The 115,343-nt window shown below is 30.8% G+C and carries 104 protein-coding genes and 2 tRNA genes (1 of these 106 running past the window's edge); 58 read left to right on the forward strand and 48 right to left on the reverse strand.

Annotation, left to right across the window (positions count from 1 at the left end; translation table 11 throughout):
- Positions 1-431 precede the first annotated feature (431 nt).
- Genes FVF61_RS12330 through FVF61_RS12370 form a run of 9 tightly spaced genes read right to left on the reverse strand, consistent with a single transcriptional unit; the run spans position 432 to position 8,569 of the window.
- Positions 432-926 carry a DUF6646 family protein gene (locus tag FVF61_RS12330; RefSeq protein WP_148456862.1) on the reverse strand — a complete coding sequence of 165 codons (495 nt, stop codon included), beginning with the start codon at positions 924-926 and terminating at the stop codon, positions 432-434.
- Positions 927-967: 41 nt separating this feature from the next.
- Positions 968-1,837: a cupin-like domain-containing protein gene (locus FVF61_RS12335; protein ID WP_148457514.1), complete on the reverse strand. Its 870-nt coding sequence runs from the start codon at positions 1,835-1,837 to the stop codon at positions 968-970.
- A 39-nt stretch (positions 1,838-1,876) separates the two neighbouring features.
- Positions 1,877-2,971 (reverse strand): biotin synthase BioB, encoded by a 1,095-nt coding sequence (bioB, locus tag FVF61_RS12340; protein WP_148456864.1) that lies wholly within the window; start codon positions 2,969-2,971, stop codon positions 1,877-1,879.
- A 32-nt stretch (positions 2,972-3,003) separates the two neighbouring features.
- Entirely contained in the window at positions 3,004-3,957 is a 954-nt protein-coding gene (locus tag FVF61_RS12345) for an alpha/beta fold hydrolase (RefSeq protein ID WP_148456866.1), read from the reverse strand.
- A 28-nt stretch (positions 3,958-3,985) separates the two neighbouring features.
- A complete protein-coding gene (locus tag FVF61_RS12350; protein ID WP_148456868.1) occupies positions 3,986-5,134 on the reverse strand; it encodes a beta-ketoacyl synthase N-terminal-like domain-containing protein in 1,149 nt (382 codons plus the stop codon).
- Positions 5,135-5,152: 18 nt separating this feature from the next.
- On the reverse strand, positions 5,153-6,418 hold the full coding sequence (bioA, locus tag FVF61_RS12355) for an adenosylmethionine--8-amino-7-oxononanoate transaminase (RefSeq protein WP_148456869.1): 1,266 nt from the start codon (positions 6,416-6,418) through the stop codon (positions 5,153-5,155).
- Positions 6,415-7,023, reverse strand: a complete 609-nt coding sequence (gene bioD / locus FVF61_RS12360; RefSeq protein ID WP_148456871.1) for a dethiobiotin synthase — start codon at positions 7,021-7,023, stop codon at positions 6,415-6,417. Before bioD ends, bioA begins: the two co-directional genes overlap by 4 nt.
- Positions 7,020-7,433: a putative signal transducing protein gene (locus tag FVF61_RS12365; protein WP_148456873.1), complete on the reverse strand. Its 414-nt coding sequence runs from the start codon at positions 7,431-7,433 to the stop codon at positions 7,020-7,022. The genes bioD and FVF61_RS12365 overlap by 4 nt, the downstream gene beginning before the upstream one ends.
- Positions 7,430-8,569 carry an aminotransferase class I/II-fold pyridoxal phosphate-dependent enzyme gene (locus FVF61_RS12370; RefSeq protein ID WP_148457516.1) on the reverse strand — a complete coding sequence of 380 codons (1,140 nt, stop codon included), beginning with the start codon at positions 8,567-8,569 and terminating at the stop codon, positions 7,430-7,432. Before FVF61_RS12370 ends, FVF61_RS12365 begins: the two co-directional genes overlap by 4 nt.
- Positions 8,570-8,665: 96 nt before the next feature.
- On the opposite strand from FVF61_RS12370, the gene FVF61_RS12375 reads away from it, so the two are divergent.
- Entirely contained in the window at positions 8,666-10,456 is a 1,791-nt protein-coding gene (locus tag FVF61_RS12375) for a M61 family metallopeptidase (protein WP_148456875.1), read from the forward strand.
- A 31-nt stretch (positions 10,457-10,487) separates the two neighbouring features.
- Here FVF61_RS12375 and FVF61_RS12380 read toward each other — a convergent pair whose 3' ends face one another.
- Positions 10,488-11,240, reverse strand: a complete 753-nt coding sequence (locus FVF61_RS12380) for a DUF6090 family protein (RefSeq protein ID WP_148456881.1) — start codon at positions 11,238-11,240, stop codon at positions 10,488-10,490.
- An 87-nt stretch (positions 11,241-11,327) separates the two neighbouring features.
- Positions 11,328-12,437: a DNA polymerase IV gene (dinB, locus tag FVF61_RS12385; RefSeq protein ID WP_148457518.1), complete on the reverse strand. Its 1,110-nt coding sequence runs from the start codon at positions 12,435-12,437 to the stop codon at positions 11,328-11,330.
- A gap of 42 nt (positions 12,438-12,479) precedes the next feature.
- On the opposite strand from dinB, the gene FVF61_RS12390 reads away from it, so the two are divergent.
- From FVF61_RS12390 to FVF61_RS12400, 3 genes are read left to right on the forward strand one after another with little or no spacing between them, the layout of a single operon-like run.
- Positions 12,480-13,145 (forward strand): NAD(P)H-binding protein, encoded by a 666-nt coding sequence (locus FVF61_RS12390; protein WP_148456883.1) that lies wholly within the window; start codon positions 12,480-12,482, stop codon positions 13,143-13,145.
- Between the two features lie 24 nt (positions 13,146-13,169).
- Positions 13,170-13,637, forward strand: coding sequence for a CYTH domain-containing protein (locus tag FVF61_RS12395; RefSeq protein WP_148456885.1), 468 nt, complete (start codon positions 13,170-13,172; stop codon positions 13,635-13,637).
- A 1-nt stretch (position 13,638) separates the two neighbouring features.
- Positions 13,639-14,166: a YciI family protein gene (locus tag FVF61_RS12400; protein ID WP_148456887.1), complete on the forward strand. Its 528-nt coding sequence runs from the start codon at positions 13,639-13,641 to the stop codon at positions 14,164-14,166.
- Between the two features lie 90 nt (positions 14,167-14,256).
- On the opposite strand, the gene FVF61_RS12405 is transcribed toward FVF61_RS12400, so the two are convergent.
- From FVF61_RS12405 to FVF61_RS12425, 5 genes are all read right to left on the reverse strand, one after another.
- Positions 14,257-19,437 (reverse strand): MBG domain-containing protein, encoded by a 5,181-nt coding sequence (locus FVF61_RS12405; RefSeq protein ID WP_148456889.1) that lies wholly within the window; start codon positions 19,435-19,437, stop codon positions 14,257-14,259.
- A gap of 279 nt (positions 19,438-19,716) precedes the next feature.
- The gene (locus FVF61_RS12410) at positions 19,717-20,304 is read right to left on the reverse strand and encodes an HD domain-containing protein (RefSeq protein ID WP_148456891.1); all 588 of its coding nucleotides are present in this window, start codon (positions 20,302-20,304) and stop codon (positions 19,717-19,719) included.
- Between the two features lie 133 nt (positions 20,305-20,437).
- Positions 20,438-22,378: an adenylate/guanylate cyclase domain-containing protein gene (locus FVF61_RS12415; RefSeq protein WP_148456893.1), complete on the reverse strand. Its 1,941-nt coding sequence runs from the start codon at positions 22,376-22,378 to the stop codon at positions 20,438-20,440.
- 298 nt (positions 22,379-22,676) lie between these two features.
- Complete coding sequence (locus tag FVF61_RS12420) at positions 22,677-22,988, reverse strand: antibiotic biosynthesis monooxygenase family protein (protein ID WP_199757312.1); 312 nt, start codon at positions 22,986-22,988, stop codon at positions 22,677-22,679.
- A complete protein-coding gene (locus FVF61_RS12425; protein ID WP_148456895.1) occupies positions 22,981-24,054 on the reverse strand; it encodes an isoaspartyl peptidase/L-asparaginase family protein in 1,074 nt (357 codons plus the stop codon). Before FVF61_RS12425 ends, FVF61_RS12420 begins: the two co-directional genes overlap by 8 nt.
- 125 nt (positions 24,055-24,179) lie before the next feature.
- Here FVF61_RS12425 and amaB point away from each other — a divergent pair, with 125 nt between their 5' ends.
- On the forward strand, positions 24,180-25,733 hold the full coding sequence (amaB, locus tag FVF61_RS12430) for an L-piperidine-6-carboxylate dehydrogenase (RefSeq protein ID WP_148456897.1): 1,554 nt from the start codon (positions 24,180-24,182) through the stop codon (positions 25,731-25,733).
- A gap of 86 nt (positions 25,734-25,819) precedes the next feature.
- Positions 25,820-26,740 (forward strand): ABC transporter ATP-binding protein, encoded by a 921-nt coding sequence (locus FVF61_RS12435; protein ID WP_148456899.1) that lies wholly within the window; start codon positions 25,820-25,822, stop codon positions 26,738-26,740.
- On the opposite strand, the gene FVF61_RS12440 is transcribed toward FVF61_RS12435, so the two are convergent.
- From FVF61_RS12440 to pdxA, 9 genes are all read right to left on the reverse strand, one after another.
- Positions 26,718-27,179: a GreA/GreB family elongation factor gene (locus FVF61_RS12440; RefSeq protein ID WP_148456901.1), complete on the reverse strand. Its 462-nt coding sequence runs from the start codon at positions 27,177-27,179 to the stop codon at positions 26,718-26,720. The two genes, FVF61_RS12435 and FVF61_RS12440, sit on opposite strands and share 23 nt — an antisense overlap.
- Positions 27,169-27,867, reverse strand: a complete 699-nt coding sequence (gene mtgA / locus FVF61_RS12445) for a monofunctional biosynthetic peptidoglycan transglycosylase (protein WP_148456903.1) — start codon at positions 27,865-27,867, stop codon at positions 27,169-27,171. The genes FVF61_RS12440 and mtgA overlap by 11 nt, the downstream gene beginning before the upstream one ends.
- 1 nt (position 27,868) lies before the next feature.
- Complete coding sequence (locus FVF61_RS12450; protein ID WP_148456905.1) at positions 27,869-28,984, reverse strand: NAD(P)/FAD-dependent oxidoreductase; 1,116 nt, start codon at positions 28,982-28,984, stop codon at positions 27,869-27,871.
- A 168-nt stretch (positions 28,985-29,152) separates the two neighbouring features.
- On the reverse strand, positions 29,153-30,505 hold the full coding sequence (gene accC, locus FVF61_RS12455) for an acetyl-CoA carboxylase biotin carboxylase subunit (protein WP_148456907.1): 1,353 nt from the start codon (positions 30,503-30,505) through the stop codon (positions 29,153-29,155).
- Between the two features lie 86 nt (positions 30,506-30,591).
- A complete protein-coding gene (gene accB / locus FVF61_RS12460) occupies positions 30,592-31,074 on the reverse strand; it encodes an acetyl-CoA carboxylase biotin carboxyl carrier protein (RefSeq protein ID WP_148456909.1) in 483 nt (160 codons plus the stop codon).
- A 33-nt stretch (positions 31,075-31,107) separates the two neighbouring features.
- The gene (locus FVF61_RS12465) at positions 31,108-32,103 is read right to left on the reverse strand and encodes a beta-ketoacyl-ACP synthase III (RefSeq protein ID WP_148456911.1); all 996 of its coding nucleotides are present in this window, start codon (positions 32,101-32,103) and stop codon (positions 31,108-31,110) included.
- Positions 32,104-32,285: 182 nt separating this feature from the next.
- The gene (gene rpmF / locus FVF61_RS12470; RefSeq protein ID WP_007647175.1) at positions 32,286-32,489 is read right to left on the reverse strand and encodes a 50S ribosomal protein L32; all 204 of its coding nucleotides are present in this window, start codon (positions 32,487-32,489) and stop codon (positions 32,286-32,288) included.
- 9 nt (positions 32,490-32,498) lie between these two features.
- Positions 32,499-33,038: a YceD family protein gene (locus FVF61_RS12475; protein ID WP_148456913.1), complete on the reverse strand. Its 540-nt coding sequence runs from the start codon at positions 33,036-33,038 to the stop codon at positions 32,499-32,501.
- Between the two features lie 73 nt (positions 33,039-33,111).
- Positions 33,112-34,158 (reverse strand): 4-hydroxythreonine-4-phosphate dehydrogenase PdxA, encoded by a 1,047-nt coding sequence (gene pdxA / locus FVF61_RS12480; protein WP_148456915.1) that lies wholly within the window; start codon positions 34,156-34,158, stop codon positions 33,112-33,114.
- A 63-nt stretch (positions 34,159-34,221) separates the two neighbouring features.
- Between pdxA and FVF61_RS12485 the strand changes: the two genes are divergently transcribed.
- Positions 34,222-34,809 (forward strand): riboflavin synthase, encoded by a 588-nt coding sequence (locus FVF61_RS12485; protein WP_148456917.1) that lies wholly within the window; start codon positions 34,222-34,224, stop codon positions 34,807-34,809.
- Here FVF61_RS12485 and FVF61_RS12490 read toward each other — a convergent pair.
- The 3 genes from FVF61_RS12490 to mce all read right to left on the reverse strand — a co-directional run bounded on the left by FVF61_RS12490 (position 34,806) and on the right by mce (position 35,905).
- Positions 34,806-34,973 (reverse strand): PID-CTERM protein-sorting domain-containing protein, encoded by a 168-nt coding sequence (locus FVF61_RS12490; RefSeq protein WP_233586833.1) that lies wholly within the window; start codon positions 34,971-34,973, stop codon positions 34,806-34,808. The genes FVF61_RS12485 and FVF61_RS12490 overlap by 4 nt on opposite strands.
- Positions 34,974-35,346: 373 nt before the next feature.
- Positions 35,347-35,420: transfer RNA gene (locus tag FVF61_RS12495), tRNA-Ile, on the reverse strand.
- An 80-nt stretch (positions 35,421-35,500) separates the two neighbouring features.
- Complete coding sequence (mce, locus tag FVF61_RS12500; RefSeq protein WP_148456921.1) at positions 35,501-35,905, reverse strand: methylmalonyl-CoA epimerase; 405 nt, start codon at positions 35,903-35,905, stop codon at positions 35,501-35,503.
- Positions 35,906-36,020: 115 nt separating this feature from the next.
- Between mce and rbfA the strand changes: the two genes are divergently transcribed.
- Complete coding sequence (rbfA, locus tag FVF61_RS12505; RefSeq protein WP_148456922.1) at positions 36,021-36,419, forward strand: 30S ribosome-binding factor RbfA; 399 nt, start codon at positions 36,021-36,023, stop codon at positions 36,417-36,419.
- The gene (locus tag FVF61_RS12510; RefSeq protein ID WP_148456923.1) at positions 36,420-37,625 is read left to right on the forward strand and encodes an ABC transporter permease; all 1,206 of its coding nucleotides are present in this window, start codon (positions 36,420-36,422) and stop codon (positions 37,623-37,625) included. It abuts the gene before it with no gap.
- Here FVF61_RS12510 and dusB read toward each other — a convergent pair.
- Together dusB and FVF61_RS12520 are read right to left on the reverse strand one after the other, a co-directional pair.
- A complete protein-coding gene (dusB, locus tag FVF61_RS12515) occupies positions 37,622-38,614 on the reverse strand; it encodes a tRNA dihydrouridine synthase DusB (protein ID WP_148456924.1) in 993 nt (330 codons plus the stop codon). The two genes, FVF61_RS12510 and dusB, sit on opposite strands and share 4 nt — an antisense overlap.
- Before the next feature lie 3 nt (positions 38,615-38,617).
- Entirely contained in the window at positions 38,618-39,841 is a 1,224-nt protein-coding gene (locus FVF61_RS12520) for a M28 family peptidase (RefSeq protein WP_148456926.1), read from the reverse strand.
- A gap of 61 nt (positions 39,842-39,902) precedes the next feature.
- Between FVF61_RS12520 and FVF61_RS12525 the strand changes: the two genes are divergently transcribed.
- Positions 39,903-41,012 (forward strand): PD40 domain-containing protein, encoded by a 1,110-nt coding sequence (locus tag FVF61_RS12525; RefSeq protein ID WP_148456928.1) that lies wholly within the window; start codon positions 39,903-39,905, stop codon positions 41,010-41,012.
- A gap of 121 nt (positions 41,013-41,133) precedes the next feature.
- Here FVF61_RS12525 and FVF61_RS12530 read toward each other — a convergent pair whose 3' ends face one another.
- A complete protein-coding gene (locus tag FVF61_RS12530) occupies positions 41,134-43,557 on the reverse strand; it encodes a TonB-dependent receptor domain-containing protein (RefSeq protein ID WP_233586836.1) in 2,424 nt (807 codons plus the stop codon).
- A 150-nt stretch (positions 43,558-43,707) separates the two neighbouring features.
- On the opposite strand from FVF61_RS12530, the gene lepA reads away from it, so the two are divergent.
- Complete coding sequence (lepA, locus tag FVF61_RS12535; RefSeq protein ID WP_148456930.1) at positions 43,708-45,504, forward strand: translation elongation factor 4; 1,797 nt, start codon at positions 43,708-43,710, stop codon at positions 45,502-45,504.
- 10 nt (positions 45,505-45,514) lie between these two features.
- Here the strand turns inward: lepA and FVF61_RS12540 are convergent, their stop codons facing one another.
- The 3 genes from FVF61_RS12540 to FVF61_RS12550 all read right to left on the reverse strand — a co-directional run bounded on the left by FVF61_RS12540 (position 45,515) and on the right by FVF61_RS12550 (position 49,633).
- On the reverse strand, positions 45,515-47,341 hold the full coding sequence (locus FVF61_RS12540; RefSeq protein WP_148456932.1) for a cation:proton antiporter: 1,827 nt from the start codon (positions 47,339-47,341) through the stop codon (positions 45,515-45,517).
- Positions 47,342-47,477: 136 nt separating this feature from the next.
- Complete coding sequence (locus tag FVF61_RS12545; RefSeq protein ID WP_148456934.1) at positions 47,478-49,256, reverse strand: SLC13 family permease; 1,779 nt, start codon at positions 49,254-49,256, stop codon at positions 47,478-47,480.
- Between the two features lie 32 nt (positions 49,257-49,288).
- The gene (locus FVF61_RS12550; protein ID WP_233586838.1) at positions 49,289-49,633 is read right to left on the reverse strand and encodes a DUF202 domain-containing protein; all 345 of its coding nucleotides are present in this window, start codon (positions 49,631-49,633) and stop codon (positions 49,289-49,291) included.
- A 145-nt stretch (positions 49,634-49,778) separates the two neighbouring features.
- Between FVF61_RS12550 and FVF61_RS12555 the strand changes: the two genes are divergently transcribed.
- The 3 genes from FVF61_RS12555 (at position 49,779) to FVF61_RS12565 (ending at position 54,153) form a co-directional block, all read left to right on the forward strand.
- Positions 49,779-50,639, forward strand: coding sequence for an MBL fold metallo-hydrolase (locus FVF61_RS12555; RefSeq protein ID WP_148456936.1), 861 nt, complete (start codon positions 49,779-49,781; stop codon positions 50,637-50,639).
- Positions 50,640-50,654: 15 nt separating this feature from the next.
- Positions 50,655-52,265: a S8 family peptidase gene (locus FVF61_RS12560; protein WP_148456938.1), complete on the forward strand. Its 1,611-nt coding sequence runs from the start codon at positions 50,655-50,657 to the stop codon at positions 52,263-52,265.
- 61 nt (positions 52,266-52,326) lie between these two features.
- The gene (locus FVF61_RS12565; protein ID WP_148456940.1) at positions 52,327-54,153 is read left to right on the forward strand and encodes a M1 family metallopeptidase; all 1,827 of its coding nucleotides are present in this window, start codon (positions 52,327-52,329) and stop codon (positions 54,151-54,153) included.
- 52 nt (positions 54,154-54,205) lie between these two features.
- Here the strand turns inward: FVF61_RS12565 and FVF61_RS12570 are convergent, their stop codons facing one another.
- On the reverse strand, positions 54,206-55,405 hold the full coding sequence (locus tag FVF61_RS12570) for a succinylglutamate desuccinylase/aspartoacylase domain-containing protein (protein WP_148456942.1): 1,200 nt from the start codon (positions 55,403-55,405) through the stop codon (positions 54,206-54,208).
- Complete coding sequence (locus FVF61_RS12575) at positions 55,405-57,261, reverse strand: CBS domain-containing protein (RefSeq protein WP_148456944.1); 1,857 nt, start codon at positions 57,259-57,261, stop codon at positions 55,405-55,407. The genes FVF61_RS12570 and FVF61_RS12575 overlap by 1 nt, the downstream gene beginning before the upstream one ends.
- 131 nt (positions 57,262-57,392) lie before the next feature.
- Here FVF61_RS12575 and rnpA point away from each other — a divergent pair, with 131 nt between their 5' ends.
- The 3 genes from rnpA to FVF61_RS12590 all read left to right on the forward strand — a co-directional run bounded on the left by rnpA (position 57,393) and on the right by FVF61_RS12590 (position 60,328).
- A complete protein-coding gene (rnpA, locus tag FVF61_RS12580; protein WP_148456946.1) occupies positions 57,393-57,770 on the forward strand; it encodes a ribonuclease P protein component in 378 nt (125 codons plus the stop codon).
- A gap of 6 nt (positions 57,771-57,776) precedes the next feature.
- Entirely contained in the window at positions 57,777-59,414 is a 1,638-nt protein-coding gene (locus tag FVF61_RS12585; protein WP_148456948.1) for a S41 family peptidase, read from the forward strand.
- Positions 59,415-59,476: 62 nt separating this feature from the next.
- Positions 59,477-60,328, forward strand: a complete 852-nt coding sequence (locus FVF61_RS12590) for an OmpA family protein (protein WP_148456950.1) — start codon at positions 59,477-59,479, stop codon at positions 60,326-60,328.
- Here the strand turns inward: FVF61_RS12590 and FVF61_RS12595 are convergent.
- From FVF61_RS12595 to rpiB, 4 genes are read right to left on the reverse strand one after another with little or no spacing between them, the layout of a single operon-like run.
- On the reverse strand, positions 60,325-60,768 hold the full coding sequence (locus FVF61_RS12595; protein WP_148456952.1) for a GNAT family N-acetyltransferase: 444 nt from the start codon (positions 60,766-60,768) through the stop codon (positions 60,325-60,327). The genes FVF61_RS12590 and FVF61_RS12595 overlap by 4 nt on opposite strands.
- A 2-nt stretch (positions 60,769-60,770) precedes the next feature.
- The gene (locus tag FVF61_RS12600) at positions 60,771-61,163 is read right to left on the reverse strand and encodes a hypothetical protein (RefSeq protein ID WP_148456954.1); all 393 of its coding nucleotides are present in this window, start codon (positions 61,161-61,163) and stop codon (positions 60,771-60,773) included.
- A gap of 10 nt (positions 61,164-61,173) precedes the next feature.
- On the reverse strand, positions 61,174-62,088 hold the full coding sequence (locus FVF61_RS12605) for a cation diffusion facilitator family transporter (RefSeq protein ID WP_148456956.1): 915 nt from the start codon (positions 62,086-62,088) through the stop codon (positions 61,174-61,176).
- Positions 62,089-62,523, reverse strand: a complete 435-nt coding sequence (gene rpiB, locus FVF61_RS12610; protein WP_148456958.1) for a ribose 5-phosphate isomerase B — start codon at positions 62,521-62,523, stop codon at positions 62,089-62,091.
- 623 nt (positions 62,524-63,146) lie between these two features.
- On the opposite strand from rpiB, the gene FVF61_RS12615 reads away from it, so the two are divergent.
- The 5 genes from FVF61_RS12615 (at position 63,147) to FVF61_RS12635 (ending at position 68,851) form a co-directional block, all read left to right on the forward strand.
- The gene (locus FVF61_RS12615) at positions 63,147-64,616 is read left to right on the forward strand and encodes a T9SS type A sorting domain-containing protein (protein ID WP_148456960.1); all 1,470 of its coding nucleotides are present in this window, start codon (positions 63,147-63,149) and stop codon (positions 64,614-64,616) included.
- Positions 64,617-64,810: 194 nt separating this feature from the next.
- Positions 64,811-67,048: a ribonuclease R gene (gene rnr, locus FVF61_RS12620; RefSeq protein ID WP_148456962.1), complete on the forward strand. Its 2,238-nt coding sequence runs from the start codon at positions 64,811-64,813 to the stop codon at positions 67,046-67,048.
- Positions 67,049-67,076: 28 nt separating this feature from the next.
- Positions 67,077-67,751 (forward strand): head GIN domain-containing protein, encoded by a 675-nt coding sequence (locus tag FVF61_RS12625; RefSeq protein ID WP_148456964.1) that lies wholly within the window; start codon positions 67,077-67,079, stop codon positions 67,749-67,751.
- A 41-nt stretch (positions 67,752-67,792) separates the two neighbouring features.
- Positions 67,793-68,473 (forward strand): LysE family translocator, encoded by a 681-nt coding sequence (locus FVF61_RS12630; RefSeq protein ID WP_148456966.1) that lies wholly within the window; start codon positions 67,793-67,795, stop codon positions 68,471-68,473.
- A gap of 27 nt (positions 68,474-68,500) precedes the next feature.
- Positions 68,501-68,851: a ribose-5-phosphate isomerase gene (locus tag FVF61_RS12635; RefSeq protein ID WP_148456968.1), complete on the forward strand. Its 351-nt coding sequence runs from the start codon at positions 68,501-68,503 to the stop codon at positions 68,849-68,851.
- Between the two features lie 55 nt (positions 68,852-68,906).
- Here FVF61_RS12635 and FVF61_RS12640 read toward each other — a convergent pair.
- Both FVF61_RS12640 and folB read right to left on the reverse strand, forming a co-directional pair.
- Positions 68,907-68,977: transfer RNA gene (locus FVF61_RS12640), tRNA-Cys, on the reverse strand.
- Between the two features lie 50 nt (positions 68,978-69,027).
- Positions 69,028-69,390, reverse strand: coding sequence for a dihydroneopterin aldolase (folB, locus tag FVF61_RS12645; protein ID WP_148456970.1), 363 nt, complete (start codon positions 69,388-69,390; stop codon positions 69,028-69,030).
- A 64-nt stretch (positions 69,391-69,454) separates the two neighbouring features.
- On the opposite strand from folB, the gene FVF61_RS12650 reads away from it, so the two are divergent.
- From FVF61_RS12650 to FVF61_RS12665, 4 genes are all read left to right on the forward strand, one after another.
- The gene (locus tag FVF61_RS12650) at positions 69,455-71,464 is read left to right on the forward strand and encodes a glutamine--tRNA ligase/YqeY domain fusion protein (protein ID WP_148456972.1); all 2,010 of its coding nucleotides are present in this window, start codon (positions 69,455-69,457) and stop codon (positions 71,462-71,464) included.
- A 102-nt stretch (positions 71,465-71,566) separates the two neighbouring features.
- Positions 71,567-72,049, forward strand: a complete 483-nt coding sequence (locus FVF61_RS12655; protein ID WP_148456974.1) for a DUF1761 domain-containing protein — start codon at positions 71,567-71,569, stop codon at positions 72,047-72,049.
- Between the two features lie 67 nt (positions 72,050-72,116).
- Positions 72,117-73,271, forward strand: a complete 1,155-nt coding sequence (locus tag FVF61_RS12660; protein WP_148456976.1) for a GNAT family N-acetyltransferase — start codon at positions 72,117-72,119, stop codon at positions 73,269-73,271.
- An 83-nt stretch (positions 73,272-73,354) separates the two neighbouring features.
- A complete protein-coding gene (locus FVF61_RS12665) occupies positions 73,355-73,564 on the forward strand; it encodes a hypothetical protein (RefSeq protein WP_148456978.1) in 210 nt (69 codons plus the stop codon).
- 51 nt (positions 73,565-73,615) lie between these two features.
- On the opposite strand, the gene FVF61_RS12670 is transcribed toward FVF61_RS12665, so the two are convergent.
- Positions 73,616-74,539 carry an SPFH domain-containing protein gene (locus FVF61_RS12670; protein WP_148456980.1) on the reverse strand — a complete coding sequence of 308 codons (924 nt, stop codon included), beginning with the start codon at positions 74,537-74,539 and terminating at the stop codon, positions 73,616-73,618.
- A 76-nt stretch (positions 74,540-74,615) separates the two neighbouring features.
- Here FVF61_RS12670 and FVF61_RS12675 point away from each other — a divergent pair, with 76 nt between their 5' ends.
- Positions 74,616-75,299, forward strand: coding sequence for a hypothetical protein (locus tag FVF61_RS12675; RefSeq protein ID WP_148456982.1), 684 nt, complete (start codon positions 74,616-74,618; stop codon positions 75,297-75,299).
- A 47-nt stretch (positions 75,300-75,346) separates the two neighbouring features.
- On the opposite strand, the gene gltX is transcribed toward FVF61_RS12675, so the two are convergent.
- Both gltX and FVF61_RS12685 read right to left on the reverse strand, forming a co-directional pair.
- A complete protein-coding gene (gene gltX, locus FVF61_RS12680; RefSeq protein WP_148456985.1) occupies positions 75,347-76,864 on the reverse strand; it encodes a glutamate--tRNA ligase in 1,518 nt (505 codons plus the stop codon).
- Positions 76,865-76,959: 95 nt separating this feature from the next.
- A complete protein-coding gene (locus FVF61_RS12685) occupies positions 76,960-78,003 on the reverse strand; it encodes an alkane 1-monooxygenase (protein ID WP_148456987.1) in 1,044 nt (347 codons plus the stop codon).
- A 143-nt stretch (positions 78,004-78,146) separates the two neighbouring features.
- On the opposite strand from FVF61_RS12685, the gene FVF61_RS12690 reads away from it, so the two are divergent.
- From FVF61_RS12690 to FVF61_RS12710, 5 genes are all read left to right on the forward strand, one after another.
- Entirely contained in the window at positions 78,147-81,545 is a 3,399-nt protein-coding gene (locus tag FVF61_RS12690) for a DUF4175 family protein (RefSeq protein WP_148456989.1), read from the forward strand.
- On the forward strand, positions 81,538-81,957 hold the full coding sequence (gene ybeY, locus FVF61_RS12695; RefSeq protein WP_148456991.1) for an rRNA maturation RNase YbeY: 420 nt from the start codon (positions 81,538-81,540) through the stop codon (positions 81,955-81,957). Before FVF61_RS12690 ends, ybeY begins: the two co-directional genes overlap by 8 nt.
- Positions 81,958-82,082: 125 nt before the next feature.
- Entirely contained in the window at positions 82,083-83,954 is a 1,872-nt protein-coding gene (mnmG, locus tag FVF61_RS12700) for a tRNA uridine-5-carboxymethylaminomethyl(34) synthesis enzyme MnmG (RefSeq protein WP_148456993.1), read from the forward strand.
- A gap of 63 nt (positions 83,955-84,017) precedes the next feature.
- Positions 84,018-84,869, forward strand: coding sequence for a class I SAM-dependent methyltransferase (locus tag FVF61_RS12705; RefSeq protein WP_148457526.1), 852 nt, complete (start codon positions 84,018-84,020; stop codon positions 84,867-84,869).
- Positions 84,870-85,100: 231 nt separating this feature from the next.
- Positions 85,101-85,616 carry an OmpH family outer membrane protein gene (locus FVF61_RS12710; RefSeq protein WP_148456995.1) on the forward strand — a complete coding sequence of 172 codons (516 nt, stop codon included), beginning with the start codon at positions 85,101-85,103 and terminating at the stop codon, positions 85,614-85,616.
- Between the two features lie 49 nt (positions 85,617-85,665).
- Here the strand turns inward: FVF61_RS12710 and FVF61_RS12715 are convergent, their stop codons facing one another.
- Complete coding sequence (locus FVF61_RS12715; protein ID WP_148456997.1) at positions 85,666-86,586, reverse strand: diacylglycerol/lipid kinase family protein; 921 nt, start codon at positions 86,584-86,586, stop codon at positions 85,666-85,668.
- Between the two features lies 1 nt (position 86,587).
- On the reverse strand, positions 86,588-87,742 hold the full coding sequence (locus FVF61_RS12720; protein ID WP_148456999.1) for a DNA polymerase III subunit: 1,155 nt from the start codon (positions 87,740-87,742) through the stop codon (positions 86,588-86,590).
- A 74-nt stretch (positions 87,743-87,816) separates the two neighbouring features.
- Between FVF61_RS12720 and FVF61_RS12725 the strand changes: the two genes are divergently transcribed.
- The 3 genes from FVF61_RS12725 (at position 87,817) to FVF61_RS12735 (ending at position 91,688) form a co-directional block, all read left to right on the forward strand.
- A complete protein-coding gene (locus FVF61_RS12725) occupies positions 87,817-89,004 on the forward strand; it encodes a phosphoglycerate kinase (RefSeq protein WP_148457001.1) in 1,188 nt (395 codons plus the stop codon).
- An 86-nt stretch (positions 89,005-89,090) separates the two neighbouring features.
- Complete coding sequence (locus FVF61_RS12730) at positions 89,091-90,683, forward strand: LysM peptidoglycan-binding domain-containing protein (RefSeq protein ID WP_148457003.1); 1,593 nt, start codon at positions 89,091-89,093, stop codon at positions 90,681-90,683.
- Positions 90,684-90,710: 27 nt separating this feature from the next.
- Positions 90,711-91,688, forward strand: a complete 978-nt coding sequence (locus tag FVF61_RS12735) for a DUF4837 family protein (protein ID WP_148457005.1) — start codon at positions 90,711-90,713, stop codon at positions 91,686-91,688.
- A gap of 77 nt (positions 91,689-91,765) precedes the next feature.
- On the opposite strand, the gene FVF61_RS12740 is transcribed toward FVF61_RS12735, so the two are convergent.
- Entirely contained in the window at positions 91,766-91,948 is a 183-nt protein-coding gene (locus FVF61_RS12740; RefSeq protein WP_148457007.1) for a Sec-independent protein translocase subunit TatA/TatB, read from the reverse strand.
- A gap of 118 nt (positions 91,949-92,066) precedes the next feature.
- On the opposite strand from FVF61_RS12740, the gene FVF61_RS12745 reads away from it, so the two are divergent.
- The 23 genes from FVF61_RS12745 to FVF61_RS14195 form a co-directional block, all read left to right on the forward strand.
- Positions 92,067-92,936: a M23 family metallopeptidase gene (locus FVF61_RS12745; RefSeq protein ID WP_148457009.1), complete on the forward strand. Its 870-nt coding sequence runs from the start codon at positions 92,067-92,069 to the stop codon at positions 92,934-92,936.
- The gene (locus FVF61_RS12750) at positions 92,936-94,438 is read left to right on the forward strand and encodes a GH3 auxin-responsive promoter family protein (RefSeq protein WP_148457011.1); all 1,503 of its coding nucleotides are present in this window, start codon (positions 92,936-92,938) and stop codon (positions 94,436-94,438) included. Before FVF61_RS12745 ends, FVF61_RS12750 begins: the two co-directional genes overlap by 1 nt.
- A gap of 27 nt (positions 94,439-94,465) precedes the next feature.
- Entirely contained in the window at positions 94,466-96,154 is a 1,689-nt protein-coding gene (locus FVF61_RS12755) for a DUF6909 family protein (protein ID WP_148457013.1), read from the forward strand.
- Positions 96,155-96,168: 14 nt separating this feature from the next.
- Positions 96,169-97,227 carry a GumC domain-containing protein gene (locus FVF61_RS12760; protein WP_148457015.1) on the forward strand — a complete coding sequence of 353 codons (1,059 nt, stop codon included), beginning with the start codon at positions 96,169-96,171 and terminating at the stop codon, positions 97,225-97,227.
- Positions 97,217-98,272: a dTDP-glucose 4,6-dehydratase gene (rfbB, locus tag FVF61_RS12765; RefSeq protein ID WP_148457017.1), complete on the forward strand. Its 1,056-nt coding sequence runs from the start codon at positions 97,217-97,219 to the stop codon at positions 98,270-98,272. Before FVF61_RS12760 ends, rfbB begins: the two co-directional genes overlap by 11 nt.
- A 1-nt stretch (position 98,273) precedes the next feature.
- On the forward strand, positions 98,274-99,140 hold the full coding sequence (rfbA, locus tag FVF61_RS12770; protein ID WP_148457019.1) for a glucose-1-phosphate thymidylyltransferase RfbA: 867 nt from the start codon (positions 98,274-98,276) through the stop codon (positions 99,138-99,140).
- Complete coding sequence (rfbC, locus tag FVF61_RS12775; protein ID WP_148457021.1) at positions 99,140-99,685, forward strand: dTDP-4-dehydrorhamnose 3,5-epimerase; 546 nt, start codon at positions 99,140-99,142, stop codon at positions 99,683-99,685. The genes rfbA and rfbC overlap by 1 nt, the downstream gene beginning before the upstream one ends.
- On the forward strand, positions 99,682-100,545 hold the full coding sequence (gene rfbD, locus FVF61_RS12780) for a dTDP-4-dehydrorhamnose reductase (RefSeq protein ID WP_148457023.1): 864 nt from the start codon (positions 99,682-99,684) through the stop codon (positions 100,543-100,545). Before rfbC ends, rfbD begins: the two co-directional genes overlap by 4 nt.
- A 274-nt stretch (positions 100,546-100,819) precedes the next feature.
- A complete protein-coding gene (wecB, locus tag FVF61_RS12785) occupies positions 100,820-101,968 on the forward strand; it encodes a non-hydrolyzing UDP-N-acetylglucosamine 2-epimerase (protein ID WP_148457025.1) in 1,149 nt (382 codons plus the stop codon).
- Positions 101,969-102,023: 55 nt separating this feature from the next.
- The gene (gene wecC, locus FVF61_RS12790) at positions 102,024-103,241 is read left to right on the forward strand and encodes a UDP-N-acetyl-D-mannosamine dehydrogenase (RefSeq protein ID WP_148457027.1); all 1,218 of its coding nucleotides are present in this window, start codon (positions 102,024-102,026) and stop codon (positions 103,239-103,241) included.
- A 66-nt stretch (positions 103,242-103,307) separates the two neighbouring features.
- Positions 103,308-103,766 carry a DUF2061 domain-containing protein gene (locus FVF61_RS12795; RefSeq protein ID WP_148457029.1) on the forward strand — a complete coding sequence of 153 codons (459 nt, stop codon included), beginning with the start codon at positions 103,308-103,310 and terminating at the stop codon, positions 103,764-103,766.
- A 44-nt stretch (positions 103,767-103,810) separates the two neighbouring features.
- Positions 103,811-104,413: an adenylyl-sulfate kinase gene (cysC, locus tag FVF61_RS12800; RefSeq protein ID WP_148457031.1), complete on the forward strand. Its 603-nt coding sequence runs from the start codon at positions 103,811-103,813 to the stop codon at positions 104,411-104,413.
- On the forward strand, positions 104,406-105,311 hold the full coding sequence (gene cysD / locus FVF61_RS12805; RefSeq protein WP_148457033.1) for a sulfate adenylyltransferase subunit CysD: 906 nt from the start codon (positions 104,406-104,408) through the stop codon (positions 105,309-105,311). The genes cysC and cysD overlap by 8 nt, the downstream gene beginning before the upstream one ends.
- A 36-nt stretch (positions 105,312-105,347) precedes the next feature.
- Positions 105,348-106,619: a sulfate adenylyltransferase subunit CysN gene (cysN, locus tag FVF61_RS12810; RefSeq protein WP_262712033.1), complete on the forward strand. Its 1,272-nt coding sequence runs from the start codon at positions 105,348-105,350 to the stop codon at positions 106,617-106,619.
- 14 nt (positions 106,620-106,633) lie between these two features.
- On the forward strand, positions 106,634-107,389 hold the full coding sequence (gene cysQ, locus FVF61_RS12815) for a 3'(2'),5'-bisphosphate nucleotidase CysQ (protein ID WP_148457037.1): 756 nt from the start codon (positions 106,634-106,636) through the stop codon (positions 107,387-107,389).
- A gap of 70 nt (positions 107,390-107,459) precedes the next feature.
- Entirely contained in the window at positions 107,460-108,485 is a 1,026-nt protein-coding gene (locus FVF61_RS12820; RefSeq protein ID WP_148457039.1) for an NAD-dependent epimerase, read from the forward strand.
- Positions 108,486-108,503: 18 nt separating this feature from the next.
- Entirely contained in the window at positions 108,504-109,346 is an 843-nt protein-coding gene (locus FVF61_RS12825; RefSeq protein WP_148457041.1) for a sulfotransferase family protein, read from the forward strand.
- 12 nt (positions 109,347-109,358) lie between these two features.
- A complete protein-coding gene (locus tag FVF61_RS12830; protein WP_148457043.1) occupies positions 109,359-110,828 on the forward strand; it encodes a lipopolysaccharide biosynthesis protein in 1,470 nt (489 codons plus the stop codon).
- Complete coding sequence (locus FVF61_RS12835) at positions 110,825-111,763, forward strand: sulfotransferase family protein (protein ID WP_148457045.1); 939 nt, start codon at positions 110,825-110,827, stop codon at positions 111,761-111,763. Before FVF61_RS12830 ends, FVF61_RS12835 begins: the two co-directional genes overlap by 4 nt.
- Positions 111,720-112,262 (forward strand): hypothetical protein, encoded by a 543-nt coding sequence (locus FVF61_RS12840; RefSeq protein WP_148457047.1) that lies wholly within the window; start codon positions 111,720-111,722, stop codon positions 112,260-112,262. The genes FVF61_RS12835 and FVF61_RS12840 overlap by 44 nt, the downstream gene beginning before the upstream one ends.
- Positions 112,255-113,115, forward strand: a complete 861-nt coding sequence (locus tag FVF61_RS12845) for a glycosyltransferase (RefSeq protein ID WP_148457049.1) — start codon at positions 112,255-112,257, stop codon at positions 113,113-113,115. Before FVF61_RS12840 ends, FVF61_RS12845 begins: the two co-directional genes overlap by 8 nt.
- Before the next feature lie 434 nt (positions 113,116-113,549).
- Entirely contained in the window at positions 113,550-114,254 is a 705-nt protein-coding gene (locus FVF61_RS12850; RefSeq protein ID WP_262712034.1) for an O-antigen ligase family protein, read from the forward strand.
- Positions 114,255-114,699: 445 nt separating this feature from the next.
- Positions 114,700-115,343, forward strand: the 5' portion of a protein-coding gene (locus FVF61_RS14195; protein WP_158635213.1) for an O-antigen ligase family protein. Its footprint extends 103 nt past the window's final position; 644 of the gene's 747 nt are visible here — the first part of the coding sequence; the start codon lies at positions 114,700-114,702; the stop codon falls past the right edge of the window.

The following is a 115,343-nucleotide window of genomic DNA, read 5'->3' on the forward strand; positions in this document are numbered from 1 at the left end:
GATTTATTTAATAACCTGTATAGTTATTTTAGGACGGGTCAGTGTCTTATCATAAAAATAGGTATAGCGTACCAACCCTATAGATACTCCATAGATACCCTATGGATACCCTATGGATACCCTATGGAAAATGTATATAAAATAAATTAATAAAAATTGGTTGTTTTTAGTGGTTTTGTTCGAGACTTGTTCGAGAAACCTTCGAGAAACCCCCCAAAAAAGACCTTTTTCTCGAACAAGTCTCGAAGGAATCTCGAAGAAAAGTACTTAGTTTTAAAAAAAAACATGTGACAAAAAAGCGAAAAAATGGTGATTTTTTTTATGATACAAAGCTTGGAAAAACCATTTCATTTAAGACAACGCTCTTATGCTAATAAAATAGTAAAGCCTTTCAAATATTTTGAAAGGCTTTTTATATTGTTGTAGTACTTTTAGTTTAAATTAAAAACAGCCCCAATATTCACCCCAAACTGATTATTTATTTCTTCAGCAGGCTTTAAGTCATCACTATTATATTTAGCAATTGGAAAAAAGGCTTCTGTAAAAATTCCAAATCCAGTTGAGAAGAAATATCTAGCTCCAACATGCCCTCCAAAATTCTTTAATCCAAAGCTTAAACCTGGATATAGATCAAAATTTTCATCAATATTTAAAACGCTACCAATATTAGCATTAAAACGAGCTCTAATATCAAAACGGTCTGTAAAATCTGCGTCAATGTCACCTGATACACCTAAAGCATAGATTGAAGAAGCTCCAATAGAGAAGTTTTCTCCTAAACCATAATCAAAACTCACAAACATGCCAGTTGCATGATCTTGTAAATTGGCTCCAATTTGCAATTTCTTATCTCCTTTTCCAGTAAATGCTTGTCCATTAACTAAATAAGCAGTAAAAAGACATGCAATCATCATTATTTTTTTCATAAATACAGATTTCTTTTTTTAAAATTTGTGCAAATATAATCTTAAGTATTTAAAATACTTCTATTCGTATTTAATATAGCTTTTTTATTTTTCCAATCTATCCATTTTTGTCCTTTAACTTTTCTCATAACATTGTCAAAATGCCTCATAACAAATACATTATAAATAGCTTTACTTAAATTAACAGGGTGCCTTGGAATAGCTCTTAAACTCATTGAAAAGCCAGTAGTTTTATACTTCATATAATGCCAATAGCCTTCAGGCATATATAAAATTTCTCCATGGTTCAATGTTGTTTTATAGCCTTTAGCATTCTTTAAAGCTGGCCATTTTTCAAAATCAGGATTTGAAAAATCAATATCTTCTCGAGTAATTAAAGAATGTGGAATTTTGTAGAGGTACTTAGTTTGTTTCTGGTCAAAAAGAATGATTTCTTTTTTACCTGCAAAATGACAATGGAAAATATTAGCTAGATCAATATCATAATGCATAAAAGTATGGCTGTCCTTTCCTCCAAAAAACAACATGGGTAGTTTTTTTAAGAGTTTCAAACCTAAATCTGGATATGAATAATCTTTTTGTAACTCAGGAATTTCTTTAAGAATATTCCATAAAAAAATACGGTATTTTGTAGAACCATTTTGAAGTAAATAGATATACTCCTTTAATGGCATTTTAGCATGAGCTGCATTAAATCCATCGTCGCAAGAAACTGGTCTATCATCATAAAGAGAGACTATTTTTTCTCCTGCAATGGCTTTAAAATACTCTAAATTCCATTTTGAAAAAGCAGGCCAATGTTCTATAAAATGCTCAATAACCACGGGTTTTTGTGGTTTATAATAGTGTTTATTAAAATCTTCTTTAGAGATTGTTTTAACACGTGGAATATCCTGGAGGTTCAATTTCAACATCTATTATTTAAGAGGTTAAAAATATACAAGCCTTACCTATTTTAAAGTTTTAGCTTTTTCTTTGGCAGCTTCGTTACGTTCAATTTTATGATCTGGTCTGGTCCATCTAGGCTTTTCACCTAACGATTGATATTCTGACTCTATAGCTTCAACAGTTTGTGGCTGCACTTTTTTAGTAAACGGTTTTTGTGGATTCATGCCTAAAAGTTCAAACATTTTCATGTCTTCATTGACATCAGGATTTGGTGTAGTAAGCAATTTATCGCCAGCAAAAATAGAATTAGCTCCAGCAAAAAAGCACATAGCCTGACCTTCACGACTCATTTGTGTTCTTCCAGCACTCAATCTTACTTGTGTTTCTGGCATGACAATTCTTGTGGTTGCAACCATACGAATCATGTCCCAGATTTCAACTGGTTTTTCATCTTCCAAAGGCGTTCCTTCAACAGCAACTAACGCATTTATTGGAGTAGATTCTGGCTGTGGATCTAAGGTTGATAAAGCTACTAACATTCCAGCTCGATCTGCTACATTTTCTCCCATTCCAATAATACCACCAGAACAAACAGTGACATTGGTTTTGCGAACATTACTAATGGTATCTAATCTATCTTGATACCCACGAGTTGAAATAACTTCTTTATAATATTCTTCTGATGAATCTAAATTATGATTGTAAGCATAAAGTCCTGCTTCGGCTAGACGCTTGGCTTGATTTTCAGTCACCATTCCCAACGTACAACACACTTCCATATCTAATTTATTGATAGTTCTAACCATTTCTAAAACTTGGTCGAATTCTTCACCGTCTTTTACATTTCTCCATGCTGCTCCCATACAAACTCTAGAACTTCCAGTTTGCTTTGCACGTAAAGCTTGAGCCTTTACTTGTTGCACAGTCATTAAATCGTTCCCTTCAACATTGGTGTGATAACGAGCTGCCTGAGGACAATACCCACAATCTTCTGAACAGCCTCCAGTTTTTATTGAAAGTAAGGTAGAAACCTGAACCACATTAGGATCATGATGCAAACGATGAATGGTTGCTGCTTCGTAAAGCAATTCCATCATAGGTTTATTATAAATCTCTAAAATCTGTTCTTTAGTCCAGTTGTGTCTTATTTCACTCATGTTTTTGATTTCAAGTAAGGTTCAAAAATAACTTATTTTATATTGAAAAAGGAGTCAAAAATGGCATAAAATTTTTCAGATTCTTCTAAATACGGATTGTGTCCACTTTGTTCAAACATTTCGAACTGAGCTTGAGGCATAAATATTTTGTATTGTACCGCAAACTCTGGAGTTGAAACGCCATCATAACGTCCAGCAATAATTAGTGTCTTGGCTTTTACATCTTTTAATTGTTGTCTGTAATCTTGATTTATCATACTTCCAGACACATCAAAATCACCATCGCGTCCAATAATTTCAACATATACATCACCTGCCCAACCTCTATATTTTTCTTTAGGCGCATTTTGCTTTAAACTCGTGTTATGGTAGTAGATATATTTTGTTGGGAAATTGCCATAAACCGTTTTCAAAGGTTCTTGGCTAGATACATATCCTAAAGCACGGAGTGAATCGACTTGTTTCCATTTTTCTGGGAAATGGGTTTTTGCATAATGATTATAACTATCGCAATTGGCTTGCCACATAGCGCCAGAATGAAACCCATTAATCAGCACCATTTTATCAACATTGTCAGAATATTTTATAGCATAAGCTTGTGCTGGTACAGTTCCGTAGGAATGACCAACAAGTGAAATTTTATTATAGCCTAGTAGCTGTCTAAGTTTTTCAATAAGTTCCACATCGCTTTCTACAGAATATTCTGAAACATTTTTGGCGTCATCACTTTTTCCTCTTCCTAAGAAGTCGAAAAAAACTACCGTATTTGATTTGTAATATTGACCAAAATTCCCTTGCATATAATCGTGTGAATTTCCTGGTCCACCAGGTAAAAAGAAAATAGGATCTCCTATTCCTAGAACCTCAACATTGATTTTATAACCATCAATCTCGTAAAATTTAGATTCGAACTTTTCGTAAATGTTTGGATCTACTTGCGAAAAACTTAAGATAGGCAAGCACAGAAGTAATAGTAGAAATCTCATATATGTGTGTTTTATAAAGTAAATATAACTATTTTGAAAGTAAGATAGAAACGGCATTCCCACCAAATCCAACTGCATTCACCAAGATATTTTTTAATTTTTTAGGAGTAGTCTGTTCCATAAAAGGCAAAGGAATAAACTCTTGATGTTGCAACATCAAAATCGCCATTTCAATATTAAGCATCCCACTTGTTCCTAAACTATGACCTAGTTTCCATTTATTTGTTGTTAATGCTGGATAAATCTCTCCAAAGACGCTTTTAATAGCATTCACTTCTGAAATATCACCTTTTATAGTTCCTGGAGTATGAGTAACAATAACATCTATTTCGTCTGGATTTAAATCTCCTAAAGCCATTTTCATGGAACGCTGGAAACAAATAGCATCAGTTGATAAAGAGGCATTGTGTTCTAAAATTTCAGTGGCATAACCAACACCAATTATTTTAGCTAAAGCATTTGGTTTTTCTCCTTGTTCTAAACAAGTCATAGAAGCTGCTTCAGCAAGGATCATAGTGTTTTGTTTTTTGTTTAGGTCTAGAGCTAAACAAGGGAAAGGTTCTTCGCTACGTTCTGAATGAGAATAGATTTTAAGTGCTTGCATTTGAGCAATGGTAAATGCTGTTAAAGGAGCTTCACTTCCTCCAACTAAAAACTTGTCACACATGCCAGAATTAATCCAAGCAACACCATTTAACAACCCATGTAAAGCTGTAGAACAAGTAATAGAATGTGAGATTTCCGGACCTTGAGTTTGTAAATCATGTGCTACCCAAGACGAAATATTTCCAAGTGTTGTAGTTGGCGAACTTAAGGGTTTTACTTTGTCTTTATTAATAAAAAACTCATGATGATTTTCAAAAAGAGCTGTTGCACCTCGAGACGAACCAATGTTAATTCCGAAATTGTCTGATGGATTCCAACCTGCTTGTTTTACAGCTTGTCTAGATGTATAAATAGCAAGTAAAACCGTATCATCTAAGGCTTTATATTTTGAATCTGATGCTCTAAGTTTTTTGATTTCCTTTTTTGCTTCTTGAGGAATTTCAGCAACTAGATTATCATACTTCGTAGAAAAATAATGCTGATTATTTTTATAAGCTTGCCAAATCTCTTCAGAAGACTTTCCAAGAGGAGAAAGACTTGATAAGCTAGTAATGGAAATAGGGTGAATCACAATTGTATTTTTGCAAATTTAAACTATTGAAAGAGCTTCTTCAATGGTTTGATAGACTTTTTCCAATTGTTTTTCTGTAATCACATAAGGTGCTTGAATGTAAATAGTATTCCCTAAGGGACGAAGAAAAACACCTTGATCCATAAAGAATTGAAACAGTTTGTCTCTTAAATTTCCATAGCGAGACATTTCCGTATTTAAATCCAAAGCGAAAATGATTCCTATTTGTCTAGTAGATTTTACTTTTGGATGATTCTTAATTCGCAAATTAAATACTTCGTGTGATGCTTTTATTCTTTGAATATTCTTTTGAATCTCTTCAGACTGTAATAGTTCAATGCCTGCCAAAGCTGCAGTGCAAGCTAAAGGATTGGCAGAATAGGTGTGTCCATGAAATAGGCCTTTTCCCATATCATCGCTATAAAAAGCGTCATAAATTTCTTGAGAACAAGTAGTGATTGCCATTGGCATTAAACCAGCTGTTAAAGCTTTACTTAAACACATGATATCTGGTTTGGTTTCCATATAATCTGAAGCGAAATATGTACCAGTTTTTCCAAAACCTGTCATAACCTCATCTGCTACAGTTACCATGTTATTTTCTTTACAAAATTTTAAAATAAGTTCTAACCCTTCAGCATTGTGCATTTTCATAGCAGCAGCTCCTTGAACCAATGGCTCGTAAACAAAACCTGCTACGTCATGCGTTTGCGTTATTTCTTTTAATGTTTTTAGAATGGATGCATGATTCTCTCCATTTGGAGTTGGAATACGCTTCACATCTAAAAAAAACTCTTCAAAAGGACCATTGTAAACAGATAATCCAGACACACTCATAGCTCCAAAAGTATCACCATGAAAACCATCTTCGAAGGCGATTAAAGTATTGCGTTTTTCACCTTGATTAAAATGATATTGCAAAGCCATCTTAATGCCTATCTCAACTGAAGTTGAACCATTGTCACTAAAAAATAATTTATTCTGATTTTCAGGTAGAATCTGAATTAAAGCTTCTGATAATTTGACTGCTGGTTCGTGTGTAAAACCTGTAAAAACTACTTGGTCTAGTTGCTGCATCTGTTTAAAAACACGACTGATAATATAATCATTACAATGTCCATACATGCAGGTATACCAAGAGGCAATGGCATCTATATATTCTTTTCCGTTCTCGTCTGTTATCACACAGCCTTTTGCCTTTGTAATGGCAATGGTTTCAGGATGCAATTTATGTTGCGTTAAAGGATGCCACAGATGTTTTTTATCTCTTTCTTTTAATGTCATAGCCTATCTTTAAACATTTCTGCATATTCCAAAATCACATTTTTATCGAAATATGGCTCTTCTTCTATACGTCCTATAATTGGAACATTAGTCATTTTCTTTATAATGTCTTCTGTTGTTTTATGTTCATTTCCACTATATATAATGGACACTTGAAAACCTTTTTCTTTCAACAAATTGACGGTTAAAAGCGTGTGATTGATACTTCCTAAATAATGTCTGGAAACCACAACAACATGATGTTCTGGTTTTATAATATCTAAAACCGTTTGCTTACTATTAATTGGAACCAACAAACCTCCAGCGCCTTCAATTACTAAATGGTTTTTAGTTTTTGGCTCTTTAATGTCTTTTACATTTATAGATACTTCATCAATATCTGCTGCTGCATGAGGACTCATTGGTGTTTTTAAAGCAAAACTGTTTGGGTGAAATTTTGACCTTTTATTGGATACCAGTTTTTCAACTTTTTTAGTATCACAATTTTCTAATTCTCCAGCTTGAATGGGTTTCCAGTAATCAGCTTGAAGGGCTTCAACCAAAATAGCTGAAGCTATTGTTTTTCCAACGTCTGTTGAGACTCCTGTTACAAAATAGGTTTTCATTTTAAATCGAATTCGGTTTGACAGGCTTCACATCGATACTTATGTCTGGTATAAAATGGAAGCGATGAAAATAAGACTCCAAAAATAAACCATATTAATGATTTAGCATCTTTAATGGTGGAAAAGAGTTCTATTTTTTCGCTATTGCAATTGGGACAGTTTATAGAATTTCCTTCGTCGTCTATAGAGTATTTTCTAATGGAATTTAAAATTTCTAAAGCATCCTCACTCTGTTCTGTTAAAACTTTTAGCTTCACACCTCCAATTGCATTGCTTACTAATGGATCTGTATCGATGGTTAAATTATCTGAAAGAAAAACTTCTATCCCTTCTGCTTCCAGACGACCTTTTATAATTTGAGCTTCAGAGGAATACTGAAATCTGGCAATTGTTTTAAAGATATGGTTCATATTTGGATTAAAGTAACTAATAAGTGTATGACTTCTTTTATGTCTTTTTCAGTATTAAAACTATGAATACAAAAGCGCAATCGTTCTTCTCCTTCAGGTACTGTTGGAGATAAAATAGGTTTGACATCAAATCCCTTTTTTAAAAATTGATTGGATATAGCTTTGACATTTTCATTTCCAATAATCAAACAACATTGAATAGCAGAATGGCTATCTATAAAATTTTTATGAAGTTTATTTTTAAAAACTTCTTTTTTAAATATATCAATGTTTTTTTGAAGTTTAGAGATTTCGTGAGTTTTAGGTAGCTCAATAAAAACAGATTTTAAAGTCATTAACGTATGTGGTGGAAGTGCAGTGGTATAAATAAACGATCGTGCAAAATTTATAAGGTACTGTGTAAGCTCTTGACTTCCTAAAATAGCTGCACCATGACTTCCGAAAGCTTTTCCAAAGGTAATGATTCTTGCAAAAATCTCTTTTTCTAAATTTAATTGTTGAATAAGGCCACAACCTTGTTCCCCAAAAACACCTATAGCATGAGCTTCATCTATAACTAGATGTGCTTTGAATTTTTTGCTTACCTGTGACATAGTGACTAAATCTGGTGAATTCCCATCCATAGAAAATACCGATTCTGAAACGATGTATATTTCAGATTCGCTATGTTGAATTCTTTTCAACATCGTATCTAGATGAGCCAAATCGTTATGTTTAAATTTATAGGCTTTAGCACGACTCATAGAAATACCATCTCTTATGGAAGCGTGTATATACTCATCATATAAAATAATGTCGCCACGTTGAGGTACTGAAGCAAAGAATCCTAAATTAGCATCGTAACCAGAGTTGAATATTAAAGCCGATTCGGAATAAAAAAATTCGCAAAGAGTGTCTTCAACCTCTTTATATAACTCGTAGTTTCCAGATAATAAACGTGAACCTGTTGCGCCATTTCTAGATAAATTATATGCCTCTAAATAGTGATGCGTCATGTCGAAAATTAGTTTAGACTTTGAAAAGCCTAAATAATCATTAGATGAAAAATCTATCAAATGGTGTTGCGTACCTAACTGACGTAACAAATTTTGCTCTTTACGTTTGTCAATTTTATCTTGGAGTTTTTTAGGAATCATCATGTCAAAGATACAAAAGACCTACAAGGATTTTAATCTTACAGGTCTAATTTCAGAAATAAAAACATTGTATATTTAAGCCTTAAATTCATTTTCATGCATAAGTTTCAATTATTCCTTTTAGTTTTCCTGTTTTCAATAATATTAAAAGCTCAAGTATCTTCAAGTTATACTATTTCATTTGAAAATGCTGTGCATCATGAAGCAAACATTCAGGCAACATTTTCCGATTTAAAATCAAATACTATAGAATTTAGAATGGCTCGTTCATCTCCTGGTCGTTATGCCATCCATGAATTTGCTAAAAACGTTTATAATGTTAAAGTAACTGATAGCAAAGGAAATATTTTAAAAACAACACGACCAAATCCTTATGCCTGGCAAGTTTCTGGTCACGATGGAACTATTCAAGTAAGTTATACCTTGTTTGCAAATCATGGAGATGGTACTTATGCTCAAGTAGATGAGACGCATGCACATTTAAACATGCCAGCTACGTTTATGTATGTTCCTGAATTATCTAATAAAGACATGGAAATTACTTTTAATGTTCGAGACCATTTAAATTGGAAAGTAGCCACACAATTAAAACATCTGGAAGGAAATACATATTATGCTGAAAATTTGCAATATTTTATGAATAGTCCAACAGAAATTGCCAATTATAGAACACGTTCATTTCAAGTTGATAATCAAACTGTTAAATTGGTACTTCATGACGATGTAGCTTCAGAGAAAGATTTAGATACTTATTTTAACCATATTAAAAAAGTAGTGCTTCAACAGAAAGCCATTTTTGGTGAATTACCAACTTACGATTATGGCGAATATACCTTTCTTGCTTGTTATATGCCAAATGCCAATGGAGATGGTATGGAACATAGAAATTCCACTTATGTGGTAAGTACCAGAAGTTTGGCAAATGGAGGCATCGATGGAAATATTGGAACCGTTTCCCATGAGTTTTTTCATTGTTGGAATGTGGAACGTATTCGTCCACTTGCTTTAGAACCTTTTAATTTTGAAGAAGCCAATATGAGTGGTGAATTGTGGTTTGCTGAAGGGTTTACAAGTTATTACGATGATTTAACGCTATGTCGTGCAGGCATTATTTCGCAACCAAATTATATAACTGGTTTAACAAGCACTTTTAATTATGTGTGGAATTCTCCTGGTCGTGATTATTTTAATCCGATAGAAATGAGTTATCAGGCTCCTTTTGTTGATGCTGCTAAATCTGTTGATGAAACCAATAGAGAAAACACTTTTATATCATACTATTCTTATGGAAGTATGTTAGGTTTGGCTTTGGATTTATCTTTAAGGGATAAAGGCTTAAATCTGGACGACTACATGAAACTGGTTTGGCAGACTTATGGGAAAACAAAAACGTACTATACTATTGAAAACTTAAACGAAACGCTAAATACATATGCTGGAAAAGACTTCGGAAACCACTTCTTTAACAACTATATATATAAAAGTGAGATGCCAGATTTCAAGCATTTATTTGAAACCGTTGGTGTTGTTTTGAGTACAGATCCTTCTAAAGTAGATTTTGGCGTTTCTGTAAGACATGGAAAATTAATTAGTAATCCATCAGTGAATTCATCAGCTTATAATGCTGGACTTCAAAAAGAAGATAAACTTATTAAAATTGGAACTACTGAAATAAAGGAAGATACCGATTTAAATACTTTACTTGATTCATATAAAGTAAACGATAAAGTACTAGTTGTTTTTGAACGATTTGGAGAAACCAAAACCACTTCTTTAACGCTTCAAGCTGATACATCTTATACCATTTCTTTAATGGAAGCAGATAAAACACCTTTAGTTAAAAATTTAAAAACTAATAGAGAAAACTGGTTGCAGACTAAAAAATAATTAGCTATCTTCTTGTATCAATAAGATTTTTTTAAGAATTAGCAATTTCTTTTTCAATTTGTAAAATTATTTTTTCTAATAACCGATTTAGCGTGTTTAATAACTCATTACCAGTGTTTAATGTTTCCAGTTTAAAGGTGGCAATGTTCCATAATTCCATACTTTTTATAAGATTTTCATAATTGGTTTTAGGGCCACCTTGTATCAAGCCATTTTTAAAATAATCGATAGCAATTTCGCTATAGTTTATATTTTTAACAAAATAAGGTTCTATAGTGTTAGTATATTGTGTTTGGTTATAATCTATTTGAATATTGAAAGAATCCCTAAGTTCTTTTAAATATTTAAAATACATTTTAAGTGAGTCATTTTTTATTTGAGATTGCAGATTCTGATTGATAAATTCATCTGTAACTGGATAAGAAAGTGTGACAGCCCAAAATGTAGCCGTATTGCCCAGAAGCTTTTTAAGAGTAGGTATAGAATCTAAGTTTTCACTGTCTAATATGTTTAAAATACGTTTACTGCTTTTTATTTCTGAAGTGACATTATCTTTATAATATTTTATATCTTCCTTTTGGTTTTTGAGTTCTCCTGAAATACGCACTAAATAATCGATTTTTTTATTTGTGGTGATTCTTTCAGAATTCCAGTTGTTAATACTTAAGGCAATTAAAATCCCGATAACCACAAGTATAATTTCACCTAATGCATATTTAAAATACTTTGTAGTTCTTCCTTCTGAAAGCAAATTTTGTCTAATTTTTCTAAAAAACTTTATCATTGTTTGGTTTTTAAATCTGCATTAATTTAAGGTTTGGCTATTTAGTAGATGTCGAAGTTCGCCTTTTTAATTTAAAAATTCAATTCCCTAAAAATCAAACTGTAATTGCACGCTTACCGTTTTAGTTTCTGGTTTATTTATTTTTTTGCTTTTAGATTCTGTATTCAAATTAGACATGGAGATTCCTAAAAGCCTCACAGAGTTGTTAAGTTTTTCTTGATACAACAGGTTTTTGGCTGTTTCAAGAATAATGTCTTTATCGTTTATAAAGTAAGGCAATGTTTTACTTCTTGTTTGAAGTGTGAAATCGCTATACTTAATTTTTAATGTAACTGTTTTTCCAGAGACTTTACTTTTTATTAATCGTTTTGAAACTTCTTTAGCTATATGGTCCAGTTTTTCGAGCATGAAGATTTCACTCGATAAATTTTCATGAAAGGTGCGCTCTGCTGCTAACGATTTTCTAGTTCTTTGTGGCTTGACTTCAGAGGTATGAATGCCACGAACAATGTAATAATAGAATCTACCAGATTTCCCAAAATGTGCATCTAAATATTCTAGTGTTTTAGATTTTAAATCTTTTCCTGTAAAGATTCCTAACTGATACATTTTTTCAGCAGTCACTTTACCTACTCCATAAAACTTTCGAATATCTAAAGATTCTAAAAAAGGAATCACTTCTTCAGGATTAACTGTTTTTTGTCCGTTGGGTTTGTTGTAATCGCTTGCCACTTTAGCTACAAACTTATTAATTGATATTCCTGCTGAAGCTGTTAAACCAACTTCATTAAAAATGCGCTCTCTAATTTCTTTGGCAATTAAACTAGCACTTGGATTTCCTTTTTTGTTTTCAGTAACATCTAAATAAGCTTCATCTAAAGAAAGTGGTTCAACTATATCTGTATAATCGTGAAAAATTTTCCGAATCTGTTTAGAAATTTCATGATATCTATCAAAACGTGGTTTTACAAAAATAAGATCTGGACAATTTCGTCTGGCTTGTGCACCACTTAAAGCAGATCTTACTCCAAATTTTCTAGCTTCGTAACTAGCAGCACTTACAACTCCTCGTGTACCTCCTCCACCTACTGCAATGGGTTTACCTTTTAATTCCGGATTATCCATTTGTTCTACAGACGCATAAAATGCATCCATATCCACATGAATAATTTTTCGAATTGGTAAATTGTCTGGCATCATGTAAATTTATAATATCTTTATCAAAAATGACATGTCAAAATGAGTAAAACAGCAATCATTTTAGGAGCTACTGGATTAACTGGAAGTTTATTATTAGAACAACTACTTTTAGATAGCAGATATAGTAAAATAACCCTCTTTTCAAGAACGTCATGTAATATAAAACATGTTAAAATTGAAGAACATCTAGTTGATTTATTAGATTTATTATCACAAAAAAATAAGTTTTTTGCTGATGAAGTTTTCTGTTGTATTGGAACCACAAAAGCTAAAACCCCAAACGAAGAACAGTACCTTCAAATAGATTTTGGGATTCCTGTAATGGCAGCACAACTTTGTAAGGAGAACAATATCCAGACGTTTATTGTGGTTTCAGCTTTAGGAGCAGATAAACATAGTGGTATTTTTTACAATCGAACAAAAGGAAGAATGGAAGAAGCTGTTTTGGTAGAACATATAAAAAACACGTACATTTTACAACCTTCCTTAATTGGTGGCGATCGCGAAGAGAAAAGATATGGAGAATCTATTGCAAAAGTTTTAATGAAACTTATTAATCCTTTTTTACTTGGTACGCTTTCAAAATACAAATCCATACATCCAATAACCATTGCAAAAAGTATGGTTGTTTTAGCAAATAGCTCTCATCCATCTGGAAGAGTTCCTTCTAACGAGATTAAAAATATAGTAACTAATAAAAAATGAAATACCCACTTTTTGGGCATTGTTATGATTGAAATAGAACGTAAATTTTTAGTAAAAAATGAAACTTTTAAAAATGAAGTCTTCAAAAAAACAACAATTAAACAAGGCTTTTTAAATTCGAATAAAAAAAGAACGGTTCGGGTGAGACTCACTGACGAGCAAGGTTTTATAACAGTTAAAGGAATTTCATCAAAAGATGGTTTATCTAGATTTGAATGGGAAAAAGAAATTTCTAAAAACGAAGCTGAAGCACTTTTTAATTTATGTGAAAAAGGCATGATTGAAAAAACCAGATATTTAATTAAAGTAGAAAATCATACCTTTGAAGTTGATGAGTTTTATGGAGAAAATGAAGGTTTAATCATTGCTGAAATTGAATTAAATCATGCCACAGAACTTTTCGCAAAACCTATTTGGTTAGGCGAAGAAGTTACAGGAAACATCAAATATTATAATTCACAATTAAGTAAACACCCTTTTAAAACTTGGTAATATGAAAAATCTAATTTTTACACTTTTTTGTTTCATTGCTTTTTCAGCATGTAAACAAGAGACTAATGAAGTTGCAAATAAAACTCTTGATAAAGAATCAGACACATTAGTTGAAAAAGTTGAACCTATTTCAACAGTAAAAACAGCAAAAGAAATTAAAGAAGAATTGACTGCAAAAGGCTTTCAAACTTTCGATTATATAAATGCTAAAACCCAAGACACTATTTTAATGCAACAATATTTTATGGCCTTTCTTAAAAGTGGTCCCATTCGTTCTCAAAACGAGGAAGAAGCAGCTTTGCTACAAGAAGCGCATTTAGCTCATTTAGGACGCATGTATGAAGAAGGATTTGCCGATTTAATAGGCCCTTTTGGAGATAATGGAGATATTCGTGGCATTACGGTTTACAATGTTCCTACTCAAAAAATGGCAGACAGTTTAGCCAATTTAGATCCAATGGTAAAAGCTGGAAGGTTAGAAATTGAAGTACATCCTTGGTGGTGTGCCAAAGGACAATCGTTACGTTAATTTAATATCTCTTAAATAGATAAAAGGCTCAGACTAAAAGCTTATTATCCTTTAGTCTGAGCCTCATTTTTATAAGCATTTAAGCTTAATTTATCTTTTCATTATTTTAAATGCAGATCTTTTCCCTTTATGCTGATAAATGAAAAATAATATTCCAGAACTAAAATCAGAGACATCAACTTGAATGTTTGATGATTCGTTTAATGAATAATCTTGTTCGAACAATATCCTTCCTGTTTGATCTAAAATCTGAAGGCTAGCTATCCCAGTTTTTTCAGCAATTTTAAGATTAACAAAATCACTAGTTGGATTTGGATACAATCTAATTTTCTCGTCATTTTGTTGGTTATTTAATTGAGTTTCTGTTATAGATTCAGTTGAAATTGAACGCAAAATCTCAGTACATGGATCAGCATTAGATCCATTTGCAGATTTAGAAGCACTGTTGCATCCCTGAGTGATAACTTCCCATTGTAATCTGCCACCATTTGTATAAATATCAAAAGTATGTGTGCCTGGTAAAAAGAGTTCAGGTGGAGATCCAATATATTGTGCATTCCCCTTTAATAGGTTATCAGGACCATTAGGAATATATATTGGCACATCTAACCTATTTGTATATTCAAAACGTAATAGACTTACTACATTTGGGTTATTAGGTAATGTTGCTGGACTTTGACAAATACCTGAAGCAGTAATACGATCATTACATCCAACTAAAGGATTAACATACAACAATCCGGGAGTTTGTGTTATTGTATAATTATCGTAACCCGATATACTGGTTAAATCTGCAATCACATCATATGTTCCACTTTCTAAATTACCTGTTTGTACGACACCGTTTTGATCTCTAACAATAAAATTAGTTACCGTTGGAGACATATCATTGCAGACAAGCCCATTTGCTATAATGTTAAAATTAGTAGGCACCATATTTCCTTCAGAAATATAGGAAGACTCTACTTCTATAAAAAGATCAATATCTTCTATTGTTAAATTACCAGGCAGATAGGTTATATCGTAATTATTATTTTCTAACTCTGGACTTACGGAAATATTCGTATCGTTAGTACATCCATCATTAGGAGTAAATATTAACTCTCCTAAAATTTCAGTCAATGATTCACCATAAGGTAATACCTCTTCACTTGCACTTATGCTAAAAGGTATATCTGTCTGGCCATATGTAATTGTTGCATCATCTACTGTAATGGTGAGTTCAAACGGATTGACTGTTAGTTCACCCGAATTAATAAAAGAAATGTTGTAATTTGGTGAACTATTAGTTGCAGAAGCTTGAAAAGGATATGGACTTCCAGAAACGTCACATTGGGTACAGTCCACACTGTAAATTATTCCATTTGGGAAAACATCTTCTAATGTGTCACTATATTGTAACCCATCAATTATTCCAGTAGGAGTAATTTGCTCATCTCCATAAGTTACTGTAGCATCTCCAGTAGTAACAGTTAGATTGGCTGGTAAAATCTCCAGAGATGTAGGTTGATACCTAATTTCAAAATTTGAATCTATAACACCACCTGGAATGATATATTGCGTACCTGCATCAATTCCTGTTATGACATTAATTGGCTTGATTTCGATAGGTGTTTCACTATTTGAATCTTCACCATTTAAAATAACAATGATGTTCTCGAAGGCATTCAAGATTGGAGTACTTTCACTGTTCACTAAAGGAACACCATTAACTAGAACCAACCCATTAACTAATGAAACGCCATTGACTAACGAAACGCCATTGACTAACGAAACGCCATTGACCAATGAAATGCCATTGACAAGTGGAACACCATTAACTAGAGCTATACCATTTACTAAGGATAGGCCATTAACTAATGCTATACCATTAGTAATATTAGAGTAATTACCATTGTCAATGGTATCTTCTGAAAATATATCAGCACCAAAGTTTACTAATTTTTCAACACCAGTTCCATTTACTAATGATAAGCCGTTTTGTTCAACGGTATCAGATTGATCCACTGTGCTCTGAGACACAAAAAAGGTTTTATTAACTAAGGAAAGTCCGTTAATGGTTGGCTCGTTATTTACTAACGAAATCCCATTCACTAAAGAAAGCCCATTGACCAAGGAAAGACCATTGACCAAGGAAAGCGCATTTACATGATTTGTTGCAAAAGTATTAGCGACGTCTACATCTACTTCTAAATCCGTTTCGTCTGTATTACCATATACATAATCAAAACTTATTTCTGGAAGAGCATCACCATACGTTATGTCTTCCAAAGTTTGTGGCTTAATAGTGACTTGCATTGGAGTTATATTAAGCACACCTTGTTCAATAATAAAATTATATAATTCAGATAAGCCAATGTCTACATTTTCTAAATTCAATTCTATAGCATAGATGCCTACATTAGAGTTTGAAACTGCAGCAGTAGTTATTGAAATGGATGGCAATAGGAGATCTATTTCTTCCTGTAAAAGAGAGGCTTCAGTGTCTCCTATACTTGTTGTAAAGGAAAAAAGAGGATTAGCTTCTCCATATCTTCTTGTTGCGTCATTAGGTTGTAAAATGACATCAGTAATAACTAGATCCTCAAAAGTTAAAACTTCTGAACTACCTCCATCAGTTCCATTTGTTAATGGCCCAGGTTCTGTATAAACATAAATAGGTGGATTTCCTATAAACTCTGGGATTGTAACTAACAACGTATTTTCATCAATAAATGTGGTTTCTAATGCCTCACCACGAAATATAACCACAGATGATTCATCAAAAGAGTTTCCTTCAAGGATAAGCTCAAAGGCTATATCACCAGGCGAGTAAGTTGATGTGTCAAGATTTTCTAGATTGAACCTAATAAGATTAGGTGATGGATTTGAAAATACTCCGATGGAGTTATCTGCTGATAAGAAACCATAACCTGTTTTATTATCAAATCCTGGTAAATCCATATCTATGGCATTATTAGTAAGCAAACTACGAACACTTAAACTTGGATCTGAATTTGAAACATCAACTTCAAATTTTGTTTTAGCCTCAATAATTAAGGCTGCTACACCAGCTGCATGTGGTGCTGATGCAGAAGTACCAAAGAAATTAGGTAAATTATTACCTTCAAAATCAGGAGCGCCTAAATTTACAGAAGTATCTCCTCCTGTTGGTGCCATTATATCTGGTTTGCTTCTTAAAAGTCCATTAGTTGTAGTTCCTCCTAGAGAAGATGATTGTTGAGCAGAAAGCACACCTCCATAACTTGGTGTATTATCATAACGGACTGCACCAACTGTAATTGCTCCATCTGCATTTGCATGACCAACAACAGTTGAGCTATTGGCGGCTGGAACAGCAACAAAATTACCATCGTCTCCTGCTCTGAAAACAACATATTTGAACATTGGTGCTGGTCCAGATCCAGATGCTCTTTCAATAACAATATTGGTAGTTGTTGGATTAATAACAGTAAAAGGCATTATTTCTACAGGGTCTGCACCCATATTATTCCTATTAAATCCATATTGAATACTGTTATTATCACCAGCAAGATAGATATCCATATCATTCATTGAACCTGTATTAGATCCAAAGGAATAAAAATCATCATCCCATTGAAGTACAACAATATATGAGCCAACATCTAAAGTAAGGTTTTGCAGAGAGTTGTTTCCTCCAAAATCATGTCGTAATGGGTTTGATGATGATGGAGTAAAAGTAGCTTGATAAGATCTTGATCCAAAATTACCAGCAGAAGTAAAATAGCTCACACCATTAGCTTCAGCTTCATTAATTGCATCAGCTACAATACCATCTCTAAAGAAAGGGGCTTTCATATAAGTAAGGTCGTCTACAATAACATCACAGTCCAATGCTACTAGTTCGGCAATTCCAGCTGCCATGTTTCCTTCAGAGATAAATCCAGTTCTAAAGAATAATTCTGCATCTGGAGCCACGTCATGTATAATCTGCATCATTGCTCGTCCTTCGTCACTTGCTAGACCAAAAGGATAGTCTTGTACAACAGTCACGGGATTTTCAGCTCCTGGAAGGTCTCCATTTGCAACATCTGTTTGAACAGCAGAACTTACACCTGTAATGACACCAGATTTTCTGTCGTAACTATCTGATATCACCCCAATTTTAATGCCTTCGCCACTTAAATTCCAACCTAATCTAGCAATATTGGACTTTTGAGCAGCATCACCTTGGCTTTCTATGAGTCCTGTATTTGGTATTGGAGGAGATACCTCATAAACTTGATTAATGATGTCTGATCTTGGATTAAGATCCTCTAAATTTGCTATAGGAAAAAACACAGTAATGACTCTTTCATCATCTAAAGGATCATAAACATCAGAAATATAATCACTTGTATTTATTCCAAAGGAGTCACTCAAGAATGTTGATACAGCGTTGAATTGATTATTATAAGCAACAATTTCAATCAGAACCTCATCATTCTCATTAATAATATATATAAATTGATTAGTTGGTTCATTAGGATCATAATTACTAAATAATGAAGTCAAAGCTGAACCAATAATTTCATTAACCTTCGAATTTGGTGGATAACCAGGTAGGATATCACAATTTATCAATATACATTCACACACTGCTGCTACTACCGCTTCAGTACTAGGAGATCCAGGAAGTCCGCTTCCACCCTGACTGTAAAAATAAATTACATTAGTATCCCAAGTACCAGAATTATTGATATTTCCATTTTCTGTCTTTATACTTCCAAGACCTGTTAAGGTACCACTATTTAAAAAATTGCCACTTGAAAGTCGAACACATGCGTTTGATAATACTAATTGAGTATCATTAACAATATTGCCATGTTTAACCATCTGTGCATTGGTTAGTTGGATGGTGCCTTGATTTTTTAGCACTCCAGGACCAATTTCAATTTCACCTTGATCTACCACTAATAACCCTCCAGAGTTTACATTGATGTTACTTGTAGTTGTAAATTTAGCATTATTGAGTACATGCAGTTCGGCATTGTTTTTCAACTTAATAGGATTACTAGAACTGTAAACAATATCATGATTGATTATAATTGTTGTATTACCAACTTCGTAGTTAGGATATGGATTATTGTTACAGGGTCCACCTGAACAATTCCATGCATTAGGGTCTTCCCAATTGTTGGACAAACCTGTTGTAGTATAATTTTGTCCAATTACTAAACTGGTAGTAAACAGATAAAATAAACTTAATAAAACAATGTTACTGATTCGTTTTGTGGTAAAGATATTACCACTTGCTTGTGTAGATTTCATATTACTCAACTTAAAATAACCACATAAGTTATACACCAACGATTATCGTTGGCTTTTATAAGTCATTTTAGAATTGGGTGAGTCGCTATGAATCCGCAATTAGGTGCGTTAAATTACTACTAATCTGTTGAATAAAAAAATATAAAATTTATAAATATTTGTTTTAACATTTAATTAACAAGTATAATGTTCCTTTTCTTACAAATATCTTTAACTAACTATAACTGTTAAAAAAAGATTTAACAGCTTTGTAAGCTTCACAAAGTAGTTTTTCGAAAATTATTTTGTCTTTAGTTCTTTTAGTTTTTTCAATTTTAATTTTCGTCGATTCCATTTCGCAAATAGCGTGTGATACTTGTGATTTTCAAGAAACTTAATTTGCAAATCTAACCACTCGCGTTCTGTTTTAATAACTCCAAAATAGAGAAACTCTTGATGCAGGTTTTCACTAAGCTTATCATAATCATTTCTTCCTAAATAGTCTAAATCGGCATCAGCTAAGATCTTATCATAAAAAGTTTTTGGTTGCTGTGGGATTTTTGTAGCTCTAATCATCCCAGATACAATGTCTATTTCTTCTTGAGTAAGAATAGGTCTGAGTTTTGGTTCTATTAACGTGATGCTACGTTCTTCATGATCAATAGGTGAAACTGTATAACCAAAATCATGGCAAATAGCAGCAATTCTAATCAGTTTAGCCATATCATCATCTATCTTATATAGCTTAATATAATTATTACACACATTGGCTACATCAATAATATGATTATAAGAATGATAGCTAAGATATGGAGCTAGTTTCCTTTTTAATTCATCTAGAATTTGGAAACAGATATCTGGATATGTCTTTTCGTTATCAAGAGTCATATTTCTGCGATTATAAGAATGAAATACTTTTAATTATCATGATTATTTATTTCGATCATCCCCAAAATCGATTTGAATTAATACTAAATTATAATAATTTATATTTAAAATACTTTTTTATTAAATTTTCTCACTATTTTTTTTCTTCAGCATAGTACATATTAAGGAATTGTTCGTTTTTTGCTTTAATTTTTCCTCTATAGGTAAAATCATATTTGTCCTTTAAATGTTGATAGGTGTTTTCGGAAACATTAATTTTTCCTGGTACCGAATTATTCTCCATGCGAGCTGCTATATTAACTGTACTTCCCCAAATATCGTACTGAAATTTTTTGATGCCAACTACTCCAGCTATTACAGGACCAGTGTTGATACCAATACGAACCTCAAATGGATATATTCCTTCTGGTGGATTATTTTTTGTATCCTTTACAAATTCTAATATTTCTAAAGCTGCTAAAAAAGCATTCTCTGCATGCGTTTTATTTTCAGTAGGAAGTCCTCCAGCACACATATATGCATCTCCAATGGTCTTGATTTTCTCTAAACTATGTTTTTCTGTAATAATATCGAATTTCTTGAAAAAATAATCCAAACTTTTAACAAGATCCTCAGCTGGAATTTCTTCTGCAACTAAAGAGAATTGCTTAAAATCTGTGAAAAGTACAGATACTTCTTTAAAATACTTAGCTTTAATAAATCCTTGTTCTTTTAATTCTTCTGCTGTTTCTTTAGGTAGAATGTTTAATAGAATACTTTCACTTTTATTACGTTCTTTTGCTAAAATTGCATTAGACTTCTGTATATATCTGTATCGAAAATAAGAACCTCCTACTAGTGCTAAAAGTAGGATTGCAAGAGCATAAAGCAATCTTTTTGAAGCAGTGCTACGTTCAATTTGAGTTTGCTTAAGCTCATTATCAACATTGAGAAGTTTTATTTCGCGATCTTTATTTTCTAGATCATATTGAAATCGCATTTTGCTTATAGATTCATCATATGTCGCATTCCTAATGGTATCACTTATGGCAGTAAAAAGTTGTTGATAGCCATAAGCATTTTTATAATCATTCATGCCAGAATAGGCTTTGGATAGTCCTTCGTAAGCGTCTTTTTTATCTCGATAAACTCCTGTTATCTCTGTTAATTTAAGGCCTTCCTTAAAATTATCGACAGCATCCAAGTACTCCTTTTGTTCATTAAGAAGTTCTCCCAAGCTAATAAGAGCTTTAGTTTTTTCTAATTTAGCATCATTGATGTCTGCTTCTTCAATAGCTTTTAATTGATATTCTTTTGCTAGCTCATACTGGTTTAAGTCTTTATAAGCCTCTCCTATATAATTATAAGTATGAGACACACTACTTCCTGCTTTTGAATACGCTTCTAAGGCATCATTAAGAAGTGGCAATGCTGCTTGAGGGTTGCCATTCATTAAGTATAATTCAGCCATATTAACAGCCACAAAACCAACACCTTCGTCATAACCAATATTGCTAAATATTATCTTAGATTTATTGTAGGATTCAATCGCTTCGTTGTGGGTTTTTTCTTCATTAGAATATACAGCTCCCATATTTAAATAAACCGTTCCCATTCTAAGAGAATCTTGAATCTTTTCTGCAATTTTAACAGATGTTATAAAATAATCTAAAGCTTTAGGATCATTTCCCTTAGTTTGATAAACAGCGCCAATATTGCTTAGCAAATTACTTACTCCTGCTTCATCGTTGAGTTCTTTAAAAATGGCTAAGGAGATTTCCCAATGATTGAGAACATCAACAAACTCTCCCTTGGAATAATATGCAAGTCCCAAGTTTTTATTAGCGTAAGCTAGCCCTTTCTTGAAATTAATTTCAGTAGCTAGATCTATTGCTTTGCTAGAATATACTATGGATGAGTCTGGTTGTGTTCTATAAAGTTGAAAAGAGATATCTAGTAACGTGTTGACTTTTGTACTATCATCAGCTTGTTCAGCAATAAGTTGCTTAAGATTTTCAATACTTTGGTCGCTTTGACCAAAAGAATTTAGCACAAAACAAATAAAAAAGATAAAATGAAGGGGATTTCGATTCATTAAAATTGGACATCAAAAAATTCTTGTGATAGTTAAAATTAGGAATTAAATTTTGATAAACCTATTTATTTATTTATTTTCAACAGATAATCAGTTACTTAATTAATGTTTTGGCTAGAATTTGTCTGCTATAAAACATACTTAAACTAATATTTGCAACACTTCTAAAGCCATACAATCTTTGATATTGACCTACTATTTGGCAACTAACTTTTTTAGTTAAATTAAATTAAAAACATAACATAGTTTTTTATAACAATAGCTACAGGTTTTTTAAAAAGAGATTAAAGTGTATTTGTTACTTTGATTTAAAATCATATTCTCGTTCTACTTTACAAATTCGTACATGATACCAATTGTACCATTGGGTTCTCCCATTCTGTTGTGCTAATAGATGTTCGGAATCTTGTTTCCAACTTTTTATAGCTTCAAGACTTTCCCAGTAACTTACAGTAATTCCTACGTTGTTTCTTGCAGATTCTATTCCTAAAAACCCTTTTTGTTGTTTGGCAAGAGTTTCCATTTTATTTGCCATATCTTCATAACCTGAAAGATCTTCATTTTGTGTAGAAGTGAAAATTACAGCGTAATAAGGCGTTAATCTAGTCATTATAAATACCTATTAATAATTCACCTTTATCATTCATTGTAGCTCGATACATGCCAGACGTATTAAACTCCATGACCATATTGCCATTTTTATCAACAGCAATAATACCTCCATCTCCACCAAGATCAGGTACTTTTTTCTGAATGACTTCCTTGGCTGCTGCTTCTAAACTCATGCCTTTATAATCCATTAATGCAGAAATATCATAAGCTACCATAGCGCGAATAAAAAACTCTCCCCAACCAGTGCTTGAAACTGCACAAGTATTATTATTCGCATAAGTTCCTGCTCCAATAATTGGAGCGTCTCCAACGCGTCCCCAGCGTTTGTTTGTCATTCCTCCTGTAGATGTTCCTGCTGCCAAATTACCATTCTTATCTAATGCAGCACAACCTACTGTTCCATATTTAGAATTCTTGATTGTTGAATCATAAAATGCTGTTTTGTTGTTGCCTTTCTTTTTTGCCTCATAGTCTTTAACGTGTTCTAAAGATTTCAACCTATCTACAGTATAAAAATATGTTGAATCTACAATCTCTAAACCTTGTTCTTGAGCAAATATATCTGCTCCATGTCCAGCTAACATAACATGTGGCGAGTTCTCCATGACTACTCTAGCTAAATTAATCGGATTTTTAACAGTTCGTGTACCAGCTGATGATCCTGCATTTAATGTTTTTCCATCCATAATAGAAGCATCTAATTCATTAGTTTCTGCATTGGTAAAGACAGCTCCTTTTCCAGCATTAAATAAAGGTGAGTCTTCTAATACATTTATTGTTTTTTCTACAGCATCCAAACTACTTCCTCCGCTTTTTAAAATTTCATATCCTACACGAATAGCTTCTTCAAGTTTTAATGTGTATGCCTCTTCAGCTTCTGCAGACATATTTTCCCTTAAAATAGTTCCAGCTCCGCCATGAATTACAATGGCAAATTCATTGGTTTTAATTTCAGAGCTATCAATAACAGTTTCTCTATTATTAGATAAAGCTTTTAGTTCTTCTTCATTTTTACAACTTGTAAAAATTACAAATAAACACAAAACATAAACAAAGTTTTTCATAATTAAGCATGATATAAATAAGAGCTTTAAAGTTACATTTTTACTAATTAGGTCTCAATAAAAAACCAACTAATTATTCCTATCTTTGCTATTAAATTTAATAATTCATAAAAAAATAAACAAATATGGAAGCTATTGCTACCGATTTCGGAATTGAAAAAGCCCTAAAACAATTAGGAGTAAAAGATATAAATGAAGGAACTTCTACTGGTTCGAACAACTTTTCTAGTGGAGACCTTATTGAAAGTTATTCTCCAGTAGATGGAAAGTTAATCGGAAAAGTAAAAACAACTACTAAAGAAGATTACGAAAAAGTCATGGAGGCTGCTACTTCTGCTTTTAAAACTTGGAGAAATATACCAGCTCCACAACGTGGTGAAATTGTACGACAGTTTGGAAATAAATTAAGAGATTTAAAAGAACCTCTAGGAAAATTAGTGTCTTATGAGATGGGTAAATCTCTCCAAGAAGGTTATGGTGAAGTTCAAGAAATGATTGACATTTGCGATTTTGCAGTGGGATTATCTCGTCAATTAAACGGACAAACCATTCCATCTGAACGTCCAGGACATGTTATGAGAGAACAATGGCATCCAATTGGAGTTGTTGGTATAATTTCAGCATTTAACTTTCCTGTTGCTGTTTGGGCTTGGAATACGGCTTTAGCATGGATTTGTGGTGATGTTTGTGTGTGGAAAGCTTCAGAAAAAGCACCTTTGTGCTCAATTGCATGTCAAAATATTATTGCTAGTATTTTAAAAGAAAATAACTTGCCAGAAGGAATTTCATGTATTATAAATGGGGATTACAAAGTGGGTGAAATGATGACAACAGACGCTCGAATTCCTTTAATTTCTGCTACAGGATCTACAAGAATGGGACGAATCGTTGGAACAACAGTAGCTAAACGTTTTGGGAAGTCTTTATTAGAATTAGGTGGAAACAATGCCATTATTATTACACCAACTGCCGATTTAAAAGTGGTTGTCCCAGGTGCTGTTTTTGGTGCTGTTGGAACATGTGGACAACGTTGTACATCTACACGTCGTTTAATTATTCACGAATCGGTTTACGATAAAGTAAGAGATGCCATTGTTGGTGCATATGGTCAATTAACTATTGGTAACCCTTTAGATGAAAGAAATCATATTGGTCCATTAATCGACAAAGATTCTGTAAACACCTATTTAACAGCTATTGAAAAAGCGAAAGCTGAAGGTGGAAACGTATTGGTTGAAGGTGGAGTTTTAGAAGGTGAAGGATATGAAAGTGGCTGCTATGTTAAGCCAGCAATTATTGAAGCTGAAAATCATTTTGAAATTGTTCAACACGAAACATTTGCGCCAATTTTATATTTAATGAAATATTCTGGAGAGGTTGAAAATGCCATTGACAAACAAAATGGTGTGGCTCAAGGATTATCTTCAGCTATTATGACTAATGAAATGAAAGAAGCAGAAAAATTCTTATCTTACGCTGGTTCAGATTGTGGAATTGCTAATGTGAATATTGGAACTTCTGGTGCTGAAATTGGTGGTGCTTTTGGTGGTGAAAAAGAAACTGGTGGTGGACGTGAGTCTGGTTCTGATGCTTGGAAAGTATACATGAGAAGACAAACAAATACTATTAATTATTCAGACGAATTACCTTTAGCACAAGGCATTAAATTTGATTTATAATAATAACCTTTTTAAATAATTTATAAAATCTGTTTCTATCCTGATACTTTTGGGATAAAACGGATTTTTTTCTAATAACCAATAACATGCTTCAAGTAATAAACATTTTGTTTAGCTATGAAAAAACTCCTGTTTTAAAAGACATTAGTTTTTCTGTAGAGGCTGGAGAACATGTGTCCATCATTGGTGAAAGTGGTTCAGGAAAAAGCACCTTGCTAAAATTACTTTACGGTGAATTAGATGCAAACGAAGGGCAACTTTTTTGGAAAAATACCGAAATTCTTGGACCTAAGCACAATCTGGTTGTTGGATACGATTTTATGAAATACGTCTCTCAAGAATTCGATTTAATGCCATTTATTTCAGTAGCTGAAAATATTGGAAAACACTTATCAAACTTCTATCCTGATGAAAAACAACTACGAATAAAAGAACTTCTTGAAGTTGTAGAACTTAATGATTTTGCTCCCACCAAAGTAAAACTTTTAAGTGGTGGACAAAAACAACGTGTGGCCTTGGCTAGAGCTATAGCTAAAGAACCTGAAATTCTATTACTGGATGAACCTTTTAGTCATATCGACAACTTTAAAAAACAGAGTTTAAGACGAAACCTCTTCAATTATTTAAAAGAGAGAAACATTGCATGTATTGTGGCTTCACACGATAAAGAGGATGTCTTATCATATTCAGATAAAATGATAGTTTTAAATAACCATAAAATTGAAGCAATCAACACACCAGAACATTTGTTTAAACAACCTAAAACACCTTTAATTGCATCTTTTTTTGGAGAATTTAATGTCATTGATAATACAATTGTTTATGCACATCAAGTTCAATTGGTTGAAAAATCCAACATAAAGGCAACAGTAAAAAAGTGTTATTTTAAAGGAACTTTTTTTTTGATTGAGGCTGAATTAAATGGAGATTTAATATTGTTTAAACACCATAAAGAAGTTGAAAAAAACAAAAAAGTTTGTTTAATTATCGAACCTCAACAATCTTAAATTTCTGCTCTCTAAAACTAACAAAATTTCCAGCTTTTTTCCCAACTAACAATTTTCCAATAGGTGTATTTGGTGAAATGGCAAAGAATATTTCGTCGTTTATTTTTATTTCTCCTGCACTTATAGCAATAAAATAATTAGCTTCAGAAGTGATAACTACAGAACCTAAACAAACTATTTTAGTCGATTTAGAAATGTCTATCTTAGATAAAGATTCTTGAGTTTTTTGAATTTCAGCTAGTTGATTTCCTGCTTTTTCACGTTCTAACTGAAGCATCGCTCTTCCGGTTTCATGTTTATCTCCAGCCGAGCTTTTAGTTTCAGACACCAAAGAATCTTGAATTTCTTCAATTGTTTTTTGAATGTTTAAAAGTCGGTTGTTACAAAACTGTATACATTGAAAGTAGAGCTGTTCTTTTAATTTTAATTTATTCTCCATGAGATTTATCATAATCTAACTTACCAAAATAACCCATTTGTCTTACAATCCAGATTTTTCTTCGCTCGATATAATTTGAAGCTGGATTAGCTTTATATTTTAACGGATTTGGCAAAATAGCTGCAATTGAAGCAGCTTCGTACTGAGATAATTTTGAAGCAGGCTTTTTGTACCAATAATAAGCCGCAGCTTCGGCTCCATAAATTCCATTACCCATTTCAATACTATTTAAATAGACTTCTATAATGCGTTCTTTGCTCCAAATAGTTTCAATTAAAAAGGTAAAATACACCTCAAAACCTTTTCTCATCCAACTACGTTTTGGCCAAAGAAATACATTTTTTGCAGTCTGCTGACTGATGGTACTTGCTCCTTTAACAGGTTTTCCTTTTTTATTGTCTTGATACGCTTTTTCAATAGCTTTTACATCAAATCCATTGTGAGCTAAAAAATTCTGGTCTTCACTACAAATAACTGCTAATTGCAAGTTTTTTGAAATTTTATCTAAAGAAACCCAATTGTGTTCCCAGATAAATGGTTTGTCTTCTTTAAAATTCTCAACAGACCTGATCATCATTAAAGGTGTTGCTGGGACAGGAACCCATTTGTATAAAAATACTATAGCTATGGACAGGATAAATATTCCAACAATAAGCTTAAATATAAATTTGAAGAATTTTTTAATCATCTTATTCGATTAAATCTACAATGTCTCTTCCAATTAAACTTCCAATGGCAACTCCCATGCCTCCAAGTCTTACACCACAATACACATGATTTGATAGTTGCTTTATAATAGGTTTTTTGGTGGTACCAACTCCCATAATTCCAGACCAACTATAATCTATTTCAAAATCTGTTTCAGGCAAAATTACTGTTTTTAAAAGCTCGTTTAATTTATTTTGAATGAGTTCAGTTTGGGCTAATTCAGTGGTTTCTTCAGTTTTAAAATCGAGATTTCTACCTCCTCCAAATAAAATCCTATTGTCTATATTTCTGAAATAATAATAACCTTTATCTAAATGAAATGTGCCTTTAATATGAAGGTTTTCAATAGGTTTTGTAATAAGAACTTGTGCTCTAGCTGGTCTTACAGTTTCTGAAATATGTTGTGAAGCAAACCCATTAGTTGTAAAAATGAGGTTTTTTGTTGTAAAATCAAACTGATTGGTTTTTACTTGAACATGATTTGCTAGGTCAGTATAACTTTCAACCAAAATGTTGTTCAGTATTTTAATGCCATCTAATTGGACTTTTTGAAGCAAAGACTCCATCATTTTCCCTGTGTCTATTTGCCCTTCAAACTTATTAAACACATAAGTTTTTTGAATATTTCTAAAGTTGAACACATTTTCTTTTAACTTAAAAACATCATCATTAAAAACGGGTTTTAGAAGCTTATTTATAGTATCTCTTTTTGATAAACAAGCTTCAAAAAGCTTAGAGTCTTCTTTTGTAAATAGTTCGTAGCCTCCTAATTGCTGATAATAAATAGCTTGATCTGAAAGGGTTTGTCTTAATAGTAATAAACCATCTAATCTCTTTTTTATCAAATTGACCACCTCTTCTTCTGAATGTGATTTTAAATCGTCAAGGATTTCACCTAAGCTTCCAAAACAAGCAAATCCAGCATTTTTGGTGCTTGCTCCTTGTGGTAGCATGCCCTTTTCTAAGATGAGAATACTAGCTTTAGGAAATCGTTGTTTTAATTGTAAAGCGCAATTTAACCCTACAATACCACTACCAACTATGGTATAGTCGATATTGGTAAACCACGATTTTATTTCCCAGTAAGAAAGGTTCATTTTTGGTTGGTTGCTAAAAAAGTAAAAATAGTGTTTTTGTGTTAAGGATTAAGCAATTGTTGGAGCTCTTTTTTACTTCAAAAAAACAACTTGCTAAAGCCTGACTTTTACTTTTAAAAGTAAAAGAACACCTAAATAAAAAAAGCTCCTAATTAGGAGCTTTCAATTTTAATCTTCAATTGGTTTTTCTATTACGAAATCTTCCATGAATTTTGTGGTATAATTCCCAGCCAAATAATCTGGATGATCCATTAATTGTCTATGGAAAGGAATAGTAGTTTTAATCCCTTCAATTACGAATTCATCTAAAGCACGTTTCATTTTATTGATAGCCTCTTCTCTGGTTTGAGCCGTTGTAATTAGCTTAGCAATCATTGAATCGTAATTTGGAGGAATTGTATATCCTGCATAAACATGTGTGTCTAACCGTACACCATGACCTCCTGGAGCATGTAAGGTTGTTATTTTTCCTGGAGAAGGTCTAAAATCGTTAAAAGGATCTTCTGCATTAATTCTACATTCAATAGAATGTAAATTTGGTGTATAGTTTTTACCCGAAATTGGCACACCAGCTGCTACAAGAATTTGTTCACGAATTAAATCGAAATCGATAACTTGTTCTGTAATTGGATGCTCCACTTGAATACGAGTATTCATTTCCATGAAGTAGAAATTTCTGTGTTTATCTACAAGAAATTCTACCGTTCCAGCTCCTTCGTATTTAATAAATTCAGCAGCTTTTACAGCAGCATCTCCCATTTTTTTACGCAAAGCAGCTGTCATAAATGGAGAAGGCACTTCTTCTGTTAATTTTTGATGTCTTCTTTGAACAGAACAATCTCTTTCTGAAAGATGACATGCTTTTCCGTTAGAATCACCAACAATTTGTATTTCAATATGTCTTGGTTCTTCAATAAGTTTTTCCATGTACATATCGTCATTCCCAAAAGCTGCTTTAGATTCTTGTCTTGCAGAATCCCAAGCGTCTTTAAGTTTTTCAGGTTTCCAAACAGCTCTCATACCTTTTCCTCCACCTCCTGCAGTTGCTTTTAGCATTACAGGATACCCAGTTTCTTTGGCTATCTTTTCACATTCTTCAAAGCTTTCAATTATACCATCGCTTCCTGGTACACAAGGTACTCCTGCAGCTTTCATAGTAGCTTTTGCCGAAGCTTTGTCTCCCATTCGGTTAATCATTTCAGCAGAAGCTCCAATGAACTTTATTTTATGCTCTTCACATATTTTAGAAAACTTAGCATTTTCTGATAAGAATCCATATCCTGGATGAATGGCATCTGCATTAGTGATTTCTGCAGCTGCAATAACATTCGACATTTTTAGATAAGACAGATTACTTGGTGGTGGACCAATACAAACAGCCTCGTCTGCAAACTTAACATGTAAGCTTTCGGCATCTGCTGTAGAATAGATGGCTACCGTTTTTATGCCCATTTCTTTACAGGTTCTAATAACACGTAGTGCTATTTCTCCTCTATTGGCAACTAGTATTTTTTTAAACATAACTTTAAGTATTAAAAATTTCAAATTCCAAGCTCCAAATTCCAAATATTGGATTTTGAGATTTGCGTATTGGAATTTTTAAATTGTTATGATGGATCAACTAAAAATAATGGTTGATCGAATTCAACAGGCGAAGAATCGTCAACAAGTACTTTTACTATTTTTCCAGAAACTTCAGATTCTATTTCGTTAAATAGTTTCATTGCTTCAATAATACACAATACATCTCCTTCTTTAATTGTTTGACCTACCTCAACAAAAACTGGTTTGTCTGGTGAAGGTTTACGATATAAAGTTCCTATAATTGGTGATTTTATAGTTATGTATTTTGAATCTTCTGCAGGTTGAGCTGCTGCTTGAGTTTCTACTGGTGCAGCCTGAGCAGCTGGAGCAGCTGCTTGCGCAACTGGTGTACTAACAGGAATTTGTTGTACATAAGTTGTCGTTTCTTGTTTATCATCACTTCCGGTTTTGATAGTGATTTTTACATCTTCTGTTTCTAATTTAACCTCACTTGCTCCTGATTTAGCAACAAATTTAATTAAGTTTTGAATGTCCTTTAAATCCATAATTTTAGATATTAAATTTTATTTAGTAGTTAGTTAGGAGTTATAAGCCCATTTTAAATAAATAGAGCCCCAAGTAAATCCACCTCCAAAAGCAGCAAAAATTAAGTTATCTCCTTTTTTAAGTTTGGATTCGTAATCGCTTAATAATAAAGGAAGTGTTGCTGATGTAGTATTTCCATATCTTTCAATATTCATCATTACTTTTTCTTCCTCTAATTCTATTCTATTAGCTGTTGCATCAATAATGCGTTTATTTGCTTGATGAGCAACTAACCATGATATATCTTTAGTAGTTAGATTGTTTCGGTCTAAAATTTTTACTGCAACATCTGCCATATTAAAAACAGCATTTTTAAATACGGTTTTTCCATCTTGAAAAACTTGATGTTTATGTTCTTTTATAGCATCTGGAGTTGATGGATATGATGAACCTCCATAAGTTGCTTGTAAAAACTCTCTTCCTGAACCATCGCTTCTTAGAAATTCGTCTTGTAATCCAAAGCCTTCTTCATTAGGTTCAAAAAGTACAGCTCCTCCTCCATCTCCAAAAATAATGCAGGTTGCTCTGTCTTCATAATTAATCATAGAGGAGTTTTTATCAGCTCCTACTAAAAGTACCTTTTTGTATTTTCCTGATTCGATATATCTTGCCGCTACTGACATGCCATATAAAAAACTTGAACATGCAGCTTCTAAATCGAAAGAAAAGGCATTAGTAGCTCCAATATGAGTTGCTGTATAAGCAGAAGTTGAAGCAGCTTTCATATCTGGAGTTGCTGTTGCAACTATGACCAGTTCAATATCTTTAGGATTAATACCACTTTTATCTATAAGATTTTGAGCAGCTTTAATGGCTAAATAAGAAGTGCCTTTACCATCTTCTTTTAGAATTCTTCTTTCTTTAATACCTGTTCGCGTAGTAATCCATTCATCATTAGTGTCAACCATGTCTTCTAACATCTTGTTGGTTAACACGAAATCTGGCACATAACCACCTACAGCTGTGATTGCTGCTGAGATTTTACTCATAATATATAAAGTTAATTTGACTCAAATTTATTACAAAATCAATCAAATAATTATGAAATGTATAAAAAACAATTCATTTTGGTTTAATTTAATGCAAATTAAGTCGTTTTTGACTTCTATAAAAATTTAAAAACAAAAAAAACGCTCACAAGTGAGCGTTTTATTATATGCATGCATAATACTTATGCTAAATTTTCTTCTACTTCAGAGTTATCTATAAGAACTTGTCCTCTATAATATAACTTACCTTCGTGCCAATGAGCTCTATGGTATAAGTGTGCTTCTCCTGTTGTAGGACACGTAGCAATTTGCGGTGCAGTTGCTTTATAATGTGTTCTTCTTTTGTCTCTTCTTGTTTTCGAGATTTTTCTTTTAGGATGTGCCATTTTCTATATTTATTTATCCGTTAATAGTTTCTTTAATGTATTCCAACGAGGATCTATTTCCTCTTCAGTTTCTTTATTTTCTTTTAGCTTTGGGCTTAACTCTTCTAATTTTTTAAGTATGTCTGAATTTAATGTTCCATCTTTTACGCCTGGATGAATTCTTTTTGTTGGTACAGAAAGAACAATTAATTCGTAAATATATTGTTGAATATTTATTTCATATTCGCCATGTGGAATAATTAATAAATCGATTTCTTCGTCATTAAATTCTTCTCCAAAATTAACGACTAGGTTGAATTGGTTTGAAATTTCTTGATTGTAAGCTTCATTTGTTAAATCGCAATTGATGTTTACAGTTCCAGAAATTTCGAAATCTAATTCAAGTAAAGTTGTCTTTTTTTCCAAAACTAAATCAACTTTAACTGAAGCATCGTTAAACTCTTCATACTCAAAATGTTCAAAGAACTCATTATCAATTTGATATTCAAAATGATGCTTTCCTTGTTTTAGTCCTACAAATGGAATTGTAAACTCTTTCAGTAGCTTCATTATCACATCTAATTTGAGCATGCAAATATAGTAAAATATTCTTTAGATAAAACAACTTATAAACATTTTTTGTTTATATCTTTTTAGGTCTGTTTTTTAAAGGATTTTTAATCAATTCTTCAAATTCATTTCTGTTTTTAAATATCTGGATAGCAGTAAAAACAGCTTCTTTAAAAGAACTTTCGTCTGCTTCTCCTTTACCAGCAATTTCAAAGGCTGTGCCATGATCTGGAGACGTTCTGATTCTATTTAAACCTGCAGTAAAATTAACACCTTTTCCAAAAGCTAGAGTTTTAAAAGGTATTAATCCTTGGTCGTGATATGATGCAATAATGGCATCGAAATTTTTATAATTTTTAGATCCAAAAAAACTATCTGCTGCGTAAGGACCATAAACTAATCTTCCTTTATTTCTAATTTCACTTAAGGTTGGTCTTAAAACTTCGTCATCTTCTTTTCCTATTACACCATTATCTCCAGTATGAGGATTGATTCCTAAAACTGCAACTTTCGGTTTTCTTATTTTAAAATCTTTTTCGAGAGATTGATAAATAATGTCTAATTTCTCTTTAATTAATTTTTTGGTTATATGTTTAGAAATATCTTTAACTGGAACATGGTCTGTTAGTAAACCAATTCTAAGATCATTAGACACCATAAACATTAAACTGTTACCTTCTAATTCTTTAGCTAAATAATCTGTATGACCAGGGAAATTAAATGTTTCAGATTGGATATTATGTTTATTAATAGGAGCTGTCACAAGTACGTCTATGTTATTATCCTTCAAAGCTTTAGTAGCTGATTGTAGAGACTTAATTGCATACTCTCCAATTTTAGCATCTTCTTTACCAAACTCAATGTTGAATTTATCATTCCAAACATTAAATACATTTAGCTTTCCATGTATTATTTGATTGAAATGGTTAATACCATTAAAATTGAGTTTAAAATCGAAATGTTTATTTAAAAATGTAATAGTTTTAACTGAAGCAAAAATTACAGGTGTACAAAATTCTAGCATTCTAACATCTTCAAAAGTTTTAAGCACAACTTCTCCTCCAATTCCATTTAAGTCTCCAATAGATATACCTACAATTATATTTTCTTCGTTTTTCATTAAGTAAGGTAACTTTTTGTTTGTAATTTTACACTTGCAAATTTAACCAAATATTCGACATATATGTTTACTGGAATTATTGAAAGTGTTGGTAAAGTAAAAGAATTAAAAAAAGAGCTTAATAATCTTCATATTACTCTTGAATGTACTTTTACAAATGATTTAAAAATAGATCAAAGTGTCGCACATAATGGTGTTTGTTTAACCGTAGTTAATATTTCTGGAAATGAATATACGGTTACTGCAATAGCAGAAACATTAAAAAAAACAAATTTAGAATCTCTTAAAAAATATGACAATGTAAATCTTGAACGCGCTATGAAACTTGGTGATAGACTAGATGGCCATATTGTTCAAGGTCATGTTGACCAAATAGCAATTTGTACTAAAATTGAACAAATATCAGGAAGCTGGAAATTTACTTTTCAATATGATTCTACCTTAAATAACATAACTATAGAAAAAGGTTCTATAACAGTTAATGGTGTAAGCTTAACAGTTGTAGACTCAAAGAAAGACACTTTTAGTGTAGCTATTATACCTTACACCTTTGAACATACCAACTTTAAAAACTTAATTAAAGGTACTGAAGTGAATTTAGAATTTGATGTAATTGGAAAATATGTAACTCGATTAATGAGTTTAGATTAGCGCTTTAATAATTTTCTTACACCTATAAAAACACCCAAAAACAATCCAGCTAGAACCCCTCCATCTATTGGAAGTCCTGGTGGAGGTGGTGGCATTGGTGGAGGTGGTGTACTTTGAGCTACACAAACAAAGCTTATTAATACAAATAAGATTGAGGCAAACATTTTTTTGTTTTGTATTTTCATTTGCTTGTAAATGTATAAAAAAAAGCTAATCTTCAAAATAATTTAGACAAAAAATCTCCTTAAAGTGCAAAAAACTTCGGTGAATTGCACAAAAAGAAAATTAGTAACAATATATTTAATAAATCAAATATATGTTTTTTTATAATATATAAAACATATTTACTTTATTAAATTGTTATATAAGTCTTTAAGTCTATATTCCATTAAAATTTTACAGCAACTAAAAAGTGTAATAATAAATAACGAAAATTAAATTACTATATTTTAATAAATAATTTTATTTTGTTTAACCTAAGTTCTACCCATACAAAATAAAAAAGCCTTACGTCTCCGTAAGGCTTGATTTTAAAAGTGGTCCCACTTGGGCTCGAACCAAGGACCACCTGATTATGAGTCAGGTGCTCTAACCAACTGAGCTATGGGACCAATTAACATTGTTGTTAATTTTTCTCTTATTTAAAAGAGTGTGCAATATTACTACATATTTTCAAAGGCTGCAAGATTTTTTATTTCTTTATATCTTGGCACAACTCAATTAACACACCATTTGTAGATTTAGGATGTAAAAATGCGACTAATTTATTATCTGCTCCTTTTTTTGGTGTTTCGTTTAGAACTATAAAGCCCTCTTCTTTTAATCTGCTTATTTCAGCTTCAATATCTGTAACATCAAAAGCAATATGATGAATGCCTTCGCCTTTTTTTTCTATAAATTTAGCAATAGGACTATCTGGTTTTGTAGCTTCAAGCAATTCTATTTTATTTTCTCCTACTTTAAAAAAAGAAGTGTTAACTCCTTCGCTAGCTACTTTTTCTATTTTATAATGTGGTTTACCAAATAACTTGGAAAATAAATCGTTAGATTCATTTAAGTTTTTAACTGCAATCCCTATGTGTTCAATCTTATTCATTAAAATTTATATTTTCATTCCCTTGAAAAGGGAATCTAAATTAATACATTTATAGTAAGTTACGAATTTTCAACTCAAAAGTAATATAATCTTTAAATATCACTATTTTTGCATTATGGAAGAAGAAAGTCAAAGACAAAAAAAGATAGGTTCGGTTTTACAACGAGATTTGGTAGATGTACTTCAAAAAGCAGCTACACAAGGAGGTATGCAAGGTATTCTTATTTCGGTTTCAAAAGTAAAGGTAACTGTAGATTTATCTGTTGCTAAAGTATTTTTAAGTATTTTTCCTAATGACAAAGGCAAGGAACTTATTGAAGGTATTAAATCTAACTCGCCTTTAATTAAGCACGAATTAGCACAACGTACCAAAAATCAATTGAGACGAATGCCTGCTCTTCAGTTTTATTTAGACGATTCTCTCGAGTATATAGATAAAATTGACAAGTCTTTAAAAGGGGAGGATAATCCATTAATAAAACCAGATCTTTTAGATAAACGTAAAAAATCTTAATTGAATTTTTCGTTATACATAGCCAAACGTTATTTGCTTTCTAAAAGCTCTAACAATGCTATAAACTTTATTACCATTATTGCTGCCATAGGTGTTATTCTAGGTTCAGCATCTCTTTTTATTGTACTTTCTGGTTTTGCTGGTTTAAAAGATTTTACACTTCAATTTACTTCTATTATAGATCCAGATTTGAAAGCTGAAACATCTGTAGGTAAAACTTTTTTAATTTCTGAAAATGAATTTTCTAAGTTAAATCAGTTAGAAAGTGTTGCATCATATTCCAAAATAATTGAAGAAAGGGTTTTTATTACTTTTGAAGATAAAAGCTATCCAAACGCATATATTAAAGGTGTTGACGAGAATTTTGAAATTGTAAATAGTATTGATTCTGTTTTAGTTTTAGGTAGTTGGATTACTCAAAAAACCAATCAGATAGTTTCCGGATGGGGAATTGCAAATAACTTATCTTTTGGTGTTTTAAATTATGGGAAACGTATCAACCTATATGTTCCTAAACCTGGAAAAGGACAAATAACTTCTGCAAAACAAGCTTTCAATACATTCGATGCTGTAAATGTTGGTGTGTTTGATGTGAATGAAAACTTAAATGATAAATACATTTATGCTCCTTTTGATATGGCAAGAGTACTTCTAAACTACAAAGAAAATGAAGTGACTGCCATCGAATTCAAACTGAAGGAAAACGCAACTGAAGAACAAGCTAGAAAAGAAATTACTTCGGTATTAGGTAATAAAATTAAATTGAAAAATAGCACTCAATTAAACGATGCACTTTACAAAATGCTAAATACAGAAAATTTAGCAGTCTATTTAATCTTTACACTTGTAATAATTATTGCTTTATTTAATGTAATTGGTTCTATTATTATGATGATTTTAGACAAAAAGAAAACATTAAAAACACTCTTTAATCTTGGAGCAACCATTTCAAACATTCGAAATATTTTCTTTCTTCAAGGAAGTTTAATGACCATTGTTGGAGGGTTGATTGGTTTGGTTTTAGGTTGCCTAATCGTTTGGTTACAAAAAACGTTTTCTTTGATTATGATTACGCAATCTTTACCATATCCTGTAACTTTAAAAGTCGAAAACCTAATTATAGTGTTTGTTACCATTTCTATATTAGGCGTTTTAGCCTCAAAAATAGCTTCAGTTAGAATCTCTAAAAATCTGGTTGAAAATTAAACAAATTGGTAATCAGAAAAAGCGTCTAAAACTTCATCAAAGGCATCAAAAACATCTTTAGATTCGTCGCTAGTAACCATTTTCATTCTATATTCCTTAAAATTAGGAATGCCTTTAAAATAATTGGTATAATGTCTTCTGGTTTCAAACACACCAAGAGTTTCTCCTTTCCAGTCAATAGCCATTTGTAAATGTCTTCTGGCAGCTTCTACTCTCTCTTCTAAAGTAACTGACTCTAAATGTTCGCCTGTTTTAAAAAAGTGTTTTACTTGCTTAAAAAACCAAGGGTTTCCAATAGTTGCACGACCAATCATACAGCCATCCAAACCATAAACATCTCGCATTTCCATAGCGCGTTTTGGAGAATCTACATCACCATTTCCAAACACAGGAATATGCATTCTTGGGTTATTTTTTACTTCTGCAATAGGTTTCCAATCGGCTTCTCCTTTATACATTTGTGCTCTTGTACGACCATGAATTGAAATAGCAGCACAACCAACATCTTGAAGTCTTTCGGCTACCTCAACAATTCTAATAGAATCGTGATCCCAGCCCAAACGGGTTTTTACAGTCACTGGCAAATTGGTGCGTTTTACCATTTCTGCAGTTAGTTGCTCCATTAAGCAAACATCTTTTAAAATACCTGCTCCTGCTCCTTTACTAACCACCTTTTTTACTGGACACCCAAAATTGATATCGATAATGTCTGGATTCGACTTTTCAACAATATCAATGGTTTGAAGCATGCTTTCTAAATTAGCTCCAAAAATTTGAATGCCAACTGGACGTTCTTTTTCATAGATATCCAGTTTCATGACGCTTTTTGCTGCATCACGAATTAAACCTTCGCTGGAAATAAATTCAGTGTAAACCACATCTGCACCTTGTTCCTTGCACAAAGCACGAAAAGGTGGATCGCTAACATCTTCCATTGGAGCTAAAAGCAATGGAAAATCTGGAAGTTCTATGTTACCTATTTTTACCAAATCTTAAAAGTTGATGTTTGCTTGAATATCTTTTCCGTTTCTTTTAACAACTACTTGTGTAGAATCTCCAACCTTGAAAACAGATAATGCTCTCATATAACTCATCATGTCAACAATTGTACTATCTCCAAGTTTAACAACAATATCTCCTTTTTGTAACCCTGCTTTTTGTGCTGGTTTGTCTTCGCTTATGCCATCAACTCGCATACCTTCACCATCAAATAAATAATCTGGAACAACGCCTAAACCAACTTTAAAACGAGGTGTTTCTTCGCTTTCATTCTTTGTTTTTCTGAATGCTAGCTTTCCACTTTTATCCAGTTCTGTTATGATATCAAAAATATAGTTTGAAATAGCATCCATGCCTTCATAATTCAGCTTTTCTGTATCGTCTCCAGGTTTGTGGTAATCGTCATGTTGACCAGTAAAAAAGTGCAACACAGGAATGTCTTGTAAATAAAAAGACGTGTGGTCACTTGGTCCAACACCTGATTCTTGTTCTACCAATTTAAAACCAGGATTTGTAGCAGATAATGTTTGTTTCCAACGTGGTGATGTTCCAACGCCATAGACAGCTAATGTGCTGTCTTGTTTTAATCGCCCAACCATGTCCATATTAATCATGTAATTGGCTTTGCTTAAATCTAAAGTCGCATTTTTAGTAAAATAATTAGACCCTAATAAGCCCATTTCTTCACCAGAAAAAGCCATAAACAAATAGTTATTAGACGTGTTTGCCTTTTTTAGTTTTCCAGCTAAATCTAACATCACTGCTACTCCACTTGCGTTATCGTCTGCACCATTATGGATTTCCTTTTCACCCCTATGTAACGAACCATCACTTCCAAAACCTAAATGATCGTAATGAGCTCCTATAATAATGGTGTTTTCGGCTTGATTATCTATATATGCCAAGACGTTTGTTCCTGTAATAGTTGAATCTTCAGCTATAGTTACATATTTAACTTCAGCATGTGGTTCGGTTTTAGGCTTAAAGCTAAACGTTTGGTAAAAACCATTCGTGCCTTTTGGTTGTAGTCCCATTTCATTAAAACGTTCTACTAGATAGGCTGCAGCTTCCTGCTCTCCTTTAGTTCCTGTTTCTCTACCTTCTAGTTTATCATCTGCAAGAAAAGTAACATCTTCTTTTATTCTATTTTCATGTTTATATTCTTGTTTACACCCTAAAAACGATATAAAAAGAACTAGTAACGATATTTTCTTCATATTATTAATCTTATTTTTGGCAAAATTATGGAATAATTGCCATTTAATTAAACTTTAATCTATGTCTATGTTTTTTAGATTTTTATATAGCTTGTTATTTTTACTTTTAATTATATCGTGTAAAAACGATAAGACATCTTCTGCTGATGCCAAATCTGGTGCCACAAAATGGGTGGATACTTTAATTTATTCAGATGAAACTCATTTTAAATCTTTAAAACAAATTACGTTTGGTGGTGATAATGCTGAAGCTTACTGGAGTTTTGATGATAAGCAATTGGTATTTCAATCTAATAATAAAGGTTGGAATGTTAATTGTGACCAGATGTTTTTAATGAATGTTGATGAAACTTTTAAAGATAATATGCCTCCAATGGTTAGTACAGGAAAAGGAAGAACTACATGTGCTTATTTCTTACCAGATAATGAACATATAATTTATGCATCGACACATTTAGGTGGTGAAGATTGTCCGGAAACTCCATTACGCAAAAACGGAAAATATATTTGGCCTATTTATGATACCTACGATATTTTTGTAGCAGATTTAGAAGGGAATATTGTAAACCAGCTTACAAACGAGCCAGGTTATGATGCTGAACCAACAGTCTCTCCAAAAGGGGATAAAATTGTGTTTACTTCAGATAGAAGTGGTGATATTGAATTATACACGATGAATCTAGATGGTAGCGATGTCAAACAAATTACCTTCGAATTAGGTTATGATGGTGGTGCATTCTTTTCGCCAGATGGTACTAAAATCATTTTCCGTTCTTCTAGACCTAAAACCGAAGAAGACATTAAAGAATATAAAGATTTGTTAGCTGAAGGCTTGGTACAACCAACTGAAATGGAATTATATATTTGTAATGCAGATGGTAGCGATTTACGCCAGCTAACCGATTTAGGAAATGCCAACTGGAGTCCGTTTTTTCATCCTTCTGGTGAAAAGATTTTATTCTCTTCGAATTTTGAGTCCGAACGTGGTTTTCCGTTTAATTTATATATGATTGATTTGGATGGTAAAAACTTAGAGCGAGTAACACATAGCGATACATTTGATGCGTTTCCAGTGTTTTCTAATGATGGTAAAAAATTGATTTTCTCATCTAACAGAAATAATGGTGGTGGACACGATACGAATTTGTTTATTGCTGAGTGGCAGGATTAAAAAGACTGACATTCTGAAATATATAACTCCTGATACCATTATTGCGGAATGGCAAGACTAGAAAGGATTGACTGTCTGAAATAAATCACGATACGAATTTCAGAATAGTGAGATTAAAAAATTAATCTCTTTCTTTAATACGTTCTCTTTCTTTAACAGCTTTTTGGCGTTCGTTTGTTTTTAATATGGTATTACCAAACTTGTACCTAAATCCAAGTTTAACGAATCTGTTATCTAAATCTGTATGATTATAACTTCGTTGGTTTAAATAGTCTGTTGTTGTTTCAAAATCGGCTAAATTAAATAGGTCTGCAGCACTTAAAGAAATAACCGCCTTTTTCTTAAGGATGGTTTTTGAGATGGATAATTCAGATTCTAATCTTCCTGCAACATTTCTAAAGCCTTGTAAATTTTCAGATAGAAAAATAAAAGTAATATTAGCAGACAAACTACGGTCTTTTAAAAATGAAAAATCATTCATCAACACGCTATAATTAGACCATTGATTGGATTCTATAAAGCTATTCTCAGTGTTTTTTTCTTCAATGGCATTATAAAAAGAGGTTACTGCGTAAACAAACCATGATTCTGTAATATTAAAATATGAAACAATATCAAAACCATACTCTATCGATTTGTCTATATTAACTGGAGCGTAAACTAATTGGTTGGTTACATTGTCTTGAAGTGGAAGTTCAATAATAAAATCCTTTTCGTTAATATAATAAGCTTCAAGTGTTAAAAAAGACGTTACTGAAGAGCCTATTACATAATGGTCCTTATAGGTTGGTTTTAAATTGGGGTTACCAACAACCAATGTATTATCATTTAAGAAAAAAGTAAATGGATTTAAATCTTTATAATTAGGTCTTACAATACTTCGCTTATAAGTTGTATAGAAACTACTTACGCCTTCTGTTTGGTATTTAATACTCGCTGTTGGAAACCAATCTAAATAACTTTGTTTATTCGTTTGATTATAAGTTATTGAAGTACCTTTTATGTCTGTTTGCTCCATGCGCAAGCCTGCATTTAGACTCCATTTCCCAAAGGTTTTATCATAGTTAGAATATAAAGCAAAGACATTTTCATTATATTCAAAAGCACTTGAGTTTGCCAAATTTAAAACCTCTTCATTCGTGTTAAAATCATAATCATAACGAGTTATATCGCTATCAGATTGAATACTTGAATATTTAGAACCAGCATCAAAATTCGATGTGTCGTTAATTGGAAGTTTATAATCTAATTGAACCGTAAATATTTGTGTTTTTTGGTTGGCGTCTGTGTTAAAGGCTGTTGGTGCAATAAAATTATTATTCTGGTCGTAATAGTTGCTTGAAGATTCTTGAAACCTGCTGTAATCGTAAATGGTAAAATGACTATTAAAAGCCAAGCTGCTTTTTGAGAATTGATGAAGGTAATCTAAGTCGAATCCTAAATTATATTTATCATCGTTAGTTAAATTATCGGCTTCAAATCGAGATTGAAACTCATTATTGGCATTAAAAATATTGGTGTTATTATCAAGCTTATACTTAAAATAAGGTGTCCATAACATGTTTGAGGACACGCTTAACGTATTGTTCTCGTTTAAAAGAAAATCGAGGTTGAAATTCAAGCTATGAGACTTGGTCCAAGTATTTCTATTTGTTGAAGATTTCCATACTTCATCAATTTGATTATTAGTATCGAAGTAATAAACACCATCGTCGTTATCTCTATTTATTTTTTCACTTGTATAACTATAATTAGCAAATAAGTTGATTTTATCGGTTTTAAAATAATTAATCATTCCAAAGTTGTATCTAGGAAAAACACCTTGCGTATAGTTTCCAGAAACACTTCCTCTGTATCCTGTTACCAAGTTTTTACTCATAATAATGTTTATTACCACACCACTTTCTGCATCGTAACTAGCAGAAGGGTTGGTAATAACCTCAACAGATTTAATAGCATTTGCAGGAGAACTTTCTAAGAGTTGCAATAATTCTTCAGTAGATAATTGTACTTTTCTATTATTTATATAAACAGAAGGCGATGATCCTTTTACCATTATATGTCCATCTAAAACCAAAACGCCAGGTGTACTTTTTACAACTTGAAGCAAGGTACCTTCAGAAAGTGCTGTATTTTCAACTCCGAAAACTAATTTATCTGCCTCCTTTTTAATGGTTGGTTTGTTTGCTATAATGTTTACTTCGTCTAAAGCTTCGGTATTTTCATTTAAAATAAGGTCTCCAAGATGGATATCTTCAGTAGAAACCGTAATCGGTTTACTAAAATCGGTATAACCTATAAAACTAATTTTAATTAAATAATTGCCCTGTTTGGTGTTCTTTAGTTCAAAAAAGCCATTGTCATTGGTTGAAGTTCCTTTAATTGCAGTAGAATCTTTAGAAGATAACAAAACAGCATTTGCAAAGTAAATAGGATTGTTTTCTGAGTCTTTAACGTTTCCTGTAATAGATATATCCTGACTTATTATTGTAAAAGGCAGTAGAAAGATAAATAAAAGTAATATGTTTTCTAATTTCAAACTCAAAAGCTTATTTGGGGCTACAAGATAAAAATAGTTTTGCACTTATTTTTACGGAAAAACCATAAATAAATAATTTCATTTAGTTATCCTTTAATATTTAAAGCTATTTTAAAACAATTATATTTGCAAATTAGTTTTGGCTAGAATAGAATTATGAAGCACATTAGAAACTTTTGCATTATAGCACACATTGACCATGGTAAAAGCACCTTGGCAGATAGATTATTGGATTATACTGGAGCTGTTACCGAAAGGGAGAAAAAAGAACAGCTTTTAGATAGCATGGATTTGGAACGTGAACGTGGTATTACTATTAAGTCTCACGCCATTCAAATGGAATATACCTATAAAGGGGAACAATACGTTTTAAATTTAATAGATACGCCTGGTCACGTAGATTTTAGTTACGAAGTATCTAGATCAATTGCTGCTTGCGAAGGCGCTTTGTTAATTGTAGATGCAGCCCAAAGTATTCAAGCGCAAACCATATCTAATTTATATTTAGCTTTAGAAAACGATCTTGAAATTATTCCAGTTCTTAATAAAGTCGATTTACCTAGCGCTAATCCAGAAGAAGTAACCGACGATATTGTAGATTTATTAGGCTGTAAGCCAGAAGAAGTTATCCATGCTAGTGGTAAAACCGGATTTGGCGTTGACGATATCTTAGCAGCAATTATAGAGCGTGTTCCTGCTCCAAAAGGTAATCCTGATGAACCCTTACAGGCTCTAATTTTTGATTCTGTTTATAACCCATTTCGTGGTGTTGAAACTTACTTTAGAGTTCTTAATGGAACTATTAAAAAAGGGCAAAACATTAAATTTATTGCAACAGGGAAAAATTATTTTGCTGATGAAATTGGGACTTTAAAATTGAAACAATTTCCTAGACAAGAAATTAAAGCAGGAGATGTTGGTTATGTTATAACTGGAATAAAAGAAGCAAAAGAAGTGAAAGTTGGAGATACACTTACTGATGCTAAAAATCCTACAACAAATATTATAGAAGGTTTTGAAGATGTAAAACCAATGGTATTTGCTGGTATTTATCCAGTAGATACTGAAGATTATGAAGAACTTCGTGCTTCAATGGAAAAACTACAACTTAATGATGCCTCATTAGTTTTTACACCTGAAAGTTCAGCAGCTTTAGGGTTTGGTTTCCGTTGTGGTTTTTTAGGAATGCTGCATATGGAAATTATCCAAGAGCGTTTAGAACGTGAATTCGATATGACTGTTATTACAACTGTACCTAACGTTAGCTATCATGCATTTACTAAAAAGTATCCTGAAACTCCTATTATTGTTAATAATCCTACCGATTTACCAGATCCTTCTGGTTTAGATCGTGTTGAAGAACCATATATTAAAGCAACCATTATAACAAAAGCTGATTTTGTTGGAAACGTGATGTCTTTGTGTATTGAAAAACGAGGCATGATAACCAATCAAACCTATTTAACAACTGAACGTGTTGAAATGACTTTCGATATGCCTTTAGCTGAAATTGTTTTTGACTTTTACGATCGTTTAAAGACGGTTTCAAAAGGATATGCTTCTTTCGATTATCATCCAATTGGAATGAAAACATCCAAATTAGTTCGTGTTGATATTTTATTAAATGCACAACCTGTTGATGCACTTTCGGCTTTAATTCATGCTGATAACGCGCACAATATTGGTAAAAAAATGTGTGAAAAACTAAAAGAGTTAATACCAAGACAACAATTCGATATTCCTATTCAAGCTGCAATTGGAGCTAAAATAATTGCTCGTGAAACAATTAAAGCACTTCGTAAAGATGTAACTGCAAAATGTTATGGTGGAGATATTTCAAGAAAACGTAAACTTCTTGAAAAACAGAAAAAAGGTAAAAAACGTATGCGTCAAGTTGGTAATGTTGAAATACCTCAACAAGCATTTATGGCAGTATTAAAACTGAATGATTAAGTTTTAATAATTAAACTGATAATAGTTTTCCTAAATATACTAAGGCAGAACCTTTGCTAACATCTTTATCACTAATATTGTGTGATGAGATAATTTCTAGATTTCCATTTAAGTCTTTAACAAATAAAGGGATAATGTTTTTGTCATTGTTTGTTTTTTCTATAAGACTATCATAATGAGATCTATCTTTTATTATTATTTCATGAATTGAAGGGTATTCTCTTGCTACTTCAGTAAGAGAAACAAAATCATCAGTATGAGAAAACAATCCTTCTTTTGGGTTGTTTTTAAAGTCCTTTATTTCATCTGGAGTAACTAATCTAAAGGAGCCATTTTCTCCAAATTGCTTACTGAATTTATTAATAGCATATTTATTAATATCTGTACTTCCAGTTAAAGCCATTAAATAACCTACATCATTCAATTCAATATTATCTAATAACGTGTCAGAATAAATATCTGTGTTTAAAGCCTCTAAGCCTAATTCTTTTGCTTGTTTTATATTGGTTTGATTACTGTCAATTAACACTACATGTCTTCCATTAGATTCTAAATAATGTCCTATTAGTCTCGATACTTTAGAGGCGCCTATAATTAAAATTCCTTCAGATTTATCTAAAAATACACCAACCATTTTTGCAAACATTCTAGCTGTTGTTGCATTTAATAAAACAGTTCCTAGAACAATCATAAAGACTAACGGTGTAATATATTCAGCTCCTGGAACTCCTTCTTTTGCAAGTTTTAATCCAAATAAAGAAGCAATACCTGCAGCCACAATTCCTCGAGGTCCAACCCAACTAATAAAAAGTTTTTCATTCAATTTTAAATTAGAACCCTGAGCACTTAAAAACACTCCAATTGGTCTTAAAACAAAAACGACTATAGCAAATAAAATGGCTGTATTCCAATTATATATTAGTAGTAAGTCATCAAAATTAATATTGGCAGCAAGTAGAATAAATAAAATTGATATTAATAAAACACTTAAAGACTCTTTAAAATAAAGTAATTCCTTTAAATATGGAGATTTTGAATTACCTAGAACCATTCCCATAACAACTACCGCTAATAATCCTGACTCATGCGCAAACACATCAGATAATATAAAAACCCCTAAAACAGCAGCAAGAGCAAAAACATTCATTAAATAGTGTGGCACCCATTTTTTATTAATAATAAAGTTAAGTGCATGAGCAAACGTAAAGCCAAAGGTAGATCCAAATAGCACAATTTTACCAAACTCTATAAAAGCTGTTTTTGTGTATTCTCCACCAGCATCTACACTAATAAATTCAAAAACTAATACAGCAACTAAAGCACCAATGGGATCTATTAAAATACCTTCCCATTTTAAAACTGCAGATACATCTTTTTTAAGTGGTATATTCCTGAGGATTGGAGTAATTACAGTTGGTCCTGTAACAATAATTAAGGCAGAAAATAAAAATGACATCTTCCAACTTAAGTAAAAAATATAATGAGCAGCTATGGCAGCTCCAAAAAACGTAACAATAGAACCAATAGTTATTAATTTAGTAATTGTTGGTCCTACATTTTTTACTTCACCCATTTTTAGAGTTAAACCACCTTCAAAAAGAATAATACTTATAGCTAATGAAACAAAGAAAAATAAGCTTTCACCAGGAAATAATCCTTCTTCTCCATTCCAAATAGGTTCAATCCACTTAGTACCATCTGAACTTAAAAATTCTGCAGCTATTGGTCCAACTAAAAGACCTATAAGAATTAAAGGCAAAATAGCTGGTATTTTAAGTTTCCATGCAACCCATTGTGCTAATATGCCAAGTATAATAATGCCTGCTAATTCTATCATATTAAAGTTTCAATTACTTAAATAAAATACTTATTTTAAATTTCTGTTCTTAGTAAACCTTAGCAAAATAAGGCATTTTATTTTACAATTGTAAATTTCATTTTAATAACTGAATATTTCTATAAACATTTAACATCTACTTATAGAATGGAAAGAAGTATGGGATTATAAAGGAAGCTGCTACCCAAATAATTAAATTTAATGGTGTTCCAACCCTTAAAAAATCATTAAACTTATAGTTTCCAGGAGCATAAACCATTGTGTTTGTAGGATAACTCATTGGAGTCATAAATGTTAAAGAGCATGCAAACATAACTGCTACTAAAAAAGGTCGTTCACTAACTTCCATTATAGAAGCTAAACTAATAACAACTGGTGTCATTAAAGCTGCTGTAGCTTTACTTGAAATTAAGTTTGTAGATATAAAGGTTATTAAGTATAGTAAGCTTAGTGTAATATGTGCATCATATTGCCTAAAAGTCTTTTGAATAAAATCTGCAATCGTAATAGCTCCTCCTGTTTTTTCTAAAGCTGTTCCCATTGAAAGAACACCAGCCATCATAAAAATCACTTTCCATTCAACTGCTTTGTAGGCTTCTTTTGGTTTAAGAATTCCTGTTAAAATCATTAATAAAGCACCTATCATTGCGCTTATTAAAATTGATGTAATGTTTAATGAAGCTGCTAGAACAACACCAATTCCAATTAAAACAGCTGGTATTGCTTTCTTAAAATTGGTTTTTTTCTTTTGATATTCAGATAATGTAACTATCAGTTTTTGATTTTCTAAATTTTGTAGTTCTTCTTTTTTTCCTAGAACTAATAGCATATCGCCTTCCATTAATTTTACAGAAGTTAACTTATCTACAAATAATTCTCCACGTTGATGAATTGCTAAAACAGACATGTTATATGTGCGTTTAAACTGTAGTGATTTTAATGAACCTTCAGCCAAGGAAGATCCAAAAGGAATAATTACTTCATAGACTTTATATGTCTTGGTTGTGGCTTCAGCGTATTTCATAAGTTGACTGCCTTTAACCTGATAACCCTTTAAATTTAGAAGCCTTGTTAAGGTTTTTGGAGGCAATAAGACTTTTAAAATATCGCCAGATAAAATTTTTGTGTCTGACCTAATATCTTGAATTAAATAAGAATCTCTAAGGATAGAAATGATATTCGTATTATAATCTCTAACTAATTGAGATTCTTGTATTGTTTTGTTGATATCATTACAATTAGATTCTGCAGTTAATTCTGTTAGATATTGTTTAGTAATCTTAGTCATTTCATTGTTGTCTTTATTTTTTGGAAGGAGATAAGGACTTATAAAAAACATATAAAAAAAACCGATTACTAATAAACATAACGCAGCTAAACTAAATTCAAACATTCCAAATTCCTCTAACCCATAATGTTTAGCATAACTACTAATTAAAATGTTAGTTGAAGTGCCTATAAGCGTGCAAGTACCACCAAAAAGAGCGGCAAATGAAATAGGCATTAACAATTTTCCTGGACTAATATTAGTCTCTCTACAAACTGTAAGTGCTATTGGTAACATAAGCGCAACAACAGCAGTATCGTTGATAAATGCTGAAAAAAAAGCTGTTATTACAAAAAATACAACAAGGGCTACTAAATAATGAATTTTAGCTAATTTAATAATCTTATAACTCAACCCTTCTAAAATTCCTGAATTAAAAATGCCTCCACTTACAACAAATATACAGCCTAAAGTAATGGTTGCAGGATGGTTAAATCCAGAAAAACCTTCTTCAGGATTTAATATTCCAGACACAATAAATAATGCCATTATAAGTATTGAAGTAGTGTCAATTGAAAAGTAATCTTTAACAAAAAGAAAAACACCAATAATAATGATGACAAATGTTAAGATAAGGTCAATACTCATAAAACAACTTTTTAAAAGTTACTTATTAAAATCTAATCATCGTTTTTAGATTCAGATGTGTAATACAAGCGTTTCAAACTTTTTTTAAGTAATACAAACCTGTACAGTCCAATTATAAAAAAGAGAGCTGAAAACAACAGCGAGAGCAAACCTAAAACTTGGAAATTCGCAAATTCTTTAAGCTGAAAAAAAGCAATTCCACCCAATAACAAATATAAAGACGACCTGACATAAGACAGTAAAGTACGTTCGTTTGCTAGCCTAGTTCTTTCAATGGCTAAATAATCTCTTAATATTACTTCTTCGTCTGGTTTAAAGTCTCTACCAAACCGAAGTAATTTCATTTTTTTTAATGGGTTTGGGTTAGGTGTTTTCATCTAAGGTTTTTTATAAAATTATGATTAATATTAATTAGCAACAAATAAAATATCTTTCTTCATTCAAATTTTAAATGTTAAAAAACAACTAATTATATTATTTATTAATAACTTATATTACCTGTTTTATTAATTTGCAGTCCTTATGAAACTATTTCCTATTGAATCTGGTAATTTTAAATTAGATGGTGGAGCCATGTTTGGTGTGGTACCAAAATCTTTGTGGCAAAAAACAAATCCTGCAGACAATAATAACATGATAGATATTGCTGCAAGATGCTTACTCATTGAAGATGGTAAAAAACTAATTTTAATAGATACAGGAATGGGAAACAAACAAAGCGATAAGTTTTTTAGTTATTATTACCTATGGGGAAATGATTCTATAGATAAATCCTTAAAAAAATATGGCTTTCTTAGAGATGATATTACAGATGTGTTTATGACGCATTTACATTTTGACCATTGTGGTGGAAGTGTGCAATGGAATAAAGATAAAACGGGTTACGAGCCAGCATTTAAAAATGCCCATTTTTGGTCTAATCAAGACCATTGGAAATGGGCGACACAGCCAAATAATAGAGAAAAAGCTTCATTTTTAAAAGAAAACATACTCCCAATGGAAGAAAGTGGACAATTAAAATTTACGTCGCTTCCAGAAATTGATTTATTAAAAAATTCAGATTTAGGATTTGATGTTTTCTTTGCAAATGGCCATACAGATAAACAAATGATTCCTATGATTAATTATAAAGGTAAAACCATTTGTTTTATGGCAGATTTATTACCTACAGCTGGACATTTACCAATCCCTTTTGTTATGGGTTACGACACAAGACCTTTATTAACATTAGACGAAAAAGAAAAATTCCTGAATTTAGCAGCAGATAATAATTATTACTTATTTTTGGAGCACGATGCACATAACGAGATTATTACAGTAAAACAAACAGAAAAAGGCGTGCGATTAAATAATGTTTATACTTGTAATGAAATATTTAACTAATACTTAAAAATTAAAATGAAATTAATTAAACCTTTATTTCTTTCAGTTCTTATAGCGACTACTTTAGCTAGTTGTGGTGGTGGAGCTGAAATAGTATCAACTCCTGTTGAAAACATCGACTCTGTTCCATTAAAAGTTTCAGAGTTAACAGAAAAAGAAAAACACACTTGGGGACATTTAGATCTTGTTAAAGATACAATTCCTGGAATGAGTGTTGAAAAAGCTTATGCAGACGTATTAAAAACTCAAAAAGGACAAACAGTAATTGTTGCAGTTATCGATTCTGGAATTGATATAGAACATGAAGATTTAAATGATGTTGTTTGGGTAAATGAAGATGAAATTGCTGGAAATGGAATTGATGACGACAAAAATGGGTATGTAGATGATATTCATGGTTGGAATTTTCTAGGTGATGCTTATGATGAACAATTAGAATATGTTAGAATTCTTGCAAGTGGAGATACTAGCAATCCTGATTATGCTAGAGCTCAAGCTGAATACGATAAAGAATATGAAGAAACTACCGCAAGAAAAGCACAATACGATCAAATTTACGATCAAGTAAAAGGCGCTAATGAAGTTATTTCTGAATTTTTAGGTAAAGAAGATTATACAGCAGATGAAGTAAACGCAATTGAATCTGATGATGAATCTGTAACAAAAGCTGTTGGTGTATTGAACTTTATGTATGGAAACGGATTCGATTCTACAGAAGCTGCTTTATCATCTATAAAAGGAGGTGTTGATTATTTTACAGACAAATTAAACGCAAACATTAATATAGAGTTTAATGGTAGAACCACTGGAGATGATCCAAACGATTTATCTGATGTAGGATATGGAAATAATAACGTGCTTCCTTCAGAAAAAGGAGAAAGTCATGGAACTCACGTAGCTGGTATTATTGCTGCAGAACGTGGTAATGGATTAGGTGTAGATGGTGTGGCAAATAATGTAAGAATTATGAGCTTAAGAGCAGTTCCAAATGGAGATGAATACGATAAAGATATTGCTTTAGCTATAAGATACGCAGTAGACAATGGCGCAAAAGTAATTAATGGAAGTTTTGGTAAATACTACTCACCTCATAGCGACTGGGTAAGAGACGCTATTGCTTACGCAAGTAAAAAAGATGTGGTATTTGTAAATGCTGCTGGTAATGAAGGTTTAGATTTAGATCAAAAAGAATGTTATCCAAACGATCAAGTAAATAGTGGTCCAGAAGTATCTGAAACATTTATTACTGTTGGTGCTTTAGAGCCTAAATATGGTTCTGGAATGGTTGCAGGTTTTTCTAACTATGGGAAAATTAATGTAGATGTTTTTGCTCCTGGAGCAAAAATTTACTCTACAACTCCAGAAAATGAGTACGATACTAAAGGTGGAACTTCTATGGCTGCTCCTGCTGTTGCTGGTGTAGTTGCATTAATTCGTTCTTACTATCCAAAATTATCTGCTGCTCAAGTAAAACAAATTATCATGGATTCTGGTTTAGCTTTAACAACTAAAGTAGTTGTTGGAGGAGATTCTGAAGATATCAAACCAATTGGTGACTTATCTAAATCTGGTAAAATAATGAATGCATATAATGCCTTAATTATGGCGCAGCAAATGTCAAAATAAATTAAAAACTCAAAAAAACCTCATCTATCAAAAGTTGGGGTTTTTTTAAATCAAATTAACAATGAAAAAAATCTTTTTATTCTTTTTTAGTTTAAGCTTTCTTTTAACTACAGCTTATTCTAAAGAAATAGAACCAAATAAAACATCAAGTAATACTGGTTATTGGCAGCAACATGTAGATTACAAAATGGACGTAACTATGGATGTGACTAATTACAGATATACTGGAACACAAAAATTAGTTTATACTAATAATTCTCCAGATGTGTTAACTAGAGTTTATTATCACTTATACTTTAATGCCTTTCAACCTGGTAGCGAAATGGATGTGAGATCTCAAAATATTGCAGATCCAGATGGACGTGTTGCAGATAGAATAGGTAAATTAACACCTGATGAAATTGGTTACTTAAAAGTAACTTCTTTAAAGCAAGATGGCATTATTGTAAATTACGATGTAGTTGGAACTGTTTTAGTTGTACAATTAAACAAATCTATTCAACCTGGAGAAAAAGTAACTTTCGATATGGTTTTTAATGGACAGGTGCCTGTACAAATACGTCGTTCTGGAAGAAACAATGCTGAAGGTGTGGCCTTATCTATGACACAATGGTACCCAAAATTAGCAGAATACGATTTTGAAGGTTGGCATGCAGATCCATATATAGGTAGAGAGTTTCATGGTGTTTGGGGTGATTTTGATGTAACCATAAACATCGATAAAAACTATGTAATTGGTGGAACTGGATACTTACAAAACCCAAACGAGATTGGTCATGGTTACGAAACTGGAGAAGTAATGCGTCCTAAAGGCAATATGCTATCCTGGCATTTTAAAGCACCAAATGTGCACGATTTTACTTGGGCTGCAGACCCTGAATATAATCACGATACCATGCAAGTCCCAAATGGACCAATGCTACACTTCTTTTATAAAAAGACTCTTGGTGCCGAACAATTAGAAAATTGGAAAAAGCTACAACCTAAAACGGTTGCACTTATGGAGTATTTTAGTGAAAATATTGGCACGTATCCTTACAATCAATATTCAGTGATTCAAGGTGGAGATGGAGGTATGGAATATGCTATGTGTACTTTAATTACTGGAGAACGTAAATTAGGTAGTTTAATAGGCGTAACTGCACACGAATTAGCACATACATGGTTTCAGTTTTTATTAGCTACAAACGAGGCTAAACACTACTGGATGGACGAAGGTTTTACTAGTTATATTAGCGATTTTGCTATGGATGCTGTAATGGAAACCAATAATGAAAATCCAACAGCTAATGCTTACAGAGGTTATATCTATCTGGCAACTTCTGGAAAAGAACAACCATTAACTACTCAAGCAGACCGTTTTGAATACAATCAAGCGTATAGTATTTCGGCTTATAGTAAAGGCGAAGTGTTTATGGCGCAATTAGGTTATGTTATTGGAGAAGACAATTTAAAAGCCACTATAAAAAAGTATTATAACGATTTTGCTTTTAAGCATCCTACACCTAATGATTTTATTCGTTCGGCTGAAAAAATTACAAACTTCGAGTTAGATTGGTATTTAATAGATTTTGCTCAAACCACTAATACCATAGATTATGGTGTAAAAGCTGTTAGCGATAATACTGTTACATTAGAACGTATTGGACTTATGCCAATGCCTATAGATTTAACAGTTACTTATACAGATGGAACCACAGAAGATTATTACATTCCATTACGTATGATGCATGGTAAAAAACCAACAACAGCTAAAACCATATCTAATTGGGCTTGGGCTTACCCAACCTATACTTTTGAAGCGTCTAAAACCGTTAAATCGGTACAAATTGACCCTAAAGAAGGTATGGCAGATATTAATAAAGAAAATAATAAATTTGAAATGTAAAAATTTAAATAAATAGAAATAAAAAAACCACTTGATAAATCAAGTGGTTTTTTTATTTCCTTTTAAACCAAGTTTCATTTTTATATAAATCTACTCTAGAAACACGTTCTCTATTATAAAGTAACATGCGTGTTTTATCCAATTGTTGACTCCTAAAACCAAAAACATGAAAGATTTGTTTGGCTAGATATTTGGTGACTTTTAAATTAACAGATAAGATACCTTTTTTTCTATCGTGCCATGAAATTCCTGGTAATAACACCAATAAATTATCTCCTTTATATCTTCTTAATAATTCTGATATTTTCAAGAAAACAGGTTTAATGCTCTTAATAATAAAAAAGCCTTCTTCTCCTTGTGTTTGATATAATGGCATAAATATTCTTGCATTATATTTTGAATAAATGTCTTTAGAATTACTAGTAGCTAATTGTTTTCCTTTGACTATTTTTTGAAAGCTTTTAAAACCATTTATCATTTTAAAGTTTTCATTTTGTTTTATTTTATGAAGATATGTTACTTCAAAAACGTAGTTTAAATTTTGAGATTGATGTTTTAGTCTGTTATAATGAATTTCAAAATCTAGAACATTATTTATGTCTAGTACTTTTGTATAAACCAAGGTTAAATAAATAAAAGATAAGCAGTTTAAAACAGCATCAACTTCGTCGTGTTGTCCAGACTCAAAACCAAGAGATAGATAGCCTAATTGATTGATATAACTTAATAAAGGACCTGATAAGTATTCTTCAATTCCTAAAACAATTGGTACTGGAAATTGTTGCGAAAATTTTCTATTAATAAGTGCATCATTAATAGTGATAAAAGGCAATGTTTTACTAGACGTTGTGTGCAAATCTATAAAGTATATAGGTCCAGAATGTTTGTCTTTTATTTCTTTTAAAATATTAAACAAGTCTAGTTGTTCAAGGTCTTCGGCTTGTAAATTAGTATTAGATTTTAAATTTTCTAAATTATCTTGAGTCCAAAGCCTGTTTAAGTCTTGTTCAATAAATCTTTTATTAACAGAAAGTGCCTTTAAATTTCCTGCTATAGCATAAACATTTCCTTGCAAATTTTCAAACCCATCACTTTTTAAAAATTCGTTTAAAGCAAAAACACCTGCAGTTTCATTACCATGTATTCCTGCAAAAAAAACTACAGTAGGTCTATTTAAAGAGGTGGAAAATTTTGTAATAATCCGTTCTATTTCAATTTGTTTATTAAGTGCTTTACTGATAACTTTTACCATTAATCTAAAAAATCTTTTGAAGTTAATAAGCCAATTAGTTTTCCTTTTTCTACAACTGGTAGACAGTTTATTTGATTTTTAATCATCAGGTTTTTTGCAGTCTCTAGAGGTTCGTATTGTCCGATTGTTATAATCTTTTTAGTCATTATATCTTCAACAGCAACTCCTTTACCTAAATAATAATATGAAAGTTCTTTAATATCTGTAGTTGTTATTAACCCAACAAGTTTTTTGTTTCCATCAATTACAGGCATATGTCTAATTTTTTTCCATTTCATAATATTTACTACAAGTTGTAAGCTATCTTCTTTAACAACAGAAAATATATCTGTACTCATGGCGTGTTTTACTACATGTCTTTCATTTTGTTCTAAAATCTCACTTTTATTAATCATACTCCAAGATCCTACAGGATAATTGAGCTCTTGTTTATCGTATAATTGAGATGTTAATATTTGAGCAGATTCAAACTTTTTTCTTTCTTTAGTTAAGTTTCTATAGTTTTTAATAAGCCATTGAGAACCATTGTTAGATTTTACACGATTTTCAATAATGGTTAAATATTTTTCAACATCAGCAGGATCGATTCCAACACTATACAAACCTCTATAAGCCATCGGCAACAATTCGTCTAGAATTAATTGATGACTAGAAATATATTTTCCATCCCATAAAAATTGTGTTGCCATACCATAACGTGCTGCACTAAAAAAGTTAGACTTTACATCTTTAAAATCCCATTTCTTATGAATACTATCATATTTTGAAGGTTTTCCAAGCATGAGTCCAACCCAAAACATCATGTTAGCAATTTCATCTATAGTCGTTGGTCCAGAAGCTATATATCTATTTTCAATTCTTAAATGTGGTTTGCCTTCGCCTACTCCATAGCACACTCTATTCCATTTATAAACCGTTCCACTGTGTAAGCTTAAAGCTTTAAGTTTAGGTATTTCACCTCGTTCAATCATATCAACACTATCTGTAATATATTCTGAGGTTACCAAACTTCTAAACCTAGAAATATTATCTCTAAAAATATCTGTAACGGTTCCTGTTTCCCAGTTATTTCCAAAACTAACTCTAGATTGATTTTCATTTAACAACATAGAATTTGCTCTGGTATCGACACTTTGAGTGAATAAAGCTATTCTAGATTCTGCCCAAAGCTCTTTACCAAATAATAAAGGTGAGTTTGCACAAACACTTAATACTGGTCCAGAAATTGCTTGAGCCCAATTATAACTATCTATAAAATTATCTGGTTGGATTTGTAAGTGCATTTGAAAGCTAGTGTTGCAACCTTCTAACATCACAGAATCGTGATGAAAACTAAGCTCATCGACACCTTTTATATGAATATTAAAATCTTGATTTCTAGATTCTTTTATAGCTTCATTCAACACATAATATCTTTGCATTGGTGTCATATTATCTAAAGTAATATGCTTTAATGATAAGGTTGGCAGCATGCCTGTTAATATAATTTTAGAGTGATATTTATTAGCAGAGGCTTTAGCTTTCTCTAAAAGAATAGTTAATTGTTCTTCAAGTTTAGAGAAACAATCGGACTTAAGTTCTTGAGGATCTAAATTAATTTCTAAATTAAAATTCCCTATTTCGGTTGTAAAATGATTGTCGTTGATATCTTTAAGAATTTCAAGCGCATTATTGTTAGGAAAAAATGATTCGTCTGTAATAAAAAACTCTTGTTCTGCGCCAATTCTTATAGGTTCTTTTTCTATTAAATCCTGTTGAAGCATCAAATCTAAAGCTTCAATATCATTCATTAAATGATGTATATAATTAGCGTGTTCTTTCTTGTTCTGAAGTTTTGTAACATTTAAATTTCCCATTGGTAAAGTCGTTTAATTATAAACAATTAAATTACTGCAATTCAATAGAATAAAATATGATTTATGTCATATAGGTAAAAGGATAGCTTGAAGATTGCTGGTATTTGTTACTTTTGCTTTATCTGTTGTCTATGAAACAAACCTATCCACATAAAGAAAAACTTAAAAGCGAAAAGCTCATCTCTCAATTGTTTGAGGAAGGAAAATCGGTTTCGGCTTATCCCCTAAGAATAGTTTATTTAAAAACCCATTTTGATGATGGAGTGGTATTTAAAGCTGGTGTTTCTGTTTCAAAAAGACATTTTAAAAAAGCTGTCGACAGAAACAGAATCAAACGTTTACTTCGTGAAGCTTATAGATTGCAAAAAAGGGCTTTTTTTAACAACATGACAACACAATATGCGTTTATGATTTTGTACATTGGGAAAGAAAAACCAACTTACATAGAAGTTGAAACTAAAATGAAGCAACTGTTGCAAAAATTTATTGAAAACAGTTCTAAAGAATAATCAAACATGAAAAACAGACTAAAAAGAAATATCATTATTCCTGTATTAGCTGTAACTATCTTTTTTACAGGATCTGCCTTTCAAAACGATTTCTTCGAAATAGCTAAGCAAATAGAGATTTTCACAACCTTATTCAAAGAAATTAATATGAATTATGTTGATGAAACCAATCCTGCAGATTTAATGGATACTGCTATAAAAAGCATGTTAAAAGATCTAGACCCTTACACCAATTTCTACAACGAACAAGATGTTGAATCAGAACGCATTAGAAGAACAGGAGATTATACTGGAATTGGAGCTAAAGTTAGAACCTTGAAAGACAGGCTTGTAATTGTAGAACCTTATAAAGAATATCCAGCAGATAAAGCTGGATTAAAAGCTGGAGATGAAATTATTAAAATTGGAGATATTGTTATCGATAATTATGAAGAAGATGCAGGCGATTTACTAAAAGGAACACCAAATACAGCTGTAGAAGTTACCTATTTACGTCAAGGAAAAGAATATAATACCTCTATAACTAGAACTGAAGTTGAAATTGATGCAGTTCCTCATTTCTCAATGATAGACGATAAAACAGGCTATATTGTTTTAAGTACATTTAATGGGAAAGCTTCTACTCAAACAGGTTACGCACTTAAAGATTTAAAAGCTCAAGGAGCCAAAAGCATCATATTAGACTTAAGAAATAATCCTGGAGGCTTGCTTCACGAAGCTGTTAATGTGGTAAATTTATTTGTACCTAAAGGACAATTAGTAGTAACAACAAAATCTAAAGTAAAAAAATATAATAGAACCTATTACACTCAAAAAGATGCTATTGACACAGAAATACCAGTTGTTGTTTTAATTAATGGAAGTAGTGCTTCTGCTAGCGAAATTGTATCTGGTTCTTTACAAGATTTAGATAGAGCTGTTATTGTAGGTTCACGTAGTTTTGGAAAAGGTTTGGTGCAACGCCCAAAGCCTTTAACTTATGGAACGCAACTAAAAATAACTATCTCTAGATATTATACGCCTTCTGGTAGATGCATTCAGTCTTTAGATTATTGGAATAGAGACGAAGAAGGTAATGCTGTTAGAATTGAAAGCGAAAAATACCACGAATTTAAAACAAAAAATGGTCGTCCAGTTTTTGATGGAGGAGGTGTTTTGCCTGACGAATCTTTAGAAATATCTAAAAATTCTGCCATAACAAATGCTATTTTAGACGATTTTTTAATTTTCGATTTCGCAACAGAATATTACTATAAACATAATGGTTTAACAGATATTAATCAGTTTCAACTAACTAATACAGATTTTAAAAACTTTAATAATTATTTATCAACTAATAATTTTTCTTTTGTAACCGAAACTGAAAAAGCCTTAAATAAAGTACTTGAAAACGCTGAAAAAGAAGAGTTAGACGATAATATAAAAACTGACTATAACACCTTATTAACTAATTTAAATAATTCGAAAGAATTGGCTATTTCAGAAAATAAAGATCAAATTCTATACTTATTAACAGACGAAATTGTAAAACGTTATGTGTATAGAGAAGGGTTGTATGATTATTATAAAATTCACAATCCTGAAATTAAAAAAGCCACTGAAATTCTTTCAAATCCTTCAAAATATAATAGTTATTTAAGATAATTTAGTATTATTGAAATATTGTTTGTAATTATCTATATTTACTTACATTTTCATGTCCTACTATGAAAAATTTAATATGCATATTATGTTTTCTGTCCGGTTTTAATATAACTGTACAAGCACAATTAACTCACGTTGTGTATTTTGAAACAGATCAATTTGAGGTTCCGGAAACAGAACATAATAGACTTTTAATGTTTCTTTCAGAAATTGAAGGTTTAGATATTCAAAAAATTTCTATTTACGGTTTTACAGATGATAGAGGAAGTGATTCTTATAACTTAGTGCTTTCTCAAGAAAGAGCAGATGCTATAAAAACCATTTTTTCTAATAATGAATTCGACGAAACCATCATCACAAATGTTGATGGTAAAGGTGAAATTTTAATCAAGCTAATAAAAGAAGAAGATCTTAATAAAATAAGAGGATTAAACAGAAAAGTAGAAATTATTATTCAACCTTACAATCCACCAAGAGACTTAACTGTAATACCAGAAAAGAAAAACACAACAGAATCTATACTAGATGAGAATTTAAAAGCAGGTGATAAAATTCTTTTAGAAAACATCCTGTTTAAAACAGGTTATAGTACGTTATTGCCTGAATCTAAAAAAACATTGGAAGATATTGCTACAGTATTAGTAGATAGAAAAGATATTTACTTTACCATACAAGGTCATGTATGTTGTACTCAAAACAGTAGAGATGCAATAGATAGAAAAACCAAACAACGTAACTTATCTTTAGCTAGAGCTAAATATATATACGATTATTTAGCAAAAAAAGGGGTTGATAAAAGACGTATGAAATATGTTGGAATGCGTAGAAAATTCCCTCTTGGAGGTGAACCAAAATTCGATAGACGTGTGGAAATTTTAATTACTTATGTTGGTGAAACTACACAAAGAAATTAGTTTTTAATCATTGCCATGTGTGGAATACCATCTTCTAAATATTCTTCACCAGTTTCTTTAAATCCTAAATAATTATAAAACCTTTTTAAATAACATTGTGCTGAAATTTTAATTAAGGTTTCATTAAACTGCTTTTTAATAACTTGTATGGAAGCTTCCATAATATCATAACCATATTTATGTTGCCTTTGGTTTTCTGCAACCACAACGCGTCCAATACTGGCTTCTTTAAAATAATCTCCTGGTTTAAATACACGTGTATAAGCTACTAAAATATTGTTTTTATATCCTAAAACATGCCAAGCTTTCTGGTCTTTTCCATCAACATCTTGATATACACAATCTTGTTCTACAACAAACACTTCAGCTCTTAATTGTAATAGGTCATAAAGTTCTTGTGTTGTTAATTCATTAAAAATCTTTATACGAATGTCAAGCATGTTTAAAACTTTTTTCTGGTTAAAGAGACTGTTTCGTTGTTAGAAATGTTTACTTCAAAGTAATACAATCCTTTAGTTACTTTAGTATCTTCTATATAATGTGATGGTGTAAAAGAAAAATATCCATTGTTAGTTTGAATTTTAATTTCTACTTCTGAATAAATATAGGCCATTTCAAAAAATTCAGAATAAGATTCTTGTTCAACTATTTGATACACATAAGTACTATTATTTGTAATAATCTCTGTTCTTGTAAATCTATAATTAGTATTGTTTTTTATACCTACTTCTAAAGTTTCAGGATCAGGAATAGCATTCTCTATTATGTTTTCTGTGACATCAGAACAAGAAAAAAATAGTAAAGTAATTATTAATAAAAGTCCATTAAACTTCATAAGCTTTATTTTAATCTTGGACAATAACTTCTTTTGGATCTTCCTTTTTATATTCAGGTTGAATGGTTACATGATTGATGTTAAACTCATCGTGCAACACTTTTTCAATTTCTAATAACAACTCGTTAAAATCTCTGGTACTTATGTTTTCTTCTAAATCTAAATGGGCTTCTAAGTGCAATTCGTCATCACTTAAATTCCAAATATGCACGTGATGTAATTTTTTTACTTTTGGCAACTGATTCACCATACGAACCACTTCTTTAATATTTATATGATCTGGCGTAAAGAGCATCAACATTTTTGTGGATGTTTTTAACAAATCGTAACCTACATAAATTAAATATAAAGCAATTAAAAAGGTTAATAAACTGTCTACCCAAAAAATTTGATAGAATTTCATTAAAATACCTCCAATCAAAACAGCTACACTTGCTAACATATCTGTTAATAAATGTAAATATGCTGAACGTATGTTGATGTTGCTTTTTGAATCTTTTTTAAGCAATAGCACACTAAAACCATTTGCTAAAATTGCTATCAATGCTAGCCAAATAACTAGATTAGATTCAATTTCCTGTGGATTTTTAAAACGTTTAACAGCTTCTATAATTAATAAAATTGCCACAACAACTAAGGTTGCAGCATTTACAAAAGCAGCCAAAATTTCTGCTCGTTTATAACCAAAAGTTCTATTTATAGATGCTTTTTGTTTAGATAACTTAGAGGCTACAAAACTTACTATTAATGAGAGTACATCGCTAAAATTATGAAGGGCATCACTTAACAAAGCCAAACTACCAGATACAAGTCCTCCAATAATTTGAGCTGCAGTAATAAGCACATTTAGAAAGATGGAAATTAGCAGGTTTCTATCTTTGACATCTTTATAAGAGTGCGTATGGTTGTGATGCGCATGACTCATTTAGCAAGAGACAGGTATTTTATGTACACGTTTTTCATGTCGTCCACCTTCAAAAGCAGTATCTAAAAATGTATCTACCATCTCAATAGCTTGTGGTAAAGCTGTAAAACGAGCTGGAATACTCAATACATTAGCATTATTATGTTGTCTTGCAAGAGCAACAATTTCTTTAGTCCAGCATAAAGCAGAACGTACTCCTTGATGTTTATTAGCTGTCATATTGGCTCCATTGCCACTACCACAAATAATTATACCAAAATCGGTATTATTGGTTTCTACATCTTGTGCCACAGGATGTACAAAATCTGGATAATCAACACTATCAGAAGCATCTGTTCCATAATTTTTAACCGTAATTCCTTTCGCTTCTAAATGCTTAATAATAGCAAATTTATATTCTGTTCCAGCGTGATCGTTACCTATAGAAATTTTCATCAATTAATATTTTAATTAGTTTCCGTGAAGACGGAAATCTTGTGTTTTTATTACTGTAAAGGTACAAAATGTAGTTGTATGGCTTATATTTTTTTATAGCTTTAGTAAGTTAAGAAATAACTAATGTTAATAGCTTAACAAAACAAATCTCATAACCTGTTAATAACTGTTTATAATTATTTAAAAGTAAAATATGGTTTATTTAATAATTTTTTCAAACAAAAATAGAGTCGACATCACCAAAATATAACTCAATATTTTTTGGATAAGTTTTCAGCTATGAATTGTTGGTTATAAACATAAAATATTTAAAAATTTATGAGTCATTCACTTTAAAAATCACTTATTAACAACTACTAAAAAATGTTAATAGCATTTAAGTTAAGTATGAAAATGAAGTATTTAAATATTTATCTATTGTTAATTACATATTAATAGAACGTAAACAAGATAACATCAAAATAAAAACTAAAAAAGTTATACCTGCTATTAACAACCCATTATAATCATTACTATTTTTTTTAAATTTTAAAAGAAAAAGATAATTATATATATAAATGTGGATAACTAATTCTTATATAAAATTAATTTATATTTTTAACAGAGCCTAAATTTACTTACTTATGAAACATACTTTACTTTTATTGCTATTTCCTTTTTTAATGTTTACTCAAACTCAAATTAGTCAAGATATTACTGGAGAATTTGCAGGAGATAATTTTGGATATGATACTACATTATCTTTAACTGGTAATAGATTAGCAGTAAGTGGAAAATTTTACGATGGTATAAATGGTGAAGATTCAGGCTATGTTAAAGTTTATGAAATTATTAATAATAGTTTCATTCAAATAGGAAATGATATTGTTGGAGAAGGAGCAGGTGATAAATTTGGACATAAAGTTGTTTTATCTTCAAATGGAAATAGATTAGCTATAAGTGCTCCAAATAATTCTGGTGAAAATGGAGTTGGTTCTGGACATGTTAGAATTTATGAATTTATTAATAATAACTGGGTTCAAATTGGTCAAGATATTGATGGTGAAGTTGCTGGTGATCAATCTGGATATGGAATGGCTTTCTCCAAAAATGGTAATATTGTTTCAATTTGTTCTTATAGAAATAGTACAATTGTAAATGATGGTGGTCAAGTAAGGGTTTTCCAATTTAATGGTACAAATTGGATACAATTAGGATCTTCTTTTTACGGTAATCAAAATAGTGATTATTTAGGTAGGTATATGGAGTTATCTTATAATGGTTTAATTATTGCATTTAGTTATAAACCTTTTAATTCACCTGGTTTTGTGAAAGTGTATGAATTTACAAATAATAATTGGGTACAAATAGGTAACGAATTAGCAGGAGATGCTTTTAATGATAATTTTGGTATAAGTTTAGATTTATCAAACAATGGAAATATATTAGCTATTGGTGCTAATAAAAATGATAATAATGGAATTAATTCTGGTCAAGTTAAAATTTTTGAAAATAATAATAACAATTGGATTCAATTAGGTCAAAATATATATGGAGATGCAGAAGATGATTATTTTGGAGTTAGTTTAGATTTATCAGATAATGGAGAGATTTTAGCAGTAGGAGCAAGTCGTAATAATGGCTTAAATGGGACAAATTTTGATTCTGGACAAGTAAAAATTTTTAGAATAGTTAATGATGTTTGGACTCAAATAGGTTCTAGTATTTATGGAGAATCTCAAGAAGATTATTTTGGATATTCTGTAAGTTTATCAGGAAATGCAAATATTCTAGCTATTGGTGGTTTTAAAAATGATAATAATGGAAATGATTCTGGACATGTTCGTATATATAATCTTTCTAATTTATTAGCTTTAAATAATTTCGTTTTCTCTCAATTTAGTTTATATCCAAATCCAGCCAAAAATCAAGTTAACATTCAATTACAAGAAAGTATAGAATTAAAACAAGTAAATATTTATAATACACTAGGTCAGTTTATTAGTACTTCAAAAGATAAGGTAATTAATACATCTCATTTATCACCAGGTATGTATTTAATAGAAATAGAAACCAATCAAAGTAAAACGACTAAACAACTTGTTATTGAGTAATATTTTGTAATTCAGAAAGAAGCAATGAATCTCTTAATAAGTTTTATTATTTGTAATTTAACAGTTTAGAAACATCATTTAATATTAAAACCGTAGCTTTGTATTAAATTTATAACCAGTACTTCACTTTTATTAGGTTATAAAACAACAGATTCCTATCTTTAATAGGAACAGAAAATGATTACAATTATTACATGACAAAAAAGAAAAAAAGGAAACCTTCACATAACAAGATTTCCAACCTTACAAATACCATTCTAAGTATTTTAAAAAAAGATAGAAACCAATCCTTTAACTATAAACAAATTGCTGCTAAAATAGGTGTTAATGATGCCAGTAGCAGAAATCAGATTATAAAAAAGCTTCAACAATTAAAAGCAAAACAAGAGATTGAAGAAGTAGAACGAGGGAAATTTAAAGCCATTGTTAATACCGAATATCATACTGGAATTGTAGATATGGCTTCCAAAGGTTCTGGATATATTATAAGCGAGGATTTTGACGAAGATATATACATTGCTTCAAATAACATGAACAAAGCGCTTCATGGAGATGAAGTAGAATTTTATACATACAAACGTTTAAAGCGTGGCAGACGTGAAGGTGAAATTACCAACATTATTAAACGTGCAAAAAGCGAATATGTTGGAGTTATTCAGTTTAGTAAAAATAATAATTTTGCTTTTGTAGTAGTAGATGGGAACAAAATGTACAAAGATATTTTTGTACCTAAAAATAAAATTAATAAAGCTGAAGATGGAGATAAAGTTCTTGTTTCTTTAGAAGATTGGCCAGAAAATTCCGATTCTCCAAATGGACGAATTTTAAAAGTTTTAGGAAAACCAGGAGAACACAATACAGAAATCCATGCTATTTTAGCAGAATATGGCTTACCTGCAGTATTTCCTCATGAAGTAGAAGATTATGCTAATAAATTAGATACCTCTATTACAAAAGAAGAAATAGCGAAACGTCGCGATATGAGAGATGTGTTGACTTTTACTATAGATCCAAAAGATGCTAAAGATTTTGACGATGCCTTATCATTTCAAGTATTAGATAATGGCTTGTTTGAAATAGGAATTCATATTGCAGATGTCTCTCATTATCTTCAACCAGATACAGTTTTGGATGATGAAGCTTACGAGCGTGCAACATCGGTTTATTTAGTAGATCGCGTGGTTCCAATGCTTCCAGAAGTCTTATCAAATAATGCGTGTTCTTTAAGACCACATGAAGAAAAATATACCTTTTCTGCAGTGTTTCAATTAAATGATAAAGCTGAAGTTAAAAACCAATGGTTTGGTAGAACCGTCACTTATAGTGATGCACGTTTTGCTTATGAAGAAGCTCAAGCTATTATAGAAAATAATACAAATGTCATGTTGAGCTCTGTCGAAGCATCTCAATTGAATAACACAATACCAGCTGAAGTTTCCCTTACTGGAAAAGAATACATTACAACTCCAGAAATAGCTTTTGCCACTTTAAAATTAGATGAATTAGCTAAAATCATGCGAAGAAAACGTATGAAATCTGGAGCGATTTCATTCGATAAAGTTGAAGTAAAATTCGATTTAGACGAACAATCAAATCCAATTGGTGTTTTCTTTAAAACCAGTAAAGATGCTAATAAATTAATTGAAGAATTTATGTTATTAGCTAATAGAAAAGTAGCCGAATTTATTGGTAAACAATCCCCTAAAAAAACTTTTGTTTATCGCGTTCACGACGAGCCAGACGATAGTAAATTAGCAGCTTTACAAAATGTAGTTGGTAGATTTGGTTATAAATTAAATTTTAAAGATAGAAAGAGTATTTCTTCATCTTTAAACAATTTATTAAAAGATGTTGAAGGTAAAAAAGAACAAAATTTGGTAGACACTTTAACTATTAGAAGTATGAGTAAAGCCGAATATTCTACTCACAATATTGGTCATTATGGATTGGCTTTCGATTATTATAGTCATTTTACATCACCTATTAGAAGATATCCAGATGTAATGGCACATCGTTTGTTGCAACATTATCTGGATGGAGGAAAATCGGCTAATGAAGACGTTTACGAAGATAAATGCAACCATTCCAGTAATATGGAAAATCTAGCCACAAAAGCTGAAAGAGATTCTATAAAATACATGCAAATTAAATTTATGCAAGATCATAAAGATGAAAATTTTGTTGGCGTTATTTCAGGTGTTACAGATTGGGGAATTTATGTAGAAATAATAGCTAACAAATGCGAAGGCATGGTTAGTGTTCGGGATATGAAAGACGATCATTATGTATTTGATGAAGATCATTTTGCTTTAATAGGAAAAAACTCTAAAACCATGTATCAATTAGGAGACGAAGTTATTGTAAAAGTAAAAGATACAGACTTAGTTAAAAAGCATTTAGATTTTACTTTAATTGGTAAGAACGAAGAATAAATAGTAACTTTATAAAAAATTAATCCATATGAAAAATATAGCAACAATAGCATTTATATTAGTAACTACTGTATTATTTGCACAAAGTCCAAACACAACAACTGTTGGAAAATTTAAAGAACTTAAAGTTTACGATTTAATAGATGTTAATTTAGTACAATCAAACGAAGATAAAATTATTATATCTGGTAAAAACACTGATAAAGTAGTCTTTGTAAATAAAAATGGTGTATTAAAACTAAAAATGAAAATTGATGAAATTTATAATGGAGATGATACTACCGTAACAGTACATTATACAGGAGTTGATATCATTGATGTTAACGAAGGTGCATCAGTTTCTTCAAGTGATACCATTAAGCAATTCGAAATAGATTTAAATGCTCAAGAAGGAGGAACTATTCAGGTCAGTTTAGATGTATCATATACTAATGTTAAATCTATTACTGGAGGAAATATTAAAGCGTCAGGGATTTCAAAAAATCAAGATATTTCTATAAATACTGGAGGTATTTTCGATGGAAGAGAATTAAAAACAGAAACTACAGATGTTACGATAAAAGCAGCAGGTGAAGCAACAGTTCATGCAAGTGGTTTAGTTAAGGCTAAAGTTACAGCAGGAGGTAATGTGTATATATATGGAAATCCAAAATCTGTAGATGAAAGTAAGGTTATGGGAGGAAATATTAAACGCATGGATTAATCCACAAAGATTCCTTAAATTTGTGTAAACATTTCATGTTTATGCAAGATGCTATTCTTACAGCCATTCCTTTTGGTATTCTTTTATCGTTCACTATTGGACCAGTATTTTTTGTCCTTTTAGAAACAAGCGCAACAAAAGGTTTGAAAAGTGCTTTAATATTCGATTTTGGAGTTATTCTAGCTGATATATTCTTTATAGTAGTTGCTTTTTATAGTACCACTAAGCTATTAGATAAAATAAAAGATGATCCAAATTTCCTTATTTTTGGTGGAGTTCTTTTAGCTGTTTATGGATTTATTTCTTTTATTAAAACATCAAAATCTTTTCGTGATATTGTTAGAGAATACCATACTGTTGAAATAAAAAAGAAGTTTGGAAAACTTTTTATTAAAGGTTTTCTATTAAATTTTATAAACGTTGGTGTTCTTTTAGGTTGGTTAGGATTTATTGTTATAGGAAATTCGTTAACAGAAACAAATAGAGAACTTTGGGTGTTTTTAGCAACTATTTTAATAGTTTATTTTTTAGTAGATTTATTAAAAATTGTTGCTGCAAAAACATTAAAAAGCAAATTAACTCCTAGACGAATTTTTAAAACAAAGAAAATTGTTTCATTGGTTATTTTAGGATTTGGAGTTTTATTATTAGTTCAAGGTTTTTTTCCAAAAGAAAAAGAACTTATCAAAGATAAATTAGAACAAATTAGCCCATTAAAATAATAGTATTTACTTTTTATAATTTTATAAATGGCTAAAATTCAATACCAAATTTATGTTATAGAACTATCTAAGCGTGTATTTACTGAAAATAGAAAATTTCGTGAAGCTAATCCTCAATTCAATGGTGTTTTAGAATGTTTGTATGTTGGAATGACAAATAAATCTCCAAAAGAACGGTTTGAACAACATAAAACAGGCTACAGAAATAAAAAAGGATATAAATTATCCTCAAGGATTGTTCAAAAATATGGTTCCTATTTTAGACCAAGCTTATATAATCATATTAACCCATTGAATTCTAAAACAGAAGCAATTAAAATGGAAGAACAGTTAGCTTTAGAATTAAGAAGACAGCGTTATGCTGTTTGGTTTAATTGATATATTAAAAAATTACGAAATAAAAAAACCTCCAACTTAAGTTGAAGGTTTTTTGAGGTGTCGAGCGGATTCGAACCGCTGTAGATGGTGTTGCAGACCACTGCCTAGCCACTCGGCCACGACACCTAATTAGACAGCAAATGTAAAAAAAATAAACTTTTTACACTATTTAGAACTTACTTTTTACGCTTTTCAGTCATTTTTATTGTAACCATTTCAACATCACCACCAATTGGAGGATTTAGTTTGCTTACTTTGACTGTTGCTTTAGTTACATGTACATCTTCTTTAAAAATTCTAACTAAGATACGTTTTGCTACAGTTTCAAGTAAATAAGTAGGTTTATGCATTTCTTCTCTAACTATTTTATTCAAAAAAACATAATCTACAGTATCACTAAGTTTATCTGTTTTTGCTGAGTTTTGTAAATTAGCTTTTACTTGTAAGTCTACTCTATAATCACTACCAATTTTAGTCTCTTCTTTTAAACAGCCATGATGTGCAAAAACTCTAATATTTTCAACTTTTATGATTCCCAAAACAAATTCTTTTCAGCAAAAATAATACACTATAATTTAATAACTTTGCTTTTTATTTTTAAATATGTCTGAAGAAACAAAATCACTCAATTTTATTGAGCATATTATAGAAGAAGATTTAGCTAATGGCTTAAAAAAAGAAGCTTTACGTTTTCGTTTTCCGCCAGAACCAAATGGTTATTTACATATTGGTCATACCAAAGCCATTGGTATCAGTTTTGGCTTGGGTGAAAAATACAATGCACCTGTAAACCTTCGTTTTGACGATACCAATCCAGCAAAAGAAGAACAAGAGTATGTAGACGCTATTAAAGAAGATATTTCTTGGTTGGGTTATCAATGGGCTAATGAGTTGTATTCTTCAGATTATTTTCAACAGCTTTACGATTGGGCAGTTCTGTTAATTAAAGAAAATAAAGCTTATGTAGATTCGCAAACTAGCGAAGCTATGGCAGAACAAAAAGGCACACCAACCCAACCTGGAGTCGATGGACCATATAGAAACAGAAGTATTGAAGAGAATCTAGGTTTATTTGAACGCATGAAAAATGGTGAATTTGAAGAAGGTTCGCATGTACTTCGTGCCAAGATAGATATGCAACATCCAAACATGTTGATGCGTGATCCTTTAATGTATCGTATTTTAAAGAAAGCACATCACAGAACAGGAAATGATTGGTGTATTTATCCAATGTACGATTGGACGCATGGAGAAAGCGATTATATTGAACAAATTTCACACTCACTTTGTTCGCTTGAATTTAAGCCCCATAGAGAGCTTTACGATTGGTTTAAGGAGCAAGTATATAAATATCAGCCAGAAGCTCTTCCTATGCTTCCAAAACAACGTGAATTTGCGCGTTTAAACTTAAGTTATACCATTATGAGCAAACGTAAGTTGCTTAAACTGGTAGAAGAGAAGGTTGTTTCTGGCTGGGATGACCCAAGAATGCCAACTATTTCTGGACTTAGACGTCGTGGATATACACCAAACTCCATTAGAAAATTTGTAGAAACCGTTGGTGTAGCCAAACGTGATAATGTAATTGATGTCGCTTTATTAGAGTTTTGTATTCGTGAAGATTTAAACAAAACAGCTCCAAGAGTGATGGCAGTTTTGGATCCTGTTAAAGTTGTTATTACAAATTATCCTGAAGGAAAAATGGAATGGTTGGAAGCTGAAAACAATCAGGAAGATGAAAGTGCTGGTTTTAGAAAAGTACCTTTTTCACGTGAAATTTATATAGAAAAAGACGATTTTAAAGAACAAGCAAATAGTAAGTATTTCAGATTAGCTTTAGGGAAACAAGTACGTTTAAAAAATGCTTATATTATTAAAGGTGAAAGCGTTGTAAAAGATGCACAAGGGAATATTACTGAAATTCACTGTACGTATTCTGAAGATACATCAATAAAGGTGAAAGGGACTTTACATTGGGTCTCTATTCCACATGCTATAAAAGCAGAAGTTAGGGAATACGATCGATTGTTTTTGGACGAAGCTCCAGATACACATCCAGATAAGGATTTCATGGAATTTTTAAACCCGAACTCATTAAATATCGTAGAAGCTTTTGTAGAACCAAGTTTAGCAGATGCTCAAGTAGGAGATAGGTATCAGTTTCAACGTATTGGTTATTTTAATGTAGATAACGATAGTACTTCAAATAAACTCGTTTTCAACAAAACAGTTGGATTAAAAGACTCTTGGGCTAAACAACAACCAAAAGAGCAGAAAAGCGAAATACAACAACAAGAGAAACAGCAACAACCTCAAAGAAAAGCGATTAATATCATTCAACAATTAGGTAAAAAGTATACGAATCTTCCTGAATCTAAACAACAAAATGTAAAAGCTGAAATATTAGAATTAGCTAAAGAAGTTAGTTATGAAGAATTAGAGCCACTATTTAATACTGCAGTTAAAAAAGTAGGAACACGTATTGCTGCCATGTTAATTTTAAGAGTTTTAATTCAAAATGGTCTAGAAAGAAATACACATATCAATGAATTTATTGATATAGCTTTAGAAGATAATAACGAACTTTTAGTAGCAGAAGCAGAAGCTATTTAAATAATTATTTAAGCCTCAAGCTTATTGGGTTCGAGGTTTTTTATTTTCATTTCTTCAGATTATTTTAAGTATCTTTAACAAACTAACTAACAATCTAATATTATGGAAATTAATTTTTTAGCAATTATAGCTGCCGCAATTTCAGCTTTAGTTGTTGGGTTTGTTTGGTATAACCCAAAAGTGTTTGGTAACGCATGGATGCAAGCTGCAGACATGAGTGAAGAAAAAATAAAAGGTGGAAATATGACTAAAATTTTTGGTTTGGCCTTATTTTTTGCATTCCTTTTAGCGTTTGCTCTACAGTTTTTAACCATTCACCAAACAGGTGCTTTAGGTATGATTGGAGGAGATCCAACAAAAGCACTTCCTTCTTATGAAGCTTTTATGGCAGATTATGGAAACGCTTTTAGAACTTTTAAACATGGAGCTTTACATGGTACAATTGCAGGTGTATTAATTGCACTTCCTATAATTGGTACAAACGCATTGTTTGAACGTAAAAGTGCAAAATACATTTTTATTAATTCTGGGTATTGGATTGTTACACTTGCAATTATGGGTGGTATTGTTTGTGGCTGGAAATAATTTTATAATGCTTTAACTTTATAAAAGACTGAAAAGATTTTATTTCAGTCTTTTTCATTTTTTTACTTTGATACACTTTAAAATTTTTAATTCTTGTGCACAGTTACCAATAGAATGGAATGTTTTAGTAGATCATGATATTTTTATTCAAACAGACTACTTTCAAGCTTTAGAACAGGCTTCTCCTAAAAACATTTCCATGAATTATGTTGGTGTTTATAATAACAACCACCTTGTTGGAATTGCTACAATACAAAGAGTAGAGTTATATTTAAAGGATATTTTCAGAAATGAAACGGACACTTTTTTAGTTGCAAATTTTAAAAACTTTGTTTCAAAATTATTAAAAGGGAATCTACTAGTTGTTGGAAATCTAACTCATACTGGACAACATGGCTTGTATTTCAATCTAAATAAAATTTCTCAAAATGAATTTTTGAATCAAATTTATCTAGCTATTATTCAGCTTAAATCTGAAATAAAAAAACATCATAAAAAGAACATACGTATGATTATGATAAAAGATTTTTTTACAGAAGATTCCATTCATCAAGATTCAAATTTATTTAATGAGCATCAAATACATAAAGTATCTGCTCAACCCAACATGGTATTAGAAATAAAAAAGCAATGGCTTCATTATGATGATTATGTATCAGATTTAAATAAGAAGTATCGAGACAGATATAAAACGGCTAGAAAAAAAGCAAAACACATTCAGAAAAGAGAATTGCTATTAGAAGATATTAAAAATCAATCTCAAGAGCTTCATATACTTTATAAGAACGTTTCAGATAATGCTAGTATAAACACGTTTATACTTCCAGAAAATCATTTTTATAGCTTTAAAAAGCTCTTAAATGATCATTTTAAGGTCTTTGGATATTATTTAGATAATAAGTTGATAGGATTTTATTCTTTAATTCTAAACAATACACATTTAGAAACTTATTTTTTAGGCTACAACAGTGAATATCAATATAAAAATCAGTTGTATTTAAATATGCTTTACGATATGGTTTCTTTTGGCATAGAAAACAACCATACGTCCATAGTTTATGCCAGAACTGCTATGGCTATTAAAAGTTCAGTAGGAGCAAAACCTAAGAACATGATTATTTATATGAAACACACCAATTGGATAATGAACACGCTTTTAAAGTATATTTTTAAGCTCATGAATCCGAAACAAAATTGGAAAGAAAGACACCCTTTTAAATAAAATGTATTTAAATTAATCATTCTAATTTTGAATGGATTACTATTTTCACTATCTTTTAATTTCTATAATACATAGAATTTAATATGAAAACAGTGAAAGAATTACTTCAAAACATATCTGAATTAATAAGAGATATTGAAACCAATTATCCAGAATTGTATCAATATTTAGATGAAAATCCTGTAACTATTCCCAATATGCAACATCCAAAAGTGACTACCGAAGAATTGGAAAATTATTTAGAAACACTAAACGATTTGTTAGACAAGTATAAAAAAGAGCATAAAAAATAAAAGCCTCTAATTTGAAGATTAGAAGCTTTTGGTTGTTTAATTTATTAGAAATTAATCTTCTTCCTTTTTTCTTGAATTCTTCATAGCTTCACCTATTTGATTACTAGCTGTAAAACTAGCTACCATATCATTTAACATATTACTTCCAGCTTGAGGTGAATTTGGTAGAAGTATCAAGTTTGTATTTGTTTCTCCACCTATTGCTTGTAAGGTATCATAATGTTGTGTTACCACAATTAAAGCAGATGCTTCTTGGCTATTAATACCAACTTTATTTAATACTTCAACAGATTCTTCCAAACCTCTTGCTATTTCACGACGTTGATCTGCAATACCTTGACCTTGTAAACGTTTACTTTCGGCTTCAGCTTTCGCTTTTTCAACTATTAAAATTCTGGCAGCATCACCTTCATATTGAGCAGCTGTTTTTTCTCTTTCAGACGCATTAATTCTATTCATGGCTGCTTTTACTTGGGCATCTGGATCTATATCTGTTACTAAGGTTTTAATAATATCGAAACCATAATCAGACATAGCATCGTTTAATTCTGCTTTTACAGCAAGAGCAATGTCATCTTTTTTAACAAAGACATCATCTAATTTCATTTTTGGAACTTCAGCACGTACTACATCAAATACATAACTAGTAATTTGTTCATGTGGATAATCTAATTTATAAAAAGCATCATAAACCTTGTCTTTAATTACCATGTATTGTACAGAAACTTTTAGCCTTACAAACACATCGTCTAACGTTTTTGTTTCAATAATAACGTCTAATTGCTGAATTTTTAAACTAAGCCTTCCAGCTATTCTATCCACAAGAGGAATTTTTATTTGTAAGCCAGAATGACGGATGCTTTGAAATCTTCCAAAGCGTTCTACAATAACAGCTGTTTGTTGTTTTACAATAAAAAATAAAGAGATAAAAACAAACAAGCTGAGAATTATAATAGGAATGGATAAAAAGGACATAATTGGATTTTTTAAGATTGTAAAATATTTGACTACTAATTTAAGTTATATTTGTCACAAACACATAAGAAGAATCATGCAAAAAAGACAACTTATAGTATTAGTAGTAATATGTATTGGTTTTGTTACAATTTCCTTTGGACAACACAAAACATACCAAATAAAAAATGGCTTTGGAATCTATGGTGGAATTACGCAATATGATATTTTAACAGATAACCTTACTACAAAAAAAGATAATGGTTGGCAAGCTGGAGCCTCTGCAACGGTTGATATTCCTCATAAATGGTATAACGTAAGTTACCTGATACAATTATCTGAAAATCATGTTGGAATTGCAGCTAGACCTCTTTCAACTAGTCTAGGAGAAGAATTTGTAGATTATAAAATATTTACAGCTCAAATTGCTTTGTTAATGCATGTAAAATTAATTAGCAGCTTTTTAACAATTGATGTTGGTCCTATGATTCAATACAATGGAGACATGGAAATGGATGATAAAAAATATGAGAATTATATTGTTAACTCTTACGATAATTTGCTAGCTAAAGACTTGAAAGATATTACAAATTTTAATATAGATGGAGCTATTGGAACATCAGCTGGGTTTGGTTTTTTTAAACTAAAAGCACAATACATTTATGGGTTTACTAACATGTTAAATAAATTAAATGATAGCAATTTAGACCTAACAGGAAATGATAAAAAGATAAAAGGTAACCAATCTATGCTTGCTTTTACTGCTATGATTACGTTTTAAAAACTTTATAAATAATAACTAAAAAAGCGACCATTTGGTCGCTTTTTTTATGAGAGTGTATTGATTAAATTTTCTATGCGTCTTACGCTTTCGTCTTTTCCAATTAAATACATAATATCGAAAACATCTGGACCTTGTAAAGCTCCAACCAATGCCAAACGCATAGGCATCATGACTTTTCCAAAACCTATTTCTTTTGAAGTAATCCAACCTTTGATATTTGTTTGAAGGCTTTCAGCCGAATAATCTTTTATTGAAGAAATAACCGTTATTAATTCTTTCATTATCTCTGCAGAGTCTTCTTTCCATGCTTTTTTAACAGCACTTTCATCCAAATCTAATGGTGTTTCGAAGAAAAAATGACCTAAATCCCAAAAATCTGTTACAAAAGTAGCTCTTTCTTTAATCAGGTTAATAACCATTGAGATGTAATTCACATCAATGTCTTTTAACTCATCTGGAAAAAGCATTTGAAATTGTTCTGCAAGTTCAAGGTTATCCTGTTCTTGCATATAATAGTGGTTAAACCATTTTATTTTATCTGGATCAAAACGTGCTCCAGCTTTATTAACACGACTTAAATCGAAAGACTGAACCAATTCTTCTAAACTAAATATTTCTTGTTCTGTTCCGGGATTCCAACCCAAAAATGCTAAAAAATTGACGACAGCTTCAGGAAAATAACCATCCTCTTTATAGCCACGAGATACTTCGTTAGTTTTATGATCTTTATATGCTAACGGAAATACAGGAAATCCTAATTTATCTCCATCACGTTTACTTAATTTTCCTTTTCCAGTTGGTTTTAAAATTAGTGGTAAATGTGCGAATTCAGGAGCTTCCCATCCAAATGCATCATATAATTGATAATGTAATGCTAAAGATGGCAACCATTCTTCACCACGAATAACATGCGTGATTTCCATTAAATGGTCGTCAACAATATTCGCTAAGTGGTAGGTTGGCATACCATCACTTTTAAATAACACTTTATCGTCTAAGATATTCGTATCAATAGTCATATTTCCACGAATTATATCTGTTAAATGCAAAGTTTGGTCTTGAGGCGATTTAAACCGAATCACATAATCTTCGCCAGCATCTAATTTTGCTTGTGTTTCTTCAGGAGAAAGCAATAAGGAATTATCTAATTTTAAACGGTTGTGCCAATTATAAATAAAGGTTTTGCCTTTCTCTTCATGATTTTTTCTATGAGAATCTAAGGCTTCAGCAGTATCAAAAGCGTAATAGGCATATCCAGATTTAACTAGTTTATCAGCATATTCTTTATATAAATGTTTACGTTCACTTTGTCTGTAAGGTCCAAATTTTTCGTTTTTTCCAGGTCCTTCGTCAAAAGGAATTTGGCACCAATTTAAAGATTCTACGATATAATTTTCAGCACCTTCAACATATCTGTTTTGGTCTGTATCTTCAATTCGAAGAATAAATGTTCCGTTGTGTTTTTTAGCAAAAAGATAATTAAAAAGTGCTGTTCTAACACCTCCAATATGTAAAGGTCCAGTTGGACTTGGTGCAAAACGCACTCTTACTTGTTTTGACATGTTGTTTTGTTTGAAGTTGCAAAGATAGATTTTTGAAGTTCTAAGTTCCAAGTTTAAAGTTCAAAGTTTCTAAAAACTGCGACTGCGACAATAAACTATTCAAGAATCATTTCACGTGGAACACGTTTGTTCATAATCTTAAACCACAAAGGAGGAAATAAGGATATAATCATAGATGTTGGATAACCATATGGCATTTGAGGACTATCTTCATAACTATCTAAAAGTTGATATTTTTTAGACGATTTATAATGATGATCGCTATGTCTGGTCAATTCATAAAGCACAATTCTACCAATAGCGTGATTGGAATTCCAAGAGTGAATTTCACGAACTCTTTCATAACGTCCTGAAGGCAATTTTAAACGTAATAAACCATAATGTTCAATATAATTAACGGTTTCCAGCATAATAAAACCAATTATTCCAGTAGTAAGTACAAATAAAAAACCAATAGATCCAAAAAAAGCAAAAACAATTAAGAGATAACTTAGTTGAAAAACACAAAACCATAGCATATCGTTTTTAAAAGAAAAAAATGCTTGTTTGTTATTATTTAAAAGCATTTTCTGAATCTTCAAAGAATTTACATATTGTCTTATAGTTGAGGTAAACCAAAACGAATAAACCGACTGATTATACTTTGCTGTTGCTGGATCTTCAGGTGTTGCAGCATGTAAATGATGCCCAAAATTATGCTCTATATAAAAATGCATATAGAAAGAAGGAAGCAATAAAGCTTTCCCTAAAAACCGTTCGTTGGTGGTTTGTCTGTGACCAAGTTCGTGAGCTACATTAATACCATTTACAGCTAAAACAATGCCAACAGAAAAAACCAATCCTATTATTTCATATAATTCTAATGGAGCAGATGAAACCGTTATTAAAGCATATAAAACCAAACCATAAACCAATGGAAGATTTAAATACAACAACCAATCAAACAATTTGCTTTTAAGGTTTTTGCTCACTTCATCAGGACTTAAATTTGTTGGATCCATAGGAAATATTAAATCTAAAATAGGAAGAAATACAAAAGCGTAAAAAGGTGTTAAAAACACAAAATAGTTTTTAAGATATATACCTAAAAAGGCCATTAATGGGATGGTTAAAGCTGCTAAATACTTTAAGTCTTTCATTGAAAAATGCATTTTCCATTCCCTTGTTGAAGGGATTTCTTTTAATTATTATGAAAATTAACTAAGTTTTACCAATTCTAAGCAATTAAGAGTAAAAATAATATTGTAATTTTATTGGTTAAGATAATAGGTATATTGTTTACATGACGAAATTTGAAGATATACAATTAAAATTAGAGCAATTTATTAAGCGATTTTACACCAATGAATTGCTTAAAGGTGCTATTCTATTTTTTTCAATAGGTTTTTTGTATTTCTTATTCACGCTTTTTGTAGAATACGTACTATGGCTTAATCCAACTGCTAGAACTATTTTATTTTGGGTTTTTATAGGAGTTGAATTGGCTTTGTTTTATAAATTCATTGCTATTCCATTAGCTAAACTTTTTAAACTTCAAAAAGGAATTAATTTTAAAGATGCCTCAAAGATTATAGGGAATCATTTTCCTGAAGTCAATGATAAATTACTTAATGTTCTTCAACTTAAAGAAAATACTACCGATTCGGAATTATTACTAGCAAGTATCGATCAAAAATCTGCCGAATTACAACCCATTCCTTTCAAATTAGCAGTCAATTTTAATTCGAATCTTAAATATTTAAAATATGCAGTAATTCCAATTATTATATTACTTCTAACTTTTGTAACAGGTCATTTTAATTGGTTTAGCGACAGCTATCAACGTGTTGTAAATTATAAAACTGCTTACGAACCTCCAGCACCTTTTCAGTTTTTTATAACTAATGAAAACTTAAAAGCTATTGAAAATAAAGACTTTAAATTATTAGTCTCTACAGCAGGAGAGGTAGTTCCAGAGAATGTAAAAATTACGTTTAATAATGAATCTTATTTTTTACAACAAGTAAGTCCTGGGAATTTCGAGTATGTTTTTTCTAAGCCTAAACAGGATATTGATTTTAGACTTTCAGCAAATAATATAACCTCAAGAGCATATGAACTTCAAGTAACCGAAGTACCAAGTTTATTGGGCTTTGAAATGATTTTAGACTATCCTTCTTACACTAAAAAAACAGATGAAATTCTAAAAAGCACTGGAAATGCTGTTGTTCCACATGGAACAAATATCACATGGAAATTACAAACAAAAGCTACAGATAATGTGCAATGGATTTCAAAAGATACAATACAATTAACAGAATCAGAATCAGATCAATTTGAAACTACAAAACAAATTTTTAATCAAACGTCATATAGTTTAAGTACGAGTAATATATACATTAACAATTACGAAACTTTAACGTTTCAAATTGAAGTAATAAAAGACGAATATCCTGAATTAAGCATTAAAATGGCTGTTGACAGTTTAGATCAGCAATCTTTATATTTTCATGGTCAAGCTAGCGATGATTATGGTTTAAGTAAATTACAATTAGTCTATTATCCTGTAGAAAATGAAGCAGATATAAAGACTGAGCCAATTTCTATTTCATCTTCAAATATCGCTGAGTTTATTAGTGCATTTCCAAATCAGTTTCAACTTCAAGAAGGAATTAGTTACAATTTATATTTTCAAGTGTTTGATAATGATGTTCTAGGTCGTTTTAAAAGCACCAAAAGCACTGTCTATTCTTATAGAAAATTGACTAAAGAAGAAGAAGAACAAAAACAATTAGAACAGCAAAGTGAAACCATTCAGGATTTAGATAAATCTATGGAAAAACTTGAAGAAAGACAAAAAGAATTAGAGTCATTATCTAAAACCCAAAAAGAGAAATCCGAATTAAATTTTAACGATAAACGTCAATTAGAAAATTTCTTAAAACGTCAGGAACAACAAGAGGAAATGATGCAAAACTTCAATAAGAAGTTACAAGAAAATTTAGAAGATTTTCAAAAGGAAAATGAAGAAAAAGATGAATTTAAAGAAGATTTAAAAGAGCGATTAAAAGACAACGAAGAGCAACTTAAAAAAGACGAAAAACTACTTGAAGAACTAGAAAAGCTTCAAGAAAAAATAAATAAGGAAGAGTTGAGTGAAAAGCTTGAACAGTTAGCTAAGCAAAACAAAAATCAAAAGCGAAGTTTAGAGCAACTCTTAGAATTAACCAAAAGATATTATGTAGCTAAAAAGTTAGAAAAACTTCAAAAGGAATTAGAAGATTTAGCAGAAAAGCAATTAGAACTTTCAAACGAAACAAAAGAAAATAATACCAAAGAAAAACAAGACGAATTAAATAAAGAATTTGAAGATTTTAAAAAAGAAATGGAAGATCTTCAAAAAGACAATGAAGGTTTAAAACAACCTATGGAAATTCCTAATGATGAAAAGCAGAAGGAAGACATCAAAAAAGATCAACAAGAAGCTTCAGATGAATTGGAGAAAAAAGAAGAAAACGAAGAACAGAATCAAGAACAAGACGCTCAGGAAAATCAAAATAAGGCTGCTAAAAAGCAAAAACAAGCTGGACAGAAAATGAAAAACATGAGTGAGAAAATGCAAGCAAGTATGCAAATGATGGGAGGAGGAGAACAAATGCAGGAAGATATCGAGATGTTGCGTCAGATTCTGGATAACCTCATAGTTTTTTCATTAGATCAAGAAGCGTTGATGAATCAGTTTAAAGTTATTGAAGTTAATCACAATAAATACGCAACATATTTAAGAAAACAGTACACATTAAAAGAACATTTTTCTCATATAGATGATAGTTTATTTGCCTTGTCTTTAAGACAACCTAAACTTTCAGAATTTGTAAATAAGGAAATCTCTGAAGTCTTTTACAACATCGATAAATCTTTAGATCAGTTTTCGGAAAACAACATTTTCCAAGGTGTTTCAAATCAGCAATACACCATTACTGCAGCTAATAATTTAGCAGACTTTTTAAGTAATATTATGAATTCCATGCAAATGCAAGCTAGTGGACAAGGTCAAGGAGGTCAAGGCAAACCAGAACAAGGCTTACCTGATATTATTATGAGCCAAGAACAACTTAATAAGCAAATGCAAGATGGTATGAATAAAAGTCAGGAAGGAAAACCAAAAGAAGGAGAAGAGGGTAAAGAAGGTGAAAAAGAAGGTAAGGATGGAAAGGAAGGAAAAGAAGGAGAAAAAGAAGGTAAAGAAGGTAAACAACAAGGGCAAGGAGAAGGTTCTATGTCTGAAGAAATGCATGGAGAATTATTTCAAATTTACCAACAGCAACAACAAATTAGACAAGCATTACAAGACAAATTAGCTAAAGAGGGTATAAACCCAAATGCTAATAATTTGTTGAAACAAATGGAGCAGGTTGAAATGGATTTATTGAACAAAGGATTTACACAAAGAACTCTTGAAAAGATGATGCATTTGCAACATCAATTATTAAAACTCGAGAATGCGACCTTTCAACAAGGTATGGATACTAAAAGAAAATCTGAAACCAACAGAAAAGATTTTGATAATAATACAAATAATCAAATTCCAAAAGCCAAAGATTATTTTAAAACAATTGAAATTTTAAACAGACAGAGTTTACCTTTGCAGCCAGTTTACAATAAAAAAGTACAAGAATATTTTAAGCAAGAAAATGATTAGTTATAACTCTGAAAACGCCTTTAATCTAGACAACGAAAAGCTACTGAGAAAATGGCTCGAACAAGTTATTTTAAATGAAGATAAAAAGCTAGGTGAAATTAATTATGTGTTTTGTGATGACGATTATCTACTTAAAATGAATGTAGAATTTTTAAAACACGACACCTTAACAGATATTATAAGCTTCGATTATACTGTAGGAAAAATTATACAAGGTGATGTTTTCATCTCTACTGAAAGAGTAGCTGATAACGCCATAGATTTTAAAGTTCCCTTTGAAGAAGAATTACATCGCGTAATGGTTCATGGTATCTTACATTATTGTGGCTACAAAGACAAAACAGATGAAGACGCTATAATTATGCGAAGTAAAGAAAATCATTATCTACAGTTGTTATCTAATATTCAGTAAATCAGCGTATATTTGCAAACTTAAATTTATTTAATTGAAATTGTTTCACGTGGAACAATTTAATATTATGAAAATTTCAGAATAGGTTAAATACGTTTTTATAATAATTGAAGAAAGAAATTATCATGTTTCAAACAGAATATGACGTTATAGTAGTTGGAGGAGGTCATGCTGGAAGTGAAGCTGCTGCTGCTGCTGCAAATATGGGAAGCAAAACATTGCTTGTTACCATGAATTTACAAAATATTGCACAAATGTCTTGTAATCCTGCTATGGGAGGAATTGCTAAAGGACAAATTGTACGCGAGATTGATGCTTTAGGTGGTTACAGTGGAATTGTTAGTGATACATCAGCTATTCAGTTTAAGATGTTAAATAAATCTAAAGGCCCTGCCATGTGGAGCCCTAGAGTTCAAAGCGACAGAATGAAGTTTGCTGAAGATTGGAGAATGATGTTAGAAAAAACACCTAATTTAGATTTTTATCAAGAAATGGTGTCTGGGCTTATTGTTGAAAACAACAAAGTAAAAGGAGTTAAGACATCTCTAGGATTAGAAATTAAAGGAAAGTCTGTTGTGTTAACAAATGGGACTTTTTTAAACGGCTTAATTCATATTGGAGATAAAAATTTTGGAGGAGGAAGAGCAGGAGAAAAAGCAGCAACAGGAATTACAGAACAGTTAGTGGGTTTTGGTTTTGAATCTGGAAGAATGAAGACAGGAACTCCTCCAAGAGTGGATGGTAGATCGTTAGATTTCTCTAAAATGATTGAACAACCAGGAGATGAAAACCCAGAAAAGTTTTCATATTTAGATATTACAAAACCTCTTGTAGTACAACGTTCTTGTTTTATGACTTATACAAGCCCAGAAGTTCACGATTTACTTCGAGAAGGATTTGATAGATCTCCAATGTTTAATGGAAGAATTAAAAGTTTAGGACCAAGATATTGTCCATCGATTGAAGATAAGATTAATCGTTTTGCAGATAAAGATAGGCATCAATTATTTGTTGAGCCAGAAGGATGGAATACAGTTGAAATGTATATTAATGGATTCTCAACTTCGCTGCCAGAAGATGTACAATTTAAGGCATTAAGTTCTGTTGCAGGATTTGAAAACGTGAAATTTTTTCGCCCTGGTTATGCTATAGAATATGATTATTTTCCACCTACTCAACTGCAACATACATTAGAAACTAAGTTAATCGATGGTTTATATTTTGCAGGACAAATTAATGGAACTACAGGTTATGAAGAAGCAGCATCTCAAGGATTAATGGCTGGAATAAATGCTTCTTTAAAAGTACAAGAAAGAGAACCGTTTATTTTAAATAGAAGCGAAGCTTATATAGGTGTTTTAATTGACGATTTAATTACAAAAGGCACAGAAGAGCCTTATAGAATGTTTACTTCTCGTGCAGAGTATAGAACTTTATTACGACAAGATAATGCAGATTTCAGATTAACACCAAAATCATATGAATTAGGTTTGGCATCTGAAAAAAGATTAAAACGCATGGAAGAAAAGCAAAATAAAGCTGATGCTTTTGTCCAATTTTTTGCTGATACAAGTGTTAAACATGATGAGATAAACCCTATATTAGAAGATAAAGAATCTTCTTTAATGAAACAATCTGATAAGATGTTTAAAATATTTTCAAGACCAAATATCACAATTGATGATATGAGAAAAGTAGCATCCGTTGAATCATATATTCAAGATAACAATCTAGACACCGAAGTGATTGAACAGGCAGAAATTCAAATTAAATATTCGGGTTATATTGAAAAGGAAAAGAATAATGCGGATAAATTAAATAGATTAGAAAATATTAAAATCCCTAAAAATTTTGACTATTCAAAACTTAAATCTATGAGCTTAGAAGCAAGAGAAAAGTTGAATAAAATTCAACCAGTAACAATTTCTCAAGCGTCAAGAATTAGTGGTGTTTCACCAAGTGATGTTTCTGTACTTTTGGTTTACATGGGTAGGTAAAGCTAATTTAATTTAAAATGTTTCACGTGGAACATTATGTTTAAAGAACAGCAATTTAATGTTATGAGTGAAAAGAAAGTGTATTTAGAAACAGAGGATTATTCTGTTTCGGGTGAAAAATTCCAGCTTTTATATAATTTGGAGTTTGATATGTTAGAGACTTTTCCTCAACCAAATGATGAGCAACTTCCAGAATATTATAAAACGGAAGATTATATTTCACACACAGACACTAAAAGAAATCTTTTTGAAAAAATATATCATCTAGTTAGATCTGTTTCATTAAAAAGGAAATTAAAGTTAATAGAATCTTGTGTTTCTAGTTCCAAAAACCTTTTAGATGTTGGTTGTGGTACAGGAGATTTTTTACAAACTGCATTAAAAAATAATTGGGTAGTTTCTGGAATTGAACCAAATCTAGAAGCCAGAAAAATTGCAAATTCTAAAACTAATAATTCGGTATTTGAAATAGAACAATTAGAAAAATTTGAATCAAATAGTTTTGACGTAATTACGCTTTGGCATGTATTAGAACATTTACCAAATTTAGAAAATCATCTATCTGTTTTTAAACAATTATTAAAATCTGATGGCACTTTAATAATTGCAGTTCCAAATTATAAAAGTTTTGATGCTTTGTATTACAAAAACTTTTGGGCAGCTTTTGATGTGCCAAGACACCTTTGGCATTTTTCGCAACAATCCATTTCAAAATTAGTTTCTAAGAAAGAAATGAAAGTTACAAAAACACTTCCTATGACTTTTGACTCTTTTTATGTTAGTATGCTTTCAGAAAAATATAAAAAAAGATCCTTAAATATTTTTAATGCGTTTCGTGTTGGATTGCTATCAAATTTAAAAGCTAAACGCTCTGGAGAGTATTCTTCTTTAATTTATGTTATAAAAAACAATTAATACTTAATTTTAAACTACGTGCAAGCAGATTTTAACCTCAAACGATTACTTGCCACTATTTTTTTTAAAAGTATCTTAAATGGCTTAAAACAAAGCAATGTCTAATAAAGATTAATTATAGCTTAATTAAGCATTAATAAATTTATCTTATAGTGTAAATTATGTGTAATTTTTAAAAACTATCAAGTTTACTTTTTTACATTTGCGCCATAAAAAATAAAATAACAAAAAATGAAAAACATATTTATAGTTGTATTAGCAATTGCAACTTTAGTTTCATGTGAGCAATCACTTAAAACAGGATTTATTGATAATTCAGAAGTAATCAATAATTATCAAGAGAAATTAGATATTGAAGCTAAATATAAAGCTAAGATTGAAGCGTTTCAAAAAAGAACAGACAGCACAAGTAGAGCCTTTCAAATGGAAGCACAAGAATTTCAATTAAAGGCTCAGAATTTACCTGATGCACAAGCTCAAAAAGAATACCAAGCATTAAGTCAGAAACAACAAATGTTACAACAACGTATTCAATTTGAAGAACAACAAATTCAACAAGAAAGCCAAGTAGAAATAGATTCTTTAATTTCTAAGGTAAAAGGTTTTGTTTCAGAATACGGAAAAAATAATGGCTATGCTTATATTTTTGGAAGTAATGAAGGTGGATCTGTTATGTATGGATCTGAAGAAAATGAGGTAACTCAAATTATTTTAGATGCTTTAAACGCTGAATATAAAAAGGACTAATTATATAGGAATGAAATTTAAAACGCTAAACGAAAGTTTGGCGTTTTTTTTAGCAATAAAACGAAAATGCCTTTGGAACTATAGAAATCTCTAAATTTCCAGTTCCTAATAACTCACCATCTGCTTGGATAAATGGTTTACTTGAATCAGTTATCTCAACTTTAATAGACTTGCATTTATATTTTACTACTTTTTTATGATTTGTGATTTTACCATTAAAAAGATTCACGACATTTTTAAGAATATCTATCTTTCCTATATTTTTTACTATACTAATATCAAGCAAACCATCAAACGGATTTGGTGTTTTTGTTAATTGCATACCTCCTCCAGAATATTGACAAATACCGATTAAAATCATTAATGTTTTAGATTCAATAATAGATGAATTGACACAAACTTTAGAATGGAAGTTTTTAAAAGAAAACAATCCTAAAAGCGCTCCAGATAAATAAGCAATTGCTCCAAGATGCTTGTATTTATTGACTTTGCTAACCACAAAGCCATCAAAACCAATACCTGCAAGATTTATAAAATACATAGGAGTTTTAAATTTATTTTCTATTATAATTTTACCAACATCTTGAGTTTTTAGCGCACCATTTTTAATTGTAATAATGGCATTTTCAAAATGGTTTGTAATACCATGGGTTTTCACCCAATCATTACCTGTTCCAATAGGTATAACTCCTACATTAATTAGATTTGAAGGTACTACATTTTGAAGCATAATACCGTTTACTACATTATGAAGTGTACCATCTCCACCAATACAAATTATATTAATAAACCCTTGATTAATAGCGTTTTGAACCAAATAGATACTATGATTTTCATGTTCAGTGAACATAAATTCAAACTCAAATTTATAAGTTTTTAAAAGCCTCTCAATCTCAGGCCATTTTTTCTTGCTTGCTCCATTTCCAGAAGTTGGATTTATAATAACAAACCATAAGTTATTGTTTGTCATTTTAAGCATCTTTTTTATGAAGTAATCTAGTTAGTTTTATAGAGAGATCTGTTAGTATAATTTTAGAATTTCCATTACGTTCTATATGATAAATAGCATCTTGAAGCTCTTGAGTAATTTCTAAAATATTATTTCCATGAACAAATGGAGCAAATTTATGTAAATCGAAATTTTCTTCTTTAGTTTCAATATATACTAAGTCGTTTGCTTGATAATTAACAAGCATAGCTTGTCTAAAGAAGGTCATACAAAATTGTAAAAACTGTTTCTGTGTTTCTCTTCCTGTTTTAGAAATATCTTCACTCCAGGAAATTAAATCATGAATAGCACTTTTATTTCCTTTGGCTTTAAAAGCACTTCTTATCCAAAATATAAACCATTTTTCGAAAGGTGTATCTTCACTATCATGGAAAACTAAATCGCAAGCTTTATTATAATTTCCATTGGCTTGATGTGCAATTTTTGTAGCAATGGCATTTTCTAAATTATAATTTTTTACAATAGCATTTTTAATTATTTCTTCAGCTAAGGGAGGAAAATGTAATACTTGACATCTAGAAAGAATAGTATTAATTATCTGTTCTTCATCTTCAGCAATTAGAATAAAAACAGTTTTATTTGGTGGTTCCTCAATGAGCTTTAATAATTTATTGGCAGCTGAAGTATTCATTTTTTCAGCCATCCAAATTAGCATTACTTTATAACCACCTTCATAAGACTTTAAAGACAATGATTTTACAATTTCAGTCGCCTCATCTACACCTATTTGTCCTTGTTTATTATCTACGCCTAGTTTTTTATACCAATCAAATAAATTTCCATATGGTTGTTCTTCGAGTAACTCCCTCCATTCTTCCATAAAATGATTAGAAACGGGATGCTTTTTAACCTTATCATTTGTAGCAACAGGAAAGGCAAAATGTAAATCAGGATGAGAAATATGATCGAATTTTAAATTACAGGATTCGTTTCCACTAGTATTTTCACCATTTTTATTCTTACATAATAAGTATTGTGCATAAGCAATAGCCATTGGTAAAGTACCACATCCTTCAGGACCTACAAAAAGTTGCGCATGTGGAACACGACCATTATCGGCACTTTGAGTTAAATGGTTTTTAATATGTTCTTGACCTAGAATTTCACTAAACAGCATAAGGCAAAGATAACAGAAATCATCTCTTTTTTTTGAATTGAAAAAATTATATTTGTCAATTAAAATTTGATCTTATGAAAACACTCAACGACTTTAATTTCAAAAATAAAAAAGCTCTAATCCGAGTAGATTTTAATGTGCCTTTAGATGATAAATTTAATGTAACTGATGACACCAGAATTAAGTCTGCTAAACCAACTATTATTAAAATTCTTGAAGATGGTGGGTCTTGTATATTAATGTCTCATTTAGGTAGACCAAAAGGTGTAGATGAAAAATTTTCATTAAAGCATATTGTTGATAAAGTTGAAGATATTATAGGAGTTGAAGTGAAATTTGTTCCAGATTGTGTTGGTGAAGAAGCTAAAAAAGCTACTAATAATTTGCAACCAGGTCAGATTTTAATACTTGAAAATTTAAGGTTTCATGACGAAGAAACTGCTGGAGATATAGACTTTTCCAAACAACTTGCAAGTTTAGGAGATATTTATGTCAATGATGCTTTTGGGACAGCTCATAGAGCACATGCTTCCACAACTATTGTGGCTCAGTTTTTTCCAAATAATAAATGTTTTGGATATCTTTTAGAACAAGAAATTAAAAGCATCGATAAAGTGATGAAAACAGGTGAAAAGCCAGTTTGTGCTATTTTAGGTGGCGCAAAAGTGTCTTCTAAAATTACTATCATAGATAATATTTTAGATAAAATTGATCATTTAATAATTGGTGGAGGCATGACTTTTACTTTTATTAAAGCTCAAGGAGGAAAAATAGGAAATTCATTAGTTGAAGCAGATAAATTAAAACTTGCAAACGAGATTTTAGAAAAAGCAAAAGCAAAAAATGTACAAGTTCACTTACCTATAGACGCTATTATTGCTGATGCTTTTAGTAACGATGCTCACACCAATACTTGCGATGTTAAAAATATTCCAGATGGTTGGATGGGATTAGATGTAGGACCAAATACAGAAGAACTATTTGCTCAAGTTATAAAAGAATCAAAAACTATTTTGTGGAATGGGCCATTAGGAGTTTTTGAAATGGCAAATTTTGCTAAAGGAACGATTGCTTTAGGTTACGCTATAGCTGAAGCTACAAAAGAAGGTGCTTTTTCTCTTGTAGGAGGAGGAGACTCTGTTGCTGCAGTAAAACAATTTGGGTTCGAAGACAAAGTAAGTTATGTAAGCACAGGAGGTGGAGCAATGCTTGAAAGCCTTGAGGGTAAAACGCTTCCAGGAATTGCAGCTATATTAGATTAATTTTTAATTATTGTATCTTTATAAAAGTTAACAAAACAAGAAATTAATGGCCATTACGTTTACAGTAGTAAAACAGATAAAGCCCTATGAATAAAAATAAAATCTTAACTTATTTATTCTTTTTAAGTATCAGTATTACATATGCTCAAGATACTATTGTTAAAAAAATCAAATCAGAAAAACTTACAGATTCTGAATTGGTTGCAGGAGAAAAATATGTGGTAGATACTATAATTGATGGTAAAACTTTATATAAAATTCAAATTAATGCAATTCCAAATGTTTCAGAGTTAAAATCTCTTGAAGATCATGAACAAGCCAATCAGTTTGACGAAAAATGGCTAGTAGAATTGTACAGTAACACTTTATATGACACTATATATAAAACAATTTCAGAATTAGAGTATAATAATATAGACTATCCAGAACTTTCAACAGATACTTTAAAGGCAAGATTAAAAAGATTAGATGCAAGAACACCTTTTAATGTTGCTTATAATCCATCTTTAGAAAGTGTTATAAAGAATTTTTTAAAAAACAAAAGGTCTTATTTTGAACGCATCATGGGTTTAAGTCATTATTACTTTCCAATGTTTGAGCGAGAGCTAGATGCAAAAGATATTCCATTAGAAATGAAATATTTAGCGATTGTAGAATCTGCTTTAAATCCAAGAGCAAAATCTAGAGTAGGTGCAACAGGTTTATGGCAATTTATGTTTGCTACAGGAAAACAATATGGATTAGATGTAAGTAGCTATGTTGATGAACGTAGCGATCCTATAAAATCAACTAAAACAGCTGCTGTATATTTATCTAAACTTTATGAAATTTTTGGTGATTGGGATTTGGCTTTAGCAGCCTATAATTCAGGACCAGGAAACGTCTCTAAAGCTATACGTCGATCTGGAGGTTATGAGAATTATTGGAATATACGTCATAATTTGCCTAGAGAAACAGCAGGTTATGTTCCAGCTTTTTTAGCTACGATGTATATTTTTGAATATGCCAGAGAACATGGTTTTACACCAGAAAAACCCATGTTTCATAGTATAGAAACCGATACAATTAGAGTGAAACAATTAATTACTCTAGACCAAGTTTCTGAAGCAACTGAAGTACCTGTTGAAGAACTTCAGTTTTTAAATCCTTCATATAAATTAGATATTATTCCATTTATTGAAGGAAAAAATTATTATTTAAGATTACCAAGAGCTTCCGTAGGAAAATTTGTTAATAACGAAGAAATTATATATGCATCTGCAAAAGCTGAAATAGAGGAAAAAGAGAAACCTCTTCCTCAGTTTTTTGAATCGCAATCAAAAATAAGTTATCGTGTTAGAAGTGGTGATAATCTAGGATACATTGCTGGAAAGTATAAAGTTAGAGTTAGCGACTTAAAACAATGGAATGGTCTACGTAGTAATAACATTCGAATAGGACAAAGACTCACTATTTATCCAAGAAATCCTAGCGCAAGTCAAGCAGTTACAACAAGTAATCCTGTAAATACTACTACATCATCAAGTGGTGCAAAAATATATACGGTAAAAAGTGGAGACTCTCTTTGGAGTATCTCACAAAAATTTCCAGGAGTTTCTGTTCAAAATATTCGAGATTGGAACGATATTAGTGGGAATAATTTAAAGCCTGGAATGAAACTTAAAGTTTCTAAAGGCTAAATATTAAAAACTAACAAATAGAAACACATGAAAAACGCATTGGTTTTATTTTCATTTATGCTAATATTAAGCTGTGGCAATAAAAAGTCTTCAAATCAAAAAATCTTATCAGATTCTTCAGGAAATATAAATAATTTATCTATTGTTGTTGACAATAACCTTTGGGAAGGCAATGTAGGTGAAGCGATAAGAGATGTATTGGCAGCGCCATTAGACGGATTGCCTCAAGACGAACCATTGTTTAGCATGAGCCAAATTCCTCCATCTGTTTTTTCTGGATTTGTAACTCATAATAGAACTGTTTTTAAGGTTGAAAAAGGAAAAGAGCCATCTTTTAAAATAGCTTCAGATGTTTTTGCAAGACCGCAAAAGTTAGTACTTGTAACAGGGAAAACTGACGATGAAATTATTGAACAGATTCAAGAAAATGCAGGCAAAATAATTTCAGCATTTAAAAGCGAAGAAATTAGAGAAAAACAAAGACGTATTGCGTTATCACTTCATAAAAACAACACTTTAAAGAATAATTTAGGTATAATATTAAATTTTCCAACTGCCTACAGAATAGCTAAAGAAAAAGACAATTTCTATTGGATAAGAAAAGATATTACTACAGGAACAACCAATTTAATGATATATGAATTACCGTATAATTATATTACAAAAGGAGATAGTTTGGTTTATCAAATAATTAAATTGAGAGATTCTATTGGAGAAGTACATATTCCTGGACCTACAGAAGGTACTTATATGATTACAGAAAAAGCTTATGCTCCAGCTGTTTTCGAAACGATAATTGATAACAAACCAGCTATAGAGACTAAAGGTCTTTGGGACGTTAAAAACGCTTTTATGTCTGGGCCATTTATAAATTATATTATAGATGATGAAGTTAATAACAGATTACTTGTTATAGAAGGGTTTGCTTTTGCTCCATCTGTTGAGAAAAGAGATTATATGTTTGAACTTGAAGCTATAATTAGGTCTTTAAAGATTAACGAATAGCTATATTTTCAAAAAAAATAAACAAAAAAAACCCTAACAGATTCTGTTAGGGTTTTTTTTGTTATAAAAAGATATTATTATTCTTTTTTGTCTTTTGTTTTATCTTCTTCTTTGCTAGCGTCTTTAAATTCTTTAATTCCACTACCTAGACCACGCATAAGTTCTGGTATTTTTTTTCCACCAAAAAGTAATAATACAATTACTACAATTAGTGCTATTTGCCATGGTCCAATTGCTAAGGGTAACATATATAAACTCATATTGTTTTAATTTAAAGAGCAAAGTTAATAATTAAAGTTTAATATTACCGTTTTAACAAGAACTTTAGCATAAAGCTAGTCGGCAAGTGTCATATTTTTATTTAATTTTGTTGATATAATGGCAGAGAGCAAAAAAAATCAAAAAAAGTTTAAAAAAAAATTACTTCATAAGTATAGACTAGTTATACTTAACGAAGATACTTTTGAAGAAAGGTTATCATTTAAACTTACTCGTTTAAATGTGTTTGTACTAATGTCTCTTACATCTATATTATTAATTACAGCCACTACTTTACTAATAGCTTTTACATCTCTAAGAGAGTATATTCCAGGTTATTCTTCTACAGCATTAAAAAAGCAAGCTGTAGAGTTAAATTATAAAACTGATTCCCTACAACAGTTAATAGCAGTTAACGAGAGATATTATTCTTCAATTAAAAAAGTCTTACATGGCGAAATAAGTTCAGTAGATTTTAATAGAGACTCTATTATTGAAGAAGCAAAACAATTTGCAGCACAAATAGATTTAAGACCCTCTAAAGAAGATTCGCTATTAAGAGAAAAGGTAGCTAAAGAAGATAAATTTAATTTGTTTGAAAAAGCAACAAGTAAAATTAATTTTGTTCTGTTTCCTCCAGTAAATGGAACTATTTCAGAAGCATATAATTTTGAAGAAAAACACTATGCTGTAGACATTATTGTTGAAAGTAATACACCTGTTAAAGCAACTGCCGATGGAACCATTATTTTTGCAGAATGGACGGTTGAAACAGGAAATGTTATTATTATTGAACATAGTAACGGACTTATATCAGTTTATAAGCATAATGCATCACTTACAAAATCTCAAGGAGAACTCGTTAAGTCCGGAGAAGTTATAGCAACCTCTGGAAATACTGGAGAATTGTCTTCAGGACCACATTTACATTTTGAACTTTGGAAAGATGGTTACCCAATTAATCCAACCAATTTTATAGATTTTAATTAATGTTATCAATAAAAGCAGCACTAGCTAAACCATTTGCTAAAAGAGTTTATAAATCTGTCCAAAAATGGGCAAATAATCCTATTGAAACACAAGAAAAAGTATTTCAAGAATTAATAAGCTCTGCTACTTCTACAGAATTTGGGAAAGACCATGATTTTATTAGCATTAATTCACATAAAGATTTTATAAGACGAGTTCCAGTAAGAGATTACGAAGAGTTAAAGCCTTATGTAGAACGTGTTGTTGCTGGTAAAGAAAATGTGTTGTGGAAAGGAAAACCTATTTATTTTGCTAAAACTTCTGGAACTACATCTGGAGCAAAATATATACCTATTACCAAAGAAAGCATGCCAACACATGTGGAAGCTGCTAGAAATGCTATTTTGTTATACATAGTAGAAACAGGTAAAGTGAAATTTGTAGATGGTAAAATGATTTTTTTACAAGGTAGCCCTATTTTAGATAAAAAGAATGGCATTCAGCTTGGAAGACTTTCAGGAATTGTAGCACATTATGTGCCTAAATATCTTCAAAAAAACAGAATGCCTTCTTGGGAAACAAACTGTATTGAGGATTGGGAAACAAAAGTTGATGCTATAATTGAAGAAACATTGCCAGAAAACATGACTATAATTTCTGGGATTCCTTCTTGGGTTCAAATGTACTTTGAAAAAATACAAGAAAGAACAGGAAAAAAAGTAGGAGATGTTTTTAAGAATTTTAATCTTTTTATTTTTGGAGGAGTAAACTATGAACCTTACAGAGCTAAATTCGAAAATTTAATTGGAAGAAAAGTAGATAGCATAGAACTATTTCCAGCAAGTGAAGGCTTTTTTGCTTTTCAAGATAAGCAGAACGAAAAAGGTATGTTACTTCAACTTAATTCTGGTATATTTTATGAGTTTATTAAAGCAGATGAATTTTTTAATAATAACCCAAAACGTCTAACAATTAAAGATGTTGAACTTGGTGTAAATTATGTCATGATAGTCTCAACAAATGCAGGGCTTTGGGCTTATAATGTAGGCGACACTGTTGAATTTACGTCAACAAAACCTTATCGTGTTATTGTTTCAGGTAGAATTAAACACTTTATTTCAGCCTTTGGAGAACACGTAATTGGAAAAGAAGTTGAACAAGCACTTCAAGAAGCATTAGTAGATTCAGATATTGAAGTAACAGAATTTACAGTAGCACCACAAATAAACCCTAATCAAGGATTACCATTTCATGAATGGTTTATAGAATTTGAAAAAGAACCTTCAAATTTTGAATTATTTTCAAACAAAATAGATGCTTCATTGCAAAAACAGAATAGTTATTATTTTGATTTAATAAAAGGAAAAGTACTTCAGCCATTAAAAATAACTGTGATTAAGAAAAATGGTTTTCAAGATTATATGAAATCTATTGGAAAGTTAGGAGGACAAAATAAGATAGCAAGACTTTCTAACGACAGAAAAATTGCTGATCTATTAGAATCTAAAAATCTGATTAAATAATATTATATTTGCTATTAAATAAGCTATATGAGTAAAATAAAACATCATGAAAGAACGAGAGCTCAAGAGAGTTCAAATGCCATAGAAAGAATGTATATAACCATGAGACACTTGTTTAACAGAGGGTTTTACAAGCCTATGGGAGTTTCTGGCGAAACACTTCGCGAAGCATTATTACTTTTAAGGCCAGAAATATATGGTTCTATTGGAGATGAAAAAGCAGAATTAGACGGTCTACTTTATGTAATTGATAGATTACCTCAAGGAATTGAAGAATGTACATTTATTAACTTAACAAGTGATGAAGGTTATACAAATTCACATTTTAAACCTATAATCCCTCCAAAGAGAAGAAGAAATTGCTATCGTATAGATAGTGAACAGATGAATATCGAAATTACTCGTGGACGATCAGAAATCTATGATATTCTAACGCATTTAACATTTATATTTATAGAATCTCATAAAATAAGTAAACGTGTTTTAATAGATGAATCTGGAAACACTACTAGAGATTGGAAAAAACTTGAGAAAGCAGTACTTTCTAAAAAGAAATTAACTCAAGAAGAAAGAGAGGTTGCTATTTCTCATACTGCAAATATATTAGGGAGAACTTTTAATGAAATTATAACTGTTTATAGTCAGTTTGCTTCAGATTCTCAACCCGAAAGGCTATTACATATAGTTTATTGGTTAGGAAAATTAGCAATTGAAGAAATAGTAAACAATAATAAAAGAACAGTAACATTTAGCCCAGTTTTAAGAGAGCGTTTAGGTCACCATATTCATGGTGAAATATGGTCTAATAAGATTAAAGAAACACTATATAATAATGGTTTGCTAGAAAGACCTATTCATATTATTAGCGCAAACATGCATAGTGTTATGAATTCTCTATTTGCAACATCAGCTTTAAAGACTTTTGCAAAAAAGAAAACTATATTTGAAGTCTACGAAGCAATTAGCCAAAAAAATAATCAAGAATTACGCAATAAAGTAACTAAAGAAGCGTTGCAAAATGGAATGATTTATATTCCAGATTCATCTGGAACAAATATAGATGTTCAGATTTTTGATACAGAAAAAATTGATTTTTCAAAATTAGACATAGAAGTAAGTGAAACCTTCAAAGATTCAGAAAAACCAGTTATTTTCGTAATGGATTATGCTTTTGGAGAACAAGCCTATGAAACAATAGATGAGTTTTTAAAGCCAATAAAATTTAACGGAAAGAAAACACATTTAAAGGTAGAATCTATTTCAATAATGGGTAAAGCAGGAATTTTAGAAGGAGGAAAAGGAGATATCATGATACCATCGGCACATATTTTTGAAGGGACAGCCGATAATTATCCATTTAAAAACGAGTTAAGTAAAAAAGATTTAAAAGGTCATGGCGTAGAGGTTTACGAAGGAGCTATGATAACAGTTCTAGGAACTTCTTTGCAAAATAAAGAAATTTTAAAGTTCTTTTTTAATTCAACTTGGAATGTTATTGGTTTAGAAATGGAAGGCGCTCATTATCAAAAAGCTATTCAGGCAGCTTCTAAAGTAAGAAGAAGCATTAATCCTAAAGTAAAAGTAAGATATGCGTATTATGCAAGTGATAATCCTTTAGAAACAGGTAGCACATTAGCATCAGGAGGTTTAGGAACTTCAGGTGTAAAACCAACATATTTAATAACAAGAAAAATATTAGAACAAATTTTTAATTAACACCAATCATTAAAATGAGTAAAAATTTACCAGAACAAAACACTTCTGAAGAAGTAGATTTAGGGCAGTTATTCACCTTAATAGGAAATGCTTTTCAAAAATTATATAATTTCTTTGCTTCTATTATAAAAGCTATTTTTTCAGTATTTATTTATACATTAAAAGCGTTTATAGTTAATTTTAAGATTATTGTAATTACAATGATTATCGCTGGTGTTTTAGGTTATGTTTTAGATAAATTTAAACCAGACTCTTATTCATCAACAATGCTTGTAAGACCTTATTTTGACTCAAAATACCAATTAATTACGAACATTAATTATTTTAATGCTTTAATAGAAAACGAAAATCTTGAAACCCTTTCAGAACTATTTAAAATATCTAAAGAAGATGTTAAAGATATAGGTGAATTTGAAATTTTACCCGGTCCAGAAACAGAAAATGAAAGAATTTTACAATTCGAAAGCTTTATTAAAGATGTCGATAGTGTTAGAGCTCAAAACATAAGCTATGATGATTTTGTTGAAAATAGAAGTATTTATTCTAGTGATTTTTTTGAAATAAGTGTAACAGCATCAAAAAAAGACATCTTCCCGAAACTAGAGGAAGGTCTAAATAACTCTTTTACCAACTTCTATTCTTTAAAGAAAATGAAGAAGAGAGATTCATTAATAGCCATTCAAAAAACAAATCTTTTAGAACAAATTGCTCAAGTAGATTCACTTCAAAAAATTTATATTAAAGTATTGGAAGATGAATCTCAATCTAAAGCAAAAGAAATAAGTTTAGGAGGTGAAGGCTTTACTTTAAGTTCAGACAAATCTAATACCAAGGAATACGAACTTTTAAATACAGAAATGAAACTAAGAGATCAATTAAAACAATTGGAAGAAAGGAAAATTGAAGAAGATGTGTTTTTTGATGTTATTTCAAGTTTTCAAGAGGTTGGTAATAAATCAACAGAATGGTATGAGAAGTATACTTTAATTTTCCCAATTTTAGCTTTTATAATGTTATGCTTGATTTATTTAACTAGTAAAACAGTTATTTATGTAAAGAACTATGAAGGGTAAAAAATCTATATTAATAACTGGTGGAGCGGGTTTTATAGGATCTCATGTAGTTAGGTTATTTGTTAAAAACTATCCAAAATATCAGATTTTTAATTTAGACTCTTTAACATATGCTGGAAATTTGGAGAATTTAAAAGATATTGAAAATGAATCTAATTACAATTTTTTAAAGGCAGATATTACAAACGAATCTGAAATCAACTTTCTTTTTAAAAAACATCAATTTGAAGGTGTAATCCATTTAGCGGCTGAATCTCATGTAGATAGATCCATAGATGATCCTTTAGCATTCGTTAAAACAAATGTAATTGGCACTATGAATTTATTAAATGCATTCAGAAATCTTTGGAAAGATAGTTATAAAAATAAATTGTTTTATCATATAAGTACTGATGAGGTTTATGGAACCTTAGGAGAAACAGGCCTATTTACTGAAACAACACCTTACGACCCTAATTCACCCTATTCTGCTTCAAAAGCCAGTTCAGATCATTTTGTTAGAGCTTACGGAGAAACTTACGGCTTGCCTTATGTAATATCTAATTGCTCAAACAATTATGGGCAAAATCAGTTTCCAGAGAAACTAATTCCTTTATTTATAAATAACATTATTCAGAATAAATCACTTCCGGTTTATGGAGATGGTAATTTCACTAGAGATTGGTTATATGTAAAAGATCATGCCATTGCTATTGACTTGATTTTTCATAAAGGTAAACTTTTCGATACTTATAATATTGGAGGTTTTAACGAATGGAAAAATATAGATTTAGTTAAACTATTATGCAACCAGATGGATGACAAGTTAAATCGTCCAGAAGGAACCTCAGAAAAGTTAATAACATTTGTAGAAGATAGACCCGGACATGATTTAAGATATGCTATAGATGCTTCTAAAATTAATAAAGAATTAGGCTGGGAACCATCAGTTACTTTTCAAGAAGGATTATCAATAACAATAGATTGGTATTTAGAAAACAATAAATGGTTAAACCACGTTACTAGTGGAGTATATCAAGATTATTATAAAAAACAATACCATTAGAATGAAGGGAATTATTTTAGCAGGTGGATCAGGTACTCGATTACATCCATTAACTTTAACAATAAGTAAGCAATTAATGCCTATTTATGATAAACCGATGATATATTACCCTCTTTCTACCTTAATGTATGCTGGTATAAATGAAATATTAATTATTTCTACACCTAAAGATTTACCACTATTTAAAGACTTATTAGGTGATGGTTCAAAATATGGATGCCATTTTTTTTATGAAATACAAGAAGAGCCAAACGGGTTAGCAGAAGCATTTATTATTGGTGAAAAATTTATTGGTAAAGATAAAGTCGCCTTAATTTTAGGGGATAATATTTTTTATGGGACTGGTTTATCTAAATTATTACAAAGTAATAATAATCCAGATGGTGGAATTATTTATGCATATAGAGTTCATGATCCAGAACGTTATGGTGTGGTTGAATTTGATGTAGACGGTCAAGTTATTTCAATTGAAGAAAAGCCGGTAAAACCAAAATCAAATTTTGCTGTTCCAGGCATTTATTTTTACGATAATTCAGTAGTAAATATTGCAAAAAGTATAAAACCAAGTCATAGAGGTGAACTTGAAATAACTGATGTTAATAAAGCGTATTTAAAACAAGGAAAATTAAGTGTCAGCATATTAGATAGAGGAACTGCTTGGTTGGACACTGGAACATTTCAATCACTAATGCAAGCTTCTCAATTTATTGAAGTAATTGAAGAACGTCAAGGACTAAAAATTGGTTCAATTGAAGCAGCTGCTTTTGAAATGAATTATATAACTAAAGAACAATTTATTGCTTTAGCAGAACCCTTACTAAAAAGTGGTTATGGCAAAAATTTACTAGGGTTAATTACAAATAATTAATGAAAGTTACTGAAACAAAATTAAATGGCTGTTTTATTATCGAACCAAGAATATTTAACGATAAACGTGGTTATTTTTTTGAAAGTTATAATCAAAGTGAGTTTAATAAGACTTTAGGACTTAATATTCAATTTATTCAAGATAATGAGTCCTATTCAACCAAAGGTGTTTTAAGAGGGTTACATTATCAAAAAGGGGAATTTGCTCAAGCCAAATTAGTTAGAGTTGTTAAAGGTAGTATATTAGATGTTGCCGTGGATATTAGAAAAGAATCTCCAACATTTGGAAAACATTTTTCATTAGAATTAACAGAAGAAAATAAGAAACAAATATTTATTCCTAAGGGTTTTGCTCATGGTTTTATTGTGTTAAGCGATATAGCTATTTTATCATATAAATGTGACAACGTTTATAACAAAGAATCAGAAGGAGGTATTATATATAACGACCCTAGTTTAAATATAGATTGGCATATGCCTCATGACAAACTAATAATTTCTAAAAAGGACTTAAAATTAGCAACATTTAAAAAGCAATTCCTATGAAAACTCAAGTCCTTGTTACAGGAGCCAATGGGCAATTAGCTAAAACATTACGAGATCGTTATATTAAAAATAATTTGGCATTAGATTTTTTGTTTGTTTCTAAAGCCGAATTAGATATTACTAATAAAGCACAACTCAAGGACCTTTTTAATCATCATCATTTTGATTATTGTATTAACTGTGCAGCTTATACGGCTGTAGATAAAGCTGAATCAGATAATGAAACCGCATATTCTGTAAATGTTAATGGTTCAAAATACTTAGCAGAGGTTTGTCAACTTCATCAAACCACATTGATTCATATTTCAACAGATTTTGTATTTGATGGAACAAGTAAGTTTCCATATAAAGAAACTGATACAACAAAACCCCTTAGTGTTTATGGTATTACAAAATTAAAAGGAGAACAAGCCATTATAAAGAATCTTGAAAAATATTTTATTATAAGAACATCTTGGCTATACTCTGAATATGGGCATAATTTTATGAAAACCATGTTAAGATTAGCACAAGAAAAAGATCAGTTACATGTGGTTTCAGATCAAATAGGAACTCCAACATATACAGGAGACTTAATAGAAGTTATTTTCAAACTTATAATATCTAGAAATGAAAATTATGGAATATACCATTTCAGTAATTCTGGTGAAACTAACTGGTTTGATTTTGCAAAAGCTATTTTTGAGTATAGTCATATCAAAACTGAATTAAAACCAATTCCAACAGAAGCTTATCCAACTTCTGCTAAGCGTCCTCAATATAGCGTTTTAGATACTACTAAAATAAAGTCTACTTTAGATATCTGTATTCCCAATTGGAAAGATACTCTTAAGGTAGTACTTTCAAATAGGTTAAACTAATTCATAGCTTTTAATTAAATAAAGTTCTTGGGGGAATCTTTTTTATAAAAACAAATAAAAATATTAAGTCTGAGTTTATTCTACCTTATTTATCCTCATAATACTTATTCTTGAAAGGATATATTGAATATTACAGTGTTATATATTTAAAAAAATAATTTGAATATAAGGATTACTAAGAATGACTTGGTAAACAAATTAATAATGGTATTTTTGTAGCTTAAATATAATGTTATTGCGTATAATTCCTTAACATTGATTGTTATAATCATAAATGAAAAAGAAAATATTAATTGTTTTTGGAACTAGACCCGAAGCAATAAAAATGGCTCCACTAATTAAAGCTTTTCAAAATTATAACGATTGGTTTGAAACGAAAGTTTGTATTACTGCTCAACATAGAGAAATGCTGGATCAAGTATTATCTTTTTTTGAAATTATTCCAGATTATGATTTAGATTTAATGAAGCCAAATCAAAACCTATTTAGGTTAACAGCTGATATTATTATTAATTTAAAAGCTGTTTTAGATGACTTTAAACCGGATTATGTTTTTGTTCATGGAGATACAACTACTACTATGGCTACTAGTATAGCTGGTTTTTATTCAGGAGCAGAAATTTGCCATGTAGAGGCAGGTTTAAGAACTTTTAATATGCAATCACCTTTTCCTGAAGAGATGAACAGATCTGTTACTGGTGTTATCACAAATCATCATTTTGCACCCACTATTACATCAAAACAAAATTTATTAACTGAAAACAAAAAAGAAAAAGATATCATTGTTACAGGAAATACTGTAATAGATGCTCTTTTATATAGTGTTAATAAAGTTAATAGCGAACATTTTGAAGATGAGGAATTAGAAAACTTAAAAACTATATTAGATCCAAACAAACAAGTAATTCTAGTTACAGGACACAGACGTGAGAATCATGGGCAAGGATTTGTCAATATATGTGAAGCAATAAAAGAAATTGCAATAGCTCATCCTTATAGTCAGATTATTTACCCAGTACATTTAAATCCAAATGTTCAAAAACCAGTATATGAACTATTAGCAGATATTTCTAATGTTAAACTTATAGACCCTTTATCTTACCCAGCTTTTGTTTGGTTAATGGAGAAATCATACTTAATAATTACAGATTCTGGAGGCGTTCAAGAAGAAGCTCCTAGCCTAGGAAAACCTGTGTTAGTTATGCGTGATACAACAGAGCGTCCTGAAGCTGTTGACGCAGGAACTGTGTTGCTAGTAGGGACTAATAAAAATAAAATTGTAGCAGAAGCCAATCGACTTTTAACAGATAAGAAATCATATTCAGATATGAGTAAATTACACAACCCTTATGGTGATGGAAATGCATGTGTGAAAATTGTTGAGCATATTTTAAAAATAAACACAAAGGCTAAAGCATTATGAATTATGCCATTCCAACAGATATAAATTCGTTTAAAAATTAATTTTGAATTAACATATGGTAAATAGTAATCCAGAAGTAGTAATGATTGGTCTTGGGTATATTGGTCTTCCAACTGCAGCTTTAATTGCTCAAAACAAAACTTATGTTCATGGAGTGGATATTAATCAGACTGTCGTAGACACAATAAATGATGGAAAAATACATATTGTGGAACCAGACCTAGATAAAGCAGTTGCTAATGCAGTAAAAGAAGGATTTTTAAAGGCTGCTACCACACCAGTACAGGCAAACACATATTTAATTGTAGTTCCAACACCGTTTAAAGCTAAAAATGAACCAGATATATCTTTTGTTCAAGCCGCAACAAAAGCCATTATACCTTTATTAAAAGAAGGAGATTTGTACATAATAGAATCTACTTCACCTATAGGAACTACTGAAAAAATGATGGATTTTATTTATAATGAACGTCCTGAACTTAAGAACTCTTTGCATATTGCATACTGCCCAGAACGCGTATTGCCTGGAAATGTAATGTATGAACTAGTTCATAATGATAGGGTTATTGGTGGCATTAATAATAAATCAACCGAAAAAGCGATTAATTTTTACCGTCAATTTATTAAAGGAGATTTACATAAAACCAATGCTAGAACAGCAGAAATGTGTAAGCTTGTTGAAAACTCATCTAGAGATGTACAAATTGCATTTGCAAACGAATTATCGCTTATTTGTGACAAAGCAGATATTAATGTTTGGGAACTTATAGACTTAGCAAATAAACATCCTCGTGTAAATATTTTACAACCTGGTTGTGGTGTTGGCGGGCATTGTATAGCAGTAGATCCATATTTTATAGTAGCAGAATATCCTATGGAATCTCAGATTATTGGGAAAGCTCGTGAAATTAATAACTATAAATCGTTTTGGTGTGCAGAAAAAGTGCAAACAGCAAAACTTGAATTTGAGTTAGAACATAGTCGTAAACCAGATATTGCAATTATGGGGCTTGCGTTTAAACCAGACATTGATGATTTAAGAGAATCTCCAGCAAAATATATTGCGCAAAAAGTATTGCAAAATGCTAATAATGAAACATATTATATTGTTGAGCCTAATATTGATTCACATAAAGTATTTAAACTTACTGATTATATTGAAGCAGCTGAAAAGGCAGATATTATAGTATTTTTAGTTGCACATAAGGAATTTAAAACCTTAAACATATCTTCAAACAAAAAGGTGTTAGATTTTTGTGGTGTTTTTAAATAATAAAAGACTTACAATAAATGTTTAAATATAATTTTATAATTAATAAAAAGCTATAATTAATATAGTATGTCATATAATAAAGAATCCCATTTACGAAGCATTATTAAAGGAGTTTCTTGGCGAATAATAGCTACTACAGACACTATTTTAGTTGTACTATTAGTAACTTGCCTTTCAGGAAACTGTAGTATTCAAGATGCTTTAAAAATTGGGTTTTTCGAGTTTTTCATAAAATTAGCGATTTATTATTTTCATGAAAGAATTTGGCAATATGCATTAAAAGATAGTGTTGTCTCAAAAAAACTCACTCTTTATAAAACTATTTCGTGGAGAATAATAGCTACTACAATGACTTTTATAATTTCAGGAGCAATCTTAGATGTATATGGCGAAACAGCATTATATATTGCGTTAATTGAACTGTTTAGTAAATTTATTCTATATTATTTACATGAACGGTTATGGTTAAAACTGCCATTAGGCCAAATCCGTAATTTTTTTTTACAAAAGAGGAATAAGCATTAAAAAATTTTGTTTTAAGTATTTTTATTTATGTTAATTAACAACAGATGAAAGAAAATATAATTCCACATACGTATCAAATTTCTATTGAAGATAGAAGAAAAGCAAATAATCACAATTCTTTTTTAATTTGGTTTACTGGTCTTTCTGGTTCTGGAAAATCAACAATAGCAAACGTTGTTGAACTAGAATTATATAAAAAAGGAATTAAAACATATATTCTTGATGGAGACAACATTAGAAAGGGTATCAATAAAGATTTAAGCTTTTCACCAGAAGACCGTACAGAAAATATTAGAAGAATTGCCGAAACTGCTAATTTAATGATTGACGCTGGATTAGTAGTACTTGCAGCATTTGTTTCACCATATAAAAAAGACCGAGAGAACATTAAAAATATCGTTAAAGATGTTAACTTTGTCGAGATATATGTAAATACTAGTGTAGAAGAATGTGAGAAGAGAGATGTTAAAGGGCTTTATAAAAAAGCCCGTACAGGTGAAATAAAAAACATGACAGGTATTTCAGCTCCTTATGAAGCACCAGAATATCCTGATATTGAGATTAAAACTGAAAACGTTTCTATTGAAAATGCAGTTAATGAAATTATAGAATATATAACACCAAAATTGAAACTCAAAAATGAGTAAATATTATTTAAATTATTTAGACGAATTAGAAAGTGAAGCCATTTTTATTTTAAGAGAAGTTTGGGCGCAATTTCAAAACCCAGTAATATTATTTTCTGGAGGTAAGGACTCTATTTTAGTAACACATTTAGCTAAAAAAGCATTTTACCCTGCTAAAATTCCATTTCCTTTAATGCATGTTGACACAGGACATAATTTTCCAGAAACTATTCAATTTAGAGATGATATTATAAAAGAATTAGGTGTTAATCTTATTGTTGGTTCAGTACAAGAGTCTATTGACGATGGACGTGTAGCTGAAGAAAAAGGAAAAAATGCAACTCGAAATGCACTACAAATCACAACGTTATTAGATGCAATAGAAGCAAATAAAGTAGATTGTGCTATTGGAGGTGGAAGACGTGATGAAGAGAAGGCTAGAGCTAAAGAAAGATTCTTTTCTCATAGAGATGATTTTGGTCAATGGGACCCAAAAAATCAACGCCCTGAATTATGGAATTTATTTAATGGTAAACATTTTCAAGGAGAACATTTTAGAGCATTTCCAATAAGTAACTGGACTGAAATGGACGTTTGGAATTATATAAAGAGAGAAAATATTGCTATACCTTCTTTATATTATGCCCATGAACGCGAAGTTGTATGGAGACAAGATTCTTGGATTCCAAATTCAGAATTTTTAGTTATTGAAGATCATGAAGAAATTGTAACCAAAAAAATTCGTTTTAGAACTTTAGGCGATATTACTATAACAGGTGGAATAGAATCAGATGCAGATACGCTTGAGAAAATAGCTGAAGAAGTGTCTGGGATGAGACAAACAGAAAGAGGTAATAGAAGTGACGATAAGCGTTCAGAATCTGCAATGGAAGACAGAAAGCGTCAAGGGTATTTTTAAATCAATTACAAATTGTCATGCTGGATTAATATTAGCATTTCAAATAAATTAAATATGTTAGATAACAATCAATTATTACGTTTTACAACTGCAGGAAGTGTCGATGACGGTAAAAGCACCTTAATAGGTCGTTTACTATATGATTCAAAATCAATATTTGAAGATCAATTACAGGCAATTGAAAACACTAGTAAGAAAAAAGGTCATGAAGGTGTAGATTTAGCTTTATTTACAGATGGACTACGTGATGAACGTGAACAAGGAATTACTATCGATGTTGCCTATAGATATTTTACAACTCCTAAGAGAAAATTTATAATTGCTGATACTCCAGGGCATATTCAATATACTAGAAACATGGTTACTGGAGCCTCTACAGCAAATGCAGCAATCATTTTAGTTGATGCTAGACACGGAGTTATTGAGCAAACTAAAAGACATTCATTTATTGCTTCATTATTACAAATTCCCCATGTAATTGTTTGTATTAATAAAATGGACTTAGTAGATTATTCAGAAGAAGCATATAATAAGGTAATTAATCAATTTGAAGAATTTTCATCAAAAATGTTAGTAAAAGATGTTCGATTTATACCAATAAGCGCTTTAAATGGAGATAACGTGGTTAATCGTTCAACAAAAATGGATTGGTATCAAGGAGCTCCTTTGCTTCATACTTTAGAAACCATACATATTAGTAGTGATATAAATAAAGTAGACGCAAGATTTCCTGTACAAACTGTATTAAGACCTCAAAATGATACTCATAGAGATTATAGAGGATATGCAGGTCGAGTTGCAAGTGGAATTTTAAGAAAAGGAGATGAGGTTACAGTAATGCCTTCTGGATTTACTAGCAAAATTAAATCTATTGACACATTAGATGGAGAACTAGATGAAGCTTATGCTCCTATGTCAGTTTCAATAACACTTGAAGATGATATTGATATTAGTAGAGGAGATATGATTGTACGTTCAAATAATAAACCTGAAGCTATACAAGACCTTGAAGTTATGCTTTGTTGGTTGCATAATGATGCTGCTAAACCTAGGGCTAAATATACTATTAAACACACATCTAACGAGCAAAAAGCCATGATTAAAGAGGTTGTTTATAAGTTTAACATTAATACTTTAGATCGTATTACTGGAGATACAGAACTTAAAATGAACGATATTTCTAAAGTAAAAATTAGAACAACCAAACCACTTATGGTAGATTCCTACAGAGAAAATAGAACAACAGGAAGTATTATTCTTGTAGATGATGCCACCAATGAAACTGTTGCAGCAGGAATGATTGTTTAAAAGAATAAAAGCAAATGCAAGAAAAATATATAAATCAAGTTATTGCTGTTGCAAAAGCAGCTGGAAAAGCTATTTTAGAAATTTATAATGCAGATGATTTTGGTATTGAAATAAAAGCAGACGAAAGCCCGTTAACATTAGCTGATAAGGCAGCACATAGAATAATTGTTGAAGGGTTAAAAGACACAAGACTTCCTGTACTGTCTGAAGAAGGAAAATTAATAGATTTTTCGAAACGTCAAAAATGGCGAGAGTTTTGGATGGTTGATCCTGTAGACGGTACAAAAGAGTTTATAAAAAGAAACGGAGAATTTACTGTCAATATTGCACTTATCAGAGACAATAAACCTGTTTTTGGTGTTGTTTATGCTCCAGTATTAGATAAATTATATTATGGTGGTGAAGGCTTAGGTGCTTTTATGATTGAAAAGGATAAAATTACTATATTAGAAACAAATAAAAACACAACTAATATTGTTAGAATTGTAGCGTCACGGTCGCATCTAAATCAAGACACTCAAGATTTTATCGATCAGTTTGAAACAACAGAAATTATATCTATGGGTAGTTCATTAAAATTTATGTTGGTTGCCGAAGGGAAAGCAGATATCTATCCTCGTTTTGCTCCAACCATGGAATGGGATACAGCAGCAGCTCATGCTATATTAGTCGGGCTGGGAATAGAAGTTATAGAACCAAAAACTAAATTGCCACTACACTACAATAAATTAAATTTGTTGAACCCTTATTTTATGACTTGGGCTCAATAAGTTAAGTTTTATAATTATCAAAATCAGATTTAGATAATTAATCGTTTTCAAATAAATTAATGTTTAGATTATGAAAATACTTGTTACAGGAGCAGCAGGATTTATAGGATTTCATTTGTGTAAAAAACTACTAAGTGAAGGTTATGAAGTTGTTGGTTTAGATAATATTAACGACTATTATGATATTGAGCTAAAATATGCTAGACTAAAAGAATTAGGAGTTTTAAAAAGTGAAGCTAAACAATTTAATAGCTTAAGTGTCTCGACAACTTTGAAAGGGTTCTCATTTGTTCGAATGCAACTTGAAGATCGAGAGAATTTACCTGAGTTTTTTAAAAAGCAAAAATTTGATATCGTCTGTAATTTAGCAGCACAAGCTGGAGTTCGTTACAGTTTAGAAAACCCTGAAGCCTATATTGATAGTAATGTTGTAGGTTTTTTAAACATATTAGAATGTAGTAGACACAATAACATAAAACACCTACTTTATGCGAGTAGTTCTAGTGTTTATGGTGAGAATGAAAAAATTCCATTTTCTGTGACAGATAATGTAGATCATCCAATAAGTTTGTATGCTGCAACTAAAAAAAGTAACGAACTAATGGCCTATACTTATAGTCACTTATATAATATACCAACCACAGGCTTGAGGTTTTTTACAGTATATGGGCCTTGGGGCAGACCAGACATGGCACTCTTTTTATTTACAAAAGCAATTGACAAAGGAGAATCTATAAAAGTTTTTAATCACGGAAAAATGAGCAGAGATTTTACTTATATAGATGATATAATTAATGGTATACAAATCGTTTTAAACAACCCGCCAAAGTTAGGAGATGAAAGTAGTAAATCAGCTCGTTACAGATTGTCTAATATTGGTAACGGAAGTCCAGAATCTTTAGGAGATTTTATTCAAGCTATAGAAAAAAGCTTAGGTAAAAAGGCGAAAAAAGAATATTTACCTATGCAACCTGGCGATGTACCTCGTACATGGGCTGATGTTTTTGAGTTGGAGAAAATGGGCTATAAAAGCTCTGTAAAAATTAAAAAAGGAGTTCAGAACTTTGTAGAATGGTACAAAGCATTTTATAAATAAGCATTTTAAAAAAAATAGATGTCTAACAATAAGATAAAAAATATAATAAAGAAGATTGTATTTCCTATTAGGTTTAACTCAAGACGGTTAATAGGTGGAAATAGAATGGAGCCTAGTTTTATTATAGTAGGTGCTCAAAAAGCAGGAACTACCTCGTTATATAAATATTTAACACAGCATCCAGATATAAAAGCAACTTTATTGAAGGAGGTTCATTATTTCGACCTAAATTATGACAAACCATTATCTTGGTATCAATCTTTTTTCCCGTTAAAAAGAAATAATAAAATAATTACAGGAGAGGCATCTCCTTATTATATGTTCCATCCATATGCTATTAAAAGAATAGCAAATTTTAACGCCAATATAAAAATAATAGTTCTACTTAGAGAGCCTGCGAGTAGAGCGATATCACATTACTACCATGAAGTAAGGCTGGGACGAGAAACCCTTGGCTTGGGAGAGGCATTTAATCAAGAAGACCAAAGAATGCAAGAGGAATTAGAAAAGTTTAGAAACAACCAACATTATATAGGTTATAATCACCAAAGATTTTCTTATCAATCGCGAAGCGACTATTTACCACAGATTAAAGAAATAAAAGAATGCTTCAAAGAAGAAAATATTAAAATAATTGATAGTAAAGAATTTTTTAAGCATACTTCAGAAACAGTCAAAGATGTTCTGAAATTTTTAGGTGTAGACCCAGATTTCAAAATTAAAACTGAAAAAAGATTTAATTCTTGGGAAAAAATAGCAGATCCTGAAGAAAAAGAAATTTATACCAAACTTAAGGCCAAATTTAAGAACTCAAATGACACCTTATTTGATTTAATAGGGAAAAAATTTGATTGGAAATAAGCCCAATTTTTTATGGCGAAAAATTTAAAAAAGAAAACTTTTACTGGATTTTTTTGGCTCATTGTAGGCAGTAGCTCTCAAATTGCACTACAAATTTTAGTTTTATCTATTTTGGCACGTTTAATTACGCCTGAAGAATTTGGGGTGGTTAGTATTGCAATTATCTTTCTTGGGTTTTCTAAAACCTTTTCTCAGTTGGGAATGGGTGCAGCCATTATTCAAAAACAAGTAATAACAACAGCACACATTAGAACAGCATACACGACTTCTCTATTAATTGGTGTTTTTTTTTACATATTAATGGTTATTTTCTCTGAGAATATAGCTTTATACTTTGAAATGCCACAACTCGCTAAGGTTCTAAAGTACATTTCTTGTATTTTTATAATTGACAGTATCATTTCAATTTCGCAATCATTACTTCAGAGAAATATGAAGATGAAATATTTCGCACTCACCGATTTAATATCGTATTTAATTTCTTTTGGATTTTTAGGGGTAACCCTTGCGTTTATGGGTTACGGAATTTATGCCTTAGTTTATGCATATATTTTACAGGCAGTCTTAAGAGCTATCATGGTTTTCTATCTTGAGCCACATTCTATCCTGCCTTTTTTCGACCGAAAGAGTTTTAAAGATTTAGTTTTTTTTGGTGGTGGCTTTACACTAGCAAAAATAGCCAACTATTCTGCTGGTGAGATAGATAAACTTGTGGTAGGGAAAATGATAAATGCTGATGCGCTGGGTTATTATAGTAGAGCTTATCAGCTAATGGTTGCACCAGTTAGATTAATTGGGCAATCTTTGAATATTGTTTTGTTTCCAGCCTTGTCTTCGGTACAAACCGACATCGAAAGAGTAAAGAATGCTTATTATAAATCAACCCAACTTGTAGCTTATGCATCGTTAATTATTTCAGCAATTTTGGTCGTAAACGCAAGAGAAGTAGTTTTAATATTACTAGGAGAAAATTGGTTAGATGTTATTTTGCCATTTCAAATATTGGCCTCAGGAACCATTTTTAGAATGAGTTATAAAATAGGAGATTCTTTAGTAAAAGCCTTAGGTGATGTTTATAGAAGAGCAATATTTCAAGTCATTTATGCCGGTTGCGTTTTGTTGTTTTCTTATATAGGGCAGTTTTGGGGAATTCAGGGAGTAGCAATAGGTGTATCACTAGCAATTTTCATTAATTTCATTTTTATGGCTTACTTAAGCCTTTCCCTTTTAAAAGATGACTGGATAAGATTTCTGAAACTTCATATTAAACCCTTTCTTTTGTCAATTTTAGTGTTAGGCTTTGCTTATGCTACGCTATTTATTTTAAGATTTTTTGATTTAAATTTATTTGTGACAGAAATTATCTATCTGTTTATGGTGCTGGGCTTTTTAATAATTATATTTTTGTGTTTTAAGCAGCAATTTGGAGTTACAGAAGAAATAAATTCAGTTATAAAAATCATTAAAAACAAAAAACAATGAAGCATGTGTTCATTACAGGGTGCCCAAGAAGCGGAACTACCATGTTGGCTAGTATGCTCGGCAGTGCTCATTATTGTGTAGCCACACCTGAATCAGATTTTTTCATCGATTTCATCTATAAGTACTTAAATAAGACATCAAAAAATTCAAATAAAGAAGATTTTAATTTTTTTTTGAAAACGAATTATCGTTTCAAGCAATGGCATATTGAACCAAATGATATTGAGAACATTCCCGAATCAATAACATATGATAATTATAATGGAGTAATCGAAAGCACTTTGAAGCTGTTTATTGAATGTCATTCAGATGTTGCTACAAATGAAGTTACTAGGATTGATCACACGCCAACTAGTATTCTAGATTTTAATATTTTAAACGATTTTTTTCCAGAGTCAAATTTCATTTTCATTGTGAGAGACCCAAGAGCAGTTTATGCATCTGTAAAGAACCTTGATTGGGGCGCCAATACAGCATTAAAGTTGGCAGAAGAGTGGAATGAATATGCCGCTATGTATTTTTCAATAAAAAAACTATTCCCAGAAAGGGTTTCACTAGTTAGGTATGAAGATATTTTAAAAAATGCACCTACTGAATTGAAACGATTATGCGATTTTATAGGAGTGCCTTATTCTAGTGATTTGAATGAAGGTAGTGGGTTTAAGATTCCAAGTTACACATCTTCGCAGCATTCATTAGTTGGCAAAACATTGGATAAACATAGAATTGATCATTGGAAACACAAACTCAACCACCGAGATATATTGCTAATAGAGTCTAAAAGTAATTTGATGATGAAAGTCTTTAATTACGATCCAACCCACTCCATAAAATATAGAATAAGGGTTAGAGATAAGGTACAGACCCTTCTCAATGAAACTTTTTATTATTTTGCAAACAAAATTAGGAAAAGAAAAAGGGAAAAAAATGCTTGAGCATACTATTAAAAGTAACCCCCGTTACCTATTATTGGTTTCGTTGCTAGCTCTGTTTGTGTGTTCATGCAAACCTAAAACAGAATTGTATCTCGAAAGAGGATTAGATATTTTGAGCAACAAGCACGAATTAAATTATAAAATAAATGAGGATGTTGTTGTAAAAGAACTGGGAATTATAAGAGACCAAAAAGAGGGTATTAAAACCTTGGTTTTAAAGTTGAATGATTCTGCTATTGTCAATGCTATAGATAAAGATATTATCATTGGTATAACTGTCTGGATTATCGATGAGAACAAGAAAAAAAGAATTGAAAAGTGGGATTTTATACCTAAGTTTACCCAAGTAAACAAGCATAAATATATCATGAATGAAATTAAAATAGAAGAAGATCAGGTTAATAAGATGAAAATCTTTCTCTATAAAAAAAACGAGGGCAGAAAGAATAAAATAGGCCCAACAATAATATTAAATAAGGTAAACACTTACAATGACTGATAACAAACCCCAAATAGCATTAGTAACTGCTGTTAAAGACGAAATAGACAATCTAGATAAATTCCTTAAAGTCATCGAAAATCAATCGATAGGTATAACTTGTTTGGTAATTGTTGAGAATGATAGTATTGATGGTAGTAAGGAGTATTTAGATAAAGTAAAACAATTAAAAAATGTTGAATATTTCAAGGTAATCAATATTAATTTTGAAGACACAACCTATCGCGTAGGAAAAAAATATGCAACAATCATTAATACAGGGTTTGAACACATTAAAGAACAATCGTTTTATGATTCATTAGATTATATCGGTATTTTAGATTGTGATGTATTTCCTGAAAAGGATTATTACCTTAAACTAACAACGTTCCTTAAAGAAAACCCTGAAATAGGTATTACAAGTGGGCTTATATATACTGAAGAGGGTAAAGCACATATTTCAGATTCTAATTTTGTTGAAGGTAATAGTCGAATTTGGACCATGAAATGCTTTAAAGAAGCAGGCTATATTATTGCTTATACAGCAGATACCGTGTCCGTTGCTTTAGCCAATTTAAAAGGCTGGAAAACAAAAACCCTGAAGTCTGCAAAGGTTGTTTCTAGAGAAATAAATGTAAGAATTGGAAACTCAAAAAATAAGGGTTATCATGCTTATTATAGAGGACATTCAATAGTTTACGTGTTTTTAAAATCATTATATCTAGCATTTGCAAAAGGAAAATTTAAAATGGGTTATGAGTTTTTAGCAGGATATGTTGAAGGCGCTTTTAAAAGAAAGGCTAGAATTGAAGATAAAGAACTCAGAAAATATTTCAGGTATTATATGTTTAATAAATTAACCCATAAGTATTAAGTGTGAATGTTGTTATAATACTTCTTTGTTTTTTTCTTGCAGGCTTTTTTCACCAAGGGCTTTACATTATCATTCCTTTTATTTCTTTATTTTATATATCTACCCAAAAAGAATCCAAATTATTCTTAAATCCAATCAGTAAGATATACTTATCAGTTGTTTTAGTTGTTTTAGGCTTCTTTGTGATACAATCGTTATTGTACTTCGATATTAAGATTTTTTCTATAAAAGGGTGGCTTAGATTTGTGGCTTACTTTTTCTTTACAGTGTTGATTTCTTACATGAGAAAGGATGATATTAAGTATTTTTTTATCATTATTATTTTATACTTTCTATTAACCATTCCAATAGGTTTATATCAGGTTACAAAATGGGACTGGGAACGATATCAGAATGTTTTTGATCACTCCAATCATTTAGCATATGTATTGACAATGTGCGTTTATTTTCTGTTTCTTCACAACCCATTTAAAAGTAAAATTGTTAAAAACATTTGTTTAATAGGGTTATTTGTGTCTTTATTACTTACAAAATCTACTGGTGGTTTGTTAGTTCTTTTGGTCTTATTAGGCTATAATTCACTGAAATCAAAAAGAATATCTTTAGTAAAGAAATTAACTTTTATTCTATTACTAATAATAGCAATTGTATTAGCATTAAACTTTTCAGAAAAAATAGCATATCAATTGGAATCAATTGATTTTTTAACTTGGGAATTTGTAAAAGAAAGAATTGAAACTTATACTATAGATGGTGTTAATAGGGCAGGTGGTTATGGTTCTTTTGTTTGGCGAATTATTTTTTGGTCTAAACTAATGCTTACCTTTTTTTCAGAACCTTTTTTACACATTATATTTGGGGTTGGAGTGGACCATTTAACAAAAGGATTTATGCCATACGAATTTATGGATAAAGATCCTCATAATGATTTCGTTAAAGTATTACTTGAGTATGGTGTATTAGGGTTATTATTGTTTTTAAGTTTTTTCAGGAACATCTATAAAATTATGAACAAAAACTTTAATATTATCATTTTAATGGTGGTACCAATGTTTTTTGGAAACGCTATAGTTAATTACCCTTTTAACTTAACTTTAATTTTAATTATAATTTATGAGTATAAGCAAAATTATAATTAAAGCAACTAATTTTTTTTTAATACTATTTGTACTTTTTACAGTACTTCCTGTAAAATTAAACTATAGTAGTATTACAATTATTCTATTATCAGTGATAAGCATTATAAACTTATTTTATTCTAAGAATATAAATTTCAAACACGATAATTATTATATTTTTATTATTAGCATTCCATTTATTGTTTATACGTTTGGTCTAATTAATACCTCTAATTTAAGTTATGGCTTTACTATTTTGACGAAGAATTTGAGTTTTATAGCCTTTCCCCTTATTTTTTTTAGCCTTGGGAAATATATTAATCAAAAAAAAATGTACTCATCATTCTTATTAGGGCTATCGCTTACTAATCTTTATCTTATTTACTTATTTTTTTATAATTTTAATTTTGGCACTAAGTTTTATATGATTGTTACCTTGGATGTTTATCATTCAACATATCTTGGTATGTACAATCTATTTGCCTTTTGGGTTTGCATCAACTTCTTTATAAAGAAAAGTAAAAAAATCTACTTATTTTTAGCATTGTTTTTTATAATTTCTGCTTTATTAACCTCTGCTAGAATTATCTTTATTTTATCTTTTCTATCCATAGTCACAACCATACTAATTTTAATTAAATCTAATAAAATAAGAGTAGTTACCCTTCTTTTTACAAGTTTAGTTAGTATATCAATACTAGTAACTATTCCATCATTTAAGCAAAAATTTAATCAATTTTTGGAATTAGAAAAAATAGGTTTTGATAGAAATAATTACAGTAGTTTATCTTCTAGATTTGGCAAAATAGAAGCTTCTTTAGAAGTTATAAAGAATAATTTATGGTTTGGCACAGGAACTGGAGATAATATTGACGAACTGGTAAAAGAATACCGAGAAATGAAATTTGTAATGGGTTATAAGTATCGCTATAACCCACACAATCAATATCTAGATAATATGGTTAGAAATGGATTGATTGGAGGCAGTATTACGTTGATAGTCATTTACATTTTGCCAATAGTTGTTTCCTTTCGAAGGAAGGATTTTTTAATGTTAACTTTTATATTAATAATATGTTCCGTAAGTTTAACAGAATCAATTTTAAACGT

Origin of the sequence: Xanthomarina maritima, assembly GCF_008084905.1 — a bacterium.
GTDB classification, from domain to species: Bacteria; Bacteroidota; Bacteroidia; order Flavobacteriales; family Flavobacteriaceae; genus Xanthomarina; species Xanthomarina maritima.

Excerpts from the sequence above, each read along its gene's own strand:
- FVF61_RS12330 (WP_148456862.1), bottom strand. The coding sequence starts at position 926 with ATGAAAAAAATAATGATGATTGCATGTCTTTTTACTGCTTATTTAGTT.
- bioB (WP_148456864.1), bottom strand. The coding sequence starts at position 2,971 with ATGAGTGAAATAAGACACAACTGGACTAAAGAACAGATTTTAGAGATT.
- FVF61_RS12345 (WP_148456866.1), bottom strand. The coding sequence starts at position 3,957 with ATGAGATTTCTACTATTACTTCTGTGCTTGCCTATCTTAAGTTTTTCG.
- bioA (WP_148456869.1), bottom strand. The coding sequence starts at position 6,418 with ATGACATTAAAAGAAAGAGATAAAAAACATCTGTGGCATCCTTTAACG.
- bioD (WP_148456871.1), bottom strand. The coding sequence starts at position 7,023 with ATGAAAACCTATTTTGTAACAGGAGTCTCAACAGACGTTGGAAAAACA.
- FVF61_RS12365 (WP_148456873.1), bottom strand. The coding sequence starts at position 7,433 with ATGAACCATATCTTTAAAACAATTGCCAGATTTCAGTATTCCTCTGAA.
- FVF61_RS12370 (WP_148457516.1), bottom strand. The coding sequence starts at position 8,569 with ATGATTCCTAAAAAACTCCAAGATAAAATTGACAAACGTAAAGAGCAA.
- FVF61_RS12375 (WP_148456875.1), top strand. The coding sequence starts at position 8,666 with ATGCATAAGTTTCAATTATTCCTTTTAGTTTTCCTGTTTTCAATAATA.
- FVF61_RS12380 (WP_148456881.1), bottom strand. The coding sequence starts at position 11,240 with ATGATAAAGTTTTTTAGAAAAATTAGACAAAATTTGCTTTCAGAAGGA.
- dinB (WP_148457518.1), bottom strand. The coding sequence starts at position 12,437 with ATGCCAGACAATTTACCAATTCGAAAAATTATTCATGTGGATATGGAT.
- FVF61_RS12390 (WP_148456883.1), top strand. The coding sequence starts at position 12,480 with ATGAGTAAAACAGCAATCATTTTAGGAGCTACTGGATTAACTGGAAGT.
- FVF61_RS12395 (WP_148456885.1), top strand. The coding sequence starts at position 13,170 with ATGATTGAAATAGAACGTAAATTTTTAGTAAAAAATGAAACTTTTAAA.
- FVF61_RS12400 (WP_148456887.1), top strand. The coding sequence starts at position 13,639 with ATGAAAAATCTAATTTTTACACTTTTTTGTTTCATTGCTTTTTCAGCA.
- FVF61_RS12405 (WP_148456889.1), bottom strand. The coding sequence starts at position 19,437 with ATGAAATCTACACAAGCAAGTGGTAATATCTTTACCACAAAACGAATC.
- FVF61_RS12410 (WP_148456891.1), bottom strand. The coding sequence starts at position 20,304 with ATGACTCTTGATAACGAAAAGACATATCCAGATATCTGTTTCCAAATT.
- FVF61_RS12415 (WP_148456893.1), bottom strand. The coding sequence starts at position 22,378 with ATGAATCGAAATCCCCTTCATTTTATCTTTTTTATTTGTTTTGTGCTA.
- FVF61_RS12420 (WP_199757312.1), bottom strand. The coding sequence starts at position 22,988 with ATGACTAGATTAACGCCTTATTACGCTGTAATTTTCACTTCTACACAA.
- FVF61_RS12425 (WP_148456895.1), bottom strand. The coding sequence starts at position 24,054 with ATGAAAAACTTTGTTTATGTTTTGTGTTTATTTGTAATTTTTACAAGT.
- amaB (WP_148456897.1), top strand. The coding sequence starts at position 24,180 with ATGGAAGCTATTGCTACCGATTTCGGAATTGAAAAAGCCCTAAAACAA.
- FVF61_RS12435 (WP_148456899.1), top strand. The coding sequence starts at position 25,820 with ATGCTTCAAGTAATAAACATTTTGTTTAGCTATGAAAAAACTCCTGTT.
- FVF61_RS12440 (WP_148456901.1), bottom strand. The coding sequence starts at position 27,179 with ATGGAGAATAAATTAAAATTAAAAGAACAGCTCTACTTTCAATGTATA.
- mtgA (WP_148456903.1), bottom strand. The coding sequence starts at position 27,867 with ATGATTAAAAAATTCTTCAAATTTATATTTAAGCTTATTGTTGGAATA.
- FVF61_RS12450 (WP_148456905.1), bottom strand. The coding sequence starts at position 28,984 with ATGAACCTTTCTTACTGGGAAATAAAATCGTGGTTTACCAATATCGAC.
- accC (WP_148456907.1), bottom strand. The coding sequence starts at position 30,505 with ATGTTTAAAAAAATACTAGTTGCCAATAGAGGAGAAATAGCACTACGT.
- accB (WP_148456909.1), bottom strand. The coding sequence starts at position 31,074 with ATGGATTTAAAGGACATTCAAAACTTAATTAAATTTGTTGCTAAATCA.
- FVF61_RS12465 (WP_148456911.1), bottom strand. The coding sequence starts at position 32,103 with ATGAGTAAAATCTCAGCAGCAATCACAGCTGTAGGTGGTTATGTGCCA.
- rpmF (WP_007647175.1), bottom strand. The coding sequence starts at position 32,489 with ATGGCACATCCTAAAAGAAAAATCTCGAAAACAAGAAGAGACAAAAGA.
- FVF61_RS12475 (WP_148456913.1), bottom strand. The coding sequence starts at position 33,038 with ATGAAGCTACTGAAAGAGTTTACAATTCCATTTGTAGGACTAAAACAA.
- pdxA (WP_148456915.1), bottom strand. The coding sequence starts at position 34,158 with ATGAAAAACGAAGAAAATATAATTGTAGGTATATCTATTGGAGACTTA.
- FVF61_RS12485 (WP_148456917.1), top strand. The coding sequence starts at position 34,222 with ATGTTTACTGGAATTATTGAAAGTGTTGGTAAAGTAAAAGAATTAAAA.
- FVF61_RS12490 (WP_233586833.1), bottom strand. The coding sequence starts at position 34,973 with ATGTTTGCCTCAATCTTATTTGTATTAATAAGCTTTGTTTGTGTAGCT.
- mce (WP_148456921.1), bottom strand. The coding sequence starts at position 35,905 with ATGAATAAGATTGAACACATAGGGATTGCAGTTAAAAACTTAAATGAA.
- rbfA (WP_148456922.1), top strand. The coding sequence starts at position 36,021 with ATGGAAGAAGAAAGTCAAAGACAAAAAAAGATAGGTTCGGTTTTACAA.
- FVF61_RS12520 (WP_148456926.1), bottom strand. The coding sequence starts at position 39,841 with ATGAAGAAAATATCGTTACTAGTTCTTTTTATATCGTTTTTAGGGTGT.
- FVF61_RS12525 (WP_148456928.1), top strand. The coding sequence starts at position 39,903 with ATGTCTATGTTTTTTAGATTTTTATATAGCTTGTTATTTTTACTTTTA.
- lepA (WP_148456930.1), top strand. The coding sequence starts at position 43,708 with ATGAAGCACATTAGAAACTTTTGCATTATAGCACACATTGACCATGGT.
- FVF61_RS12540 (WP_148456932.1), bottom strand. The coding sequence starts at position 47,341 with ATGATAGAATTAGCAGGCATTATTATACTTGGCATATTAGCACAATGG.
- FVF61_RS12545 (WP_148456934.1), bottom strand. The coding sequence starts at position 49,256 with ATGAGTATTGACCTTATCTTAACATTTGTCATCATTATTATTGGTGTT.
- FVF61_RS12550 (WP_233586838.1), bottom strand. The coding sequence starts at position 49,633 with ATGAAAACACCTAACCCAAACCCATTAAAAAAAATGAAATTACTTCGG.
- FVF61_RS12555 (WP_148456936.1), top strand. The coding sequence starts at position 49,779 with ATGAAACTATTTCCTATTGAATCTGGTAATTTTAAATTAGATGGTGGA.
- FVF61_RS12560 (WP_148456938.1), top strand. The coding sequence starts at position 50,655 with ATGAAATTAATTAAACCTTTATTTCTTTCAGTTCTTATAGCGACTACT.
- FVF61_RS12565 (WP_148456940.1), top strand. The coding sequence starts at position 52,327 with ATGAAAAAAATCTTTTTATTCTTTTTTAGTTTAAGCTTTCTTTTAACT.
- FVF61_RS12570 (WP_148456942.1), bottom strand. The coding sequence starts at position 55,405 with ATGGTAAAAGTTATCAGTAAAGCACTTAATAAACAAATTGAAATAGAA.
- FVF61_RS12575 (WP_148456944.1), bottom strand. The coding sequence starts at position 57,261 with ATGGGAAATTTAAATGTTACAAAACTTCAGAACAAGAAAGAACACGCT.
- rnpA (WP_148456946.1), top strand. The coding sequence starts at position 57,393 with ATGAAACAAACCTATCCACATAAAGAAAAACTTAAAAGCGAAAAGCTC.
- FVF61_RS12585 (WP_148456948.1), top strand. The coding sequence starts at position 57,777 with ATGAAAAACAGACTAAAAAGAAATATCATTATTCCTGTATTAGCTGTA.
- FVF61_RS12590 (WP_148456950.1), top strand. The coding sequence starts at position 59,477 with ATGAAAAATTTAATATGCATATTATGTTTTCTGTCCGGTTTTAATATA.
- FVF61_RS12595 (WP_148456952.1), bottom strand. The coding sequence starts at position 60,768 with ATGCTTGACATTCGTATAAAGATTTTTAATGAATTAACAACACAAGAA.
- FVF61_RS12600 (WP_148456954.1), bottom strand. The coding sequence starts at position 61,163 with ATGAAGTTTAATGGACTTTTATTAATAATTACTTTACTATTTTTTTCT.
- FVF61_RS12605 (WP_148456956.1), bottom strand. The coding sequence starts at position 62,088 with ATGAGTCATGCGCATCACAACCATACGCACTCTTATAAAGATGTCAAA.
- rpiB (WP_148456958.1), bottom strand. The coding sequence starts at position 62,523 with ATGAAAATTTCTATAGGTAACGATCACGCTGGAACAGAATATAAATTT.
- FVF61_RS12615 (WP_148456960.1), top strand. The coding sequence starts at position 63,147 with ATGAAACATACTTTACTTTTATTGCTATTTCCTTTTTTAATGTTTACT.
- rnr (WP_148456962.1), top strand. The coding sequence starts at position 64,811 with ATGACAAAAAAGAAAAAAAGGAAACCTTCACATAACAAGATTTCCAAC.
- FVF61_RS12625 (WP_148456964.1), top strand. The coding sequence starts at position 67,077 with ATGAAAAATATAGCAACAATAGCATTTATATTAGTAACTACTGTATTA.
- FVF61_RS12630 (WP_148456966.1), top strand. The coding sequence starts at position 67,793 with ATGCAAGATGCTATTCTTACAGCCATTCCTTTTGGTATTCTTTTATCG.
- FVF61_RS12635 (WP_148456968.1), top strand. The coding sequence starts at position 68,501 with ATGGCTAAAATTCAATACCAAATTTATGTTATAGAACTATCTAAGCGT.
- FVF61_RS12650 (WP_148456972.1), top strand. The coding sequence starts at position 69,455 with ATGTCTGAAGAAACAAAATCACTCAATTTTATTGAGCATATTATAGAA.
- FVF61_RS12655 (WP_148456974.1), top strand. The coding sequence starts at position 71,567 with ATGGAAATTAATTTTTTAGCAATTATAGCTGCCGCAATTTCAGCTTTA.
- FVF61_RS12665 (WP_148456978.1), top strand. The coding sequence starts at position 73,355 with ATGAAAACAGTGAAAGAATTACTTCAAAACATATCTGAATTAATAAGA.
- FVF61_RS12670 (WP_148456980.1), bottom strand. The coding sequence starts at position 74,539 with ATGTCCTTTTTATCCATTCCTATTATAATTCTCAGCTTGTTTGTTTTT.
- FVF61_RS12675 (WP_148456982.1), top strand. The coding sequence starts at position 74,616 with ATGCAAAAAAGACAACTTATAGTATTAGTAGTAATATGTATTGGTTTT.
- gltX (WP_148456985.1), bottom strand. The coding sequence starts at position 76,864 with ATGTCAAAACAAGTAAGAGTGCGTTTTGCACCAAGTCCAACTGGACCT.
- FVF61_RS12685 (WP_148456987.1), bottom strand. The coding sequence starts at position 78,003 with ATGAAAGACTTAAAGTATTTAGCAGCTTTAACCATCCCATTAATGGCC.
- FVF61_RS12690 (WP_148456989.1), top strand. The coding sequence starts at position 78,147 with ATGACGAAATTTGAAGATATACAATTAAAATTAGAGCAATTTATTAAG.
- ybeY (WP_148456991.1), top strand. The coding sequence starts at position 81,538 with ATGATTAGTTATAACTCTGAAAACGCCTTTAATCTAGACAACGAAAAG.
- mnmG (WP_148456993.1), top strand. The coding sequence starts at position 82,083 with ATGTTTCAAACAGAATATGACGTTATAGTAGTTGGAGGAGGTCATGCT.
- FVF61_RS12705 (WP_148457526.1), top strand. The coding sequence starts at position 84,018 with ATGAGTGAAAAGAAAGTGTATTTAGAAACAGAGGATTATTCTGTTTCG.
- FVF61_RS12710 (WP_148456995.1), top strand. The coding sequence starts at position 85,101 with ATGAAAAACATATTTATAGTTGTATTAGCAATTGCAACTTTAGTTTCA.
- FVF61_RS12715 (WP_148456997.1), bottom strand. The coding sequence starts at position 86,586 with ATGACAAACAATAACTTATGGTTTGTTATTATAAATCCAACTTCTGGA.
- FVF61_RS12720 (WP_148456999.1), bottom strand. The coding sequence starts at position 87,742 with ATGCTGTTTAGTGAAATTCTAGGTCAAGAACATATTAAAAACCATTTA.
- FVF61_RS12725 (WP_148457001.1), top strand. The coding sequence starts at position 87,817 with ATGAAAACACTCAACGACTTTAATTTCAAAAATAAAAAAGCTCTAATC.
- FVF61_RS12730 (WP_148457003.1), top strand. The coding sequence starts at position 89,091 with ATGAATAAAAATAAAATCTTAACTTATTTATTCTTTTTAAGTATCAGT.
- FVF61_RS12735 (WP_148457005.1), top strand. The coding sequence starts at position 90,711 with ATGAAAAACGCATTGGTTTTATTTTCATTTATGCTAATATTAAGCTGT.
- FVF61_RS12740 (WP_148457007.1), bottom strand. The coding sequence starts at position 91,948 with ATGAGTTTATATATGTTACCCTTAGCAATTGGACCATGGCAAATAGCA.
- FVF61_RS12745 (WP_148457009.1), top strand. The coding sequence starts at position 92,067 with ATGGCAGAGAGCAAAAAAAATCAAAAAAAGTTTAAAAAAAAATTACTT.
- FVF61_RS12750 (WP_148457011.1), top strand. The coding sequence starts at position 92,936 with ATGTTATCAATAAAAGCAGCACTAGCTAAACCATTTGCTAAAAGAGTT.
- FVF61_RS12755 (WP_148457013.1), top strand. The coding sequence starts at position 94,466 with ATGAGTAAAATAAAACATCATGAAAGAACGAGAGCTCAAGAGAGTTCA.
- FVF61_RS12760 (WP_148457015.1), top strand. The coding sequence starts at position 96,169 with ATGAGTAAAAATTTACCAGAACAAAACACTTCTGAAGAAGTAGATTTA.
- rfbB (WP_148457017.1), top strand. The coding sequence starts at position 97,217 with ATGAAGGGTAAAAAATCTATATTAATAACTGGTGGAGCGGGTTTTATA.
- rfbA (WP_148457019.1), top strand. The coding sequence starts at position 98,274 with ATGAAGGGAATTATTTTAGCAGGTGGATCAGGTACTCGATTACATCCA.
- rfbC (WP_148457021.1), top strand. The coding sequence starts at position 99,140 with ATGAAAGTTACTGAAACAAAATTAAATGGCTGTTTTATTATCGAACCA.
- rfbD (WP_148457023.1), top strand. The coding sequence starts at position 99,682 with ATGAAAACTCAAGTCCTTGTTACAGGAGCCAATGGGCAATTAGCTAAA.
- wecB (WP_148457025.1), top strand. The coding sequence starts at position 100,820 with ATGAAAAAGAAAATATTAATTGTTTTTGGAACTAGACCCGAAGCAATA.
- wecC (WP_148457027.1), top strand. The coding sequence starts at position 102,024 with ATGGTAAATAGTAATCCAGAAGTAGTAATGATTGGTCTTGGGTATATT.
- FVF61_RS12795 (WP_148457029.1), top strand. The coding sequence starts at position 103,308 with ATGTCATATAATAAAGAATCCCATTTACGAAGCATTATTAAAGGAGTT.
- cysC (WP_148457031.1), top strand. The coding sequence starts at position 103,811 with ATGAAAGAAAATATAATTCCACATACGTATCAAATTTCTATTGAAGAT.
- cysD (WP_148457033.1), top strand. The coding sequence starts at position 104,406 with ATGAGTAAATATTATTTAAATTATTTAGACGAATTAGAAAGTGAAGCC.
- cysQ (WP_148457037.1), top strand. The coding sequence starts at position 106,634 with ATGCAAGAAAAATATATAAATCAAGTTATTGCTGTTGCAAAAGCAGCT.
- FVF61_RS12820 (WP_148457039.1), top strand. The coding sequence starts at position 107,460 with ATGAAAATACTTGTTACAGGAGCAGCAGGATTTATAGGATTTCATTTG.
- FVF61_RS12825 (WP_148457041.1), top strand. The coding sequence starts at position 108,504 with ATGTCTAACAATAAGATAAAAAATATAATAAAGAAGATTGTATTTCCT.
- FVF61_RS12830 (WP_148457043.1), top strand. The coding sequence starts at position 109,359 with ATGGCGAAAAATTTAAAAAAGAAAACTTTTACTGGATTTTTTTGGCTC.
- FVF61_RS12835 (WP_148457045.1), top strand. The coding sequence starts at position 110,825 with ATGAAGCATGTGTTCATTACAGGGTGCCCAAGAAGCGGAACTACCATG.
- FVF61_RS12845 (WP_148457049.1), top strand. The coding sequence starts at position 112,255 with ATGACTGATAACAAACCCCAAATAGCATTAGTAACTGCTGTTAAAGAC.
- FVF61_RS12850 (WP_262712034.1), top strand. The coding sequence starts at position 113,550 with ATGTGCGTTTATTTTCTGTTTCTTCACAACCCATTTAAAAGTAAAATT.